The 115,343-nt window shown below is 36.2% G+C and carries 104 protein-coding genes and 1 pseudogene (2 of these 105 running past the window's edge); 26 read left to right on the top strand and 79 right to left on the bottom strand.

From position 1 onward, the window contains the following. The 4 genes from KIK00_RS04940 to KIK00_RS04925 all read left to right on the top strand — a co-directional run. A protein-coding gene (locus KIK00_RS04940) for a TonB-dependent siderophore receptor (RefSeq protein WP_255815464.1) crosses the window boundary here: on the top strand, positions 1-1,795 show its 3' portion. Its footprint begins 443 nt before the window's first position; only the last 1,795 of its 2,238 coding nucleotides appear in the window; its start codon lies beyond the left edge, outside the window; the stop codon is at positions 1,793-1,795. 180 nt (positions 1,796-1,975) lie between these two features. Beyond that, positions 1,976-2,356, top strand: a complete 381-nt coding sequence (locus KIK00_RS04935; protein WP_255815463.1) for a hypothetical protein — start codon at positions 1,976-1,978, stop codon at positions 2,354-2,356. A gap of 120 nt (positions 2,357-2,476) precedes the next feature. Beyond that, on the top strand, positions 2,477-2,950 hold the full coding sequence (locus KIK00_RS04930; RefSeq protein ID WP_255815462.1) for a DUF3347 domain-containing protein: 474 nt from the start codon (positions 2,477-2,479) through the stop codon (positions 2,948-2,950). An 89-nt stretch (positions 2,951-3,039) separates the two neighbouring features. Continuing rightward, positions 3,040-5,841, top strand: coding sequence for a multicopper oxidase domain-containing protein (locus KIK00_RS04925; RefSeq protein WP_255815461.1), 2,802 nt, complete (start codon positions 3,040-3,042; stop codon positions 5,839-5,841). A gap of 170 nt (positions 5,842-6,011) precedes the next feature. Here KIK00_RS04925 and KIK00_RS04920 read toward each other — a convergent pair whose 3' ends face one another. The 7 genes from KIK00_RS04920 to KIK00_RS04890 all read right to left on the bottom strand — a co-directional run bounded on the left by KIK00_RS04920 (position 6,012) and on the right by KIK00_RS04890 (position 13,342). Further along, positions 6,012-8,045: a S9 family peptidase gene (locus KIK00_RS04920; protein WP_255815459.1), complete on the bottom strand. Its 2,034-nt coding sequence runs from the start codon at positions 8,043-8,045 to the stop codon at positions 6,012-6,014. 76 nt (positions 8,046-8,121) lie between these two features. Next, a complete protein-coding gene (locus KIK00_RS04915; RefSeq protein ID WP_255815458.1) occupies positions 8,122-9,240 on the bottom strand; it encodes an FAD-dependent monooxygenase in 1,119 nt (372 codons plus the stop codon). A 101-nt stretch (positions 9,241-9,341) separates the two neighbouring features. Beyond that, positions 9,342-9,842, bottom strand: coding sequence for a GNAT family N-acetyltransferase (locus KIK00_RS04910; protein WP_255815457.1), 501 nt, complete (start codon positions 9,840-9,842; stop codon positions 9,342-9,344). Between the two features lie 15 nt (positions 9,843-9,857). After that, positions 9,858-10,448: a hypothetical protein gene (locus KIK00_RS04905; protein ID WP_255815456.1), complete on the bottom strand. Its 591-nt coding sequence runs from the start codon at positions 10,446-10,448 to the stop codon at positions 9,858-9,860. A gap of 197 nt (positions 10,449-10,645) precedes the next feature. Next, a complete protein-coding gene (locus KIK00_RS04900) occupies positions 10,646-11,221 on the bottom strand; it encodes an Imm26 family immunity protein (protein WP_255815455.1) in 576 nt (191 codons plus the stop codon). A 94-nt stretch (positions 11,222-11,315) separates the two neighbouring features. After that, positions 11,316-12,182, bottom strand: a complete 867-nt coding sequence (locus tag KIK00_RS04895) for an RNA polymerase sigma factor RpoD/SigA (protein WP_002979276.1) — start codon at positions 12,180-12,182, stop codon at positions 11,316-11,318. Between the two features lie 368 nt (positions 12,183-12,550). Continuing rightward, positions 12,551-13,342 (bottom strand): S1/P1 nuclease, encoded by a 792-nt coding sequence (locus KIK00_RS04890; protein ID WP_255815451.1) that lies wholly within the window; start codon positions 13,340-13,342, stop codon positions 12,551-12,553. A 479-nt stretch (positions 13,343-13,821) separates the two neighbouring features. On the opposite strand from KIK00_RS04890, the gene KIK00_RS04885 reads away from it, so the two are divergent. The 3 genes from KIK00_RS04885 to KIK00_RS04875 are packed head-to-tail and all read left to right on the top strand — an operon-like array spanning position 13,822 to position 16,889. After that, positions 13,822-14,763 carry a type VI secretion system baseplate subunit TssG gene (locus KIK00_RS04885; RefSeq protein ID WP_255815450.1) on the top strand — a complete coding sequence of 314 codons (942 nt, stop codon included), beginning with the start codon at positions 13,822-13,824 and terminating at the stop codon, positions 14,761-14,763. Between the two features lie 54 nt (positions 14,764-14,817). Next, a complete protein-coding gene (locus KIK00_RS04880) occupies positions 14,818-15,720 on the top strand; it encodes a TssN family type VI secretion system protein (RefSeq protein WP_255815449.1) in 903 nt (300 codons plus the stop codon). Between the two features lie 26 nt (positions 15,721-15,746). Continuing rightward, positions 15,747-16,889 carry a hypothetical protein gene (locus tag KIK00_RS04875; protein WP_255815448.1) on the top strand — a complete coding sequence of 381 codons (1,143 nt, stop codon included), beginning with the start codon at positions 15,747-15,749 and terminating at the stop codon, positions 16,887-16,889. Between the two features lie 86 nt (positions 16,890-16,975). On the opposite strand, the gene blaIND is transcribed toward KIK00_RS04875, so the two are convergent. Together blaIND and KIK00_RS04865 are read right to left on the bottom strand one after the other, a co-directional pair. Continuing rightward, complete coding sequence (gene blaIND, locus KIK00_RS04870) at positions 16,976-17,716, bottom strand: IND family subclass B1 metallo-beta-lactamase (RefSeq protein ID WP_255815447.1); 741 nt, start codon at positions 17,714-17,716, stop codon at positions 16,976-16,978. 203 nt (positions 17,717-17,919) lie between these two features. Then, entirely contained in the window at positions 17,920-18,573 is a 654-nt protein-coding gene (locus KIK00_RS04865; RefSeq protein ID WP_255815446.1) for a metal-dependent transcriptional regulator, read from the bottom strand. Between the two features lie 85 nt (positions 18,574-18,658). Here KIK00_RS04865 and KIK00_RS04860 point away from each other — a divergent pair, with 85 nt between their 5' ends. Next, entirely contained in the window at positions 18,659-19,693 is a 1,035-nt protein-coding gene (locus KIK00_RS04860) for a low specificity L-threonine aldolase (RefSeq protein ID WP_255815445.1), read from the top strand. A 46-nt stretch (positions 19,694-19,739) separates the two neighbouring features. On the opposite strand, the gene KIK00_RS04855 is transcribed toward KIK00_RS04860, so the two are convergent. Next, the gene (locus tag KIK00_RS04855; protein ID WP_255815444.1) at positions 19,740-20,240 is read right to left on the bottom strand and encodes a hypothetical protein; all 501 of its coding nucleotides are present in this window, start codon (positions 20,238-20,240) and stop codon (positions 19,740-19,742) included. A 160-nt stretch (positions 20,241-20,400) separates the two neighbouring features. Then, positions 20,401-21,060 carry a hypothetical protein gene (locus tag KIK00_RS04850; protein ID WP_255815443.1) on the bottom strand — a complete coding sequence of 220 codons (660 nt, stop codon included), beginning with the start codon at positions 21,058-21,060 and terminating at the stop codon, positions 20,401-20,403. Between the two features lie 219 nt (positions 21,061-21,279). On the opposite strand from KIK00_RS04850, the gene KIK00_RS04845 reads away from it, so the two are divergent. Next, positions 21,280-22,239, top strand: coding sequence for a hypothetical protein (locus tag KIK00_RS04845; protein WP_255815442.1), 960 nt, complete (start codon positions 21,280-21,282; stop codon positions 22,237-22,239). 36 nt (positions 22,240-22,275) lie between these two features. Here KIK00_RS04845 and KIK00_RS04840 read toward each other — a convergent pair whose 3' ends face one another. The 6 genes from KIK00_RS04840 to KIK00_RS04815 form a co-directional block, all read right to left on the bottom strand. Next, positions 22,276-22,830: a DUF4256 domain-containing protein gene (locus tag KIK00_RS04840; RefSeq protein ID WP_255815441.1), complete on the bottom strand. Its 555-nt coding sequence runs from the start codon at positions 22,828-22,830 to the stop codon at positions 22,276-22,278. 136 nt (positions 22,831-22,966) lie between these two features. After that, positions 22,967-23,365: a DoxX family protein gene (locus KIK00_RS04835; protein WP_255815440.1), complete on the bottom strand. Its 399-nt coding sequence runs from the start codon at positions 23,363-23,365 to the stop codon at positions 22,967-22,969. An 11-nt stretch (positions 23,366-23,376) separates the two neighbouring features. Next, positions 23,377-23,961 (bottom strand): YdeI family protein, encoded by a 585-nt coding sequence (locus KIK00_RS04830; protein WP_255815439.1) that lies wholly within the window; start codon positions 23,959-23,961, stop codon positions 23,377-23,379. A gap of 144 nt (positions 23,962-24,105) precedes the next feature. Beyond that, positions 24,106-24,570, bottom strand: coding sequence for an SRPBCC domain-containing protein (locus KIK00_RS04825; RefSeq protein WP_255815438.1), 465 nt, complete (start codon positions 24,568-24,570; stop codon positions 24,106-24,108). Between the two features lie 49 nt (positions 24,571-24,619). After that, positions 24,620-24,961 (bottom strand): helix-turn-helix transcriptional regulator, encoded by a 342-nt coding sequence (locus tag KIK00_RS04820; RefSeq protein ID WP_255815437.1) that lies wholly within the window; start codon positions 24,959-24,961, stop codon positions 24,620-24,622. A 446-nt stretch (positions 24,962-25,407) separates the two neighbouring features. Beyond that, entirely contained in the window at positions 25,408-26,169 is a 762-nt protein-coding gene (locus tag KIK00_RS04815; protein WP_255815436.1) for an O-methyltransferase, read from the bottom strand. Positions 26,170-26,945: 776 nt separating this feature from the next. Between KIK00_RS04815 and KIK00_RS04810 the strand changes: the two genes are divergently transcribed. Continuing rightward, positions 26,946-27,728: a YdcF family protein gene (locus KIK00_RS04810; RefSeq protein ID WP_255815435.1), complete on the top strand. Its 783-nt coding sequence runs from the start codon at positions 26,946-26,948 to the stop codon at positions 27,726-27,728. A gap of 101 nt (positions 27,729-27,829) precedes the next feature. Here the strand turns inward: KIK00_RS04810 and KIK00_RS04805 are convergent, their stop codons facing one another. The 4 genes from KIK00_RS04805 to KIK00_RS04790 form a co-directional block, all read right to left on the bottom strand. Then, positions 27,830-28,702 carry a DMT family transporter gene (locus KIK00_RS04805; RefSeq protein WP_255815434.1) on the bottom strand — a complete coding sequence of 291 codons (873 nt, stop codon included), beginning with the start codon at positions 28,700-28,702 and terminating at the stop codon, positions 27,830-27,832. 196 nt (positions 28,703-28,898) lie between these two features. After that, a complete protein-coding gene (locus tag KIK00_RS04800) occupies positions 28,899-29,294 on the bottom strand; it encodes a VOC family protein (protein WP_255815433.1) in 396 nt (131 codons plus the stop codon). Positions 29,295-29,658: 364 nt separating this feature from the next. Continuing rightward, positions 29,659-30,366: a hypothetical protein gene (locus tag KIK00_RS04795; protein ID WP_255815431.1), complete on the bottom strand. Its 708-nt coding sequence runs from the start codon at positions 30,364-30,366 to the stop codon at positions 29,659-29,661. A gap of 264 nt (positions 30,367-30,630) precedes the next feature. Continuing rightward, a complete protein-coding gene (locus tag KIK00_RS04790) occupies positions 30,631-30,915 on the bottom strand; it encodes a hypothetical protein (RefSeq protein ID WP_047374658.1) in 285 nt (94 codons plus the stop codon). Positions 30,916-31,365: 450 nt separating this feature from the next. On the opposite strand from KIK00_RS04790, the gene KIK00_RS04785 reads away from it, so the two are divergent. After that, complete coding sequence (locus tag KIK00_RS04785; RefSeq protein ID WP_255815430.1) at positions 31,366-32,154, top strand: LexA family transcriptional regulator; 789 nt, start codon at positions 31,366-31,368, stop codon at positions 32,152-32,154. Positions 32,155-32,230: 76 nt separating this feature from the next. On the opposite strand, the gene xth is transcribed toward KIK00_RS04785, so the two are convergent. Continuing rightward, positions 32,231-33,010 carry an exodeoxyribonuclease III gene (xth, locus tag KIK00_RS04780; protein ID WP_255815429.1) on the bottom strand — a complete coding sequence of 260 codons (780 nt, stop codon included), beginning with the start codon at positions 33,008-33,010 and terminating at the stop codon, positions 32,231-32,233. A gap of 190 nt (positions 33,011-33,200) precedes the next feature. Here xth and KIK00_RS04775 point away from each other — a divergent pair, with 190 nt between their 5' ends. Then, a complete protein-coding gene (locus KIK00_RS04775; protein ID WP_255815428.1) occupies positions 33,201-33,650 on the top strand; it encodes a tetratricopeptide repeat protein in 450 nt (149 codons plus the stop codon). 215 nt (positions 33,651-33,865) lie between these two features. Here the strand turns inward: KIK00_RS04775 and KIK00_RS04770 are convergent, their stop codons facing one another. The 10 genes from KIK00_RS04770 to KIK00_RS04725 all read right to left on the bottom strand — a co-directional run bounded on the left by KIK00_RS04770 (position 33,866) and on the right by KIK00_RS04725 (position 41,360). Next, entirely contained in the window at positions 33,866-34,135 is a 270-nt protein-coding gene (locus KIK00_RS04770) for a hypothetical protein (RefSeq protein ID WP_255815427.1), read from the bottom strand. Between the two features lie 139 nt (positions 34,136-34,274). Then, the gene (locus KIK00_RS04765) at positions 34,275-35,072 is read right to left on the bottom strand and encodes a hypothetical protein (RefSeq protein ID WP_255815426.1); all 798 of its coding nucleotides are present in this window, start codon (positions 35,070-35,072) and stop codon (positions 34,275-34,277) included. Between the two features lie 355 nt (positions 35,073-35,427). Beyond that, positions 35,428-35,853, bottom strand: a complete 426-nt coding sequence (locus KIK00_RS04760) for a hypothetical protein (protein WP_255815425.1) — start codon at positions 35,851-35,853, stop codon at positions 35,428-35,430. A 4-nt stretch (positions 35,854-35,857) separates the two neighbouring features. Then, the gene (locus KIK00_RS04755) at positions 35,858-36,709 is read right to left on the bottom strand and encodes a DUF4329 domain-containing protein (RefSeq protein ID WP_255815424.1); all 852 of its coding nucleotides are present in this window, start codon (positions 36,707-36,709) and stop codon (positions 35,858-35,860) included. Positions 36,710-37,098: 389 nt separating this feature from the next. Then, a complete protein-coding gene (locus KIK00_RS04750) occupies positions 37,099-37,497 on the bottom strand; it encodes a hypothetical protein (protein WP_255815423.1) in 399 nt (132 codons plus the stop codon). A gap of 124 nt (positions 37,498-37,621) precedes the next feature. Then, the gene (locus tag KIK00_RS04745) at positions 37,622-38,041 is read right to left on the bottom strand and encodes a hypothetical protein (protein ID WP_255815422.1); all 420 of its coding nucleotides are present in this window, start codon (positions 38,039-38,041) and stop codon (positions 37,622-37,624) included. A 75-nt stretch (positions 38,042-38,116) separates the two neighbouring features. Further along, entirely contained in the window at positions 38,117-38,752 is a 636-nt protein-coding gene (locus KIK00_RS04740) for a hypothetical protein (RefSeq protein WP_255815421.1), read from the bottom strand. A gap of 105 nt (positions 38,753-38,857) precedes the next feature. Further along, entirely contained in the window at positions 38,858-39,241 is a 384-nt protein-coding gene (locus KIK00_RS04735; RefSeq protein ID WP_255815420.1) for a DUF2750 domain-containing protein, read from the bottom strand. Between the two features lie 10 nt (positions 39,242-39,251). Further along, positions 39,252-40,121: a polymorphic toxin type 8 domain-containing protein gene (locus KIK00_RS04730; RefSeq protein ID WP_255815419.1), complete on the bottom strand. Its 870-nt coding sequence runs from the start codon at positions 40,119-40,121 to the stop codon at positions 39,252-39,254. A 474-nt stretch (positions 40,122-40,595) separates the two neighbouring features. Continuing rightward, a complete protein-coding gene (locus KIK00_RS04725; RefSeq protein ID WP_255815418.1) occupies positions 40,596-41,360 on the bottom strand; it encodes a hypothetical protein in 765 nt (254 codons plus the stop codon). 406 nt (positions 41,361-41,766) lie between these two features. Here KIK00_RS04725 and KIK00_RS04720 point away from each other — a divergent pair. After that, positions 41,767-42,239 (top strand): annotated as a pseudogene (locus tag KIK00_RS04720) (hypothetical protein). Between the two features lie 402 nt (positions 42,240-42,641). Here the strand turns inward: KIK00_RS04720 and KIK00_RS04715 are convergent. Further along, positions 42,642-43,358, bottom strand: coding sequence for an aspartate/glutamate racemase family protein (locus KIK00_RS04715; protein ID WP_255815417.1), 717 nt, complete (start codon positions 43,356-43,358; stop codon positions 42,642-42,644). Between the two features lie 86 nt (positions 43,359-43,444). Here KIK00_RS04715 and KIK00_RS04710 point away from each other — a divergent pair, with 86 nt between their 5' ends. Beyond that, a complete protein-coding gene (locus KIK00_RS04710) occupies positions 43,445-44,866 on the top strand; it encodes a PLP-dependent aminotransferase family protein (protein WP_255815416.1) in 1,422 nt (473 codons plus the stop codon). A gap of 90 nt (positions 44,867-44,956) precedes the next feature. Here KIK00_RS04710 and KIK00_RS04705 read toward each other — a convergent pair whose 3' ends face one another. The 3 genes from KIK00_RS04705 to KIK00_RS04695 form a co-directional block, all read right to left on the bottom strand. Continuing rightward, positions 44,957-46,354 carry an alkaline phosphatase gene (locus tag KIK00_RS04705; protein WP_255815415.1) on the bottom strand — a complete coding sequence of 466 codons (1,398 nt, stop codon included), beginning with the start codon at positions 46,352-46,354 and terminating at the stop codon, positions 44,957-44,959. A gap of 77 nt (positions 46,355-46,431) precedes the next feature. Further along, complete coding sequence (locus KIK00_RS04700; RefSeq protein WP_255815414.1) at positions 46,432-47,634, bottom strand: GTP-binding protein; 1,203 nt, start codon at positions 47,632-47,634, stop codon at positions 46,432-46,434. Between the two features lie 4 nt (positions 47,635-47,638). After that, on the bottom strand, positions 47,639-47,977 hold the full coding sequence (locus KIK00_RS04695; RefSeq protein ID WP_255815413.1) for a MerC domain-containing protein: 339 nt from the start codon (positions 47,975-47,977) through the stop codon (positions 47,639-47,641). An 86-nt stretch (positions 47,978-48,063) separates the two neighbouring features. On the opposite strand from KIK00_RS04695, the gene KIK00_RS04690 reads away from it, so the two are divergent. Continuing rightward, positions 48,064-48,453, top strand: coding sequence for a Fur family transcriptional regulator (locus tag KIK00_RS04690; protein ID WP_255815412.1), 390 nt, complete (start codon positions 48,064-48,066; stop codon positions 48,451-48,453). A gap of 71 nt (positions 48,454-48,524) precedes the next feature. Here the strand turns inward: KIK00_RS04690 and KIK00_RS04685 are convergent, their stop codons facing one another. Together KIK00_RS04685 and KIK00_RS04680 are read right to left on the bottom strand one after the other, a co-directional pair. Beyond that, on the bottom strand, positions 48,525-49,010 hold the full coding sequence (locus tag KIK00_RS04685) for a hypothetical protein (protein ID WP_255815411.1): 486 nt from the start codon (positions 49,008-49,010) through the stop codon (positions 48,525-48,527). A gap of 119 nt (positions 49,011-49,129) precedes the next feature. After that, positions 49,130-50,344, bottom strand: coding sequence for a hypothetical protein (locus KIK00_RS04680; RefSeq protein ID WP_255815410.1), 1,215 nt, complete (start codon positions 50,342-50,344; stop codon positions 49,130-49,132). Positions 50,345-50,559: 215 nt separating this feature from the next. On the opposite strand from KIK00_RS04680, the gene KIK00_RS04675 reads away from it, so the two are divergent. Then, positions 50,560-51,051, top strand: coding sequence for a hypothetical protein (locus KIK00_RS04675; protein ID WP_255815409.1), 492 nt, complete (start codon positions 50,560-50,562; stop codon positions 51,049-51,051). Between the two features lie 307 nt (positions 51,052-51,358). Here the strand turns inward: KIK00_RS04675 and KIK00_RS04670 are convergent, their stop codons facing one another. Together KIK00_RS04670 and KIK00_RS04665 are read right to left on the bottom strand one after the other, a co-directional pair. Further along, complete coding sequence (locus KIK00_RS04670; protein WP_255815408.1) at positions 51,359-51,820, bottom strand: NUDIX domain-containing protein; 462 nt, start codon at positions 51,818-51,820, stop codon at positions 51,359-51,361. 51 nt (positions 51,821-51,871) lie between these two features. Beyond that, positions 51,872-52,726 (bottom strand): AraC family transcriptional regulator, encoded by an 855-nt coding sequence (locus KIK00_RS04665; protein ID WP_255815407.1) that lies wholly within the window; start codon positions 52,724-52,726, stop codon positions 51,872-51,874. Between the two features lie 91 nt (positions 52,727-52,817). On the opposite strand from KIK00_RS04665, the gene KIK00_RS04660 reads away from it, so the two are divergent. The 3 genes from KIK00_RS04660 to KIK00_RS04650 all read left to right on the top strand — a co-directional run bounded on the left by KIK00_RS04660 (position 52,818) and on the right by KIK00_RS04650 (position 55,467). After that, complete coding sequence (locus KIK00_RS04660) at positions 52,818-53,798, top strand: polysaccharide deacetylase family protein (RefSeq protein WP_255815406.1); 981 nt, start codon at positions 52,818-52,820, stop codon at positions 53,796-53,798. 107 nt (positions 53,799-53,905) lie between these two features. Next, positions 53,906-54,295: a DoxX family protein gene (locus KIK00_RS04655; RefSeq protein ID WP_255815405.1), complete on the top strand. Its 390-nt coding sequence runs from the start codon at positions 53,906-53,908 to the stop codon at positions 54,293-54,295. A gap of 236 nt (positions 54,296-54,531) precedes the next feature. Then, positions 54,532-55,467, top strand: coding sequence for an NAD-dependent epimerase/dehydratase family protein (locus tag KIK00_RS04650; protein ID WP_255815404.1), 936 nt, complete (start codon positions 54,532-54,534; stop codon positions 55,465-55,467). 450 nt (positions 55,468-55,917) lie between these two features. Here KIK00_RS04650 and KIK00_RS04645 read toward each other — a convergent pair whose 3' ends face one another. The 19 genes from KIK00_RS04645 to KIK00_RS04555 all read right to left on the bottom strand — a co-directional run bounded on the left by KIK00_RS04645 (position 55,918) and on the right by KIK00_RS04555 (position 78,947). Further along, positions 55,918-56,364 carry a sulfite exporter TauE/SafE family protein gene (locus tag KIK00_RS04645; RefSeq protein WP_255815403.1) on the bottom strand — a complete coding sequence of 149 codons (447 nt, stop codon included), beginning with the start codon at positions 56,362-56,364 and terminating at the stop codon, positions 55,918-55,920. Next, a complete protein-coding gene (locus tag KIK00_RS04640) occupies positions 56,306-57,436 on the bottom strand; it encodes a TSUP family transporter (protein WP_255815402.1) in 1,131 nt (376 codons plus the stop codon). The genes KIK00_RS04645 and KIK00_RS04640 overlap by 59 nt, the downstream gene beginning before the upstream one ends. A 5-nt stretch (positions 57,437-57,441) precedes the next feature. Then, positions 57,442-60,318, bottom strand: a complete 2,877-nt coding sequence (locus tag KIK00_RS04635; protein ID WP_255815401.1) for a TonB-dependent receptor domain-containing protein — start codon at positions 60,316-60,318, stop codon at positions 57,442-57,444. Between the two features lie 360 nt (positions 60,319-60,678). After that, positions 60,679-62,355, bottom strand: a complete 1,677-nt coding sequence (gene cysI / locus KIK00_RS04630; protein WP_255815400.1) for an assimilatory sulfite reductase (NADPH) hemoprotein subunit — start codon at positions 62,353-62,355, stop codon at positions 60,679-60,681. Between the two features lie 35 nt (positions 62,356-62,390). Beyond that, on the bottom strand, positions 62,391-64,103 hold the full coding sequence (locus KIK00_RS04625) for a sulfite reductase flavoprotein subunit alpha (protein WP_255815399.1): 1,713 nt from the start codon (positions 64,101-64,103) through the stop codon (positions 62,391-62,393). Further along, positions 64,093-64,938 carry a uroporphyrinogen-III C-methyltransferase gene (gene cobA / locus KIK00_RS04620; RefSeq protein ID WP_255815398.1) on the bottom strand — a complete coding sequence of 282 codons (846 nt, stop codon included), beginning with the start codon at positions 64,936-64,938 and terminating at the stop codon, positions 64,093-64,095. Before cobA ends, KIK00_RS04625 begins: the two co-directional genes overlap by 11 nt. Positions 64,939-64,961: 23 nt before the next feature. After that, complete coding sequence (gene cysK / locus KIK00_RS04615; RefSeq protein WP_255815397.1) at positions 64,962-65,873, bottom strand: cysteine synthase A; 912 nt, start codon at positions 65,871-65,873, stop codon at positions 64,962-64,964. A gap of 30 nt (positions 65,874-65,903) precedes the next feature. After that, on the bottom strand, positions 65,904-66,734 hold the full coding sequence (epsC, locus tag KIK00_RS04610) for a serine O-acetyltransferase EpsC (protein ID WP_255815396.1): 831 nt from the start codon (positions 66,732-66,734) through the stop codon (positions 65,904-65,906). A 4-nt stretch (positions 66,735-66,738) separates the two neighbouring features. Then, positions 66,739-67,977, bottom strand: a complete 1,239-nt coding sequence (locus tag KIK00_RS04605) for a sulfate adenylyltransferase subunit 1 (RefSeq protein ID WP_255815395.1) — start codon at positions 67,975-67,977, stop codon at positions 66,739-66,741. 105 nt (positions 67,978-68,082) lie between these two features. Then, positions 68,083-68,991 (bottom strand): sulfate adenylyltransferase subunit CysD, encoded by a 909-nt coding sequence (cysD, locus tag KIK00_RS04600; RefSeq protein ID WP_255815394.1) that lies wholly within the window; start codon positions 68,989-68,991, stop codon positions 68,083-68,085. 11 nt (positions 68,992-69,002) lie between these two features. Further along, positions 69,003-69,716: a phosphoadenylyl-sulfate reductase gene (locus tag KIK00_RS04595; RefSeq protein ID WP_255815393.1), complete on the bottom strand. Its 714-nt coding sequence runs from the start codon at positions 69,714-69,716 to the stop codon at positions 69,003-69,005. Between the two features lie 83 nt (positions 69,717-69,799). Beyond that, positions 69,800-70,216, bottom strand: a complete 417-nt coding sequence (locus KIK00_RS04590; protein ID WP_255815392.1) for an Rrf2 family transcriptional regulator — start codon at positions 70,214-70,216, stop codon at positions 69,800-69,802. Positions 70,217-70,382: 166 nt separating this feature from the next. Then, the gene (locus KIK00_RS04585) at positions 70,383-70,883 is read right to left on the bottom strand and encodes a GNAT family N-acetyltransferase (RefSeq protein WP_255815391.1); all 501 of its coding nucleotides are present in this window, start codon (positions 70,881-70,883) and stop codon (positions 70,383-70,385) included. A gap of 179 nt (positions 70,884-71,062) precedes the next feature. Then, positions 71,063-73,210 (bottom strand): M43 family zinc metalloprotease, encoded by a 2,148-nt coding sequence (locus KIK00_RS04580; RefSeq protein ID WP_255815390.1) that lies wholly within the window; start codon positions 73,208-73,210, stop codon positions 71,063-71,065. 82 nt (positions 73,211-73,292) lie between these two features. Then, positions 73,293-74,558 carry an FAD-binding oxidoreductase gene (locus tag KIK00_RS04575; RefSeq protein WP_255815389.1) on the bottom strand — a complete coding sequence of 422 codons (1,266 nt, stop codon included), beginning with the start codon at positions 74,556-74,558 and terminating at the stop codon, positions 73,293-73,295. A gap of 8 nt (positions 74,559-74,566) precedes the next feature. Beyond that, on the bottom strand, positions 74,567-75,565 hold the full coding sequence (locus KIK00_RS04570) for a 4-hydroxyproline epimerase (protein WP_255815388.1): 999 nt from the start codon (positions 75,563-75,565) through the stop codon (positions 74,567-74,569). Next, positions 75,562-77,052: an aldehyde dehydrogenase (NADP(+)) gene (locus KIK00_RS04565; RefSeq protein ID WP_255815387.1), complete on the bottom strand. Its 1,491-nt coding sequence runs from the start codon at positions 77,050-77,052 to the stop codon at positions 75,562-75,564. The genes KIK00_RS04570 and KIK00_RS04565 overlap by 4 nt, the downstream gene beginning before the upstream one ends. A 16-nt stretch (positions 77,053-77,068) precedes the next feature. After that, positions 77,069-77,974, bottom strand: coding sequence for a dihydrodipicolinate synthase family protein (locus KIK00_RS04560; protein WP_255815386.1), 906 nt, complete (start codon positions 77,972-77,974; stop codon positions 77,069-77,071). A gap of 91 nt (positions 77,975-78,065) precedes the next feature. Beyond that, positions 78,066-78,947: an AraC family transcriptional regulator gene (locus KIK00_RS04555; RefSeq protein ID WP_255815385.1), complete on the bottom strand. Its 882-nt coding sequence runs from the start codon at positions 78,945-78,947 to the stop codon at positions 78,066-78,068. A gap of 185 nt (positions 78,948-79,132) precedes the next feature. Here KIK00_RS04555 and KIK00_RS04550 point away from each other — a divergent pair, with 185 nt between their 5' ends. Together KIK00_RS04550 and KIK00_RS04545 are read left to right on the top strand one after the other, a co-directional pair. Beyond that, on the top strand, positions 79,133-80,521 hold the full coding sequence (locus tag KIK00_RS04550; RefSeq protein ID WP_255815384.1) for an aminopeptidase P family protein: 1,389 nt from the start codon (positions 79,133-79,135) through the stop codon (positions 80,519-80,521). Between the two features lie 13 nt (positions 80,522-80,534). Beyond that, positions 80,535-82,706, top strand: coding sequence for a DPP IV N-terminal domain-containing protein (locus KIK00_RS04545; protein WP_255815383.1), 2,172 nt, complete (start codon positions 80,535-80,537; stop codon positions 82,704-82,706). 48 nt (positions 82,707-82,754) lie between these two features. On the opposite strand, the gene KIK00_RS04540 is transcribed toward KIK00_RS04545, so the two are convergent. Beyond that, positions 82,755-83,183 carry a hypothetical protein gene (locus KIK00_RS04540; RefSeq protein ID WP_255815382.1) on the bottom strand — a complete coding sequence of 143 codons (429 nt, stop codon included), beginning with the start codon at positions 83,181-83,183 and terminating at the stop codon, positions 82,755-82,757. A gap of 124 nt (positions 83,184-83,307) precedes the next feature. Between KIK00_RS04540 and KIK00_RS04535 the strand changes: the two genes are divergently transcribed. Together KIK00_RS04535 and chrA are read left to right on the top strand one after the other, a co-directional pair. Beyond that, positions 83,308-83,913: a DNA-3-methyladenine glycosylase gene (locus tag KIK00_RS04535; RefSeq protein WP_255815381.1), complete on the top strand. Its 606-nt coding sequence runs from the start codon at positions 83,308-83,310 to the stop codon at positions 83,911-83,913. 50 nt (positions 83,914-83,963) lie between these two features. Then, positions 83,964-85,094: a chromate efflux transporter gene (gene chrA / locus KIK00_RS04530; RefSeq protein WP_255815380.1), complete on the top strand. Its 1,131-nt coding sequence runs from the start codon at positions 83,964-83,966 to the stop codon at positions 85,092-85,094. Between the two features lie 342 nt (positions 85,095-85,436). Here chrA and KIK00_RS04525 read toward each other — a convergent pair whose 3' ends face one another. From KIK00_RS04525 to KIK00_RS04485, 9 genes are all read right to left on the bottom strand, one after another. Next, complete coding sequence (locus KIK00_RS04525; protein WP_255815379.1) at positions 85,437-85,841, bottom strand: hypothetical protein; 405 nt, start codon at positions 85,839-85,841, stop codon at positions 85,437-85,439. Between the two features lie 299 nt (positions 85,842-86,140). Further along, on the bottom strand, positions 86,141-87,577 hold the full coding sequence (locus KIK00_RS04520) for a SusD/RagB family nutrient-binding outer membrane lipoprotein (protein ID WP_255815378.1): 1,437 nt from the start codon (positions 87,575-87,577) through the stop codon (positions 86,141-86,143). Between the two features lie 11 nt (positions 87,578-87,588). Then, entirely contained in the window at positions 87,589-90,612 is a 3,024-nt protein-coding gene (locus KIK00_RS04515; RefSeq protein ID WP_255815377.1) for a SusC/RagA family TonB-linked outer membrane protein, read from the bottom strand. Between the two features lie 314 nt (positions 90,613-90,926). Further along, positions 90,927-91,628 carry a LytTR family DNA-binding domain-containing protein gene (locus tag KIK00_RS04510; RefSeq protein WP_255815376.1) on the bottom strand — a complete coding sequence of 234 codons (702 nt, stop codon included), beginning with the start codon at positions 91,626-91,628 and terminating at the stop codon, positions 90,927-90,929. Beyond that, the gene (locus KIK00_RS04505) at positions 91,609-92,682 is read right to left on the bottom strand and encodes a sensor histidine kinase (protein WP_255815375.1); all 1,074 of its coding nucleotides are present in this window, start codon (positions 92,680-92,682) and stop codon (positions 91,609-91,611) included. Before KIK00_RS04505 ends, KIK00_RS04510 begins: the two co-directional genes overlap by 20 nt. A 178-nt stretch (positions 92,683-92,860) precedes the next feature. Further along, on the bottom strand, positions 92,861-93,247 hold the full coding sequence (locus KIK00_RS04500) for a DoxX family protein (protein WP_255815374.1): 387 nt from the start codon (positions 93,245-93,247) through the stop codon (positions 92,861-92,863). Positions 93,248-93,706: 459 nt separating this feature from the next. After that, on the bottom strand, positions 93,707-94,210 hold the full coding sequence (locus KIK00_RS04495; RefSeq protein ID WP_255815373.1) for a TlpA disulfide reductase family protein: 504 nt from the start codon (positions 94,208-94,210) through the stop codon (positions 93,707-93,709). 1 nt (position 94,211) lies between these two features. Beyond that, the gene (locus tag KIK00_RS04490) at positions 94,212-94,640 is read right to left on the bottom strand and encodes a rhodanese-like domain-containing protein (protein WP_255815372.1); all 429 of its coding nucleotides are present in this window, start codon (positions 94,638-94,640) and stop codon (positions 94,212-94,214) included. An 80-nt stretch (positions 94,641-94,720) separates the two neighbouring features. Continuing rightward, a complete protein-coding gene (locus KIK00_RS04485) occupies positions 94,721-94,987 on the bottom strand; it encodes a hypothetical protein (protein ID WP_255815371.1) in 267 nt (88 codons plus the stop codon). A 104-nt stretch (positions 94,988-95,091) separates the two neighbouring features. Between KIK00_RS04485 and KIK00_RS04480 the strand changes: the two genes are divergently transcribed. Further along, the gene (locus tag KIK00_RS04480) at positions 95,092-96,756 is read left to right on the top strand and encodes an FAD-binding dehydrogenase (protein ID WP_255815370.1); all 1,665 of its coding nucleotides are present in this window, start codon (positions 95,092-95,094) and stop codon (positions 96,754-96,756) included. Here KIK00_RS04480 and KIK00_RS22890 read toward each other — a convergent pair. The 6 genes from KIK00_RS22890 to KIK00_RS04450 form a co-directional block, all read right to left on the bottom strand. After that, the gene (locus tag KIK00_RS22890) at positions 96,746-96,913 is read right to left on the bottom strand and encodes a hypothetical protein (protein WP_370647735.1); all 168 of its coding nucleotides are present in this window, start codon (positions 96,911-96,913) and stop codon (positions 96,746-96,748) included. The two genes, KIK00_RS04480 and KIK00_RS22890, sit on opposite strands and share 11 nt — an antisense overlap. A gap of 115 nt (positions 96,914-97,028) precedes the next feature. Continuing rightward, on the bottom strand, positions 97,029-97,838 hold the full coding sequence (locus tag KIK00_RS04470; protein ID WP_255815369.1) for a phosphatase PAP2 family protein: 810 nt from the start codon (positions 97,836-97,838) through the stop codon (positions 97,029-97,031). 33 nt (positions 97,839-97,871) lie between these two features. Continuing rightward, on the bottom strand, positions 97,872-100,292 hold the full coding sequence (locus KIK00_RS04465) for a TonB-dependent receptor (RefSeq protein WP_255815368.1): 2,421 nt from the start codon (positions 100,290-100,292) through the stop codon (positions 97,872-97,874). A 50-nt stretch (positions 100,293-100,342) separates the two neighbouring features. Next, positions 100,343-101,098, bottom strand: coding sequence for a hypothetical protein (locus KIK00_RS04460; protein WP_255815367.1), 756 nt, complete (start codon positions 101,096-101,098; stop codon positions 100,343-100,345). Positions 101,099-101,278: 180 nt separating this feature from the next. Further along, a complete protein-coding gene (locus tag KIK00_RS04455) occupies positions 101,279-102,565 on the bottom strand; it encodes a HAMP domain-containing sensor histidine kinase (RefSeq protein ID WP_255815366.1) in 1,287 nt (428 codons plus the stop codon). A gap of 278 nt (positions 102,566-102,843) precedes the next feature. Next, a complete protein-coding gene (locus tag KIK00_RS04450; RefSeq protein WP_255815365.1) occupies positions 102,844-103,518 on the bottom strand; it encodes a response regulator transcription factor in 675 nt (224 codons plus the stop codon). A gap of 368 nt (positions 103,519-103,886) precedes the next feature. On the opposite strand from KIK00_RS04450, the gene KIK00_RS04445 reads away from it, so the two are divergent. Together KIK00_RS04445 and KIK00_RS04440 are read left to right on the top strand one after the other, a co-directional pair. Beyond that, on the top strand, positions 103,887-105,140 hold the full coding sequence (locus KIK00_RS04445) for an NAD(P)/FAD-dependent oxidoreductase (RefSeq protein ID WP_255815364.1): 1,254 nt from the start codon (positions 103,887-103,889) through the stop codon (positions 105,138-105,140). A gap of 166 nt (positions 105,141-105,306) precedes the next feature. Continuing rightward, entirely contained in the window at positions 105,307-107,154 is a 1,848-nt protein-coding gene (locus tag KIK00_RS04440; RefSeq protein WP_255815363.1) for a chloride channel protein, read from the top strand. 159 nt (positions 107,155-107,313) lie between these two features. Here KIK00_RS04440 and KIK00_RS04435 read toward each other — a convergent pair whose 3' ends face one another. The 4 genes from KIK00_RS04435 to KIK00_RS04420 form a co-directional block, all read right to left on the bottom strand. Next, positions 107,314-108,258 (bottom strand): aldo/keto reductase, encoded by a 945-nt coding sequence (locus tag KIK00_RS04435; RefSeq protein ID WP_255815362.1) that lies wholly within the window; start codon positions 108,256-108,258, stop codon positions 107,314-107,316. 265 nt (positions 108,259-108,523) lie between these two features. Next, positions 108,524-110,332, bottom strand: coding sequence for a hypothetical protein (locus KIK00_RS04430; RefSeq protein WP_255815360.1), 1,809 nt, complete (start codon positions 110,330-110,332; stop codon positions 108,524-108,526). Positions 110,333-110,626: 294 nt separating this feature from the next. Further along, complete coding sequence (locus KIK00_RS04425; RefSeq protein WP_255815359.1) at positions 110,627-111,778, bottom strand: efflux RND transporter periplasmic adaptor subunit; 1,152 nt, start codon at positions 111,776-111,778, stop codon at positions 110,627-110,629. Positions 111,779-111,785: 7 nt separating this feature from the next. After that, on the bottom strand, positions 111,786-115,343 hold the 3' portion of the coding sequence (locus KIK00_RS04420; RefSeq protein WP_255815358.1) for a CusA/CzcA family heavy metal efflux RND transporter. It continues 780 nt past the right edge of the window; the window shows 3,558 of its 4,338 coding nt (coding positions 781-4,338); its start codon lies beyond the right edge, outside the window; its stop codon occupies positions 111,786-111,788.

The raw sequence follows: 115,343 nt of genomic DNA, 5'->3' as shown, positions 1-115,343 counted from the left end.
GTCTTCTGCTTTAAATATCTATTACCGTGAACCTGAAAAATTTGAAGTTTCAGGAGAAGCCAGTTTAATTGGAGGAAGACTAACTACAGGTCTGGCTTCAAAAAATAAGAAGTTTACAGCCTTATTTTCCGGTAGATACAGAAATACCAATCTTGTTCTTAATACATTAAAGGAAGATACAGACTTTAATCCAACCTATTGGGATTTCCAGTCTTATCTGAATTATCATGTCAGTGATAAATTCTCCATGTCATTCATCGGATATTATTCCAAGAATGATTATGAGATGATCCCTAAGGCGAAAAGTGTAACATTCGGAAGTCTTCAGCAGCCTATTACAGTGAATATAGGATATGCAGGTAAAGAAAATGACCAGTATAAGAATATGATGGGTACATTTTCCATGAACTATAAGCCGAATGACCAATGGAAGCTTACCTTGGATGCTTTTGCCTATCAGAACAGAGAAAGAGAATATTATACAATACAGTCAGCATACGAGCTTCAGACATTTGATCCGGTGACACAGCAGCCTGTGACGTCTTTCGATGTTGGTGGACAGATAGAACATGCAAGAAACGACTTATTTGTAAGAACATATGGAACTCAGTTCAGAGCCAAATTTTCTCCTAATGTGAACACTGACTTTGAAGTTGGATTTAAATATGAGAAAGAAAACCTTAAAGATCTTACCAATGAATGGAAATTGGTAGATTCCGCAGGATACAGTCTTCCAAGACCGGAAGTTATCGATCCGAGAACAGGAACTACAGGTGATCTTAAATTGGCTTATTATATTGCAGGACAAAATAATATTGAACCTACAAGACTTTCTGCATATGCGCAGTATTCACAGAAGTTCTACTGGGGAGCCAGTAAAGTATTTGTGAATGCCGGAGTACGTGTTGCCAACTGGAGTTTCAATAAAGAAACGATTTTCTCTCCCAGAGCACAGTTTGCTATAAAGCCTGATTGGGAAAGTGACATGTTGTTTAAAATTTCAGGGGGTATTTATTATCAGTCTCCTTTCTATAAAGAGATCAAAGATTTAGACGGTAATTTTAATTCTAATATAAAGTCACAGCGTTCTATCCAGGTAATTCTTGCCAATGATTATGAGTTCCAGATGTATGACAGACCATTTAAACTGACTACGGAACTTTACTATAAGAAAATGGATAACCTTATCCCGTATTATATGGATAATGTAAGAATCCGTTATTCAGGGCAGAATAATTCCAAAGGATATGCGTACGGTATTGATACAAGATTATTTGGAGAATTTGTTCCGGGTGTAGATTCGTGGTTGTCTGCGAGTTATGCAAGAGTATATGAGAATATTGATGGAAGAGGAGATATTCCGAGACCTACAGATCAGAGGTTGAGGTTTGCTATGTTCTATCAGGATTATATGCCAAGCTTCCCGTCTATGCGTGTAAATCTTACTTTGGTATATGCTATGGGATTACCTACAGGAGCTCCGGTAATGTTCAACAGTAACGGACAGCCTGATTTTGGCTCAGCTTATAATTATCAGCAGACTCTTCCTGCCTATAAAAGAGTAGACTTAGGATTGACAAAAGTATTTATCGATCCGAAAGAAAAGAATAAGAGATCCGGCTTTTGGGGTAATTTTGAAGAGCTGACATTAGGTGTTCAGGTTTTCAATGCCTTTAACATCAACAATACGGTAGCCAACCAATGGATCACAGATTATAACAGCAATTATATGTATCCGGTTCCGGTGCGTCTTACAGGACGTTTCTTCAATGTAAAACTGGAATTCAAACTATAAATTAAAATGTAAGCAAAGGCCTTCATGAAAATCTGCCTAATTTGCTTAATACGCGAGATAAAATAATACAATAAAAAGCTTCTGAATTTTCGGAAGCTTTTTTATTTTCCTGAATTTTATAACAACATTACCAAATTCTATAACAAAGGTTTCAGAGATATTTTTACCTTTGTCCTACCAATGAAAAAGATTCTTGCCATATTGTTTTCTATTTTCTACTTCGGGTTTTCTTCCGGAGCGGCTTTTAGCATTCATTATTGCATGAAAGAATTTGTTTCTGTAAGCCAGAAAGTAGATGATATCTGTGGAAAATGCGGTGTTAAAGACAAAAAGGGATGCTGCAAAACAGAGATCAAAATAGTAAAAGTAGACGATTCTCAGAAATCTGATTATCTTACTGTTGATTTTTTAAGTACTGTTTCAGAGATTCCGGTAAAACATCAGTTTGCTGTTATTGACAAGTCTTTTTCTGCAACCAAATTTACTCAAATTCAGATCAATGCACCGCCAGAATATCGGCCGGTACCCATTTACATTAATCATTGTAATTTTAGAATTTAGAATCTGTCAGTCGTTTCCGGTATAATTAATTGTATACCGTTATAGACGACATGTTCTGACGCATTTACTGATGCGTTACCAATATTCCTTATTAAAAAATTAATTCTAAAATTTAAAACAATGAAAAAATATATCATCACAGCAGCCTTATCTTTATTTTCAATCGTTTCATTATCAGCACAATCTAAAAAGGACGCTCAGGTTTCTAAGCTGTATCAGAACTATATTTCCATTAAAACAGCTTTAGCTTCAGATGATGCTGATAAAACTTCAAAAGCAGCAACAGAATTCATTAAAACAGCTTCAGCTATTGACTATAAAGTTGTTTCTGAAGGAAATCTTAATGTTCTCAGAAAAGATGCTTCCGTCATCTCTGAAGCGAGAACCGTTGCAGCACAAAGAGAAACTTTTTTCAATCTTTCGGACAATATGATTGCTTTGACCAAGCAGTTCAAACTTTCTGAAAAACCAGTTTATGTACAATATTGCCCAATGGCAGATGGAAGCTGGTTGAGCGATGAAAAACAGATCGCCAACCCATACTATGGGAAATCTATGCTTTCTTGTGGAAGTGTAAAGTCAGAAATTAAATAATTATTGTATTATTCTTAAAAATAATTAGTTGTATAGCTTGAGTTATAATTAACTTTAAGTTATACAACTTCTAAAAAGTTCGAAATATTATGAAAAAACTGATAATGTTTCTGATGCTTTTGTTCTCTGTTTTTACTTTCGCACAAACTACAAAAACGTATTATACCTGCCCGATGCATCCAGAAGTGGTGTCATCAAAACCTGGGGACTGCCCAAAATGCGGAATGACCCTCGTGAAAAAAACAGTGGTTATAAAACCCAAAGTAGTAACAAAACCAGAAGTAAAGCCTATCTCTAAAACAGAGACTAAAACAAAATCTGCAGAAACAAAAATAAATAAGATTAAAGCTGAGAAAAAAACAGAAGTTAAAAAGGTTAATAATGTAAAGAAAGCTGATAAGGTCAAGCTGATAAAGCCTTATGCCAAACCGGAGATGAAGACCGTATCACCAGCTAAAGCCCAGGTTTTAAATCAATCACAGGTTCATACTACTTATACCTGTCCGATGCATCCTGAGATAGTTTCAGATAAACCGGGAAAATGTCCTAAATGTGGGATGGAACTGGTTGAAAAAGAACATTCTCATGCAGAAGCTGAGCATCCAAAAGAGGAAGGTTCTGCTTTAAAAAGGAACTCTGAAAACGGGAGAATTACTTTTGGAGGAAAAACAGTTCGTTATGATCTCTATGTAAAAGATACCATTGTTAATTTTACAGGTAAAAACAGAAGAGCGATTGCAATTAACGGGAAACTTCAGGCTCCGACTTTATATTTTACAGAAGGAGATACAGCCGAGATTTACCTGCACAATATGCTTAAAGAAAATACAGGACTTCACTGGCATGGTGTGATTCTTCCCAATGAACATGACGGAGTTCCATATCTTACCACAAAACCAGTAACACCAGGAGAAACGCATTTATACAAATTCAGAGTTTCCCAAAACGGAACGTATTGGTATCATTCTCACGAAGCGCTTCAGGAACAGATTGGAATGAATGGTATCTTGGTTTTTAAAAAAAGAGAAGGTGAACCGAAAACAGAGTACAATGCGGAAATTCCTGTATTACTAGGAGATTGGAGTGATGATGATCCCATGCAGATTGCAAGAAGGCTTCATATGGCCAATACAGATTGGTATGCTGTAAAGAAAAATGCAGTACAGAGTTACTGGGAAGCAATCAAATCCGGAAATTTTGGGACAAAAGCTTTGAATGAATGGAAAAGAATGGAAGCAATGGATGTAAGTGATGTATACTATGACAAATTTTTGATCAACGGTACTCCCAGCTCTGATTATTCCAATTTAAAAGCTGGTGATAAAGTAAGATTGAGAGTTGCCAATGGAGGCTCATCTACCTATTTCTGGCTCAATTATGGCGGTGGAAAGATAAAAGTAGTTGGAAACGATGGTAATGATGTTGTCCCCGTAGAAGTTGACCGTCTGATTGTCGGAGTTTCTGAAACGTATGATATTGAAGTTACCATTCCTGAGAATAAAAGCTTTGAATTCAGAGCAACTTCTGAAGATAGAATAGGACATGCTTCCCTTTGGCTGGGCACGGGTGAAAAAATAGAAGCTCCCAATCTTCCAAGACTGATGCTTTTTGAAGGAATGAAAATGATGAACGGAATGATGGAAATGAGCGGAAATATGAAACCAATGAATATGACGATGGGAAATCAGATGATGGATATGAATGAAGTTATGTACCCGGAATTATCTGAAAATCAAAGAAAAACTACAGCAAAGCATATCAATGAGATGATGGGAATAAAAACCAAAGAAGATAAGAAACAGGATCATTCTCAACATTCAGGAATGGATATGAAGGAAGAAAAAACAATCAAGAGACTCTCTTATAATATTCTAAAATCACCTGAGAAAACCATCCTTCCTACGGACAGTATTCGTGAAATGAAATTTACGCTGGAAGGGAATATGAACCATTATCTGTGGACGCTGGATAATAAAACGGTGACAGAAACAGATAAAATTCTGATCAAAAAAGGAGAGGTCCTTAGAATTAAAATGTATAATAATTCTATGATGCGCCACCCAATGCACCTTCATGGTCATGATTTCAGGTTAATTAATTCAAAAGGAGAGTATTCTCCGTTGAAAAATGTAGTGGATATCATGCCGATGGAAACCGTAACAATAGAATTTGCAGCGAATCAGGATGGTGACTGGTTTTTCCACTGTCACATTTTATATCATATGATGGCAGGAATGGGAAGAATCTTCAGTTACGAAAACTCAAAACCGAATCCACAGCTTCCGAACAGAAAACTAGCCTGGAAGAACTTTATACAGGATAATAAAATGACCAGTTCTATGGCGATGCTGGATGTAGCAAGCAATAAGATCCATGCAGAAACGATGACGATGTTCGGACCGAGATGGGCTAACCTGAATGAGTTTCATTCCAACTGGAATTTTGATCATTTTGAAGGGAGCGCAAAAGTAGGACGGTTTTTAGGAAAATTCCAGTGGGCACTTCCCTATACAGGAGTAAGAGTTCAAAAAAATCATGAGATCATGGAAAGACAGATGGCAGAAGATATGGGTATGGATTTTCATGGGAAAAAGACCTGGTTCGGACAGCAGAAAGCTTCAAAAAACAGATTTGCATTTATAGTAGGGATGCAGTATGTATTGCCAATGCTGATCACTGCTGACGCAAGTGTTGACCAAAACGGAAAAGTACTATTAGAGCTTAGCCGTGAGGATATTCCGCTTTCCAGAAGGCTGAGAGGAAATTTCAGTGTCAATTCTGACGGTGAGTTCTCAACAGGAATGAGGTATATTCTTCAAAAATGGTTATCCGTTTCCGGAAACTATGATAATGAAATGGGCTGGGGTGCAGGTGTTACTTTAACTTACTAATTCAAAATTTTAAAATAAATAAAGACTGCTTCATTGAGGCGGTCTTTTTGTTATTATCAGTTGCTTTCTATTTTGCATAATCAACTGCGCCAATCTGTGAAATCAGTGATTAAAAAATAAAAAGCCACCTCATTTTCATGAGATGGCTTTATTAATTTATACAAATACTTTTATTTAGAAGCTCCTGCGGTTTTTTCAGTTTTCGCTGGTGTATAAGTTACTTTTGAAATATCCACCGTCATTTCCTTCAGACGTTTTGCCACATTATCAGGCATTTCTTTCTGATATCTTCCTCCAATTACTTCAGCAAGGAATTTCTCAGTTTCAGCATACATCGCCATACTGTTTACAGGTTTACGGAATCCGTGACCTTCATCATCAGCCAGAATATAATTAACCTTTTTACCTTTATCACGAAGAGCAATGACAATCTGATCTGCCTCAGCCTGTTTTACTCTTGGGTCATTGGCTCCCTGAACAATCAGTAACGGCTTGTTGATTTTATCTACACTGAATAACGGGCTTGCATCATGCATACGTTTTTTACCTTCCTCAGTTTTGGGATCACCTACCATACCATAAAGGAAAGCACGTGCAGCCTCCCAGTAAGCGGGTACAGAATCCAATAAAGTAAAGAGGTTGCTTGGTCCTACAATATCTACTCCGGCAGCATATACATCAGGAGTGAAGGCTAAACCTGCGAGTGTTGCATATCCACCGTAGCTTCCTCCCATAATTACTACTTTATTTTTGTCTGCAATTCCCTGATCGATCAGGTATTTTACGCCCCAGGTGATATCATCCTGCATTAATTTTCCCCACTGAAGATCCCCGCCGTTCTGGAATTTTTTACCATAGCCACCACTTGCTCTGAAGTTTGGCTGTAGTACTGCATATCCTCTGTTAGCTAAAAACTGTACTGTGGAATTGTATCCCCAATAATCTCTTGGCCCCTTTGGACCTCCATGAACCAAAACAACAACAGGAACATTTTTGCCGGATGAGCCTGCAGGTAAAGTCAGATAAGCAGGAATTTCAAGGCCATCACTGCTTTTATAGCTGATCGGAGTCATAGCTGCCAGATACTTTTCAACTTTTTTCAATTCTGTTCTTGGAGTATACTGAAATATCAGCTGTTTTGTCTTTGCATCAAAGAAGTAAGCTTCTGAAGCATATTTATCACCTCCCACAGCAACTAAAAATTTAGAATAGTCATTGGTAGAACTTGAAAAATTAACTTCTCTTCCGGGGAATTTACTTTGCAGAAATTTGTAGTTAGCTTCCCAGGTTTTGTCTTTCCAGTAATATTCTGTTTTATCTCCGGTGTAAGAGGTATAAATCATCTTTCTGGTATTTCTGTCAAGGAACAGTCCTCCGAAATCCACTTTATCTTTAGGATCACTTTCTATTTTTGTAATCTGTTTGGTTTTCGGATCCATAAGGAATAAGGTAGATTTGTCAAGATTTCCTTTGTTGGTTACCAGATAGAATTTAGAATTATCTTCGTTCCAGTTTGAGATATAAGCGCTTTCCGTTACCAAAGTCTCATAAATAGGAGTCAGTTTATCTCCTTCTTTATAAAAAAACTGGGTTGTTCCTTTATCATCTGTTTTGGAAAGAACTCTCAATTTTTCATCCCAGTCAAATTCATAGCTTGTGATACGGTCTGTGTTCTCATAAATCTTTTTCAGCTCGCCTGTAGAAATTTTCAATGAGTATAAATCATGCCATGCCTTATCACGATTATTCAGTCCAACCATCAATAGATCAGGATCTTTTCTGCTTACCATGTAGATTTGGGCAGTTACATCTTTAAGGGGCGTTATATTCCTTGATTCCGGAACTCCTGTGGTTACTTTTGCCATAGGATCTACGGCAAAAATATTCATGTTTTCATCACCATTACCATCTTTTACATAAAGAATATACTTTCCGTCTTCTGACCAGAAATATCCGTTCATTGGGCGCTTGCTGTCTGTTAGTGGGCGTGCTTTTTCAAAAGGTTCATCAATTTTTTTTACCCAAATATTCATGATGCCTCCATATTCTTTCATAAAGGAAATCCATTTCCCATCCGGACTCAATTGTCCTCCGGAAATTTCAGGGTTACCAAAGAATAAACCTCTGTCCAGTACCGGGACCTCCTGTGCTCGTGCTGTATGAACTCCTATGAGTAGGAGCAATACATAAAAGATTTTTTTCATGTTTTTAATTTTTAGTTGTTATTAATAAATTGAATATAGGTTTTAAAATTTTATCTTTTTCTTTCGGTTGCAATCTCTACATTTCCAGTTCTATAATCCTTTTAGCCATTTTCTGATTGATGCTTTCCGGAATCAGTCCCATTAGAAAATTACGGAGGGAGTTTCCCTTTTCCCATTGAGAAACCTTTCCGATATTGCGGCTTGTATTGACGATATAATCAACTTTTTTTCTTCTGATCCGCTGAAACTCTTCAAAAACTGTATTGAAATCCTTATTTTTCTCCAGCAATTTTCCAATGATATAAGCATCTTCAATCGCCTGACAGGCACCTTGTCCCATATTAGGAGTTGTAGCGTGGGCAGCATCGCCGATCAGGCATAAATTTTCCGTATACCATCTGGGAATAGGAGCGAGGTCAGAAATGATATTACAAATAATATTCTCGTGTGCTGTAGCTTCAATAAGTTGTAGAACTAATGGAGCAAAATCCTTAAAGATCTCCGCAATTTCCAAATGCCTTCCAAAGCTTTTCTCATTGATGCAGGCATACCAATAGACCTTTTTCTCAGAAATTTTTACAAATCCGAAACGTTTTCCTTTTCCCCACATTTCAAAAGCTTCCTGATGATGTTTTTCCGGCAGATCAAAATCTACCAGACCACGCCAGCATTTCTGCCCGGAGTTCCTTATGGTTCCGGTTTTCATGATTTGATTTCGGACAGGAGATTTTATGCCATCTGCCCCAAAAACAATTTTACTTTCAATTTGGTTTCCATTTTCAAAATCCAAAATATAGTTTTCCTCTTTTTTTATTTTTTGTAATGAATGGTTCAGTTGTATTGAGTCCGGGTTTAAATTTTCCGTTAAAATTTTCTGAAGTTCAGCCCGGTGAATAGCAACATTGCAGGAATTGTAACGAGTTTCCAGTTCCAGGATTTCTGTTTTTGAAATAGGCTGTAAGGATTCATTAGAGATAACAATTCTGTGAATTTTATTGCCTGCATTTTCAATCTTTTCTTTTAAACCCAAACGGTCAAAAACCTGCATTGCATTTACTGCCATCATAATTCCGGCTCCTACAGGTTTTATTTCAGGAGCAGATTCGTAGATCGAAAAATCATACTGATGCTGTTTCAGCACATTTCCAAGGGTCAGTCCCCCGATTCCGGCTCCGATGATTGAAATGGTGTTCATAAGCTTTAGGTTCTTGATAATGCAAAGGTGAAAAAGATTTCTATTGTTTTAAGTGCAGTCTCAAAAGTGTCTTTTGAGATATTCTCTTTGCATCATTTAATTTATAATGTCAAAATATAGCTTTCCGATACCTTTTTAAAACCATACTTACTAAAAAAGTTGTGAGCGCCATGGTTGTTGACTCCGCTTTCCAGCAGAATAAAACTGATATTCCAGCTTTTAGATTCATGAATGGCCTTTTCCAGAAGGGTACTTCCAAGGGACTGACCTCTCACAGACTGATCCAGAAGCATATCTTCTAAAATCGCATACTTTTTAAAAGGGCTGTTGATCACATTGAAAACCATCATTCCGACGATTTCTCCATTTTCGTTTTCTGCAATCAGAATATTCAGCTTAGAATTACCGTTAGAATTAAAATCTGTAATTAGTTGTTCCGTCAGAATCACTTCAAGATCCGGATTCCAGTGATGCGAATCTATAGCTCTTCCGGACATCATCTCGCCATGAGAAATATAAGAGTCTGTTTTATGGGTAATAAAAAAGTCTACAAGTTCTTTGATGCGGCTTTTATCGGTAAGCCATTTTGTGCTATATTTCATGAGGTGTGGTGGTGTTTATTTTAATTTTTTCAATTCTTCTAACAGTTGGTTTTGCTTATTGATGAATTGATTGAGACTGTCTGTTTTCAGAGGATGTGCATTCTGATACTTTTCAATTTCAGGAAGTGTCTTTCTGATCTTGAAGGCAGTGTATAAGCTATAAATACTTTGCTTGTTACGATTAATTTTATGCTTAAGTTCTTTTATTTTTTGAACCTTTAGATCATATTTATTTGAACTTTCTTCGATGAGTTTAATCATTTCTTTCCTTAAAACCGAATCATTAATAGATTTTGCCTCATTTTTTGCAATCAAATAATAATCTTCTGAATTAGAAATGATGCTGCTATATATACCTTGCATTTTATGAGCATCTTCCTGCATTAAAGATATTTTTTCATCTACTTTCTTAATTTCATCATCATTTTTGATTTTTTCATAATAAATACCGTTAAATATATCCTGAGTTTTACTTAACCTCTTTATTGGCATACTGGATTCCGTGTTCTCAGCGGCTTTTGCTACAATATCATTGTCTTGCGATTTATTTTCTCTGCAGGAAAGGACGGATAACGTAAAGATAGAAGCGAAAAGTATTTTTTTCATAGTATGTTTTATTGGGGTTTATAATATATATCATATCCCGGCAACTAAAGATAATCATTTAGAATTCGTCATCAATAATGACTGGATATGATTTTAATTAGTTGAACAAACGTTGAAAATTGTTACAATAGCTTATAAGATTGAAAGTAAATCAATCTTTTTTATTTAAAATCTGTAAAATTATAATTATATAGGCTTTATTTCCAGGATTGAAACTTTTCATGCATTATTTCTGCAATCTCGTTTACTCTTTTCTGGGCAATTTCATTATCTTCTCTATATTCCATAGGTATCTTGTCATAGTCCATAACTTCATCGTTAGACAGAAATCCTTTTAAATGGTTTAATACTCTAAAGATTATATGATTCATACGCCAGCAAATAGAAGGCTCAATGTTTTGCATTTCATCAGTTTCTTCTCCTTTCGTTTCACCGCCAACCCAGAGACTTCTATCAAATACGAAAGTAATGTCCTTATAATTAGACTCAGATTTATCATATTCAGGATTACTGAATAGTATTTTCCATCTTGGGGTACCTGCCGCAAAGCGCATACTGCAAAATATGGGCTGGAATAATCTCTTGCTTGTATCTACATCAGAAATGTTTTTTGGAGGCTCGGTGTAAAAATGGTCAAAAATTTCAATAAGATGACCTAAATTGGGTTTAATAAATTCAATATAACGGGCAATAACAAATCCATTTTCATTCGATTGGCTGATGGAAGGAATATAAAACAGATCACCTGGTTTTGGCTTCATTAATGACTTCATTATACAATATTTTAATAGTATTATCTTATCTGGATGTTTATAAAAAAACGGAGCCTGAAAACAGACTCCGCCTATAAAATTTTTTACGCTAAAATTATTTACCCAGGTAAGATTTAAGGATCTTGCTTCTGGTATTGTGTTTTAGTCTCTTAATTGCTTTTTCTTTGATCTGACGGACTCTCTCTCTTGTAAGATCGAAAGTCTCACCAATTTCCTCTAAAGTCATTGGGTGTTTTCCGTTCAGTCCGAAGTATAATCTTACCAAATCAGCCTCTCTTGGCGTCAAGGTATTCAATGCTCTTTCAATCTCAATTTGTAGAGATTCAAGCATCAGATCCTTATCAGGACTTGGAGATTCTCCTGAACGCAATACATCATAAAGATTAGAATCTTCACCTTCTACTAAAGGTGCATCCATAGACAGGTGTCTTCCGGAGTTTTTCATTGATTCTTTAATATCTTCCTCGCTCATGTCAAGAACTTCAGCCAATTCTTCCGGAGAAGGTGGTCTTTCATTTTCCTGCTCAAGGTGAGCGTATGCTTTATTAATTTTGTTGATAGAACCAATCTTGTTCAATGGTAATCTTACAATTCTTGACTGCTCAGCCAATGCCTGTAAAATTGATTGACGGATCCACCATACTGCATAAGAGATAAATTTGAAACCTCTAGTTTCATCGTACCTTTTTGCCGCTTTCATTAATCCTAAGTTACCTTCATTGATCAAATCGGGTAAAGAAAGACCTTGATTTTGGTATTGCTTAGATACAGAAACTACGAAACGAAGGTTGGCTTTGATTAATTTCTCCAGTGCGGCTCTGTCGCCAGCACGTATTCTTTGTGCCAATTCTACTTCTTCGTCCGCAGTGATCAGTTCCACTTTACCAATTTCCTGCAAATACTTGTCTAATGAAGCAGTTTCCCTGTTGGTAACCTGCTTAGTGATTTTTAATTGTCTCATTTATTTTATCCTCAAAAAAGAGTTACTATAATATATACGTATGAAAAGGTAGAAAGGTTACACTAGGTACAGTATTTTTTTGTACAATGTATAATGTACAATGTATGAATGTATTTATTTTGTGTTTTAATGTGTTGGAATATAGTGTTTTGTGTTCTTTTTTGATTAAAGAAAATATTAATTATAAAATAATAAATATTACAGATAATATATTGGTAAAAGACATAAAATTTTGATTACGGCCAAATCTTAAACCTTAAATCTTGAACCTTTGAGCAAAAAAAACGAGACCGAAGTCCCGTTTTATATCTATGAATACTATTTTAAGTTGCCTTTGGTTAATTTAATCCGCAACCTGCAACTCGTATTTAGAAAAGCTCATTTAATACTTTCGCCAGTCTCAATCCTCCGTATAGAAGTTGTCTTTCCATCGTTTCATTGAACTTATACTGATAGTCGTAAGATAATTTAGAATCGTTAGGAGTCTGTGCATAGATCTTGTTGGCAATTTTATGAGAATCGTACAACCAGTCTTCCAGTGTTCCGGATTGTATCTGTGCTACTTCTTCTTTAGATTTAATATCTAAAAGCTTAGAATATTCTGTGTAACTGTATTTTTGAGAATCTACCAATTTTCCGTCCCAAACAGAGTGTAAATTAGTTTTTTCCCCGAAATAGGTAACATTGATTTTGTTTCCACCTAAATCTTCCGCTCTTCCTACGTGAAGAGGCTGTGCAAGATCTCCCATAATATGGATAAGAAAGATTAAAGCAATTTTTCTGTCTTTTTCAGAAGTGTTTTTGTCTTTGATCTGACTAGACAGGGTGTTTACCTGAGTGTAAAGACTTGGTCCTGCCTGTGCTTTTAAGTTTTGTTCAAAAGCTTTAAAATCAGTCATTGGATCAATGTTTACATAATGCCACGATGAGGCCTGCTTCCATGCGCCTGTGGTATCAGATTTGATGAAATCCGGCCAGTTGGCCCAGTAAGCCAGGCGTTCTTTTCCCATCATCTTTTTAATTTCTCTTCTTGCTTTTCGGGAAAGATGGTTTTCTGCAATGTCTGCAATAACCCTGTGTCCCGTTAATCCCCATGCATAAGAATAAAGTGAAGAGGCCATGAATGCTAAAATCAGGATTTTAGAATAAATACTTTTCATTTTAAATAACAATTTTCAGTCTGCAAAGATACGGCCCACTTTCGGAATAGCATGCATTATCCTGAATTTATTCCATAAGATGATATTAATAAAATTTAATCTAAATAAAAGACCTTTTTATATTACGTTTGGAAACTTATATTTTTCAGAAGAAGAAGGCAAATAAATGATGAGAAGTAGGAGAGTCTAAAAAGGAGAATAGCAGGACATAAAGTTCTTTATATATAAGGAAGACCTAAAAAACTTAATCCCAACCTTGAACCCTGAATTTTTAACCTTTAATCATCTGATTCTGAACAGTTAATTTAAAATTTTAAAAAACAAATAAACCTTCTATTTACCGTATTTTTACGGAATTTGCTTGAAATTATTCCTTTTAATGTCAATAAATTATTATTTTTAGGATAAAATTATTAGAAAATATTTTTTCAAACTTATGAGATATATTATCTTTACAAGTCATAATCAGAGGAAACACTATGTATGAGACTAATATTGTAGATATGCATTACAATAAGCTGCAGACAGACTTTAAGGCTGAAGCTGTGGCTGTTAATCTATTGAAATACCACCGTGCGGTAAGCAATATATTCATTGAGCGTGTTGGCGTGAACGACCGTGCTTATTTGAAGGATATTAAGAGCATTTCAAGCAGTTATTTAGGATTTGATGAGGAAGTATTTACCATAGAGAGTTACAGGGAGGGTATTTATGACTATCTTCCGGAGGGATTATTTCATCCGCCATCTCTTGGAGCTTCCAGAAAGAATGTAGATACTGTGGTAAGAGAAATCCGCAAACAGAAAAGGGTAGAAGATGATGCCCGTAAGTTTTTCCGTCCTTTTGAACTGGAGATATTTTTTACGGAAATCAGTGCTTTACTTAAGGAGTCTGAATTTGATATTACAAGCAATACGGATTCTTTACTGGAAACGGTAACTGAGCTGTGGCCTCTGATAAAGATGCTGGATAAGCAGAGTGCTTATATTTTCATGCATATTCTGCCATTTTTTCACCAGATCCGGGGAGACAAAAAATGGTTTGAGAGATGTATGACTGCTTTTCTGCAGGTGCCGGTAAACGTAACTTTTTCACCCAACATCATTGATGAGATAGAGAAAAATGATAATTCCATGTTATTGGGAAATTCAAGATTAGGAGTAACCTATATTCCAAGTGGACCTCATATGGACGGGCAGAGAAACTGGGTGGTAAATATTGGCCCTATTCCTTATGGGGATATGAAGAAATATATTCCGGGAAGTCCTTTCAGAAATGTGCTTCAGTCACTGTATGATTATTTTCTTCCGGTAACTGTTGACGTGGAAGAGAATTTTATTACAGAAAAAGAGGAATATTCATTCAGTCTTGAAGATGATGGAAGAAATGCCAGCCGCCTTGGATACTCTACATTTCTCTAAATTATTTTATTATATTTACAACTACCAACAAAGTATAAATTCGAAAAGAAACAAATGGAAATTTCTTCAGTAAAAGGTATTTTTTTAAGGTATATCTTAATGCCTTTAATCGCAATTATTATGATGGTTATACTGGGTATAATCCGGAGAAATAAACCTGCGATAAAAATTAAAGTAATTATTATATACGTGCTTCTGTGCAGTTTATGCCTGGCTATTCCGGGATTTTTTGGATTTGCCGGAAATCTCTTTAATCCGTACTGGTATCTCATTGCACAGGTTATTTACCTTATTTTTGGGATTATTCATGTGAATTTATTGCATAAATATTTCAAAAAACACATAGAATCTCTGGCAATGAGTATTCTGTTTGAATCTATACTTTCATTGACGTGTATCGCTCTGGGAGGCTATCTTTTTACCCTGATCTTTAACTGGATGAGTAAAGGAACAGGATATGCTGTAATGGCGGCAACAAGTATGCTGATCTTTGTAGTTCCTATGGTCTTTTATTACTGTTATATCCAGTTTATTACAATTCCTTTTGATATTTATAAAACATGGAGATATTCACCGGAGCAGAAACTGCCTGATTTCGAGGGTGCAGATTTTGACAGATTAATGGTATTGAATGTTGAATTGAGCAAAAAATTAGAAGATACCAACCGTTTCAGAATCAAAGCGAAAACACTTCCAACAGGAGTTACTTTCGGAGATTGGTTTTACAGGGTAGTGGATGATTACAATCATAAGAATCCGGGATCTATCATTCATCTTTCAGACGAAGGAAATGAGCCTTACTACTGGATCTTTTACACTAAAAAATCTTTTTTCAGCTTTAGAAAATATATAGATTTCGACCACGACATTACAACAAACAGTATTTCTGAAAATGAAGTAGTGATTTGCAAGAGAGTTATTCAGCATGAAGAGGAGGGAGTCGCAAAAAAATCATAATCACAAAAAATTAAAACGTATTAAACATGATACAGCCTATTAAACATTTTGCAATCAATTGGGTGGATGGGATGAAGGTTTCCCAAAGACACCTGAATGATCAGGATAATTTCTTAATTGATACCATCAGAGATTCTAATTCCCTGGGAATTACTACATATAACTATGGGCTTTTGCCTATTTCCAATGAATTTACGGACCGTACCATTTTCGATGTTCACAATACAGCAACCAATGATGTACAGTTGGTAATCAAGCGTTGCAGTGCCGTTACAATGGCAGGATACCGCATTGAGCTGACAGACAGAAGAATCAGCGTGAAGTCATTGGCAAAATCTATGAACGAAGAGCAGGCAGATGGGGAATATTATATCTTAATTTCTGTAAATCCTTTTGATAAAGTCCCGTTTGGAGATATTGACCCTGAGGAAATTCCGCCGCGTCACCCAAGTGCACAGCCGAATCACCATATTGAATTGCTTCCTGTAACGTCTTTAAACAGTAGCTACTCGGGAGGTAATTACCTTATCATTGGGAAAGTAGATTTAAAAGGGAATATTGCGCAGGTAGATTCCAACTTTATTCCGCCTTGTACTTCTGTACAGAGTCATCCGGCTTTGGTGGAGTATTACAGCAGTTATGCAAAGTCTATCGGGAATCTTCAGCAGTATGCTTTTAAAATTATTCAGAAGACATCACATAAAAATCAAAATACAGCTTTGGCACAAAACGTTAAGTTTCTGTGCAGTACAATGGTGAACACATTTGGAGATATGTATTTCCAGTTCAGAAATATTACCCCTTGGCAGCCACCTGTATTTCTGATTGAGTCTTTTGCAAGATTAGCCCTTCATTTATATAATTCTACCCAGCTTCTTGTTCCTGCTGAACTGGAAGAAATGCTGAACTATAGCTTAGAGTGGAGTGAGATTGCCCCTCATACTTTATTGAACCAGCTTTCTATTGTAGCAGAGACCAATTATGATCATCATAACTGTGGTGAACCATTGCTTTATATTCAGCAGATGCTGAGAAGCCTTGAAACAATTTTCTCTAAACTGAGCGAACTTGATTACATCGGTCAGAGAAAAGAAAATATCATCGTTAATGAGCAGGAAGTTTCTACCAATACAAACCCTAAGAGAGGTTGGAGTGTACGAGTGTACTAGATTAATTTAATCAACGATAAAATAAAAAATCCCGAATGAAAATTCGGGATTTTTTTTATGTAAGTACAGTTGTTAAATAAATTTTATTACTCTGACTTTTTATTTTTGTTCAGAAGATCAAGAGTATGTTCAACATGTCCGCCTCCTTTCCATTCATCGTGACCTGGGATAATCAGGGTTGCCTGTGAATATTTGTTTTTCAATTTCATCATGGTTTGTGGCCATTGTGCAACGTTGGCTTCTCCGGTGTAGCCAAGGTCAACCGCTGATTTACTTTTTACAAGACATCCTCCGTCCAGTATTTTATATTTGGGGAACCAGACTACTACGTTATCGGCAGTATGTCCTTCACCCAGAAAGTCCACTACAAATTCTTCTCCACCAATACGGTAAGGTTTTCCTGTTTTTATAAGTTCAGTAGAGGTAGCTTTTCCATCTTTCTTTAAGAGTTCATTGGTTTTCGCGGTAGCGTAGGTTTTAATTCCTTTGTTGTTATAAAAGCTTAAATCTCCAGCTCTGTCTTCGTGTGAATGGGTAGCAAATACAGCAATAACAGGAAGGTTATGTCGTTTCTGAATAGTGTCCAACAGACTTTGATATTGTGTTTTCTGCCATGGAACATCAAACAAAACAACTCCTTTTTTGGTAACCAGATAAACCGCATTGGTAGAATATTCTTTACCTCCGAATACTCCGAAAGTTTTATAAATATAGAAATTAGGTTTAATCTGTGGTTCAATTACAAAATCTCTTACCTGAGTGTCCTGAGCATTTGCCAATGGGCTTAATAGCATCGAAATAATAAAAAACGGTATGCTTTTTTTCATAATTTTTTTAAGTAATAATTAAAGGTTAGTGTTTGTCGGAAAGACAAAGCCTGCAGAAGGTTTTGCAAACGTAGTTAAAAATAAATTTTCAGGTATTTCAAAAAAGAGAGTTTAACCGTTTTTTAACAGTGTAAGTAATAGATACTATTCTTTAATAGCTTAAAAAAATTAAAAATGAAACTGTTTAATTTCTTATGTTAAGATTATTTCTTAACCAATATTTTTTCAGTTGCTTTTTTACTTAAAATTTCTGTTTTACCATCGATTTCTATCGTCATTGATTTATCAAAGCTCTCAATTTTAACGACTTTTACTTTGGTATTGAGGAGAAGATTCCGATCGTTAAGATAATTTAAAAATGCGCCATCAGAAAGGGTGACTGAAGCGAAAGTTACATTTTCACCAGGCTCACAGTTGCTTAGTTTTTGCAAATCCTGGGCAATAATATTTCCGTCTTTATCCGGAATAGGTTCTCCATGAGGATCAAATTTAGGATAATCAAGAATTTCGTCCATTTTCTCGAAAAAGATTTGAGAGTGCACGTGCTCTAGCTGTTCTGCAATTTCGTGAACATTTTCCCAGCCAAAATTCATTTTTTTAACCAGAAACATTTCGGTAAGTCTGTGTTTACGAACTACCAGGGCTGCTTCCCGCCTTCCGCTTTCTGTAACAATTAATGGTTTGTAGGTTTCATAAATAACCCACTTTTTCTCTGCAAACTTTTTCATCATATTATTGACACTTGGCATTTTTACATTCAAAAATTTGCTGAGCTCATTAATCGTAACCTTTCCTTCATTGTCAACTAAATGAAACAAAGCTTTCAGGTAATTCTCTTCTGTTAGGGTTGTTTTCAAAATGTTAGATGATTTTCAATACAAATCTAACAAAATAAAATGAAAAGTTTACTCTTGTTATTTTAACTTTTTTTACTTTTACTCTATGAAATTTTCATTCAAAAACGACTATTCTGAAGGGTGCCACCCAAATATCTTACAGGCCCTTTTACAGTATAATCTTGATCAGCAGGCCGGATATGGAGAAGATGAGTATTCATTAAAAGCAAAAACATTAATTAAAGAAAAAATTAACAATCAAAATTCTGAAGTTTTTTTGGTTTCAGGAGGAACGCAGGCTAACTTAATTGTTATTTCAGCAATCTTAAAGCCTTATCAATGTGCAATTTCTGCCGCTCCCGGCCATATTCTGAATAATGAAACAGGAGCTATTGAAGCCACAGGTCATAAAGTATTGAGTATTGAAACTGCAGATGGAAAATTAAGACCCTCGGATATTATCCCGGTTTTAGAAGGACATAGCAATGCACCACATCAGGTGATGCCTAAGCTGGTGTATATATCCAATTCTACAGAGCTGGGAACTATTTATCAGGCAAAAGAACTGGAAGAGCTTTCAGCATTTTGTAAGCAAAATAAATTATACCTGTTCATGGATGGAGCAAGGTTGGGACATGGTCTGACATCAGAAACCAGCGATCTTACCCTGGAAAAAGTAGCCCTTCTGACGGATGTTTTTTATCTTGGTGGAACAAAAAACGGAGCGTTGATAGGAGAGGCTATTGTTATTAATAATCCCGTTCTTCAGGAGGATTTTGCATTTAATATCAAACAGAAAGGTGCATTATTAGCTAAAGGAAGGCTGTTAGGAATACAGTTTATGGAACTCATGAAAGATAATCTGTATTTTGATCTGGCGAAGCATGCCAATCAACAGGCTATGAAAATTAAGAATGCATTGCAGAAAAAAGGAGCGGCATTTCTTTCAGATACCTATACTAACCAGATTTTTCCTATTCTGAGTAATGATCTTATTGAAGTTTTGTCTGAAAATTTTGAGTTCTATGTCTGGAAAAAAATAGATGAAAATTTTTCAGCGATTCGTCTTATTACTTCATGGAGTACAGGAGATGAAGATGTGAACCGCTTTATTGAAATTATAGAAACAGAATTATCATAAAAAAAACAGCCTTGAAATAAGGCTGTTTTTTGTTTATATATGAATATTATTTTAAAGCTTTGTTCACTACTTTACAGTCTGCAGTGTTTAGCTTCTGTCCATCTTTATAGCTGATTTTTTTCTCATCTGCATATTTAGACTGTCCGTCTTCCTCTTTATGATCTCCAATTCCTTCAGTCAAAGCATTGTCTTTCTGGATGAAGTAGATATCTCTTTTGCTTTTTTTACCTTCTGAAGCAAATTCGTAAGTAAGTTTCAGGGTGTCTCCGGATTTGAAACCGGTTACATCTCCTGTTGAACTGTCTTTCTCACTGTTTTTATAAGATAACTTTCCGGTGATGGTTCCTAAATTGTCATCAATGGAAGCAAAAACACTGTCTTTTCCTGTTACCCCGATATAGCAGAAAGATTTTGGTCCAAGAGTATCTATTACGGGTTCTTCAACAGCAATGGTATCTGCAGCTGCTTTGGGAGCCGGAGCTTCAGTTTTCTTATTACAATTGATTAAAAAAGCTGATACAGCGCCCAATAAGATTAATTTTTTCATATCCTTAATTGTTAAATCAAATTTCTATTCTGCTAAAATAATAATAGTATTTGTATATTAAAAATAGGATATGAAGAGATAATGATTTTATGATGAAAATTAATATTTAAGAAAATAAATTTTAAGGAAAAATATTAATTAAAAATATTGTTTGGTATGTTTAATTAATTTTTATTTTTCTATCACAGTATTGTGTTCCTGTAATGTTATTTTCCTGATCTCTGTTTATAAATTTTTGTATTAGATTCATTATTATAGAATAACGGTCAGTATTTTTTAATTGTGTGAGTTTAAGATCTTTGATATCAAAATCCCCACTTAAGTGATAGGTTAATTCACTATAGTTATCTAAATTTAGGATATTTAATTCAAAAGCATAATCATCGTTATTATAAGAATAAATGATTTTTTTATCTTGCGAAATTATAGGCTTACTTCCAAAAAAATAGAATAAACGATCCTTTGCATTATACATTAGGTAACCACTGATTTCAAATCCAGAATACTTAAAAAAATAAAAGTTGTCTATTATTGAAACAAGTTTAAATTTTCCTAAAGTGCTATGACGATCTTTGGAAATCTGGTCTCTTTGATCTTTGTCGCAGAAAAAAAAATCTGTTGATTCTCCTTTTATATTTATTTTTAAACATTTGCCATCATATATGTCTGGGAATTTATTTTGAAATAACTTAAGATTATCCTGACTATTTTCTTCTATATTGATTACTTCGGGAATTGTTTCAGAGAAATTATCAAAGAGTTTTTCTGTAAAAGATATATTAAAATGACCATTAGAATTTATACTTTGCTGTATGTCCATGCATTTTTGTGTGTAGAATACTGTAGATAGGAGTACAGTTATAAAAATAAATATTTTTTTCATACCCAAAATTGATATAATTAAATTTTGAATTCCAAAAATAACAATACTACTTGTATTTTAATAATATTGATCATGATAAAATACTTTTTTAATGCTCTTAAAAATGTCTGATGTTTTTAGGCACGGAAAATGATTGACTATGCAAAATTGATTTTAATGAAAAAGATTACCAAAGCGCTGGGATTGGGATTGCTTATGCTTGGTCTGCATTTTATGTCAGGGCAGACGCCTCAGAATTATATTTATACTTCTTCCGGAGACCTTAAGAAAATAGAAAAAATGATCACCAGACAGGATATCGGAGGAGTGCAGATTGTCTATAACTGGAGAGCTTTGGAAACGTCGAAAGATGTTTATGATTTTTCTGTGATTGAAAAAGACCTGGAATATTTAACTTCCATCAATAGAAAATTATTTATTCAGCTTCAGGATAGGTTTTTTGAACCAGAAGCCAGATATATTCCTGATTATGTATTGAATGATAAAGAATATACGGGAGGATTGGTTCCTCAATATGATAATCCGGGGGAAAATAAACCTGTTGGAAGCGGATGGGTTACCCAGCAATGGAATCCTGCTGTCCGGGAGAGATTCCAGAAGCTTATAGGAGCGCTGGCACAGAAGTTTGATGGCAAAATTCAAGGGATTAATCTTCCCGAAACATCAATAGATATAGAAATGAAGGCAGATAAAACAGGTTTTAGCTGTGATCGTTATTTTCAGGCAGAATTAGAAAACCTGAAGTTTGCGAGAGATGCTTTCCATCAATCCAATGTATTGCAGTATGTCAATTTTTTTCCATGTGAGTGGGACAATGATCATCAATACATGTCCAGACTGTTTGATTTTGCCTATAAAAATAATATAGGGCTGGGAGGACCTGATATTGTTCCGAATAAAAAAGGCCAGATGAAAAACTCTTACCCTTTCTTTAATCAATACAAAGGAAAGCTGCCTTTAGTTGCCATGGCAGTTCAAGAGCCGACTCTGACTTATAAAAATCCGAAAACTAAAAAACCTTTTACCAAAGAAGAATTTGTAGAATATGCTGAAAACTATCTTGGAGTAAAAATTATCTTCTGGAGTGTGGAATCTCCCTGGTTGAGAGATTCCTGATGTATTCCGATAAAAGATCTCAGTCAATCCTCCTTTCTATACCTTTAGTATTCCTCTGAATCCTCTTGCTGCATAATAAGAATCTGCACCATTGTGATAGGTGAATACAGTGTTGTATCGTCTGTCACAGAAAAGCGCGCCTCCAAGCTCTCTTACCTGTGATGGCGTTTTTATCCAGCTTGATGTCTTTTGATCGAACTTTCCAAGTTCCTGAAGACTACGGTATTGTTCTTCTGTTAAAAGTTCAATGCCCATTTCTTTAGCTTTGTCGATGATATTGCTTTCTGGTTTGTTGGCTTTTCGGGCATCCCAAGCCTGGTAATCATAGCAAAGGCTTCTGCGTTTCGGGCTTTCCGGGGAACAGTCTATGAAAGAATATTCATCTGTTTTTTTATTGTATTCTACAACGTCGGGTTCACCTTCTGTGGTTTCCATTTCATATAAAGACCATACTTTTTCAGGATTAGCTTCCAGTTTTTGTTGGATTTTTTCCCATTTTAGGTCCTTATGGCGGTTCATGTTTTTTTCAAAACGGACTTTTAGTGTTTTTAAAAGTTCGTTGATTTGTTCTTGGGTCAATTTCTTTTTCATGTCAAATTTTGTTTTAAGCTTTATAATTTATTGAGTTGGAAGTCGCAAAGACGCAAAAACTTTAATAGTGCGAATTCTCCTAAGGTGCAAGGATTTTATCTGCGGTAAAATTTCTGACTTTTTATCTTTACAATTATTAGTCAATGATAGTAATTTTTCTGTCTTCAGATCTGAAATACCAGGAAATAAAAACCAGTACCAGTAATAATACAGCCGGAAAAGTTCTTCCAGCCGTATCGCCCACAATCAGATGGGAAATTACAGCTCCTGACATAACAAAGAAAAATCCTGCATAGGCCCATTCCTTTAAAAGAAGACGTTTGGGAATCAGGATGGCAATAACGCCCAGGATTTTCCATATTCCGATAATAGTCATCAGGTAATAAGGATAGCCCAGATTGGTGAAATTGAGCAGTTCATCTTTACTTTTCATCAGCTGGACAATTGCGGTGGAAACCATTCCCAGGGCCATCCAAAGTGTGAATACCCAATAGATGATCTTTGTTCTTTTTTGTGATTGTTGTGGTGTGTTCATGATTTATTATTTTATAGTGAATCGTTTAATCCTATTCCGTCCATTATTTGTGGAATACATTTTTCAATGCGGGCTTCCCGTGTTTTGGACTGTTTTGCAGAAGAAAAATGGAGCAGATAAGCTCTTTGTCTTCCGGGAGTTAGTGCTTTAAAAGCTTCTTGCAATGCCGGATCCTGATCAAGTTTGTTCTGAAACTCTTCAGCCATTTCAAACTCTTTTGTTTTCTTCATTTCAACCTTAACACCTGATTCTTCTATTTCAACGGCTTCAAACATATAGCTGCGAAGAATATCTTCCAAATCATTGATTTGATCTACATCTGTAAAACGAACCTGTCTTGCAGCCTGTACATTTTTAGACTGCTGAATCAAGATTTGGTCCGGGTCTTTCATCAAAGCACCTTTAAAGAAGAGGAGCGCACAATATTCTTTAAAACCATGGATTAAAAAAATATTTTTACCTTCATAGGTATAACACGGGCATCCCCATTTTAAATCTTCTACAAGTTCAGTGCTTAGGGCAATTGTTCTTAATTTTTCAAATTCCTTGTGCCACTGCTGACTTTTATCAAAGAAAAAATTAACTTTTGGATTCATGTGTTTTATGTTTGAGGGTTTGAGAGTATTAGAGTGGGAGAGTTATGGTTCGGGGTGCGAGATGCGGGTTTTTGGTATTTAGGGTGGGATATAAACCTTGAAACTCGGAACTGACATCCATCATATTCTGCTTAAAATTATCTGCTACCTATAACCTAATATCTCCTGTAAACGGTTATGTGCCATGTTAATTCCCTGAGCGAATGGCATTTTCAGATGTTGGTCTCTGAAATCTACAGATTTATAAATAGTTTGGATGGTAATTTTACTGGTGGTATCTGTCAATTTTTCAAATTCTAAAAACTCAATCTGAACCGGAAAAGGAGTGTTTTCCATCTGAAAAGTTCTTATAATTTTCTCATTCTGAACAATGTCATGGATAGTTCCATTGGCGCTGAAAACCACGTCACCTTGTGGATTGGATGTTTCAAACCGGTAACTTCCGTGTTGTTTATTTTCAAATTTTGTCACTTTGGTTCCCATCCATTGTTCAAAAAGTTCAGCTTCTGTGTACGCTTTGAAAAGCAGTTCTACAGGAAGATCAAATTCTCTTATGATGAAGATTTCCTGTTTTCCATCTTCTGCGTGGATTTTTGTTTTAAGTTCCATATTTTGAGTTTTGTTTATTAGAGTTTGAGTGTTTTAGAGTATAGAATAATTACTCATTGCTATTCTTATTATTCATGTTTTGGAAGGCTTTCATTACGCTTTCCAGCTTGTTGAACTTTTCGTCCCACATTTTGCGGAAAGGCTCTATAAAATCTGCTATTTCTTTCATTTTATTGGGATTTAGGTGATAGATTACTTCTCTGCCGTTTTGTTCAGATCTCAGCAGTTCACATTCTGTAAGGATCTGGAGATGCTTTGAAACGGTAGGTCTTGCCGTATCAAAATTGGAGGCTATAGCCCCTGCTGTCATCGACTGTGCCGCCACCAACATCAATATAGATCGTCTTGTAGGATCTGCTATCGCCTGAAATACATCTCTTCTTAAATTCATTGTGTAGTTATTTGACTACAAATATATGTGTAGTTATTTAACTACGCAAATATTTTTTGAGAAATTTTGATATTAATAAAAATAGGATGTTTTCCTGAAATAGAAATTACAGGAAAATGGTAAAGCAATATGGTTTTCAGACAGAAGGCAGAATATTGATTACAGTAAACAGAAACCAGATTATTTTGGAAAAGGAAGTAAATTATGAAAGATAAATATGGTTTTTTGCAGATTACGCGGATTTTTTTTGAGCGTGATAATCTGCAATATCTGTTTGTTCAGTGAGAGATTATTTTTGAATTAAACGCAAAGTTTTTTATCTGATGAGGCGCTTATTGTAGGTAGCAAAAGGTGGGCAAGTAAACTTGTCTGATGAAGGAGAATGATAGTTTCTCGTAGATTTTTTTGTAAGATATGCGTGGTCAGCTTGATTGGCGGGAGATTATTTATTTTATAAAAACTCCAATATATTTTCCGCTGTATTCTACAACAGAAGTCCTAATATTTTTTTTATTACAAAAATCCTGATAAGCAGAATTATCACCAATGTCATCACTAATGAAGACTGCACCGGGTTTCAATCTTTTATAAATTTGATGATACGCCCACATTCTTCCATGGTAACTTTTGTCAGAATCATAGTGGAAAACATCAAAAAAGGAGACTTTTTTAAAAATTTTAGGCAATGATTCTCTATCTGCAAAACGGAATAATTTCCAATATTTTTTAAGGTTTTCAGGAACAATATACCCTACATACGGATCACCGTCCTGAGCAAGGTAAGGCATATCTGAGCTATAGAGTGTTCCGTTTCTTTTTTGAAGTGAAAGCAATATTGCTAAAGAAGACCATCCATAAGCCACTCCTGTTTCAAGAACGTTTTGTGCTTTGGTAAATTCACAGGCATAATAAATGAGCTCCAGTGCACCGGGACCACCCATTGTAATAGGACATTCTTTTTCTTTTAAGTTTGCTTTTTCAAGAATATCAGCATATTTAGATCTGAAGTTATCAGTATCTATAGAGAAAAGTCTGGAGATCGCTTCTTTTTGGGAAACTGCTATGGATGCGGCCCAGGAATTTGTTTTTGCTTTTCCTTTGAATGGACTTCTTCTGCTTAATGTATTTTTAATGATTTTTCTGCCCAGTTCAGGATAAAGAGCAGGTCTTTTAAGATAAGCTACAAATGTTTTGAGAACTGTTGACATTTCATTGATTGTATTAAAGTTACAAGACAAATATATTTTATTAAAAACCATATTGTATTGAGACAATATTAATTTTAAGATTAATCTGTTTATAATTCTTTAATAATATATTGGGTAATTAATCAATAATAAATATTATCTTTTAATTAAATGCAAATCTTCAAAGGTATGATTGTTTTTTCTAGAGAACTGAAGATGGACACGTGACCTTGCCTGATGAATCGGAGGATTTTCTCTCGCAGATTTTGGGGATTACGCCATTTTTTTATACAATATCTGCGAAAGATGGTATTCGTATATTTTTATAACGCAAAGTTTTAAAGTGTGAATGGCTTTGTTTTAGGGTGCTAAGAATGGGCAATTGATCTTGCCTGGATTTTTTTATAGAATACTGAACAGATTCAATGTAAATTTGATTCTTAGTCTTAAAGGTATTTTTTTTGTCTAAAGTTAAGATCGTCTCTTTATGTGTAAGGAGGAGTTTTTGTTTTTTTCTTTACAAAAATGTCTGTCCAAAAATATATGGAGTACAGTCATTAAAACGGTGATACTTTTCTGCTTTTTCACTAGGGTAGGTATTTGTCTTTTCATTAACACACTTTTTAGTGTGTTGTTTGATGATTGCAAATGTATAAAATAATTGTATAAACAGAAAGATAAATCAGACGAAATTATTCTGACAGTCTTTAATGATCTGTTGCTGTCGAAAGCTATCCAGGAAATTGCCTTATCTTTGAGGATCTGATGTTTCCAAAGAATAATCAATATTATCATAGATGAAATTTTTACTTGACCTTTTATTTCGGGTTTTACAGCTTTTTACAGAACCTTATTTCTTATTATTTCTTGCGGTAGTTATCATTGCTATGCTGAAAAGAAAAGGTAAACGCAAAAATCTGAGAAAAGGAATTGGTACAGCAGTCGTTTTAATCATCATTTTTATAGGAAATGGTTTTCTGGGGAAATTAATCTCAGGATACCTGCAGAAAAGCTACATCAATACTTCTGAGTTGAAGAGTTCAGCTTCTCAGAATCCCGTTATTGTTGTACTGGGTGGTGGAATTGTAGATATTAACAATACAGAAAAGCTGCATACGATGTCTTATTCCAGAATTGTCACAACCTATCAATTGTATTATGAATTCAAGAAAAATAATACACCCTGCAAAATAGTAATTTCCGGAAAGGGAAGAGGACATACAAGTGAAGCAGAATTATTCAGTGAAAATTTAAAAAAAATGGGGGTATCAGATTCTGATATCATCAAGGAAGATAAAAGCATGAATACGTATGAAAATGCAAAGTATTCCAGTAAAATAATAAAAAATCTTGCTCCTTCCAGCATATATTTGGTTACTTCTGGGTTTCATATGAAAAGATCTGTTGCTCTGTTTCATACATTTGGATTAAATCCTGTTCCACAAGCCTCAGATTTTATAGATACTGAAATAACAATATTTCCCAACAGCTATAATGCTGCATTTACTTTTGTGATGCTTAAAGAGGTTCTGGGAATATGGCAGGTGCAGCTGTATAACAGTTTGGGATTGAATAAATAATATTCTACAGCTTATTTAAAGCTTATTATAATAAAACCGGGCACTTAAGTTAATTTAAGTGTCCGGTTTTGGTTTAAATAAAATTGCTTAAACTGCTTTATTTAATATTTTACCTTTTTTAGTGAAATTAATGTCTGTATAACCACAGAAGCAATAATAAACACCAATCCTATATAAAACGAAAGATTTACTTCTTTGCTTTCTCCGAAAAATAAAAAGGCCATAATGATTGCATATACGGGTTCCAGATTATAGGTTAAATTGACCGTAAATGCCGGAATTTTCTTCAAAACCTCTGCAAACATTACATATAAACCAACAGTACAAAAAAGTGATAAAACACCCAAATAAGCCGTGTTTTTCAAGCCAGGAACTATGCTATCTGACTGAAAAAAGAGGAGATACACGGGCAAAAACGCTCCCCAGCATAAAGTACCAGCAATCATCTGATAATAGTTGATCACTTTAGTATCAAAATGACTCACCGGACGTGTGTTATAAATGGTATACAGAGCACCGAATGCAGATGAAAAAACTCCTAAAATAATCCCAAACTGATAGGAAGTATCAAAATGAAATATTAAACTAATTCCTACAATCGTCAGCATACTGAGAAGTAATTCTGAAAGCTTGAATTTCTCTTTATCAATAACAGGCTTGAACACTGCAGTGAAAAAGCTTGTGAGACAATAGCATACCACACCAATAGAGATATTGGCATATTTTATACTGGCATAAAAAAGAAGCCAGTGTAACGTAAGCAGCAAGCCGGCTTTTGAAATCTGAATTTTCCCCCGAAAAGAAATATCAGTTGGAATTCTCAAGAGCTTTAAGATAAAGAATAATATAATGGAGGAGAAGAGGAGTCTGTACCAGACCAGCAAACCTTCGTTAAGAGTGATTAATTTCCCGAATACACCTGTAAACCCGGCCAGTATTACGGCCAGATGCAATAATAAATATGATTTTTTCATTGGGTAATGAACTGTAAAGTTTGAATTAATATTTTATTAGAATGAGAAGCATAACATACCATGTCATTAATAAGTTAACGACATGAGTACACTTCAAATTAAATTGAAAATATTAAGGTGCCGGAGGAGGCAGACAGTTCGAGCGGTTCATATTTATCTGTTGAATGTCAAATATAGGGAAAAATATTTTGTAAGCCTACATGAAAAATACATTAAACTTGTGTCCATCAGGATCTGCAAACACAAAACCGTAGTAATTTTCTCCAAAGCTCTCAGGCTCTGAAACAATGGTTCCTCCAGCATTTTTTACTTCTTCAGCCCATTCATCTACTTGGTTTTTACTTTCAGCAGAAAGGGTGAATATAATTTCGTTAGAATTTTGAGGATCTCCAAATTTCATGCTTTTCAGGTTGTTTTCTATAACATTTTTTAAGAAAAAATGCATAATTAATTCATTTCCAGCCATAAAGAAACTAACCAATTCATTAGAACTATGTGGGTTATTAGACTTAAATCCCAGCTCAGTATAGAATTTCTGTGTGCGTTCAAGGTCGGTTACGGCCAGATTGGCCCAGATCATTTTAGGTTTCATATTATTTTATTTTTTTTGGTTAGGATAAAGGTATTTTGTTTTAGCATTGTAAAAACTGTCATGTGGCAAGTTTTTATGTTTTTAGGGACGTTCCTCGATTATTTCTTTTTGTTTACTGAATGTCTGCCTGGCAATCCAATATATTAAAGTAGTTTACATAAAATAATTATAAAGGTATTTTTTTTATCCTATAATTTATATTATGTTAAATGGAATATGTGTTTAATTTTAAATTAGCTTATCCTGATAACAGAAAATCAATTATTTATGATATTCTGTTATCAGTTACAGGTTCTAACCACACTGTTGAATTTGGATGAGTTTTGGTTCTGTAGTAATCTGTATTAATTTTCTGGATTTATTCTTAGTTATTATTGTTAATAATCGGAGCAAGTTCTTTTTTTAATTCTTCAAACTTTTCTTTGCTCATCATATCAATTTCTACTAGTTCTTTTGCCTCTTTTAATTTTGCAATCGCTTCATCTCTAGTTATTTTTCTGTTTTTTAAAAGAATTTCACCAGACTCAATTCCTAACTCTGTGTCCATAACACTTAAATATTTATTAATTCCAAAAGCTCTATCATTTATTTCTCCCAAAACCATCACTACATACAAAGGTTTATTTTTACTGCCTCTATGATATGTTTTTATCTCTCTGACAATAACTTTGGTATTTTTTAAACTGTTATCTGCCATATTCTGTGCGTCACCACCCATAGCAGACATAATACTTCCGAATCCAGCTGGCCTCCCCATTTGTATAAATTCATAAGTTTTTTTTGAAGTACTTCTTGATTGTGCAATACCTCCTCTTGCTCTATTCCCATAACTTCCTGAATAAGTTCTTGTATTAAGTTCTTCAGAAGTAGGAGATCCTAATATTAAAGTATCACCTACCTTCACACTATTTTTACTCGTTGTTATATATTCCTTAACCTGAGCGCCATTTTTAATAGTGTTAAAAAAACTAATATCCTGAGTCTTTTCGTATGTCAATAAGTCAATATCTTCTTGAGCTTGAATATAAACTACTGATAAAAGAATAGTAAAAAAAGTAATTGTTTTTTTCATAATTGTTATTTAATATATTGGATTTCAATTCTTAGTTTACACAAATATAATACACTTATTGATATATAAAATGTGGAAAACCATAAAGCTCCGAAATACAAAGACTTTGGGGCTTAATTGATAATGTTGCTTTATTTGATTTTCATCAAAAAGACCACGGAATAAAGATAAGTACTTGATTGAGGATGTTATAAATTATCTGCATGGATATAAAAAATCCGCTCTTTTCAGAGCGGAATGATTTTTAATGTCTATTCTTACTGATTAGCAAGTAGAACCACACTCAAGTAATTTGATGTGAATTACACCATTTACAACACATTGTGTTTGGCATAAAGCGTTAGTTACAACAGTGCTTACACCGCCAACTACACCACCTACTGTAGATCCTACGCCAGTAACTACACCACCAACGATAGTACCTACTCCGCCTACTACTCCACCAACTACACCTCCTAATCCACCTAGTAAAGTACCGATTGGATCTAGTAATCCGTTACCTGAAATAGCTTTTAATTCGTTTCTGTCTAATTTTTTTAAGTTTTTCATAACTATAATTTTATATGATTATTACATCACGAATATATGAATAATAATATTACAATTGCAAATTATTTTCAATAAATTAATCATATGTTTTTATTATTTAATATTTCATTAATATATGTGTATTTTAGTAAAAATATGGTTTTCACTTATATGTGATTGATTTACTAAATGTTAAAAATAATAATTCAATTTGTGAAATTTAGAGTTATTATTTCTGTACTAAATTCTATTTATTAATGATTATTATTTAAACTATGCAAAGCCTTCTATATTTGTTCAGAAATCAACTTTCAGCGTGTTAAAATTGACTGTTCGGGTATGAAAATTTGTTCGTTTTTAGTAAAAAATGGAAAGAGGATCAGACAAATTTTCTTATATCTTATAGTAAAACCTGCTCCGGTGGTTGGTAACGCATTCAAATTTTGTATTTTTGCTTACATACTTTTATCAATGTCAATTTTTTCAAATAATATACGCTTCTTAAGGGCCAAGAGAAAGCTCTCACAACAAAATGTGGCCGATGAACTGATGATTTCCAGAGTCCGGTATTCAAAATATGAGAACGGAATATCTGAACCTCCTATCGAACTTCTTATAAAAATCTCTAAATATTTTCATGTAAGCATTGATCTTATGCTGTCCGTAGATATCCAGAAGTACCCTATGGATGATATGCTGAAACTGCCGGACAACAGAATTGTTCTTCCCGTGGCGGTAGATACCCATGGAAATGATACAATAGAAATTATCCCTCAAAAAGCTTCTATGGGATATCTGGAAGGTTATAGTGATGTAGATTATATTGAGAGTCTTCAACGTATTGCTCTTCCTTTTCTTACTAACGGAAAATACAGAGCATTCCCTGCAGATGGAGATTCTATGCCTCCATTCAGAAACGGATCCTATATTGTAGGAAAATATGTGGAAGGAATCAATGATTTGAAACAGGGAAAAACCTATGTTTTTGTAACGTTGAATGACGGGATTACTTATAAACGTTTTAAGGAAAGAAGAGAAAATGCAATCTGTGTAAGCGCTGACAATTCTTTTTATGAACCTTATGAGATTCCGTTTGAAGAAGTTGTAGAAATCTGGCAGTATGCTTCAGGAATTTTTCCGGAGGATTTTGAGCCTGGTGACTATGAAAGCTATAACTTTAAAGAAATGTTCCGTGAGCTGAGACAGGATATCAGGGACCTTGATAAAAAGGTTTCTGGCCGCCGCAGAAAACAGTCTTAATTATTTACAATACTTATTATATAATATATGCTCCTGATTTTTACATCGGGAGTATATTATTTATGAATTTCTGTAATTACAGTTCATCCGAAAGTTCAATCCACACGGGAGCGTGATCGCTGCTTTTTTCCCAGCCGCGTACATAGCTGTCTACTCCACCAGATGCTAATCGTGAGTGAAGATAAGGACTTAGTAAAATATGATCAAGCCTCATTCCAGCATTTCGATCGTAAGCTTTATATAAGTAATCCCAAAAGGTATAGACTTTTTCATCCGGATAAAGACTTCGTATAGCATCAAGCCAGCCTTTTTTCTGAAGATCCTTATACGCTTTTCTTACTTCTGTTCTGTACAGGGCGTCATTTTCCCAACGCTCAGGCTTATATACATCAATAGGTTCTGGAATAATATTGAAATCACCAATAAGGATGGCAGGAAGTTCCAGCTTGATCAGCTGGTTGGTTCGCCTTTTAAAACGTTTGAGCCAGGATAATTTATAATCGAATTTAGATCCGGGATAAGGATTGCCATTCGGGAGATAAAGACAGCAGATAACCATTTTATTAATGATTGCTTCAATATAACGGCTTTGAACGTCTTCCGTATCACCCGGTAAAGATCTTTGCACCTCTGTAATCTCTCTGTTTTTTGCCAGTATAGCGACTCCATTCCAACTTTTTTGCCCATTCCAGATAGCCTCATAGCCTGCTTTGTTAATTTCCTGTAAGGGAAAACGTTCCTGAGGTGCTTTCAATTCCTGAAGACAGACAATATCGGGTGCTGCTTCTTTCAGCCATTTCAATAAAACAGGCAGCCGGCCGTTGATTCCGTTGACATTATAGGTTGCTATTTTCATGATGAAGGTTTTGAGAAAATCAATTATTTTAAATTACGACAATAATTATTCCATCATAAATATCTATTAGGTGATGTTTTATAGAATAATAATCTTAAAAATATAAGTTTTGATGAATAATCTCTGGGCTGTGAGGTAAAAGTTCAATATATTTGTGATACAAGATGTAGCTTATTAATAATAACCCTCGATGAAAAGATATCCGACCTTTTTATTAGCATTACTTTTTCCAATTACAATGTATGGCCAGCAGAATCTTACTGCTGATGAACTGTTTGTTAAAGCCCGCAATACTGCTTTTGAACAGAAAGACTATACTACATCTATAGCACTGGCCAAAGAGGCATTGGAAAAAGCTCCCAATTATACTGATATTTCCGTTTTTCTTGGAAGATTATATACCTGGAATAAAGATTTGGCTGCAGCAAGCCCCACACAGCTTTGGATAGTCTGGGTCTCACTTTCCATCATGGCAATAAGCGCTGCCGGACAGTCGGTTACCAGACATGCTGTTTCTGCAAAAATATCTAACTGGGGATCTTTTTCCAGATTTAAAAGGTCAAAAAACTCCAGTTTCCTCATTCGGCTTTCTTCATTTGCAGGAATTGGATACTTCTTCATATATTATTTCAAGGATTAGAGATTTTTCTTTTTTGATTATTAAAAAATGATAATCAGAGCCTTAAAGTTGATATTTTAAACATTTTTAAGTACTTTAAATTATTATTTTAATAGGTAAACCAAAATACGAAATAATTTTGTATTCCATTATAGTAAATTTGACAATAAAGGTATATATCTGATGATTTCAAATGAATTGAAGTGAATTCTGGATTTTAAAAGAAGTAATAGGTATTATGAAAATAAAAAAGTACCACATCTTATGATATGGTAACTCCAGCCTGTTTCTGTCTGTTTTTCCTGTCCTTGTGTGGAATATCTATAATTTGGAGTGATTGAATTTGAAGTATTCAACTCCCCTCCAAACTCTAACCCGAAAGGATAAAAATGGGTGGTTCTATCTGTCTTCAGATTTCCGGAAGCATCCTTGTAATACGCCAGTCTGATGTTTCCTACCTGATCGGTAGCATAAATATTAGCTTTCTTTAAAAAGTAAACAGGCAACCATTTATATTGCCTGTTTTTAAGATTAGTTATTTAACGTAGTTGGTAACAGTTTTTGTTTGACAAGAAATGAAGAAAAAAGATAATAAGGTTAGAAAGGAGCTAGTTCGAGTTATTATTGTTTGCATTATTATTTGTTTTACCATTTTAAATTATCAAGCAATTTGTCTTCATTTAAATTTAAGATAGCTATATTATTATTTTCTTTTCCTATAATATTGAATAAAACGAAATTATTAAATTCCTTTATCGGTAGATTTTCAGATAATTTATTCTCTCCATTAAAAGATATTAACTTCAAATCTCCATTAAGATTTTGATAGTAAAATTGGTGATTATTAATAAAGATTATAGGTCTCGAATATGCGATTGTACAAAATAAATAAATCGAATTACTACTAAGTAAATTTTCGTTAGTTTTAATATTGTAAATGTTAAATTTATTGTTTTGATATCGATAAGAAAAGTCACTATTATTACTTAATTCTTTCACTATGTTAGGACGTTCAACAGGCAACATTAAAACTTGACTAATTTGCTTCGAATTTGCTCCCCTTAAAATTTCATTATAGTTCACATCAGTAGGAATTTTTCCTTTTTTCAGTATAGCAAATTCTATTATTTTTAGATTATCCAACAAATCAAAATTGTATGCATTAACATGTAAAAAAATATTTTTTTTATTTCTGAAAAAATATTTTGGATGTTGATCTGGAATCATTTCTAAAAAAATTTCAATAGAATCATCATAATTATATTTTTTAGATAATTCTTGAACATATTCACCAATTATGATCCCTTTGTTAATTTCCTCTCTGTAAGAAAAACAGGATATATGTACTGTAACATTTCCACTAGTATGGTGCAGTGTAACGTTTTTTGCGTCGATATTTACACAAAAAACACATATTAAAAATATTATTAGTTGCTTTATCATTTCTTTTGAATATATTTATCTTCTTTCTCTCCAGTTGGGAGTTTTTCAGGTGTTATTTTTTCAGTATTTTTATTCGTTGGATTTTTTTTCAATTTTGGATCTTTTGGCATACTGGTAGAATCAGGTTTCATTTTCTCCCGATCTGTACCATTTTTAGTTCCAGGACCATAAATGAATGCATAACCTCCAGGAGTTATTACACATCACCTTCAGAGTTTATTTACATCTAAATCTCTTTTATGAATATTTATTAGATCAATAAAAACCCTTTTTATATAATACAAAATTTCAACCATAACATTCACAAAAAAACAAAACCACCGCTTTTAGCAGTGGTTTATATTATAGAATTAGATTACAGATCAGTACTGTCAAATTCATAGATCTGTTGAACATTTTCAACATTATTCAAAACCCCACCATATTTACTATAAGCTTTCTTAAAAACTTCAATTTTTGGGATATAATATTCTCCAAGGATTACCACATACTTACCGTCAAGTTTTTTTTTATAAAGATCATCAATCATATCATATGAAAGTAATAAAAAAATTGAATTTTTTGTATTTCTATAGGTTAGATCATCCTTTGTTAAATATATTCCATTGTTCTCTTTTTCCAAAGCTAAAAAACCTTTAATAATTACTTTTTTATTTTCAAACTTCTCAGGTGTGACTATTAAATTAACTATAGATGTTTGAACAGGTTTCTCTTTAATAATATCTTGTGAAAAAACAGGATTAAAGAATAAAGCAAATATAAATAAGCAGATTAGTTTCATTATTTTAATTGATTTTATTATTATTTTTCTCTTTTGCAGGCTCTTGTACTTTTGGCACAACTACCTGACCATTACTATCAATAATCAAAGGATCATATGTTGGACAAATTGTGGGATCTTGCTTATTCTTTCTTGTTGGACTTAAAGGGTCACTAGGTATAGGAGTCGATGTTTTCACAGTGCGATTTTTCCTACTTCCTGGTGCGTCCGGATTTGGATCATAAATAATTAATTGACCATTTGGAGTTACCACGTACTGAATAGATCTTTTTGACCAATCTCCACTTCCTCTTGCAGAATATATATCCTGACTACTCATCTTATTATCATCTTCAACATAATTCTTTTTTCGTCCAGCCATATCAGCAGCATGGCTATGTCCATCACCAGCCTTAGTTGTTTCCTCCGGAATTTCCAAATCAACTAATGCACTCGTACCAGGAATCTTTATTCCATTTATATCATAATTAATTTGACCCTGTGGCTGTACATAGGAGTAATACGTTTTCCCGTCCTTTGTTGTTCCAGCATAAAAAGTTGTTCCTAATTCCACATTTAAAACTATAGAAGTACTGTTATACTGAACAGCAAAGTTTTCTGCCGCATCATCTAAAGTATTATAATGTACATATGGCTCTAATCCCTCAAGTTCCCTTGCATCAATAACTCTGTTTCCACTAAAAGCATACGTGGACCAAGTATTGTACTTTTCACTTAACGGATCAACATTAAAGAACCTTCCCATTGCAGCATCATAGTTCCTCCACTTATAAGAACTCCAGCCTGTTTCTGTCTGTTTTTCCTGTCCTTGTGTGGAATATCTATAATTTGGAGTGATTGAATTTGAAGTATTCAACTCCCCTCCAAACTCTAACCCGAAAGGATAAAAATGGGTGGTTCTATCTGTCTTCAGATTTCCGGAAGTATTCTTATAATAGCTTCATAAAATAAATATAACCAACATATTATAAATATTGTTTGATTATTTATTATAAATTACTATATCAAAATATAGCCCGTAAGAATATATTAAAAAAAATAGTATGTTAATTGTTAAAAATAACCATTTAAATTTGTTTTTGAGTTTTATTGAAACAATACTTCCATATAAACTATATAAACAACCGATCAAAGAAAGGATAATCATAACATTTTGTGCCGTTAAAAATGCATAATCACTTTTAGAAAAAGTTACTATTAGTAGGAAATACACAATGTTAATCAGTAAAATTATAATATTTTTTTTCATGATTTCTTTTTTTCTTTTGTATTTAATTCTCTTACTATAGCATTGTACGCATTATAGCGGTATTTATTATCAATTTCAGTATGTGCGGCATTTACAGGAACATTTATTCCTTTTGTTTTTGAAGGATCATTAATTTCAATATCTTCTCCACCTATCCCGGAATGCATGAATCCATCATTTTTATTATAATAATTAACAGCAGTTTTAACATTAGATGGTATGTTATCATCATCAATGCCTGCTCTTGGATCATCAGCTATATCTAACGTAAATAATAAGTCAAACCAATACTGGATATTATTAAAATCAGCTTCAGAAATATTTAACTCTTTGGCTAATACTTTTGATTTCGCAAGTTCACTGTTTTTAAAAATCCAATATGGATTATCTGTCATAATTTCCTTTTAATTTAATACTCCGATCTAATGTTTCCTAGCTAATTTGCAAAGTGTCTTTATTAAAATTTAGGGTGTTAAAAAATAATACCCTAAATAAGCAACAAGTTTTTAAATTTATATTCTATTGGGTTTTGCAAATTTCAGAAGCGAAGACATCTCCTTCAAATTGAGTCTCAATAATAGCACATTTACCCTCTATCTTTTTGATTGTACAAAGATAACCACCATGAGAGTTAATATATTTGTCAGTTTCGTCATGCTGGCTTTTGGTAAGATCTAATAGTAATATATATTGGCAGTTACTCTTCCATAGTATCTTATAGTATCTATCCTTCGATATCTTTTTATTTGTAGAAAGATCAAAAGTTTCTTCTACTTGAAAATCATTAGATCTTTGTATAAGGTATCTCTTATTTGTTTTTTTATTCAATAATTCAAACTTCCCAGATTTAAAGTCTGAACAAGTAGAATGCTCCATATCAATTATTTTTGCATTATCATTAACAAAAAAACAAGCAAAAACTATAAATATTAATTTCACGTTAATCCTTTTATTATTATGAAGATTAGCATATCATTTTGATACGCTAATCTTGAGTTATTTTTAGATTGAGAGTTATTCCTCTTCATCCTGACGTATTTCAATATTTCCATCTTTCATAAGGAATCTGTATCCGAAAGGTATTGCTAAGTACTTTAAAATATCAGGCCGAGCAAATGCAACATGATAAAAATGCACCATTTTCAATGATTTAATATCGTCATTATAGTCGTCTGTAATAAGATACCAACCACTTTCGTCCTGAGGTGAATCATATCTAATTCCTTCAATATCCTTTCCTTCGTAAACACCATCTGAAATAACAACTGATTGATTGAAGTTTGGAAAGAGAGGAATAAGATTCTGCTGCCAACATGTTTCGCTTTGCTGTCTAACAACCGAAATTGCCGTGTCACAACCTTTATTAAAGTTGCTACCGTCTACATTTGCCTCATATAGATCATAGCAGTTCTCTTGATCCAGTCTAAATTGCAAAAGCCATGAATAATAGCTAATATTTTGGTTTTCAGAAATGATCGGTTTACTATCTACAATATAATCTATAATGTACTTAATAACATCTACATAGCTTTCGGGTTGATGATTACCAATGGCAACTCTAATTTCTTTAGAGATATAAGAACCTAATCCTTCTGTATCCACATAAAGATTAGCCACTATATTTATTTTAATTCCTCTGAATATTATCATGAATGTTATTAAATTTTAAAAACGAAATATATTAACAAACCCTTGCATTTCTGCAAGGGCTGTTATTATACTATTGCAGAGACGAGCGAAACGCTCGCAAAAAGTTTATTCTATCTTATCCAGCTCATCTTGTAAATCTCGATCAAATTCTTCTAGGCTTACTACAAATCCTGATTTTCCATTTACAGGAAACACATTTATTAAATAATTTTCAGTGTTAATGATCTCGAACACGTCTTCTTTTAAATCATCTAAAGTTAATTTTATGGGTTTGTAATCTTCCCAGCCTTCTTCCAGATATAACGTAACAAACTCTTCAGCAGGCCAAAATGAGATAAGGCTAAATTCATCAATTTCTGAAATAACATAATTCCCATCCTGATCAATAATTGTCCAAAGTTGTTCGAAGTCTGCAGCCTTCTTAATAAAGTATTCATATCTTTTAAAAGGCTCTAATTTTAAAATGTTTTCGATTTCTTTGCTATGCATAATATTAATTTTATTTTTCACCTTCTACAGGTCTTTCTTTATTCTTTCTTCCTCCATTATCATATTTGTGCTGTTTCCTATGCAAACTCCTATCTTGTAAATGAGAATATTTATAAGAATAGCCTTTCTCTGCCTCTCGTCCTCTTTCATGGGCCAAATCCTTTCCGGGAGGGTTTCTGATTGTAGTTCTCTTTCCCTGTGCAACTTTATTTATATCAGACTTTAACCAACCTTTATCAGCTTTTCCTAGCTTAGGCTCTTCTGCCAGCTCTCTTAGTCTTGCCTGTTTACCGTTTCTTCCTGCTTTTTGTAAATTTTTAACTTCTTCAACAGCTTTTATGGCTGGAGCCTTTCCTCCCTGCATTGTAAGCACACCTTCAGGCCCACCAAGAGCTGCCATTCCTATTGTAGCCAGATCAAAAGAACCGTTTACAACTTTTTCTTTGAAAGATTCTTTTGGAACTCCTGTTAACAAAGTTAAGCCGCCGTCACCTTCAACTACATACTTATTACTTACAGCATTATTGGTAAGTACGTTAACCGTTCTTGCCAATGAGTTAGCCACAGCAGCTCTTACACTATTAATTCCTCCACCAATAAATTCGGCAAACTCTACTGGGTCATCTGGTAAATCCTGCTCTCTTTTTGTGCTTTGCCACTCTAAGCCCTCTAATTCTCTTCCATCAACAACTCTATTTTCAGAAAAATTATAATGCGATTGATAAGCATATTTTTCACTTAAAGGGTCGATATTAAAGAACCTTGCCATCCCAGCATCATAGTTTCTCCATCGGTAAGAACTCCATTTGGTATCAATCTGGTTTTCCTGTCCCTGAGAAGAGTATCTATAGCTCGGAGTTAGTGTACCATTAATACTCAAATCTCCGCCAAATTCAAGCCCGAAAGGATAGTAATGGTTGGTTCTGTCAATTTTGAGATTTCCGGAAGCATCCTTGTAATACGCCAGTCTGATATTTCCTACCTAATCAATATACTTGTAAATATTGATTTTCTTCAAAGAAATAACAGGTAGCCTAATGGCTATCTGTTTTATGCATATTTAATAATAGAAACCATTTTTTTGAATTTCCCTACTATCTTACATCTAATTGTATAAACACTAACGATAAATAAACGATTAGAATAAGTAAAATAATATTAATCAAAATACAAATTATATCTTTCAAAGATATTTTTACTTTTGTGTATACTAAGTTAATTCCTAATAATAATCCAATTGATATACCTGAGTAAAGAAGTAAATTTTTATTATCTCCTACATTTATATGTATATAACATATAAATGTACTATAAATCCAAATTAGTAAATTGGATATAAATATTATATAATTTTTCATTGCTTTTTATCTTCTTTTTTGTTTAATTCTCTTATTACAGCATTATATGCATTATATTGATACTTATTATCTATTTCAAAATATATTCCGAGTAGCGCCCCACCATCACGGGTTGGAATCATCTTTTCCATCTCGCCTAAGCCCTTTCCACCTAAAACAAGCTGGGATAATTCTTTGCCGTCTTTGTCTAATCTGGTAATTAAAACATCTTTAGAACCGTAACCTTTTGAAGAGTTTTGTACATTTCCGGCAACAAAGAATCCCAAATCTGTAGTCTGAATCACAGCTCTGGCTTCTTCGTCTGAAGAACCCCCTAAAGTTTTCTGCCACAATTCATCTCCGAATTCGTTGATTCTGATCAGCCAGATATCTGATCCACCTTTAGAATCTTCTTTTTTATCTAATCCTTTTCCAGAATAAGAGGTTCCGGCTAAAAGAAATCCACCATCCTGCGTGGTAACTGTTGCTGATAAATAATCATGGTTTTGTCCTGAAAAATATTTTTCCCAGACTTCATTTCCTTGTTGATTTAGTTTTACAAGATGAAAATCGTAACCATTATTTTGCTTACTGCCTGAAACTTGCTGCTTATCGCTTTGGATAGAACTTCCCGTGATAAGATATTGCTGATCAATTGTTGTGGTGACTTGACTCAAAAAATCCTGAGTAGAGGATTGGATGTCTTTCTGCCATACCACTTCCTGGGCAGAGATACCCAAGACCGTGCATAAAGAGAATGCACCGATATAGAATTTTTTCATTCTCGTGTTGTTTTCTAAGTTATTAATTAGTTTGTTAAAACGCTGCGAATTTAATATTTTTTAAGATGTAAAAATCACTTTAATGCGGTATTGTGTAAATTATACTATTTATTATTTAGTTCTCTTTATTTATATTGAAATTCATTTTATTCTGATGTAAAATTATCTCCTGACAACGACAGAACATGTCATATTAAAAAATAATCGGAGCATTCAATCCAATTATGAGATTATATCATATATAAAAACAGCTTTCCTGTAATTTTTAAAGAATAAAATACAATTTCTATATTATCTTTAATGATTTCATGATCAGCTATTGTAATGCTTTGTTTTTATCAATAGGTTTACTGCAAAGTTCATAGAGAGCTTTCTCAAAAAGTAAAACCAATAAAAAATACAAATAATGGCACTCACAAACCTAAACAACACCCATCTTACAGCGGCTCAAACAGCACTTACCTCTCTGGAAACAGCTTTGGCTGTCATCACAGTAAATCTTTCATCAGAAACCGTCAGAAATATGGCAGTATCAACGAACAGAATAAACTTTTGGTTAACAAAGTAGCAGATTATAATAACAACCAGCCTACCTTAAGTGCCTCCGAAATTGATTGGGAAGAATTCAACAGGGATTTTACTTCCAGACAAAACTACGAGGCCTTTATTGCCAGACTGGAGAGTCTTATTACAAGGCTGAAAAGTGCTAAGATCTTACATGATTATGACAATTACCAGGCAGCACTTACAGACTATGCTTATACAGCATATAAAGCAGGAACAGCATCTCCGGGATTTGAAGTAAAACAGAATGAACTGAAACAATTTTTCGGAAAAAGTACCAAAACGGATGAGACGCTTCCCAAAGAGAACAAATAAAATCATGAAAAGATCCAGAACATAGTTTTGGATCTTTTTATTTCTATCGTAGGATAAAATAATCTATCTTTCGCCGTCTTGGAATACTCCGTTTGGGTTCTGAACCACTCAGTACATGGCTTTGATTTGTTTTTTGGGGTTATATAACGGGAAATTTGGTATAAGAGACCTGAACGGAAGGTAAAAAGACCGCAAAAGATTATTTTACAACCAAAAAATTGAGGTATCATATCCCCTCTTGTTATATCCGGAGACCAAAAAAAGTAGCAATGAGTATTATGAAAATAAAAAGTACCATATCAAATAATATGGTACTTATGTTTGAAACCATTAATAAATTGAACTCATTGATTATTATTGGTTTCTTTTGAATTGAACTGTATTTAATTGTATTTTAGTGTTTTATGAAATAGCTGTTATGTTGTGCTTTGAAACGGCAAATGCTACAGCAGCATCTACATGAATTTGAATGGTATCAAATACCGGAACAGAGACATCCTCCTGTTTGATCAGAAGTGGAATTTCTGTGCAGCCTAAAATAATTCCCTCTGCTCCACGGTCTGTAAGCTCCTGAATAATCTTCAGATAATTTTTTTTGGTTTCAGGATTAATAATTCCTCTGCTTAATTCGTTTCTTAAAATATCCTCTATATAATCTCTGTCTTCAGTTTTCTCGGGAATAAGAGGCTCCAGACCGCCTTCTATCAGTTTATCCTTATAAAAATCCAGCTCCATCGTATAGCTTGTTCCTAATAAACCGATTTTTTTTAATCCTTTTTGTTTAACGGCATTGGCGGTAGCAGTTGTAATATGAATGAGTGGTAATCCTATTTTCTCTTCAATCCTGTCGGCAACAATATGGGCTGTGTTGGCACAAAGTACAATAGCTTCCGCTCCGGACTTTTTTAAATTTTCGGCAGCATTGTACAGAAGTTCAAAGGTAGCATCCCAGTCGTAATCTGCATTAAATTGCTGAAAATGGTTAAAGTTGACAGAATAAATAATACATTCCGCAAAATTCAATCCACCTAATTGCTGATTAATTCCTTCATTTAAAAGACGGTAGTAGTCTAAAGTAGAAGCCCAGCTGATGCCCCCTACCAATCCTAATTTTTTCATATTCTTCTTATTTTTTTTGTTCAGTAAAAGTAGATATCTTTGCCGTATTGTAACAGATACAAAAAATGAATATATTAGTATAACAGATGAAAGATTTTCAATACATAGCACTTGCAGATAAGTTTGAGCTGTCCATTAATAACGGAATGTATCCCGTTGGGGCCAAACTTCCATCATTACGCAGTATCCAGCAACAGTTGAAAATAAGTGTTGGGACTATTCTGAAAGCTTTCACTCTATTGGAAGATAAGGGTTTGGTGGCAGGAAAAGAAAGGTCAGGATTTGTTGTACTCCGCACTTCAGTTTCTTCTGTAAGTCTGCCAAAGCAGGTAGAAAATAACACTCTTGCTCAAAAAATAGCTATTGGAAAAGTTTTGCAGGAAGTATCATTTCCTGATTCGGAAAACAAAACTTATATTTCATTTTTTAATGCTGTTTTGCATCCGGATCTTCTGCCTTTTAATGCTTTGCGGAGAAGTTTACAGCTGGCTTCCAGGGATTTAACAGGGCAGCATTTACAGTATGAGCCTGCTGCAGGAAATAGTAAGTTGAGAACTGAAATTGCCCGGAGGTCTTTCCTTTGGCAGGGTAATCTGGCGGCTGACGATGTGGTTATTACCAACGGTGCTTTGGAAGCAGTCAGTTTATGTCTGCGTGCTGTAGCAAAAACGGGTGATACTGTACTTGTGCAGTCTCCCATTTACCATGGTATTTTGCAGGCAATAGAAAGCCTTGATCTAAAAGTAATTGAATTTTCCGGCTGTCCTTTGACCGGAACCAATATTCAGGAATTGGAAGAAATCTGCAGCAGACAAAGAATTTCTGCATATATTTTAATTTCAAATTTTAATAATCCCAATGGGCTTACTTTAAATGATGAAAAGAAATCAGCAATTGCCGATTTTGCTGAAAAAATGAAAGTTCCGGTCATAGAAGATGATATTTATGGAGATTTACATTTCCAGACACAGCGTCCAACCACTATAAAAAGCTATGACAATCATGGCTGGGTTATGCTTTGCTCCTCTTTTTCTAAATCTGCTGCACCTGGTTACAGAATTGGCTGGTGTGCTGCAGGAAGGTTTACGGAACAGGTGATCAAATTGAAAGCTGTTACTAATGTTGCTACGGCAAGCATCGTACAGTCTTCTTTGTTACAGTTGCTGAAAACAGGAGCCTATGACCGTCATCTGCGTAAGCTTCGGCCTGAACTGCACAGACTGATGCTATTGACTATTCAGGCAATAGAAAAATATTTTCCACCCGATATCCGGATGAGCCGGCCCGAAGGAGGTTTGGTAGTATGGATAGAGCTGCCCGCCCACATTGATGCATTTGAACTTCAGAAAAAAGCCATTGATCAATTTGTAAATTTTGCTCCGGGACCACTTTTTTCAAATAATGGGGATTATAGAAACTATATCCGGATCAGCTGCAATAATGTTTGGAATGATAAAGTAGAAAATGCCCTGAAAAGATTAGGAGGTATCATAAAGCGTATGAAATGAATGATGGCGGATAAATATAAAAACAAGGCGGACACAATCAATCCGCCTTGCAATCTCCCAAATGATTAAATATGAAAAAAATATGAATGTCTATATTAAACAGGCTTTCAGCATAAGATCATGCAGGTCTGTATTTTTAATAAAAGGCTGTAAAAGTTCATTTCCAGGCCCATAGGCTGCTACTTCCACATAATCTCCCGAATGATCCATACTGATCCACCCTACTGAATTTCTGCTTTTCTGAATTTCTGAATAGAGCTTGAAAGGCAGTTTTTTATAATTATAAAGTCCTTCTTCTTCTTTTTCAAGCCCGCTGTAAAAACTCAGAAGATGTTTGGCTTCATCATCGTTTAAAACGATTTTGTTGCCTTCATAGATCCAGTCTTTAATATCTTTTATCGAATAATCTTTCTGAATTTTGTTCAGAATATATTCGTTGGTATATTGATACTCTGAAATACTGTTAAAGTTTTTGGTAGCATTGGTTCCGTAAATCGTTCCGGGATTGGCATTTCCATGATCTGTAGTGATAATGACTAATGTATTTCCGTCTTTTTCGGCAAAATCCATTACTGTTTTTACAGCCTCATCAAATGCCAGCTGATCGTGAATAAGTGCTGCTACATCATTGGCATGGGCTGACCAGTCTACTTTTCCGGCTTCTATCTGAAGAACAAAACCGCTGGGATGATCTTTCAACTGATTAATGGCGGTCTTTGCCATTTCAGCAAGAGTCGGTGTATTTTTGAATTCCGGAAGATGTGTTCTGTCAATGCTGTAAGGCAGTGCTCCTGTACTGAATATTCCTAATAACTTCTCTCCTTTTTTGATTTCTTTCAGGTCGTTTTGTGTTTTTAGAATCCTGTATCCTTTTTTGCTGTACACGGAATAGAGATCTTTCCTGTCTTCTCTTTTGGCAGGATTAAAAAATTCGTCTCCGCCTCCTAACAGTACATCCAGTTCCAGCTCGGCATACATTTCAGCTATTTGGGGTTCTGCATTTCTTTTTGAAGAATTTACGCAGAATCCTGCAGGAGTGGCATGCGTAATGGTAACGGTTGTCACACAGCCTGCTTTCTTTCCCGCTTTTTTATATTGCTGCCATATGGGAAGATGTTTTTCACCGTTAGTGCCTACATTCAGAGCTCCGTTATTAACTCTTATTCCTCCTCCGAAAGCGGAACTTGCTGCAGCGGAATCTGTTACAATAGAACTTGCAGAGGCAGTGTCCATCAAAGCTCGTGTCACTTTTTTCTCATGATACAGATTGAGCCAGTTACTCCCTTTTCCCAAAATATTCCGGGAATACAGATCAGCCATTGAAAGTGTTCCAAGACTCATTCCGTCACTTACCATAAAGATGATGTTCTTTGCTTTTCCTGCCCGGGGATTTTCTACAGTTTTCCCGAAGCTCCAGAGATCAGACGGTGATAAGGTCAATAATCCTGAAAGTAATGCTGAACCTTTTAGAAATTTTCTTCTGTCCATAATGTTTTGAAATAAGATGGGAAGTTATTGTATTTAGTCTTTTATCGAAATCAAGTTGCATTAATTAAAGGTTAATTTTAAATATTCTTTGGAAAAGGATCTTCAAAAGGTTGTTTTTGATCAAAAAGTTCTTTTTCCTGCTCATTAATAAGGCAATGCTGAAGGTCTGTTAACATTTGATCTTTATTCAGGTTCTGCCCGATAAATACAAGCTCATTGATTCTGTCGCCCCAGTTTATATCCCATCTGTTTTCTATAAATTCCTGATTTTCTGCAAATGAAGAATACTGTACCCGCTGGTTCATAGGCATGCTGCCCCACCATACCCCAGCCTTTTCCAGACGGAAAGAACCTCCGGCCTGGGAAAAATTCAAAGCATCGTCTGGTCTTGAGACCAGCCAGAACAATCCTTTTGCCCTTATTGTTCCTTCAGGATAATGATGATTCAAATATTTCCAGAGTCTTACAGGATGAAATGGTTTTCTATCTCTGAAAACCAGTGAGCTGATTCCATATTCCTCAGTTTCCGGGGTATGGTGCTCAGATTGTAATTCTTTTTGCCAGCCAGCTGAAGATTGTGCTTTATCAAAGTCAAAAAGCTGGGTATTTAAAATCTGCTGAGGTTCAACTTTACCAAATTCGGAATGCAGAATGACCGCATCAGGGTTTAATTTTTTAATGGCAGCTTTTAAAAATCCAAGTGTTTCGACGTTGATAAGATCTGTTTTGTTTAAAATAATCACATTGGCAAACTCAATCTGGTCTGTAAGAAGATTGACAATTGTTCTGTAATCTCCCTCCATATTGGTAAGGTCGCGATCCATCAACAGTTCATTGGAACCGAAATCTTTCATAAAATTGAAACAATCCACTACAGTTACCATCGTATCTACATAGCTGAAACGGGAAAGGTCTATTCCACTCTCATCATCAATATAGGTAAAGGTTTGGGCAACCGGAATGGGTTCACTGATTCCTGTACTTTCTATCAATAGGTAATCGAAACGATTTTCCTGAGCAAGACGTTCAACTTCTACCATCAGATCTTCGCGGAGTGTACAGCAGATACATCCGTTGCTCATTTCTACCAACTTTTCTTCCGTTCTTGAAAGGGTATTTTGATTTTCAACAAGACGGGCATCAATATTAACTTCGCTCATATCATTCACAATGACAGCTACTTTTAAGCCTTGTTTATTATGCAGAATATGATTGAGCAATGTGGTTTTCCCAGCTCCCAAAAAGCCACTGAGTACCGTTACAGGAAGTTTCTTCGTCATGTATTTAATGTTTATGATTTTTAAAATTGATGATATGGCCAGTAATTAAGCCTGCAGCTCCTACATAGATCAAAGGAATATGAACTTCAAATATCAGATCTGTGAGTACAGAAATAAAGATGAGAGAAACAGATATCCAGAATAGAAACTTCAGCCAGCGGTTGGTTATTTTTTTGGTTACTCTGAACACGACAATGGTACCAATACAAAGGAAAGCCAAATCAATATAAGGATTATGCGATATTCCCAAAGGAACAATCAGTAATAATGGGAAGACAATACAATGAATCAGGCATAAAACAGCAGCGGAGATTCCTACAGCATCAAGAATTTTTGACTTCATAATAGTATGGATTAATTTTCTTATCGTAACTTTGTTGCAAAAGTATAAATAAAAATTCAAATAACGCAACTTTGTTGCATTAAAACATGAAACAAGTTAGAAATACGCATGCTAAAACTGAAATTTTAAGTCTTATTAATGATTCAGATATAGCCCTTACTCACTCAGATATTCAGAAAAAACTGGGTGATCTATGCAATAGAGTAACGATTTACAGAGTATTGGAAAGGCTTGAAAATGAAGGTGCTATTCACAAAATCGTTAATATTGACGGGGTGGTGAATTTTGCGAAGTGCAGCGGGAAATGTACTCATGAACAGCATTTTCATAATCATGTTCATTTCAACTGCAAAGAATGTCATTCTGTAACATGTATTGAAAACGCGATTCCGGAAATCAGTTTACCGGAACATTTTATTGCACAGGAGTACAATTTTATCATCAGCGGGATCTGTCCGAAATGTGCTGATGCTTAGAACGATATATAATTAACAGGCAGATTCGCTAATTTGCAAATCTGTCTGGTTTTATCACAATGAAATTTCGATTATAAAGAAGAGATATAGACTTCTATTTTGGTGCCATCATAATTGAACGTTCCGTCAGAATTTCTTTTGCCTAATACCCATTTCATATCTACAGGTACAGACCATGCAGATCCTAATGAAAATCCGTTAACAGATCTTATTTCATTTCCTTTTCCTGTTGTAACTGCTGAATGAAACCAGCTTTTATCAATAAGCCTGTAGAAGCCAATAGCTTTTCCAGCGGGAATAGGTGAATATCCGTCCCACTTTTCTCCTAAAGGATAGTTAAATACAGTTAACCATTTTTGTCCGGCTGATTCTGCCAGCTGAGCAGGACTTATGGATGCGCCACGCATATACAAAGTATAGGCTACCACATCATGACATACTCCACTGTTGTATTTCGAAATATTCTCTGCTCCTGAGAGAATAGCATGAGCAACGGGTGCTCTTTCTGATAGGGATAGCTGAGCCTTCCTGGCTCCTTCCGGTGTAATAAATGACATATAATATTTTGTTTGGTAGCGTAAAGATACAGCTTTAAATTTAATCACTCATGTTGGAAAATATATGTGGAGTTTTTTAGAAGATCAGTCTTCTTTTTCGGTGTAAGATTAAAATTTTTTTAACAATAAAACATACATTCATAACTGAAAAGCTTTCCATCTTTGAAAGTAAAAATAAAGAGTCCTGCATCACCATTCTGAATATGATATTCGTGTGGGGAAGAAATCCAGCGTGCAGACAGCATATCACCAAAACGGGTTACAAAATTTCTTTCATCATAATTGGAATCCATACGTTCATTTCCTAAAACTAAAGTTTCACCATTACTGAAGGACATTTTGTAGATACTTCCGGAAACTTTTCCTTTATACTCTTCAAAAGCAATAATGATATTGGGCGTTTTATAAAAATATTGAGGTTCCCAGCCACATTCCGGCATATTGGGAATATCTTTAATCTTCTGCATCTCCAGCTGCTTCATTTGTGCATCTGTGATTTTTCCGTCAAAAAGAGAGGTTTCCTTCCATATAAAATGCAGGTTCAAAGCTTTAAGTTTTTTTTCATAGGCTTTTGTTTCTGGTTTTTTTTCAAATTGATCAGCAAGAAGAAGCTCAAAGTCGATATCTATTTTTGAGTTTTCTACACCGGTCTTGGCATATGATTCTTTCCAATACTTCAAGGCCTGTTTAAGATTTTTATCTTCCACCCATGCCATTTCACGTAATCTTCCAACCTGAACCAGTTCTTTTTCCTTGTCTCTGTCTTTCACAGCCAGATAATCTTTCAGAACTTTTTCGTAGGTAAGTTCAGTACCCAGATATTTCATTTGGATATATTCGGGATTTTCGTGGAAATGGTCACCAATATAGATCCAGCCATCCTGATATAAAGGCACATGATCAATACAGACCATTTCATTTAAAGCTGCTTTTCTTACCGGTATGCTTTCTGTTGTAGGTGCTTTCCGCACGCGCAGTTCCGATACCTGTACATAGAAATGCGGACATTGGAATCCTTGTGATCCTCTATTGAAATATTGGGCCGGTTCTCCGGAAGACTTTTTGCCACGCATCGTTTTTTGTAAGGACTGCCGGTCTATAAAACCAATATCACCGTTGCTTACCTGTACTTTGTATTGTGTTTGGGTGGAATCGAGAAGGTAAACAGGTGCCTCGGTAGAAAATATTCCCAACAGATCCTTATTATTTCCCTGATCACGGTAGAGATGCCCCCATTCGGATGTATAAACCGGCTGTTGCCCGGGGCTCTGAGCCATAGTATTGTAAAAGCAACAGTGAATGATGCTGGCTCCTAATAGTATCTTTTTCAACATATAATAATTTGTAAAAGGCAAAAATCACCAGTTTTTACAGGTAGATTCGTTATTGTTATAGAGTTATTCCCATCAAAAATACTGAAAAATGAAGGGTTGTCCTATACTTATTGTTATTCAGAATGGGTATAAATTCCATCCTATTCACTTACTTCCATTGGGTAAAGTAAATAAAAATACTATTTTTATCGGCCAAAAAAAAGTAAAGACTAATTATGCCGACTGATGCTTCTCATAAGCTGATTCCGATGACAACTTTCGTGCTGGAATATTATTCGCACGAAGGATATGCTGATCTTCAGATTTTGAATCTGATGAATAATTATGCCAATTTTTTAAAAAAGCGCCTTACTCTTGGAATGTTTGTTCCCGTAGACCGTAAAGGAAATATTCTGAAAGAACCCAAAAATTATACGGAATGGAAATCTCTCGATCATAATGACGGGAAAAGAACAGATATTGCAGGATTTGAAGAATATGCCGAATATCAGAAGGCAGAACAGAACTGTATGTTTGAAGGTTTTAAAGTGGACTATAACGGATATTCAAAAGTGAGAATCATCGCTTCATATGATGCTTCTATTGAATTATCTTTTAATAAAAATGATCTGATCCCTTCAGGATATGATGATGTAGAATCACTTACCGTTTTTGATGACATCTTTCTAACATCCAGTGCATTAAAAGCGATCGGAATAAAGAGGTAAAACTTTAATATATAATGAAAAACGTTTATCAGACCGATAAACGTTTTTTTGTTTTGATATTTTATCTTACACATTCTCCCGAATGGCAGTGATAGCCTGAAGGACACAGCCCGTTGATACAGGGACCCGCAGCATCAGGATAGCACCTTTCATCTGCGCGGCAATGAGAATGAGGAGGACATAGGGAAAGCAGATTGCCAAGGCAAACGCCCACTGGGAGAGGAAGATTCAGTTCTATGCCAATTTTTCCAATAATGTTTTTCAATGTTTTTCTGTTTAATTTTTTCATGGTTTTTGTTTTAAGGTGTTATTGATTTTTTACTATGTTTTCAAGCTCTGTTATGAAATCTTTCTGTGCTGTATTGATCCGTTGCTGTGCTTCTTCTGAAGCAAACCATTCCCATTGATCTACTTCGGGAATTTCTATTATTTTGCCGGATTTGGGTGGCCATTCCATAGAGAAGGTATTGCTGTAAAGTTCTGAAGTAACAATATGTCCCTCCAATGCCCAGGCATAAACTATTTTTCCTCCTTTTTGCTTAATGGGAGACAATTCGATGAACTTTCCTTCTATTGTTTTACCGGTTTCTTCTTTAAATTCTGTCAATGCACGCTCCAATAGATCTTCATCAGGAAGAATCTCTCCTTTAGGAATAGACCATGCCCCGAGGTCTTTATTTCTCCAGAATGGACCGCCGGGATGAACCAAAAAATAATACAGACTGCCTTTTTCTTTTTTAAAAAGCAAAATACCTGCACTCGTTTTCATGGGTTTAAAGATTTGATTATTAAAGATATGAAAAATATATAACCCGGACGATCAGTAAGATAAACCATTCTTTTTAAATTCAGAAGGAGACATTTCTTTATATGTTTTGAATATTTTATTGAAATGGCTGGCATCATTGAAACCCAGCTTGTCGGCAATCTCACTAATATTATAATGGCTCTGGAGTAAAAGTTTTTCTGCAGTTTTTATTTTATGCTGTATAATATGCTGCTGAATGGAGAACCCCGTCTGTTTTTTGATATAAATGCTGATATAATTAGGAGACAACATAAATTCTTTAGCCAGGTTTTCAATTTTCATTTTATCTGCATCCAAAGCATTGACATTGATATAATAGAGTATCCTTTCAATTCTGCTCAGATTTTTGGTGATCCATTTTTTGGTAGTACTATTATGCATCGTATTTCGGATCAGAATGGTGATAATACTGGAAAAAAGATCGGTTGTAACCTCTTTGTTGTACGTATTTTTATGGCTAAACTCATAGAGAAGGATACGTGCAAGTTGCAGCAGATGTTCCCTATCTGTTTTACTTTTAATCACCGATTCGTACACAAAAGAATGGTCTTCCATCAGGAGCTGTACCACTTTTTTAAGTTCATTCTTTTTATTGGACAGCAGATTTTCCCAGATATACTGTTCAGTAAACTTTATATAAATGAATCTTGTTTTACCTGTAATGGAAAACTCATGGCCGTCACTTGGTCTCAGAAGGAAAACATCTCCTTTTTTGTATGGGAAAGTAATATTGTTGAGATGATGAAATCCTTTTCCATTCTCTATGATAATCAGCTCATAAAAGTTATGATTGTGATACTCGACGTCCCAGGTTTCTTTTTCGATGCTGAAAACATTAAAAGAATTGAAGTTAACGATTCGTTTCATGAAAAGATGGATTTTTACAAATTTACCATTAATTTTTACAATATATCATAATTCATTATTGATCAATTTTGTCTTATTAAATACATTCAAAATGAAATATATAAAACAATCAATACTGTTGGTTGCTTCAACAATTGTTCTGATGTCTTTTTCTGATCATGATAAGGATAAAAGAACAAAGAAAGATCAATCAGAAACAAAGATTCTAACAAAAAAACACTGGCCTAATGGGGCTCAACTGGTGATTTCCGTTTCTATGCAGTTTGAAACGGGCGGACAGCCTGAAGGCGCTGAAAGTCCTTTCAGCAGTACTCCACTTCCTAAAGGACAGCCAGATCTTCCGGCAGAAAGCTGGTATCATTACGGAGGAAATGAAGGAATTTACAGAATGCTGGATCTATGGAAAAAATATGACATTAAAGTAACTTCCCATGTAGTGGGAACAGCAGCGGAAAAGTATCCTGAAGTGGCAAAAGCTATTGCAAACGGGGGACATGAAATTGCAGCTCATGGTTTTACCTGGGATAATCAATGGAATAAGAATTATGATGACGAACTGAATTTTGTAAAGGAAGGTGTAGATATTGTTGAAAAAATTACAGGCCAGAAAGCTGTTGGCTACAATTGTAACTGGTTGAGAAGAAGCCCAAATACACTAAAAGTATTACAGGATCTTGGTTTTCTGTATCATATTGATGATTTAAGCCATGATGAACCTTTCATTACCAAAGTAAAAGGGAAAAACTTTGTTGTCATTCCTTATACCCTTCGTAACAATGATATCGTCAATATTGAAGGAAAACACTGGAGCCCTGATCAGTTTTTGAACCAATTGAAATTTGAATTCGACCGTCTTTATGAAGAAGGAGCTTCCAAAAGAAGAATGATGAGCATCAGCTTTCATGACAGAATAGGTGGAACTCCTGCAATGATGCATGCTATGGAAGAATTTATTAAATATACAAAAGAAAAACAAGGGGTAGTCTTTATGAGAAAAGATGATATTGCCAAAATGGTTATGAATGATCCCGACACTCCTGTTGATAATAGTGAAGAAAAGTTTAACAAGTAAGGAAGCAGGAAGCTGAAAGAAGGAAATTATTGAAGTCTGCAAAGTACTTTTATGACTTGTATAAACTTCCATCTTCAGGCTTCGATCTTCTATCCAAAAATACCTTTATGAATAATACAAAAACAGCCTATTTTTTTCTTCGTGTATCTATGGGAATCAATCTTTTAGGACACGGATTGGTTCGTCTGGTAAAACTACAGGACTTTGCATCAGGAATGATGAAAGGTTTTGAAACAAGCTGGCTTCCACAGCCATTGGTACATCTGTTCGGAGTTACACTTCCCTTTTTAGAATTGATGATCGGATTACTGCTGATGATTGGTTTCAAAACACGTATTGCTGCCATAGCCGGAGCTTCTCTGATTATCCTGCTGCTTTTTGGATGCAGTACGGTTGAAAACTGGGAAGCCATGGGAATTCAGATGATTTACGCAGGTCTGTTCTACATTCTGATCAGCAGAATAGATGACAATTATCTGGCTTTAGATAGGAAATGATAAAAGCAAAGAAAGTGATTAAGGCTGGGAAAGAAAGAGGACGCAAGCAGAATAAAAAATATATTATTCAAACATTGTTACCTTTACTTTCTTAGCTTTTTTACGTCTTCAGAGATTATGCTACAATTTCCATAGATTCAGCTATAGTTATGCCCGAATTTTGCATCATAAATAACAGCAACTGAAAGTATTTTATTTATTTTCAATGCAATATATAACCCTCAAAATTAGAAATGATGCAAACCATATTAGGAGCCAATGGACAGATTGGTGAAGAACTGGCAAGAGAACTGAAAAGAAACTATACATCAGACATTCGTATTGTCAGCAGAAATGCTAAAAAAGTAAATGATACTGATACTGTTTTCTCTGCAGATTTGTCAGACAGGGAAAAAGCAATAGAAGCCGTGAAAGGAAGCGATATTGCTTATTTCACACTTGGCCTTCCTATGGATACAGACTTGTGGGAAAAACAATTTTTTACAATATTGAAAAATACAATTGAAGCCTGTAAAATCAACGGAACGAAGTTTGTGTTTTTTGATAATACCTATATGTATCCTCAAAATAATGAGGTCTTAACGGAACAAACCTCATTCTCTCCTGTGGGAAGAAAAGGAATGGTAAGAAAACGGATGACAGAAATGCTTTTAAAAGAAATGGAAGCCGGAACAATAGAGGCTGTCATCTGCAGGGCCCCTGAATTTTATGGACCGGGAAAAACCCAAAGTATTACCAATAGTCTTATTTTCAGTGCAATTAAAGAAGATAAGAAACTAAAAATTCCTTTGAGAGATGATAAATTGCGAAGCCTGATCTGGACTCCTGATGCAAGCCATGCAACAGCTTTAATAGGAAATACTCCAGATGCTTATGGACAGACATGGCATTTACCGGTAGATGATCATAAGCTGAATTATGAAGAGTTCATTGCTTTGTCTTCTCAGATCTATGGAAAAGAATTTAAGTATTCTGTAATTCCGAAACTGGCTTTTAAAATAGGATCTTTATTCAACAAAAATGCAAAAGAGTTACTGGAACTGCTTCCAAGATATGAGTATGATAACCTTTTTGATGATTCAAAATTCAGAAAAAGATTCCCTGAATTTCAGGTAACCACTTACAGACAGGGAATTGAGCAGATAAAAAAAGAACAGCAAACGGCAAAATAATCTTGTTAAAACAAGTAACTTAGAAAAACGGATAATATCCGAATGGCAAAACACTGAGGCTGTTTCAAAAGTCAAATAATGTGGCTTTTGTCATTGACAACGTTGAATCTTCAATTTCTGACGAAGGAAGAATCTCATACCTCATAGTAAGAAAAGATAAAAATGAAAGCTCCTGAAAAAGTAACCTCCATCACAGCATTACACAGGTATCTGAGGTTGAAAAGACCATCCAATCCAAAAACGCTCTCATTGTAAAATAAGTAAAAAAACGCAAAGTTTTAATGATTTCAGATTTTTATTAAAAATGAGTAATGATAATGTGAATAGACCACATCATTTATTTTCCCCTTTGATTCCTCAAATTAAAGTAAAACATTAAAATCTTTGCGTTTAAAAGAATATACTTTTTCTCTCAATTGTATGTCCTTATTCTTTTTATAATCGGGTTTATTATGATAGAATTGATTTTGTAATCGTAATAAGACTCATGAGAATTACTACGATTCCCACCACAACAAACATTTTCTTCGTTGGAAGTTTTGAGGTCAGCATTGCTGAAAAAGGTGCAGTAAAAACACCACCCAGCAATAGACCTAATACAATATTCCAGTGATGAATACCGATGGTAAAGATGAAGGTAACAGCACTTGTTATTGTTAATAAAAACTTAGCAACGGTCGAACTACCTACTACATAACGCGGAATTCGTCCCTCTTTGATCAAGGTTCCGGTAACCAATGGCCCCCATCCGCCTCCTGCAAAGGAATCTATAAAGCCTCCTGCCAATCCTAATATTCTGAGATTGGTTCTTCGTTTGGTTTTGCCTTGTCCTGCTTTTTTATCTTTGAAAGCATTTTTTAAAATGTTGATCCCAAGATAAAGGGGTGTAGCAGGCAATAATGGGTTTTACAATATGAGCGTAATGCTCTCCGTAATGAGACAGGGTTAATGCCCCAATAACCGAACCTACGATAGCCAGCGGGAACAATACCCACACCATTTTTTTATTGACATTTCCCAGTTTATAATGACTGAAACTTCCGGCTGCAGTAGTAAAGGACTCCGCAGAATGAATACTTGCACTCACAACAGGTGGTGGAACATTTAGGAGTAAAAGGATTGTGGTACATATCACGCCATACCCCATTCCCATAGATCCGGCAACAATTTCTGCCATAAAACCGGCAAACAGCATCCAATAAAAAATATGGCCATCTTTATTCAGAAAATACTGAATATCTTCTGAAAGATTAAACTGATACACTACAAGTCCAAATAATCCGAAAAGAAGTAAAACACCAATGATAGCAAGATAAATATTAGCTTTTCTCTGAGCTGTTTTGGTAATATTGATCAGCTTTTCAATTTCCAGATGGGGCTTTGAAGAAACTTTTCCGTCAGACAGATATTCTGTAGTGATCTTATTGAGTTCTTTAACTTTATAATTGAAATCTCCCATCAGCTTATTACGGATGTCCTGCATATTGTCCAGTACATGATCCATTTCATCAGGGATGGCTTCAGTAAAGGTTTCTCTTAATCTTTTAGCAATGGTCGGAGATTTTCCATTGGTTGAGATAGCAATTTTAAGACTTCCTTTTTTGACAATTGAGCCTAAATAAAAATCACACAGGTCGGGTTTATCCGCAATATTTACCAATACATTTTTTTGTTGCGCTTTTTCTCTGATTTCCCCTGCTAATTCAATATTATTTACCGCAATGATGGCAAGATCGGTATCATTAAAATCAAGATCATCATAGGCTCTCTCATGCAGTGTTATATTGGAAAACTGATTTTCTAGGGTCCTGACCTCAGGAATAATTTCTTTGGCTACCAGCTTAATGGAAGTTTCCGGAGAATTGCCCAGTACAGATTCCAGTTTTTCGAGGGCAACGTTACCACCGCCAATAATCAGCAGTGACAGGTTTTCAAGTTTTAAAAATATGGGATATAGTGAATTGCTCATTCTGATTACAATTTTAAATCATAAGTAAAAGCGATATAATACAGTCCTCCGATTTCAGGGCCTGCTGCATACTGGAAATAACGGCGGTTCAATAAATTGGTTGCCCCAATTTTAATATTCGTACGAATTTCAGGAAGCTTCCATGTAGCCTGAGCATCAATCGTGTAATAAGCCGGAATTGCTCCTGACGCTAAAGGACTTTCCCACATAAAGCTACTCTGCCATCTTGCCACAAGGGTAAACCCTATATTTTTAACAATTTCTCTGTTTCCTACACTTACATTCACCATCCATTTCGGAGTGTTGAAAGCGGTAATAAACAGGTCCGAGGAATTGTTGGAAGCAAGATCATTATAAGAAACATTGGTATTGACATTATAATTTCCTGTAATATTATAACGAATCCCTAAAGACGTTCCATAGCTTTTGTAGGTACTGTTGCTGTTCGTATACACCCTGTATCGGTCCTGTTTGCTCCTATCGAGCATTGCAAGAACAGCGGTATTGCTTCCTACCTGACTGTTTTTTGGAACTGCCACTTCTACCTGCCCAAGAAATCCTTCATAGATATTGTAATAGAAATCCCAGTCCAGCACCAGTTTATTATTGAAAAAAGTAGACTTATACCCTACTTCAAATGAATTAATCTTTTCCGGTTGTAACTTCTGCAGATTGGCTACGGTTAAAAGCTGTTTATTATCCTGAGCTGCCTGAGCCTGAGTTTTTCCTGCATCTACATCTGCATTTACTGCTGAGGTGAATTTATCGATAGAAGCCAGTGTATAGGAATTTTCCAGATAGCCTAATCCGTCATTTACTTTTGAAAGGCCTCCCACTCTTCTTACATTTCCGTTGTTGACAAAAGAAAGTGCTTCAAACAACGATGGAAAACGATATCCGTTCTGGAACGAAGCTCTGAAATTATGCTCTTTCACCGGAGAATAGACAACACTGATTCTCGGATTTAATTTGGCTTCAAATTCTGGGTTTCTGTCGATCCGTAAGGCAGCGTTAATTTTTAATTTATCATTAAAGAAAAGCTTCGTAATTTGAGCAAAAGCCCCATATTTCTGATAAATAACATCTTTCCCGAAGGTACCGTTGGCTAAAGGAATATTTCTTTCATTCACCGAACGGTTAAAATCAACAAAATTGTTTCCATCCGGAGTAATGCTGTACAAACGGTAATCTACACCAGCAAGAAGGTTGAATATCTTCACAAACCTGCTAAAGTCATAGGTAAGTTCACCCTGGTAAAAACGGGATTTCTGTTCAAGTTTAGCTCCTCCTGTTGCCGGAGCTCCGGCTACTCCTCCATTGGCCGAATCCCAGTTGTTGATTCCGATAATGGTGTTTTTCAACTGCTCGAAGGCTGCTGTTCCAGGTACAGCTCTGTTTTTGTCAGCTTCCTGACGGGCTAGAATAAATGCATCGTTAAGATTGGTACCTGCATTAAGGCTATTCTGCAGAGCCGTTTGGAATACATTTCTCCAGTTGGTATTGGAAAGATTGGTGAGATCAAGATTATCTGCCAAAGGTTTCAGATTATAAGAATCTCCTGTATTTTCTATGGATAGATAAGCCCTGAAAGTCAGTTCTTTTCCTGTAAGTTCTATTTTATGGTTCTGAACAGTAGCGTTCTGCAAACGGATTTTATTTCCCCTCTGGAAAGTTCCGTCCAGCAAGCCATAACGGTATACGTAAGAAGTTCTCCACTGATCCCCGAAGCGATAGTATAATCCTGCATCAAACTTGATATTTTTTACGTCAGGACTCACAAGATCTTTCTCCAGATATCCTGTCCTCGAAACATTAAATGTAGTAGGTTTCCCATTGTAATCCACTTTTACGGCGACACGGTTGTTTCTTTCGTCACCGTACTTATTCCAAAGGTCTTCAGCCGGATTGTTCGCCAGAGCAAAATTAGGGTTGGCTGTGACCAAAGATCCTGGATTCTGATCTGTCAGATTGTTTGAAACCCAGTCTGTCCCGCTGAAATAGGATGCATTAACTTTTACCGCAAAGTTTTTATTGATCACTTTTGCAAAGCGGATAGCACTTTCTCCCAGTGAACTTATTTTATGATTGACATTGTCTACATGATTTACCCGGCCCCGGAAATAAAGGCTTATTCCTTCAGACGTAAACGGATCTTTGGTTTGTAAACTTGCCAGGCCGTTGATAGCATTCATTCCGTACAACGCTGAAGCCGCTCCCGGAGTGACTTCCATAGACTGGATATCCAGTTCTGTAGGGCCAATGGCATTTCCCAAAGGTACACCCAATGTTGCCGACTGTACATCTACCCCGTCTACCAATTGCATGAATCGGAAATTATTAGGCGAATTGAAACCTCTTGAATTAGGAATTTTTAAAGTAAGACTGGATGTTAGGAGCTGTAACCCTTTTACATTTTCCAATGTTTCATAGAATGAGGCTGCAGGGCTTTCTCTGATGGTTTTAATATCAATTTTTTCGATGGCTATAGGTGATCTTAATATCTTTTCCGGAACTCTGGATGCGGAAATCACTACATCATCAATAATCGTATTCTGAGGGTTCAGACCTACTGTTATTTTATTGGAAGGAGAAAGTATTTCAACAGTTTGACCTGTGAAACCATCTTTCTGAATGACCACCCGGAATGGAATGGTAACTCTTGTTCTGATTTTAAAGTTACCCAAGTGATCCGTTAATGCCGTATCCTGTGTATTTTCGATCTGTACTTTTACAGAGTCAAGACCTTTGCGTGTACCTGTATTTTTGATGCTTCCGCTAAGCTCTATAAGCTGCTGCTGTGCTTCTGCCAGGTTAAAAAATAGAAATGTGAATGCGATAATACCTGCTTTTGGCAGAAAGTTTCCCTGCTTTTTGTTTTTCATTTTTGCTTCATTTTTTAGGTTGAGAATGAAGCTGCCTGAATTTTTTACTTCTATGATGAAAGTCTTCTATATTGGTTAATATTACAATTGAAGGGCTTAGAGTTCCCCTCTTTTGGAGGGGTGGCAAAAATTCAAAGAATTTTTGACGGGGTGGTTTAAGCCATTAATATTATTGCTAAGATTGCTTCACCTTCGGTTCGCAATGACAATCTGTTAGACTTCCATGATTCAAAAACTTCAAACAGCTTTTTGATTGTATTGTCATTTAAAAATCAACAACACATACACATTCGTCTGCCTAAAAGAAGAGGTTGAGTTTTTTTGTTTTTTTTCAGATCATAATGAAAATTAGCCATATAATTAATTTAAGGTGTGTAAGTAACGGTATGAAAAATCGCCAAATGTTTCTTCTGCAAGTCTTTTCTGTACATAAATCCCGAAAAGTTCATCCAGAGTGGTAAGTATTTCTTCCTCACCAATATTTTCTTTAAATTTTGTATTCAGTCGCATTCCTAAACGGTCTCCTCCAATGTGGAGGTTATATTTTCCATAAGCTGTCCCTACAAATCCGATTTCAGCATTAGGAGATCTTCCGCAGCCATTAGGGCAGCCGGTCATACGGATAGTGATATCTTCTTCCAAAAGACCATATTTTTCAAGGATAGGTTCTATTTTGGTGACTAAGGATGGCAGATAACGCTGAGCTTCCGCTAAAGCCAGTGAACAAGTGTTCAGGGCCACGCAGGCAACAGAGTTTTTGCGCAGAGCACTTGCTCCATTCGTAGAATCTGAAATTCCGTGTTCTTTTAAAATATGTTCAATTTCAGGTTTATCTTTTTCATCAATATCAGCCAGAATAAGGTTCTGGTTACAGGTAAAACGGAAATTGGCTTTACCAGTTTGTGCGATTTTTAATAATCCTGATTTTAAAGGATATTCTGCCGTATTAAGGATTCTTCCATGCTCCACAAATACGGTATAAAACCATTTCCCTTCATGATTCTGAATCCAGCCGTAGCGGTCTTTTCTCTGTTCAAACTTAAATTCTCTGGCAGGTTCAAAGCTGAACCCTGTTCTTTTTTCTACTTCAGCTCTGTACTGGTCAATACCAAGTTTATCAATCGTATATTTTAATCTTGATAATTTCCGGTCGCTTCTGTTTCCGAAGTCTCTTTGTACAGTGATGATCTCGTAGACAGCTTTTAATACTTTTTCTTCCGTATCCACAAATCCAAGTACAGAGGCTAAACGGGCATAAGTAGCTTCATTCCCGTGGGTTGCTCCCAGTCCTCCTCCGGCAGCAATATTATAGCCAACAATTTTATCATTTTCGATAATAGCAATTAGGGCAATATCATTGATGAATACATCCACATCGTTATTGGGTGGAACGGCAATTCCTATTTTCAGCTTTCTGGGAAGATATCTGTCCTGATACAAAGGGTCTTCTTCTGCTTTACGATCAACCAGAAGTTCATCATCAATCCAGATATCATAGTAAGATTTGGTTTTAGGAAGACACATCTCACTGATTTTCCCAGCGAGTTCGTAAGCTTCCTTGTGCAAAGGTGATTCCGAAGGATTCGCTGTACAGGTTACATTTCTGTTGACATCTCCACAAGCCGCAATAGAGTCCAGATGCTGCAGATTGAAGCTCTGAATGGTAGGTCTTAAATGAGATTTTAAAATGCCATGCAGCTGAATGGTTTGTCTTGTTGTTACTTTAATGGTTCCTGTGGAATGATCTTCAGCCGTTTCATTCAATCCTACCCATTGTTCAGGGGTTAAAAAGCCACCAGGAAGTCTTAATCTGATCATATAGGAATACAGCCATTCCAGTTTTTTAGAGACACGCTCTTCCCTTCGGTCTCTGTCGTCCTGCTGGTACATACCATGAAATTTGATCAGAGTCTGGTCATCTTCCCTGATGGCTCCGGTAAAATTATCAGCAAGGCTTTCTTTTAAAGATCCTCTGAGACCATTGCTGCTGGTTTTAATCCTTTCTACCGGTGAAAGGTTTTCTTTATCATTGTTCATAACTGTTTCCTTTAATTTTTACGAGTACTTCTTTTTTAATACACATCTTTAGCATATCTGCCGCTCAGTTCCATTTCTTCCAGATAAAGTACAGCGTCTTCTTTGCTGCGCTTTCCTTCATTCTGGATAATTGTGAGAAGTGTTTGTTCTACATCATAAGCCATTGGTTCTTTGGCTCCGCATACATACACAGAGGCTCCACCTTCCAGCCAGTAAAATACTTCCTGAGCTTTTTGTTCCAGTCTGTGCTGAACATATACTTTTTCGGCTGTATCTCTTGAAAATGCGAGGTCTAAATGCGTTAAGCTGCCTGTTTTAAGAAAATCCTGAAGTTCTGCCTGATAAAGAAAATCTGATACAAAGTTTCTGTCTCCGAAAAACAGCCAGTTTCTTCCTTCCGCTCCTGTGGCATCACGTTCCCAAAGGAATGATCTGAATGGCGCGATCCCTGTTCCCGGACCGATCATGATGATGTCTTTATGAGCTTCCGGCAGTTTGAAGTGTCCTGCCTCCTGAATATAAAATTCTACCTCTTCTCCTTCTTTAAATTCACTCAGAAAACCACTGCATAATCCGTTGTGTTTCTGATGGTCAATAAAGAATTCTGATCTGGCAACGGTAATGTGAATTTCCGTATCACCATGCGCTTCCACAGAGGAAGAAATAGAATACAGACGGGGTGCCTGGGCAGTTAATATCTGAATGATTTCTTCAAATTCATCCGCATTTTTAACAGGATAAATTCTAAGGAGATCAAGAAGGCTTAATCTGACTTCCGGAATGGAATGTCCCGTTATTTTTGCATATTGTGCAACTACAGATTTAAGCAGATAGCTGATGTTGAGGTGTTTATGTAGGAGCTCTTCAACACTATCTTTAACTTTCGATGTTTCTACCTGTTTCTGAGGGTCAATTCCTGTCAGAGTAATAATTTCATCCACTACAGATTTTGAACTGAAAGGAATGATGCCAAGCGCTGCACCAGGTTGATATGCAAGGGCTTCTTCGGTTTCAATTTCGATATGATAGGTTTCTTTTTCAGAAGTAATATCGTTCAGATTGATGATGGTGGAAACTTTTCCCAGGTATTTCTTTCTTCCCGCAGAAACTTTTGGAGCTGAAACATTTTTTGTACTCTGATCAGTATTTTTATTGACTGTTTCAAATACATGTTCTATCCAATGAGAAGCTTCCTGCTCATAATCAATATCACATTTCTTTAATGGAATAATACGCTGTGCTCCCAATATTTCAAAACGGGAATCTACATCTTCTCCGGTTTGGCAGAACAGAGGATAACTGCTGTCTCCCAAAGCCAGTACTCCGAATTTAAGTCCGCTGAGATTAATTTCATTTTCATGAATATAATCGTAGAATTTTTTGGCAAGAGCTGGTGGCTCGCCTTCTCCCTGAGTGCTGATGATTACGAAAAAGAACTCTTCTTTAACCAAATCCTTTGGTTTATATTGGGAAAGATCAGCCAGTTTTACCTGAAGTCCTTTTTTCTTCACTATACCTGCCAGCGTGGTAGCGAGCTTTTTACTGTTTCCGGTCTCCGTTCCATAAGCCAGCGTTATTTTCTTTATGACATTCTGGACAATAGTATTCGTTTCCTGTGGTGGCAGAATGGCTGTAAGTGAAGATCCTCCGGCAATACCGGCAAGATACCCGCTAGCCCAGATGGCTTCGTCTCTGGAGAGGTTTCCGGATATTTGTTTTAATACATTTAATTTAGTTTCAGACAGCATATTCAAAGAAATTTTGAGTTGTTGGGATTAGACTTCCGTTTTCTACTGATTTGAAATAAAGACCTTCCTGCTCGGCATTTTCAAGCCATGAAAACTCTTCATGGAGATTGACAATTTTACCCACAACCACCAAAGAAGGGGAAGCAAAGTTCTTATCTCCGAATTTTTCATTAAAATCATCAAATGATGATGTATACACCTTTTGAAAAGGCGTTGTTGCCTGTTCAATGACAGCAATTTTCTTATCACCTGAAATCTGAAGTGCTTTCAGTTTTTCTACCAGAGGGGTAAGATTTCCTTTAGACATATAGAAAACAAGGGTATCATTGGTTAAAGCAAGCTCTTTCCAGTATTCTTCACTTACAATCTCTGATTTATAATACGTAAGAAAACGAACGGATGTGGAATATCCTCTTGCGGTTAAAGGCATCCCTGCAAATGCTGCTGCTCCTAAAGCTGCTGTAATTCCCGGAATAATTTCGTAGGGAATATGATTCTGTTTTAAAGCCTGTAACTCGTCCAGAATATTGGAGAATATGGAAACATCTCCTCCTTTCAGTCTTACAATGGTTTTGTTCTGAAGGGCATATTCTACCATCAAAGTATTGATATGAGACTGAGGGGTGGACGCATTTTTGCTGCATTCTTTTCCTACATAGATGATTTCTGTATTTTCATTAACGTAGGTTTCCAGAATTTCCGGGCTTACAAGGCGGTCACATAAGATGACGTCTGCTTTTGCGATAGCTTTTACTGCTTTTACAGTGATCAGTTCAGGGTTACCAGGCCCTGCACCGATAAGGAAGACCTTTGGTGATTTTATATTTGTTTTCATTGAAGTAGGTGTTAATTAAGGATTTAGAAGAGTCCCTCTACAGATAGATATCTTTCTCCGGTATCGTAATTGATGGTAAGGATTTTAGCGTTTGGCTGTACTTCCGGTAAATGTTTTGCAATGGCTGCTAAAGCGGCTCCAGTGGAAACTCCAACAAAAAGACCTTCTTTTTTAGCGGCATTAAGGGCATATTCATAAGCTTCTTCCTTTCCTACTGTGATCACTCCGTCCAAAAGGGTAATATCCAGAATGGAAGGAACAAATCCTGCTCCTAATCCCTGTAATGGATGCGGTGCTGGGCTTCCTCCGCTTAATACAGGAGATAATTCCGGTTCTACAGCAATTACTTTTACGTTAGGATATTTTTCTTTTACTGTTTTTGCGATTCCGGTGATGTGTCCTCCGGTTCCTACTCCTGTAATGATATAATCCAGCCCGTCCGGAAAATCTTTTAAAATTTCCTGAGCGGTGGTTTCTACATGTACTTTTACATTGGCAGGGTTGTCAAACTGTCTTGGAATCCATGAATTGGGTGTCTCTTCAGCCAATTCACTGGCTTTTTCGATAGCGCCTTTCATTCCTTTTTCTCTTGGAGTAAGTACAAATTCTGCTCCGTAAGCTTCCATAATTTTGCGGCGTTCTATACTCATGCTTTCCGGCATGACAAGAATGAGTTTGTATCCTTTTACCGCAGCTACCAAAGCAAGTCCTATTCCCGTATTTCCGCTGGTAGGTTCTATAATAATGCTGTCTTTATTTAATAATCCTTTTGCTTCTGCATCTTCAATCATGGCCAGGCCAATTCTGTCTTTAATGCTTCCGCCGGGATTGCTTTTTTCAAGTTTGATCCAGATTTCATGATCTGAATTGAAGAGCTTATTAATTTTCACGACGGGTGTATTTCCAATCGTTTCTAATGCATTCTGAAATTTCATATCAATGTACTTTTTATTTTTGTTTTTTTCTTAAATCACAAAGGTTAATGATTCCGGTAATGAGCTATTATCCTTTATTTTTATTTCACTTTTATGGTAAACCAGAGAATTGGCGGGGACATCCTGTGTAACCCAGACATTTCCTCCTATGATGCTTTCTCTGCCTATGGTGGTTTCACCTCCCAGAATAGTGGCTCCTGAATAGATAATCACATCATCTTCAATACTGGGATGTCTTTTCTGATGGGCTTTTTCTTTGGAAACATTCAAAGCTCCGAGGGTTACTCCCTGATAGATTTTGACATTGTTCCCGATAATGGTAGTTTCTCCAATCACGATTCCTGTTCCGTGGTCAATGAAAAAAGACTTTCCGATGGTGGCTCCCGGATGAATATCAATTCCGGTTTTACTGTGGGCATATTCAGAAATGACACGGGGTAAAATTTTTACTTCCTGAGTCCAAAGCTGGTGCGAAATACGGTAGACATACGTGGCAAAAAAGCCGGGATATGCCAGGTATACTTCTTCCAGAGAATCGGCAGCAGGATCAAATTCCAAAATGGATTTTGCATCCAGAACCAGCTGATTATATAACTCAGGTAAAGTCTCAAAAAACTGTCTGACCTGTTTTTCAGTAAGATTTTTATCTCCTGTTACCGTATTGATCTGATCAGAAAGTGTTTCCTGGAGTGCTTCAAAATTTATTTTCAGCTGATCTTCAGTATTATCATCCTGAGGTAGGAAGAGTGTTTCATACAAATCCTTCACCCATTTTTTTGTCTTTATTTTATCAAAGAATCCATGAATATTATTTTGTTTGGTCTGATGAATTCTTTGTATTAATTGATCGGAAATTGCCATTTTTCTATTGGATTATACAGGCTGCTACTGTTGAATTGGACGTTTCATCCACCAAAATGGCAGAGCCCGTTGTTTTATTATTGGTAAAGCTATCATACACCAATGGCTGTGCTGTACGGAGTGTAACTTTTACAATTTCGTTCAGCTTAATTTCTCCATCGGCCTGTTCCCGGATCAGGGTGTTGACATTGATCTTGTAATCTACCTCTTTTACAACTGCTTTTACAAGTCTGCTGTTTTGCTGCAGAAGGTATTTATTTCCTGGCTGCAACGGTTTCTGATCTAGCCAGCATAAGAGAATTTCAAGGTCTTTTTCAACTGTGGGAACATGCTCTTCCGTGGCAAAAATATCTCCCCGGCTGATATCTACATCATGAGCAAGGTGAATCACAGCTGGCTGGCCTTCAAAGGCTTCTTCTTTTTCAATGCCATTGATCTCAATTTTGGTGATTTCAGTGGTCAGATCTGCCGGAAGAATATGAATTTTGTCTCCTTTAGTGAATTTTCCGCTTAATATTTGTCCGGCATATCCTCTGTAATCGTGCAGTTCCTCAGTTTGAGGGCGGATTACATACTGAACCTGAAAACGGCTTCCGTTATTTGTTTCTTCATTTAAAGTTACTTCTTCAAGATATTCCAGAAGTGAATTTCCTTCGTACCATTCTGTTCTGGACGATTTTGAAACAATATTATCTCCTTTCAATGCCGAGATCGGGAAATAACTGACATCGTTTAATCCCAGATTTTCTGCAATTTTTGCATATTCTGATTTTATATTTTCAAAAACTTCTTCGGAATAATCTACCATATCCATTTTGTTGATGGCTACAGCTACTTTCTTTAACTGTAATAAAGAGGCGATGATGGAATGTCTTCTGGTCTGTTCAATCACGCCTTTCCGTGCATCGATCAGAATAACCATCAGATCAGAGTTGGACGCTCCCGTGATCATATTACGGGTATACTGCACATGCCCTGGAGCATCAGCAATGATAAATTTTCTTTTTGCGGTTGAAAAATAGCGGTAGGCAACATCAATGGTGATTCCCTGTTCTCTTTCTGCACGTAAACCATCCGTTAAAAGGGCTAGGTCTACTCCATCTTCATTTTTGTTTTTAGAATGTTTTTCAAGGACTTCCAACTGATCCTGTAAAATACTTTTGCTATCGTAAAGCAGTCTGCCGATAAGGGTACTTTTACCGTCATCTACGCTTCCTGCCGTTATAAATCTTAATATATCCATCCGATTTTAATTATAAATAATGAGTAATGGGCAATGAGTAATTGTATTGTTAAATAAGTAAAAGTTGTCTGTCCTATTACTTATGACTCATCGCTGATTGCTTATCTAGAAGTAGCCTCCTTTTTTTCGATCTTCCATTGCTGCCTCTGTTACCCTGTCGTCAATTCTTGTTTCGCCACGTTCTGAAATTCTGGTTGCTACAATTTCTTCGATTACAGCATCTATTGTAATGGCATTAGATTCTACAGCTGCAGTGCATGTCATGTCTCCTACGGTGCGGTAACGGATTTTTCTAGTGGTGATAATATCTTCCGGCTCTAGCACAACATGTGAAGAATTGGCAAGCCACTGCCCGTTAAAATCGATCACTTCTCTTTCATGCGAAAAATAGATGGAAGGGAGTGCAATTTTTTCTCTGCGGATATAGTTCCAGATGTCAAGCTCTGTCCAGTTGCTTATGGGGAAAACCCTTACATTTTCTCCTTTATGGATTTTTCCGTTGAAAATATTCCAAAGCTCCGGACGCTGAAGTTTAGGATCCCACTGCCCGAATTCATCACGAACTGAGAATATTCTTTCTTTGGCACGTGCTTTTTCTTCATCTCTTCTGGCTCCTCCAATACAGGCATCAAATTCAAATTCTTCAATAGTATCAAGAAGTGTATAGGTTTGAAGCCAGTTTCTGCTTGGAAATTTACCTTTAGCCTCAGTTAGTTTTTTACTTTTAATAGTGTCTTCCACTTTTCTGACTGCCAGATTGACATCCAATTGTTTTACTAGCTGATCACGAAAATCCAACACTTCCGGAAAATTGTGTCCGGTATCTACATGAACAAATGTAAACGGAATTTTCCCATGGAAGAATGCTTTTCTTGCCAGATGAGCCAGTACAATACTGTCTTTTCCTCCGCTGAATAATAAGGCCGGACGTTCAAACTGACCTGCTACTTCTCTTAATATGTAAATAGATTCGGCTTCTAACTGATCTAAATAGTTTAACTGATGTATTGACATTTTTTCTTTTTTTATTGATGAATATGCAGACCGCACTCTTTTTTATTGGCATCTTCCCACCACCATCGGCCCGCTCTGAAATCTTCTCCTTCTTTGATTGCTCTGGTACAGGGTTCGCATCCTATGCTTACAAATCCTTTTTTGTGAAGATGATTGTATGGTAAATGATGATCTTTTACATAGTCTGTCACTTGTTCTGAAGTCCAGTGAAGGATGGGATGGAATTTTATGATCTTATTATCCGGATCCCACTCCAGCTGTGGCATATTCTGTCTGTTGGCAGAATGTTCAGATCTAAGTCCTGTAATCCAGACTTTATAGCCTTCCAGTGCTTTTTTTAAAGGATGAACCTTTCGGATGGTACAGCATGCTTTCCTTTTTTCTACAGATTGATAAAAAGAATCTGGTCCATTTTCTGTAACAAATTCTCTGAGTTCTTCCGTATCCGGATAGTATGCTTTGATGTTCTTTTTAAAGAAAGCTTTTGTAGAAGTCCAGGTTTCATAAGTCTGTTCAAAAAGTCTTCCCGTATCCAGGGTGAATATTTCAATATTTAAATCTTTTATCAGATGAGTGATGACCTGATCTTCATAGCTGAAACTGGTTGAAAAGATTACTTTATCTGGGAATCTTTCAGTCAGTAATTGCAGCCCATTAGTTTGAAAAGAAGCTTCAGAAGCCTCTTTTATAATATTTTCGAATTCATTTTTCAGACTGTATTCCATTTTGAATTGAGATTTAAGTCTTGCAAATATATATAAAATTCTATAACTCCTATCAAAATAGTAGAATTTAAATGAAAAAAATTTTAATCCTTATTGATAAACTTAGTTAGAGTGGCTTCCATCATACTTTTTCTGGTCTTTTCACGAACGATCATGAGTTCTTTTCTCAGATAGCAGACTGCTTCATCTACACAATCGTCACATGCTTCATAAAAGTTTAAAGAAACACACGGCGTAAGAGCAATAGGACCGTCAAAAATTCGGTAAATGTCAGCTAATGAAACTTCATCAGGAGATTTTAATAAATAGTACCCTCCTACTTTACCTTGCTTACTGTTGACAAGTTTAGCTCTTTTAAGTTCGAGGAGAATTTGTTCCAGAAATTTTTTTGGGATGTTCTCATCTTGTGCAATAATGGAGGTTGACAGAAAGCCCTGGTTATAATTCCTTGCTAATCTGACCATTGCTTTCAGCGCATATTTGCAACGTTTTGACATCATAATTTCTGCAAGTTATGATAAATTATTGTATAAACGAAATGTTTTGCGGTGAAGCAGTTTGAAGTAGATGTGTGTGAACCGCCCCGTCAAAAATTCTTTGAATTTTCGCCACCCCTCCAAAGGAAGGGTAATTCTGAGTCTTCCTTTTGTAATCTGAGATACAAGTTTACTTCTTCTGTAAAATAAAATAAGCCAGTTCCCTATTCTCATCCTTCCGTATCAAATTTTCAATTCTCTTAAAGTTGCTTTTCAGAAGGACTTTCTGTGATCCAATATTATCAAGATCGGTTACAGCGACGATATCTTTCTTAAGTTGTAATGAAGAACAATAATCGACAAGGGCTTTACAAACTTCAGTTCCGAGTCCTTTGCCCCAGTAATTTTCTCCTAAGGTATATCCTATTTCTAGCTGATCAGGATTATCAAGGAAGATTCTGGCCAGACACATTCCCACAAAATCGTTATTCTGGGTGTTGAATATTCCCCATCTGCTGAATGGTCCTGCTTCATAATCAGACAATGCTTTATCGAACATTTCCTTATATTCTTCAGGAGTCTTGTAAGGAAGATATCGGGTAACGTTTTCATTTTGAAAAAGAGTGGAGAATAAAGAAAATTCTTCAGGAGTAAATTCGCGGATGATGATGGTGTCGTTTTTGTAATACATTTGATATTGTTATCAAAGAATAAAAGTACATAAATAAAATAAAAAATTGGGCTTAATTTTTAAGCCCAATCAACTGCATATGAATACTAAACTATTTATCCATATTTCTGAGAAAAGTGTTTTGTTATTTAAAAAGTTTATATCAAGAATACAGCTTGTTCGTTTCTTAGCGTTTGATCCTATTTTTTAATGAATTTTTGGGAAGATTTCCCTAAAGAAGTTTCAATATCAATTAAATAAGTTCCGCTTAGGAAGTGTTTAACATCAACCTTATCGCCAATAACTTTAGCATTCATTTTTCTTCCAAACATATCATAAACAGAAATTGACTTGATTTCCCCTTTTGTTTTAATATTTAATACATCAGAAACCGGATTTGGATAAATGGATGTTTCTGAGTTTGTTGTATCAGCGTCTGCAGAGGATAATGATAATGCACAAGGAGTTGTAATGCTGCCATTTGGTTGTGTATTGTATCCAAACGCAGTTACAGAATAACCTGAACCATTGGCCCCAACAGTCAGTTTGAAATAGCCGTTAATATTGTAACCCTCAAATTGGTTTCTAAAACCAACATAAGCGGTTTGGCCAGACCAGTTAGTGTATGTAGGAGTGTATACGTCAAGTTGTCCGGGAGTACCAATTGGGTAACCTATATTATTTGCATTAGTTATAGTGGTGCAAGCCGGAATTAAACTGATATTTCGTGTTCCTGCCTGGCAAACTAATCCTTTCCAATAGGTTTCCAATTTTAATTGATTGGCTCCATAGTACCAGGCACCATACCCTGCATCATCACTAAGCTCCGGGTTAATGATAAAATATTTCCAAGTTGCCCCGGAGTTGGTTGTTACTGTTGTTGGTGTTGGGTTGGCATAACTTTCCAGAGGAGTTCCTGTAACTATTTTATAAGGATCTTTGTAAGAAAAAGTTAATGCCAAAGCTGTAGTTGATCCTAGTGAAGTTACGCCTCCTGTTATAGCCGGATTTAGGAACGTAATTGATGAATTCAGGACCTGACTTTTAGGATGACTGGTTGCCGCACCATTTATGGTAAGTGTAGCCGTAGTAGGGCTTGTAACTGCTATAGCTGCTGTTAGTCCTGCTGGTAATGAAGAAGTGAAATGTGTTCCTGCAGTAAGAGTTGTTCCATTTGGAACGGCAAATGTAGCTCCTTTTAGCGTAATCGTTGATGTAGGGGCAGATGCTACTGTTCCATCTAATGACACGGCTCCATTATTGTTTAAGTTCTCTGTAAATGTACTGTTGCTAAGGGTTAATCTAGGTGGAGTATTGGCAACTCCGGTTGCAGCTAAGTTGGCAGGCTGCCATAAATTTATTCGCGAAGGATGGTTTAATGCTGCCAGCATTCTGTTAACCTGTCCGTTGGTAAACATTTTATAACAACCTGAAGAACCATTGTATCCCATATAGTTTTCAACGTTTACTTTTTGTCCAAGGCAATTGTTTCCAGCTGTACATCCTAATCCGGAAGACATATTTTCTACAGGTGTGTCAGCAACTCCGTCACCATCATTACTAGGATTTGCAGTTGAACAAAGAACATTGAACGTGTGTTGAAGATTTAACCAATGCCCAAATTCGTGAGTGAATGTATCAGAAAACTCATTTGAAGCCACTGTTCCTGCAGCATTAAATATATAACGTCCGTTATAAACAACTCTGGCTGTATTTACTGAAGTCATGTATGAATCAGGATACCAGGCAACTCCTGATTGATATAAATCTTTATTAGCATATAGGTCATTTTGGATATATACATTCATATACTTTGTATTATCCCAGGCATCTGTGCCAATTTGTGCATCATATCCACCTCCGTTGCCATATCCACCTTTGAAAGGGTGAAATACCACTCCGCTTGTTGCTTTTCCGGTTGGATCAATTTTAGCTAATCGGAATTCAATACTTAATGCTGCTCTGATAGATTGGAAATCAGGATCCACAGTATTTGAATCCGTGTTGATTCCATTGAAATTTAAGTTGATTTGTTCCAGTAAGTCAACTACTTTTTGGTAATTTACTTTTACATTACTCTGAGATTCTCCATACACATGAAAAACCACAGGGATGATGTAGGTTGGATTGTTGATCCTATTATTCAATGAATTTTTGTCTGATCCCATTTTTTTTACGAAATCTTGGGTGTATTTCTCAAAATTTTCATATTCAGCCTTAGATTTAGGGTGCAGTTCAAAATGTTTTTTCATCATTTCATCTGCTTTACACTCCCGAGGTCTGTTTTCTTGCGCAAAACCTATTATTGGAAATAGGGAAACAAGTACTAGTAATTTAATTTTTTTCATAAATTTTGGATTTGGTTGTTAATAAATTATTTGAATAATCAAATTGTTTTTGGCTTGATTTGTGTATGTTATGTGGTGTTTTTTAACTAAATCTTTCTGGGTTGAATATCTTTATCTCAACCGTTGGCTTTTGGTCATTGGCAAGTTCTGAAACTGTTTTTCCAAAAATGGGTCCTAAACTTAAACCCATCATTCCACCGCCGCCTGCAATGATCAGATTCTTCAATTGGGAAGATTGCCCTAAATACGGAAGCCCATCCGGAGCACAAGGTCTGTATCCAAACCAGATTTTGGATTCTTTGGGCATTTCAACCTGGAAATCTGGTAAATAGTTGGGAATGGACCTGATAATCCCTTCTACTCTTTTCATGTTAATTTTGTTCTGATGGGAAGCCAGCTCCATAGTTCCACCGAAGCGGATCTGCCCATTCATAGGAGTAACAGCCACTCTTGCTTCCAGTAATAAAGCCGCATGATTCAGGATATTGACCGGATTATCAGGGGTATGCATGAATGAATATCCTTTCCCGGGCATTAACTGAATTTTAATTCCTGCTTTTTTAGCCAGTTCAGGAAGAAATGAACCTCCAGTCATAACGAAACGGTCTGCTGTAAATTTTATATCATTGGCAATTACTGCTTTAATCCTATTTTCGGATGTTTCAAACCCGGTTACTTTGTGATGGGTATGAAAAACGACACCATTATTTTTAAGATAAGAGATCATTTGCTTCATCAGTTTCATGGGGTTCATATGGCCGTCACATTTATAATTGACACCGCCAATAACATCCATCTGTATATTGGGTTCGAGTTTCTGAATTTCTTTTTTATCCAGAATATCAACCGATAATCCCATATTGATTGCTTTGTGGGCAAGTTCTGCTTCTTCTTCCCTTACTTTTTCAGTTTTGTAAAGCATCAGAATACCATTTTGAGTAAGTTCGAAATCAAATTCATCTTTTGCTGCAATCTCATTATAGAGGATACTGCTCGCCAGATTAAGATCTCTGATAGCCGATGCTGAACGGTCCACATGCTTCTGATTGGAGTGTTTCAAAAACTTTACTCCCCAGGAGAACAAATCTGCACTCAATGACGGTTTTACGTAAAATGGACTTTTGCTGTCAAACATCCAACGGATTCCTTGTGCAACAACACCCGGCGCCGCTAACGGAGTAAAGTGACTGGGGACTATCATTCCTGCATTGCCATAAGAACAATTGTTGGAAAGATCATTCTGTTCCAGAATTTCTACACTCCAGCCTTTCTGTAAAAGATAATAAGCGGAGCTTAAACCTGCTATTCCTGCACCAATAATGAGTGCTTTTCCTTTATTTTGTGTCATATGTTTGTTTACATAACCTGAAATCCCTGCCAGTAAGGATCTTCATCATCAATAATAATATGATTATAGCCTGTAATTCTTGCCCAGCCTTCTACTGAGGGGATAATTGCTGATTTCCCGCCAACAGTATCCGTTCCTTCAATTCTCCCTATGAACTGTGACCCGATATAGCTTTCATGGATAAATTCTTCCCCTTCTTTTAATTTTCCTTTAGCATACCATTGAGCCATTCTTGCAGAAGTACCTGTTCCGCATGGTGAACGGTCCAGGGCATTCTCTCCCACTAAAACAGCATTCCGTCCACTTGCTTTGGGGTCTGTGGGGTTACCTGTCCATTGAATATGGCTTAATCCGGTAATATGTTCATTTTCAGGATGAATAAACTGGTATTTTTCATTGAGTAATTTTCTGATGATTTTTCCATAATGGATAAGCTGGCTGGCTGTAAAATCAGAAATATCTCTGAAATTTTCCTGTGGGTCTATAATAGCGTAGAAGTTGCCGCCATAAGCTACATCAGCTTTTATTAATCCAAGATCCGGACATTCAATTTCCAGATTTTCAGCATACAGAAATGATTTTACGTTGGTTAGTTTTACAGATGTTACTTTTTTGCCTTCCTGTACATAATCGATGAGAATAAGTCCAGCAGGTGTTTCAAGGCGCAGCTTTCCGGGAACTTTAGGGAAAACCAGACCTTCTTCTATGGCAATCGTTACTGTCCCGATTGTTCCGTGCCCGCACATAGGAAGACATCCACTGGTTTCAATATACAATACTCCGATATCATTTTCTTCGTCAATAGGCGGATACAAAATACTTCCACTCATCATATCGTGACCACGGGGTTCAAACATGAGCCCTTTCCGGATCCAGTCGTACTCTTTCATGAAATGAAGCCTGCGCTCCATCATGGACTTTCCTTTTAGAATGGGACCGCCGCCTGCAACAAGACGTACAGGGCAGCCACAGGTGTGCGAATCTATACAAAAAAATGTTCTGTTCATGTTGTCTGTAATTTTAATGATCCCGAATTGACTTTTCCATCTACTATTCTGCTGATCTGTAGAGGGTTTTCATTCTTCAGCTCTTCCGGCAAAAATTCATCCGGCCAGTTTTGGAAAGAAATAGGACGGATAAACCTCTTGACAGCATCCGGGCCTACGGAGGTAAAACGGGAATCAGTAGTGGAAGGAAAAGGGCCTCCATGCTGCATGGCATAAACAACTTCTACTCCTGTAGGCATTCCGTTGAACAGTAATCTTCCACATTTGTCCTTCAGAAAGTTGATCAGCATAAAATGTTTCCGGATGTCTTCATCGGTAGCCGCTACGGTAATGGTTAACTGGCCTTTCAGTTGTTGAGCAATTTCTACCATCTCATCCCGGGTTTCACAAATTACAATGATACCAAAGGGTCCGAATACTTCTTCATTCAGCACAGGATTTTTTATGAAGTTTCTGGCGCTGGTTTTTATCACCATAGTACGTGCCTGCCACTCATTAATTTCTGTATCTGCAGCTGCAATAATATGTACTTCCGGCTGCTCTGCTGCTCTGGTTTTATGCTTTTCAAAATTTTCATAGATCCCCTTGTGAAGCATCTTTGCGGGGACAACTTCCTGAATTTCCTTTTTCAGGGTAATGATAAAACGGTCCAGAGATTCTCCTTTAAGAGCAATACATACTCCTGGATTAGTACAGAATTGCCCTACTCCTAATGTCAAGGATGAAAGATATTCTTTAGCGAATGCTTCTGCTTTGTTTTCAAGTAAATCTGGCAGGGCAAATACAGGATTGATGCTCCCCATTTCTGCAAATACGGGAATAGGATTCTCACGGCGGTTTGCAATATCAAACAAAGCTTTTCCACCATTGAAAGAGCCGGTAAATGCAACAGCCCGGATATCAGGATGCTGAGTCAAATAAGTTCCAATCTCATAGGAAGTTCCGGTAATATGACTAAAGATCCCTTCAGGCCACCCGAATGCTGTAACAGCATCTGTGATAGCATCAGCCATCATTTGTGAAGTCTCAGAATGTGCAGGATGAGCCTTTACAATGACAGGGCAGCCTGCTCCAATGGCACTTGCAGTATCACCGCCTGCCGTAGAAAAAGCAAACGGAAAATTACTGGCCCCGAAAACAACCACAGGTCCTATGCCAACATTATATTTTCTGATATCTCCTTTTTGCTTGTCAGGCTGTGCAAGATCAATCCGTGGCTCTGTATATGTTCCTGTGGCTATAGCTTTTGCGTAGCTTCTCCATTGTCCTGTTGTTCTTGTCTTTTCACCGGTAAGTCTTGCCAAAGGCAGTGAGGTTTCAGCGTTGGCCGTCGTCAAAAGTTTTTCTCCCAGTGCTTCAATCTTATCGGCAACTGCGTTCATGAAGGCTGCCCGTTCTTTTACAGTGGTATTCTTCAGGAACTGATAGGCTTCGGCAGCCATCTGAATTCTCCTGTCAATATTTTCTTTTGATGTTTCTTCAATCATAGCTTTATTTCTGGTGTTAATCTAATGCCGGGCGGTTAGCTATACCTTCTTCAATAATCTTTTTGACTTTTTCAGCTTCTTCGCCATGTAGCTCCAGGCGTGGTGCTCTTACATATGGACTGCTTATTCCTTCAGCTGCAGCAGCCAGTTTGATGTACTGAATAAGTTTAGGGTGAATATCCAGTTCCAGCAATGGCATAAACCATCTGTAGATTGCTACGGCTTTGTCATATTTACCTGCTTTAACGTAGTTGTACATTGCCATTGTTTCATTGGGAAAAGCATCTACAAGACCGGCTACAAGGCCATCTGCTCCAAGCATAAGAGTTTCCAGGCAAATGGTATCTACTCCGCCAAGAATTTTGATTCTTTTTCCAAAACGGTTAATCATTCTGGTTACATTCGCAAGATCTCTTGTAGATTCTTTAACAGCCTGAATAGTTGGGTATTCAATAAGCTCCTCAAACATTTCAAGGGAAACATATATTCCATAATCTACAGGATTATTATAAATAAGGATAGGAAGATCTGTAGCAGAAGCGACGGCTTTGAAATACTCAACAACTTCATGGTTGTCAGCTTTGTAACGCATTGGAGGAAGAAGCATCAGACCGTCTGCTCCAAATTCTTTTGCTTTCTGGGCAAAGTTTACGGCATTTTTGGTAGTATTTTCAGAAAGGTTAAGAATAACTGGAATTCTTCCCTGTGTTATTTTTTTTGCGTACTTCAGCAGTTTAAATTTTTCTTCAGTTTCCAAAGCACTGGCTTCACCTAATGTTCCTGCAAGGATAATTCCGTGAACTCCTGCTTTGATCTGGGCTTCTGTATTGAGAGCAAACATTTCAAAGTCTATCTCACCTTCTTTGGTAAAAGGAGTTAATACAGCAGGATAAATACCTTCCCAGTTTAGTTTTGTACTCATATCAAATAATATTTATTCAAAACTAGCAGAATTTCAAAACGGTAAATGTTAATATTTTAATAGATACTAACCATATTTTAACAGGTTGTTTTTATTGCTCTATGGTAGCCTCTTTATAGTGTTTGAGGTATTCTTTAGGTGAATATTTCATAATGGACTTGAAAACCCGGTTAAAATTGGTAAGGCTGTTGAAACCACTATTAAAAGCAACAGAAGAAATACTGTACATACTGCTGGATGTCAATAGCCTGCAAGCTCTTTGTACACGGAGCTCATTAAGATATTCAATATAAGTAATGCGGGTACGTTTTTTAAAAGAGCGGCAAAAAGCTTGAGGAGTCATACAGGCTTCTCTGGCAATAAGGTCAAGGGTAAGTTTATTTTGGGCAAAATTCTTCTTAATAAAGGTTTGAGCATCTATAATTCTTTGATCATAGTCTGAAATATGATTAGGCAGATTTTTTTCTGAAGATAAAGGGATATGCAGATGCCTGTTTTGCATAAGATGGTTCAGAATCCTGATAAAATCTATGATCTGATCTACCCCTTCTGTTTTTTGTAATGCTGCAATGTTTTCCCCGATACTTATTTTTAATTTAGGAGCTATCTGGAAACCTACTTCTGAATGAGCAATAAAATTTTTAAGCTCTCCAAACTCCGGTAAGTCGAAAAATGCTGCAATTTTTTTATAAGGATCAAAAAAAATAGAGATGGAATGAACCTTTTGTTTTTCATTTTTATCAAAATTACCCCTGAAAACATGCGACTGATTGGCACCCAGATAGAAAATGTCACCGGCCTCAAAATTAAAGAGATTTTGTTCTATGGCCAGTGTCCCATGTCCTTTAAGAATCCACATGATCTGGGTTTCCGTATGGCGGTGGAAATAAGGATAGAAATTGGGCATTATATCTTCCTGGATGCGGATACTTTTATTGGTGTCGGCAGGGACTGAAAACTGGAGACTCTTCATAGAATCAATATTTTATGAGCTAATGTAGTTAAAAGGTTAAAATATGACCGAATTTAAGCAAAATATGAACACTGGATATCATATTAAAATCCAAACTTTACATTATTCTTTATTTTAATGAATAAAGAGCGGTCAATAGTACAAAATCGTAACTTTAAAGCTTTAAATTAAAAAGTATTCATAATATGTTTTCAACACAAACCTATCAGGATAGAAGAACAGTATTACAAAGTAATGTAGCCAACGGAATTTTATTGTTTTTGGGAAATATAGAGAACCCTGTGAATTTTGAACACAATCCTTATTATTTCCGTCAGGACAGTACCTATTTATATTATTTCGGAATCCAGGAACCCCGTATTGCGGCCATTATTGATATTGATGAGAATAAGACCATTATTTTCGGAGATGAATTAAGTATAGATGACATCGTATGGATGGGCAGGCAGGAAACACTGAAAGAGAAAAGTCTGAAATCCGGAGTACAGGAAACGCTGCCATATACAGAACTTGCTCAATATATTGCAAAGGCACAGTCTTCCGGCAGAAAGGTACATTATCTTCCTCCATATCAGTCTTCCAATAAAATTTTGCTTGCCGATCTTCTTGGGATTAAAATAGCAGCATTACAGCCTTCTGTAGAGATGATTAAAGCCATTGTGAAGCAGCGCTCTATAAAAGAATCTCAGGAAATAGTACAGATAGAACAGGCGGTGAATGTATCCAATGAAATGCATTTGCTGGCAATGCGGATTGCCAAACCGGACGTTAAAGAATATGAAATTGCGAATGCTATCCAATATCTGGCTGCCAATAAAGAATGTCAGATGTCATACCCTCCGATTGTAACCATAAATGGGGGAATTCTGCACAATCACTACCGCCTCAATACCTTGAAAGAGGGAGATATTTTCCTTAATGATTCCGGAGCTGAAACTGCGATGGGATATGCGGGAGACCTTACCAGAACGTTTCCTGTGAGCAAGACTTTCAATACAAAACAAAAAGAAATGTATGAAGTTGTGCTGAATGCTTTCAACAATGCCCAGCAGCTTCTGAAACCTGGAGTTAAGTTCAAGGATATTCATCTGAAAGCCTCGCAGCATCTGGTAGAAGGCCTTATAGATCTTGGGCTGATGAAGGGAAATCCGGCAGAAGCAGTACATAATCATGCTCATACTCTATTTTTCCAATGCGGATTGGGACACATGATGGGGCTTGATGTCCATGATATGGAAGATCTTGGAGAACAGTATATTGGCTATACCGAAGAAGAACCAAAGGATACCAAAACATTTGGATTGAAATCTTTACGTTTAGGAAAATCTTTGGAATCCGGGTTTGTAGTAACAGTTGAACCCGGCATTTATATGATTCCGGAACTGATTGATATCTGGCAGGCCGAAAATAAAAATGCAGATTTTATTAATTATGATAAAGTTAATGAATACCGAAACTTCGGAGGAATCCGTGTAGAAGATGATTTCCTGATTACAGATAACGGGTACAGACTTCTGGGGAACGGACTCATCAAAACGGTTGAAGAAATTGAAAATTACAGAGCTGAAAATTAATTAAATATTATCTATGAAGAACATAAAAAAACTAACGGTTATTGCATTGTACTTCCTGTGTCTGTCGCCACTGGCTGCGCAGAAGACACAGTGGACTCCGGACGGTAATGCCTATTATTCGTTTACTAAAAAAGGAGTTGAAATTGTTGATGTACTGCATCCCGGAAAAGACCAGACCCTTTTAAACAGCAATGAACTGGTTCCTGCAGGAAGTTCGGAAGCACTGCAGGTACAAAGCTTTCAGGTATCCCCAGACGACAAAAGTTTATTACTCTTTGCCAATACCAAGAAAGTATGGAGAGACAATACCCGCGGAGATTACTGGATTTTCGATAAAAACACTAAAAAGCTCACCCAGCTTGGAAAAGGTTTGCCATCTTCATCACTAATGTTTGCAAAATATTCACCCGATGGCAAAAAAATAGCCTATGTGTCTAAACACAATATTTATGTTGAAGATCTTTCAAATAACCAGCTTACCAAGATCACTACCGATGGTACAGACGGAATGATCAATGGTACTTTCGACTGGGTATATGAAGAGGAATTTGGAACTCAGGATGGTTTCCGATGGTCACCCGATGGAAACAAAATTGCTTACTGGAAGCTGGATGCGCGAGGTACAAAAAACTTTCTGATGATCAATAATACAGACAGCCTGTATTCATTTACGGTTCCTGTAGAGTATCCCAAAGTAGGCGAAAACCCTTCAGGATGCAGTATCTGGTTCTACGACCTTACTTCTAAATCTTCAAAGAAAGCTGATATTGCAGGAGACGAAATACAAAACTATATTCCGAGAATGGAATGGGTACTGGATTCTAAATCTATTATTCTGCAGCAATTGAACAGAAAACAGAATCAAAGTAAAATTATCGTTGCAGATGCCAATTCCGGAAGCAGTAAAACCATTCACACGGAAACAGATGCTGCGTGGATTGATATCAAATCCCGTTGGAATGATAATGATCCAAGTGGCTGGGACTGGATAGAAAATGGGAAAGAATTCCTTTGGCTTTCTGAAAAAGACGGATGGAGACATATTTATAAAATAGATATGAACGGTAAGGAAACATTGATTACAAAAGATGCTTTCGATGTGATAAAACCGGAATTCTTTGATATTCAGAACAAACAAATCTATTTTTCGGCTTCACCCAATAATGCGACTCAGAAATACCTGTATAAAGTAAATATGAAAGGAGGAAAAGCACAAAAAGTAACTCCTGAAGCTTATACAGGTTCTAATAAATATACAATATCACCCAATGGGAAAATTGCTATGTTTACCAATAACAGTATCAATGCATTTTCCGCAGATGCAGTAATATCACTTCCGGAGCATAAAGAGCTTGTAGCTGCCAAAAGATCTGCAAAGGCTGATCCAGCTAAGTCTAAAGCAGAATTTTTTCAGATTGCAACACAGGATGGCGTTACATTGGACGGATGGGTAGTAAAACCTAAAAATTTTGATCCAAATAAAAAATATCCGATTGTTTTTATGGTTTATGGAGAACCGGCAACACAGACGGTAACAGACAGCTTCTATACGGGATGGAATGATTTATATGTTGGAGATATGGCTGAAGACGGCTATCTGTATGTTTCTTTGGAAAACCGTGGAACACCTGCTCCAAGAGGTCGTGAATGGAGAAAATCGATATACCGTAAAATAGGACAGCTTAATATCCGTGATCAGGCAATGGGAGCCAAAGCGTTATTTGCAAAATGGCCTTATGCAGATACTTCAAGGGTTGCTGTATGGGGCTGGAGCGGCGGAGGTTCTTCTACTTTGAATCTTTTAGGACAATATCCTGATATTTACCAGACGGGGATTGCTATTGCTCCGGTTGCCAATCAGTTATTTTATGACAATATCTACCAGGAAAGATATATGGGACTTCCACAGGAGAACAGAGAAGATTTTGTTAATGGATCTCCACTTGCTTATGCTAAAAACCTGAAAGGTAACCTTTTACTGGTCCACGGAACAGGAGATGACAACGTACATTATCAAAATACAGAGGTATATATCAATGAATTGGTAAAATACAATAAACAGTTCCAGCTGATGTCTTACCCTAACCGTACTCACTCTATCAGTGAAGGGGAAGGAACATCACTGCATCTGGCTACCATGTTTACAAAATATCTGAAAGAACACTGTCCTCCGGGAGGAAGATAAGACATTAAAAATCCCACGCTATTGTGGGATTTTTTTATTTAAATCTGTTTATTTTCTTTTAAATACAATCGTCCAGGTTATCTGAAAGGGTTCTCCTTTATACTTGTCAGTTTCTTTCATGACAATTTTCATGGTTGTCTTGTCTAGTTGAGCGATTTCAAACTTTCTTTCATAATTACCTCCTTCGAATAAAGATAAGATTTTATCATCATTAGGATCCAATGAATAAGAGAAATAAAGCTGTGCACTATCGGTAATAGAACCGTCTGCATTAAACTGCATGAGGTCACTGCGGCTTAATTGATAATTTTTTACTGTCCGCTTTCCGTTTGCTTCAATTCCTTCTGCTTTTGAAAGCACTGGCTGCCATTTTCCGACAATCATTTTTTGATAAGATTGCTGATAAGGAATATTAAATGACAATGCTGTCAGGCAAAAAGTAAGTATAAACAGTGTCAGATTAAAAGATTTCATCATAATTTTGCTTTTGGGTTGGTGAATATCATCACTCATTTCAAATGTAGTGACAATCTGTTTAACTTTATGAAAATTGTTTTTATATCCTTATTTTTAACCTGTTAAATTCATAAAACCCATTCATTTGAAACTACCACTCTCCTATTATTCCAACCAAGACGTTCTTTTTCTGGCTCAGGACCTTTTGGGAAAGGTTCTTTTTACAGAAATTGATAGAGAAATTACAGCCGGAATTATTGTAGAAACAGAAGCTTACTTTGGTGTGAAAGACAAAGCTTCTCATGCTTATGGCGGCAGACGTACAGACAGAACTGAAACGTTGTACAACCAAGGTGGAGTTTCCTATGTGTATTTATGTTATGGAATCCATCACCTTTTCAATGTAGTGACTTCTGTGGAGGATGATCCTCATGCCGTTCTGATAAGGGCTGTTGAGCCATTGATAGGGACTGAGATTATGGAACTCCGAAGAAATATGCCGGCTTCCAAAGCCGCGATTTCCTCCGGCCCCGGATCTGCTGCCAAAGCATTGGGAATTGACCGTTCCTTTAACAAAAAAGACCTGAATGGAAATGAAATCTGGATTGAAGATCATGGGATTCAGTATCCTTCTGATGGCATTGTTACAGGGCCTCGTATAGGAGTTGCTTATGCCCAGGAAGATGCTCTATTGCCATGGCGTTTTTTTGTAAAGGGTAACAAATATGTAAGTAAGCCCAACAAAATATAAATTAAGGAGCTAATTCATGTTTTATATTAGGATGATAAATATAACAAACAGTGGAGAACAATTGTAGTCTGAAAGAACTGGCCCAACTTTTCCTGAAATTGGGAATCACAGCATTTGGTGGGCCTGCTGCTCATATTGCTATGATGCAGCAAGAAGTTGTTGTGAAAAAAAAATGGATCAGTGAACAACATTTTCTGGATTTAATTGGAGCTACTAATCTTATTCCTGGTCCTAACAGTACAGAAATGGCCATTCACATCGGCTACGATAAGGGAGGATGGAAAGGCTTAATAATAGCAGGTTTATGTTTTATTCTCCCCGCAGTTTTTATTACTGGAATGTTGGCGTTTTTATATCGTGATTATGGGCAAATTCCTGAAATATATCCTTTTATTTATGGCATAAAACCAGCTATTATAGCAGTTGTTATTGGTGCGGTTTATCCATTGGCAAAAAAATCGGTAAAATCAATATTTTTATTTATAATAGGGATTGTGGTATTGTTCGCTTCTTTATTAGGCATTAGCGAAATATATTTAATGTTTGGAGCAGGCTTTTTAGCTTATGTTTTATATTTTTTTAAAAACAGCCGTGCTAATACTTTGCAAAGTTTTATACCTTTTACTTATATTAAAATTTCACAGGTATCTTTCCGGCATACTATAGATGTTGAATTATTTCTGACTTTTTTAAAAATTGGTGCAATACTTTATGGTAGCGGGTACGTACTTTTTGCATTTTTAGATACTGAATTAGTACAAACGGGCTTGCTTTCAAGAACGAAGCTTATAGATGCAATTGCAATTGGGCAATTCACCCCCGGACCTGTTTTTTCATCGGTTACTTTTATAGGATATCAGATTAACGGGCTTTCGGGTGCAATTGTTTCAACAATAGCAATATTTCTTCCTTCATTTATATTTGTAGCACTTTTAAATCCGTTAGTTAAAAAAATGCGCAATTCAAAAGCATTAGCGGTATTTCTAGATGCTGTAAATGTAGCTTCCGTAGCAATTATAGTATCTGTTTGTTTTGTAATGGGTAAAGAAGCTATTACTGATTGGCGAGCCGTTGTAATAGCAATCCTAAGTGGTGTTTTTGTTTTTAAATTTAAGAAAATTAATAGTGCAATTATTGTTGCAGGAGGTGCATTATTGGGTTTTATCCTATTTCAAATTTAAAGGTTTCTAGTCATACGATCTATCTCAGCTACTGTTATGGGAGTTATTGGACTTAAACTTTTTTAAATAAAAAATGGCTTAAGATTAGCGATAATCTTATGCCAAACCATTATTCAACATGAGAATAATAAACCAACTAAATTATATTTATTTAACAACCTTAATTTGAGATAAGAATTTCTGATTTAGATTGATTTGAAGCAGTAAGTTATGAAGGTCATAAACAATACCTGTTTTCTACTTTTAAGCTAATTTAATTGTATACAGACGGTAGTAGTCTTTAATAACTAAAAGTAATTTCCCGTCTTCAATCTTAGTTCCTCTAACTCAAACTCAGATTTATTATTGTTTAGTGCCTTCATAATAAAACTCTACATCCGTAGTAGCTGTTTTTTTCGTACTGATCTGTAAAGCTTTTGTTGAGATAAGATAATTTATACTTCCTTCAGGATCATTGCCTACCACTCCTACCCCTACAGGGTTTACAGCACTTAAGACTTTAGGTGTTGCTACAGAATACACTTCGCCGGATTTGGGCTGAACCTTAACATGAGAGGCATCTACTTTTGAAACGATAACAATAGCATCATAATAATCTTGAGTAGCAATTCTTATCGTTCCTTTAAATGTTCCCAGTACGGGATCTATACTCTGATCTGATGTTGGTGTAGGCTCATCATTATCATCACTGCTTTTACAGCTTAAAAATAGGCTTCCCACCAATACCATTACTATAAAACTGCTCATAAGTCTTTGGATTCTTTTTACGTTCATAATTTTAATCATTTATTATTTACACTTCAAAGATGAATAAATGAGTAGTAAACCGGGAAAAAACATCTATAAAAGGAGAATTATTGTCTATGAATGGTTTTAAACACCTAAGAAAAAGCCTGCATTGTAGAAATACAGGCTTAACTTACAAAATAATAGATATAAAAAAAATAGAAAAACTTATTATTTAATGGGTATTATTCTTTGTTATGTAATCATTAATTAATATGTTCAACATCGACTTCCAGCCTCCCTTTTCCCTCTTCCAACTTTTACTGAATATCCCAAAAAACCTTGGTAGTGAGCTTATCTCCACCTATGGCAGCAGCTGCCTTAGCGTAATTAGTACCATTGGTAGTAGCTTCTAACGTTGGATATTGAAGTCTTACAGGAACTTTTCCACCTGCATTGGCAATAGCAGTTGGTGGAGCCTGTAAAACCGGATAATCTAATCTGCGGTAAAAGTTCCAGGATACTACAGGATGATTGTACATGGCAACCCACGCCTGCTCTCCAATAGATTTTTTCCAGTTGGCAGCATCATAAGGAGTGTTTGAAAGATAAGTCTGTGCATCCTGAGCAGATAAGCCCCATTCCCGAAAAGATGCCTGTACGGCATTCTGATAAAGAGCATCAGGACTTCCGCCAATTCCGAATCTGGCTGCGGCTTCTGCCATATAAAACGCCACTTCCGTATGAGTCATTATTTTTCCGGGAGTAACAGGAATGTATGCAAAGAGTCCAGGCGCAGAAAAATCTGTAAAAACACCTGATAAACCGATTACCTGACCGATATATTGACCATGTACATCATGAAAGTATTGAGCTCTTCTGGGATCGGAAGTAGTATTCAGAAAATCTATAAAAGGTTTTCCTCCAAAAAAATCATTTCGTCCACTATTGGCAAGGTTTTCAAACAATGGATTAAAGTTAGGGGTTTCTGCCTGGTATCTGAAATTAGCATTATCTGTTTCATTGATAATGACTCCTCCGGTAATGGCTGTATTAATAGTAGATTGAGCCACTGAAGGATTAACGTCTGAAAGAGCAATTCCTAATTTTAGAAGCAGAGAATTTCCAAACTTTTTCCATTTTCCTATATCACCTTGATAAAAGATATCTCCTGAGCCGAAACTTCCTTCTCCTTCCTCCAGATTATTGATATCTGCTTTTAGGCGGATAATTAATTTTTCATAAATCTGTGTATCATCGTCGTAGATGGGAAGAGGAAACTTCTCATAATTAAGAGCCTGGCTGTAAGGAACGTCACCGAAAGTATCAACCATGGTTTGAAATGTATATACTGAGAGCATATCAATAATAGCCAATTGATTCTGTTTTTTTGCAGGCCAGGCATTTACTTCTGAGGCTGTCGGCTGAAATTGTTCTATAAGTTCTTTAGCCTTATTCAGATTGTTAAGGACATTCACATAATTATCTGTCCATACATTATTGGAGACATTTCTTGCCGTAAAATTATAATTACTCTCACTTACGTAAGTTACTTCCTGCCAGTATTGCATGGTAAGACGGAAATTGTTCTCGTTGACACTCGGAGTGGTCATATAGTCGCTCAGTTCTTTTTCTGCATAGGTAAGAAGAGGCTCAGGAACCATACTGTAGGCTACATGGGGATCATCATTCACATGATCTGAGGTACAGTTCGTTAGGACCAGTGCTAAAACAGAGCTTATGATAATAGTTTTCATTGTAATAGTTTTTAAAAGTTAACTTTCAGATTGAAGGCGAAGTTTCTTGTAGCAGGCATTACTCCGGATTGATATCCCTGGATACTTCCGGATGAAAGCCCTGATTCCGGATCTGCATACGGAAGGTTTTTGTGAATAATCCATAGGTTACTTCCTATCATGCCAAGAGTGAGGTTCTGAATCCCTGCTTTTTTTAAGAATTGATTGTTGAAGGTATAAGAAACAGATACCTGACGAAGTTTTATAAAACTTGCATCATAAACAAATGCAGCTGCAGGAGGATCAGTTTCCAGAGTCTGGCTAGACATTGAACGGTCTAGACGAATCGTATTCGGAATATAATGTCCCGGATTATTAGGATCCTGCATTACACCTGGCAAAATAACACCACCTCCGTTTTCCAGTGTATTTCTGATAGGGTTTCCAAGGTCATTAAAGCCTACAGAATCCGGATAAAGCCCTGTCCCATACCCATAATACTGATCCAGAGAAAATATTTTACCTCCTTTTTTCCAATCGATCTGAAAGCTTAGATTAAAATTTTTAAAGGTAAAAGAATTATTTAGCCCTGCAACAAAATCAGACTGAAAGCTTCCCAGATTATGATTGCTGTCATCCGTATGCAGATAAGCCCCATTAGTCCCTATAATTTTATTTCCATTGGGATCGTATACAAAATCTGATCCCCAGATGCTTCCATATTCTTCGTTGAGTGGAGCATTAATGGTGATTCCACCCTGTAAGGTACCCAAGGTAATATTTTCTATGCCCTCCCGTAGTGCAGTGATTTTGGTTTTGGGATTAGACCAGTTGATAGCCATGTCCCAGCTAAAATGTTCAGATTTCAATGGCGTTATATTTAAAGTAAGTTCAACCCCTTTTGTGGTAAGTTCACCTGTATTCTGAATTTTAGACAGAGAGCCTGTTGCCAGAGAAATGGGAAGAGGCAATATCTGATTAAACGCAACATTCCGGAACCATGAGAGATCTAAGCCTACCCTGTTTTTAAAAAACTGCATATTGGTTCCTATTTCAAAATTTTTCAGTTTCTGTGGAAGCAGGTCGGCATTCCTTAAAGATGTATTGTAAGAGTATACAGGATTATTTTCTAAAGAGGCCTGAGGAATATATCTGTTTCTTAATTGATCAGCATTGGTATCCGAACCTACTTCTGCATAAGCTGCTCTTATCTTTCCGAAGCTTAACCATTCTTGTTTCAATAGGTTGGAAAATACAACACTTGCAGAAACCGAAGGATAATAATATACCTGCTTTTCTTTAGGTAATGAGGTAGACTGATCTCTTCTGAAAGTTCCTTCCAGGTAATACGTATTTTTATATCCTAAAGAAGCCTGCACAAAGGCTCCGTAAATGTATTTTGTATTATCTATTGTAATAGGCTTGGCAGGAGTAGCAACCGAATTGGAGATCGTATAAAGATCCGGAATATATAAGCCACCTGTTGTTGTCTGTGCATTGGAATAATTGGACTGGACATTGACATTTCCGCCCAATAAGGCCTGCAGATTTAAATCCTCCGTAATATTTTTTTTATAAGTAGCAATAAGATCATAATTGGTTTCTGTAAAACGAAGGTTGGTCACTGCATACCCCGATGGCTGTTCTATCAGATTAAAACTGAAAAAGGCTGGCATAGAACCCACAGCTTTTCTTTCTTCAGTAATCATTGTATATCCATCAATACCTACCCTTCCAAGAATGTTGATATTTTTTGAAAGATCATAGCTCAGGCTGAAATTTCCGGCAAAACGATCTCTTTTGTCATTTTGGTAATTCTGATACCGGGAGAAATAAGGATTATCCCAATAGGAAGGAGAAAGATTATCAGGTCCTTTTATATTCCATGTATAGTTTTTATTGTAAGTGTCATAAAGATATTTCTGATACTGAAGATCTATATTGGTTGCCCACCACTGGCGGAATCCGCTCATAATATTATCGGTATATCCTGTAGAATTTCGTCCTTTGGTTCTTTGTGTAATATAATTGGCAAAAATGGTAGCTGTAAGCTTATCCGTAATCTTATAAGATGCATTTCCTCCAAAATTGTTTTTCATTAAAGAAGAATTAGGCATAATGTCCGTAGCATTGGTATTAGAATAGCTCAGTCTGAAGGTTGCTTTGTCATTTCCGCCACTTAAAGCGATATTATTGGTTTGGTTAATAGCCTTTTCAAAGAAGGTAATCGGTCCGTTTTTAGCCGCTACCCATGGTGTTTTTTTTCCAAAATTTCGGGAACCAGGGATGAATGCATCGTATTGCCATACCATAAGATTGGGATCATAGGGAGCTCCATAAGAAGCATCATGCCAAAAAATAGCCATGGGTGAATTCTGATACAACGGAAATACATTTCCCCAATATCCCTGTCCGTACTGAGTCTGGTATTCAGGGAAGGTAGATTTATCAACCGTAGAAACAGAAATACTCCCACTGTATTCCAGGCCGATACCCTGTGCATTTTTGTTACCTTTTTTTGTGGTGATGATAATGGCGCCATTTTGAGCTCTGGAACCATATAAAGCTGTCGCAGCAGCCCCTTTTAATACATTCACGGTTTCAATATCATTAGGATTGATATCCGAAACAGGACTTCCGTAATCATAACCACCAAATCCGTTTTGCTGAACTGTGGAATTGATATTCCTGTTGATAATAGGAACACCGTCCACTACAAAAAGAGCTTGATTATCTCCCAAAATAGATTTATATCCCCTTGAAACAGCATCTATGGAACCACCAAAGTTGGTTGACTGTCTGATTTCAAGCCCTGCCACTTTTCCGGACAAATTATTCAAAAAATTGGTAGTGGGATTTTTGTTGATATCTTCACCTTTTACTTCCTGTGTAGAATACCCCAGAGATTTCTTTTCTCTTTTGATGCCTAGTGCAGTAACAACAATCCCCTCAATATTCTGGGTCGTAAGGGTGTCTTGCTTGCCTTGGCTGAAATAGGTTTCGCTTCCGATAAAAAAAGCGACGCCTGCACTTAAAAGCTTCAACTTGTATTTCATAATTATTGATTTTGTTTATTGTTTAACCAAAATTCAATAATTGGTGAAGAATATTATGAAATCTATATATCAATAGCAGAATCCGGTCTACTAAAATATGAGTAATGAGTAATGAGTTTAGGAAATTATTTTGCTTATAGCCTAAATAGAAAGACAGGAAGATTTTAAAACCTTCATATTTTTTAGAAAATTTACAATCTACCCAGACATTACTATTGAAGGACTGGACATTCCCCTCTTCTGGAGAGGTGGCAAAAATTCGTTGAATTTTTGCAGGGGGTGGTTTTAAAAATCATAATACTTCATCGCGCGCACTACAAATCAATAAAAGGTTTATAAGTTCTCCCAATAGGCAGCTTTTTCCCTTTTACCTGTACAACAGCTGCAGATTTAATCTCTATTTTAGGTTTAGAAATAATATAAGATTTATGAATACGTGTAAATATGTTTGGATTCAGGCTTTCCTCTATTTTACTAATAGGCATTTTAAAAGTGAATGTTTCCGTTTTGGTGTGAATATGTATGTATTCCCTTAAACTTTCGATATAAAAAATATCCTGAAGAATAATTTTAACCTGTTTTTTTCCACTGTTAATAAAGATATAATCGCGCTCAGCTATTTCTAATAAGGCGTCTTCAGCTTCCATTAAATATTTAAACTTCCCAACGGCTGTTACAAAACGTTCATAAGGAATAGGTTTCAGCAAATAATCTGCGATATCCAGTTCATACCCTTCTATGGCATATTGATGATAAGCTGTTGTAACAATCACAAAAGGGGGATTCTTTAGTTTTTTCAAAAAATCAAAACCTTTTACCACAGGAAGATGAAGGTCTAAAAACATTAGATCTACCTCATGAATACTCAAAAGATTGCTTGCGTACACAGCATCAGAACATTTACCTATAAGATTCAGTTCCGAATCCCGGGAAATAAATGTTTCCAGAATTTCTGCAGCAATCGGTTCGTCTTCTACAATAATGCAATTGTATTTTTTAGAGGCTGGATGGATCATTGAAATCAATTTTGAGGTGTACAATATATCGGTCAGTTTTATCCTCAACACTCAGTTTATGTTTAGGATAAAGAAGTTCAAGCTGGCGGCGAATGTTTTTCAGTCCTATTTTGGTAGAATGCTGATGAGGTTTTTCTTCTTTGGAATTCTCAATACAATAGCTAAGAATTCCGTCTTTCAGTTCAATATCAATGGAGATAAAAGCTTCTCCAAAACTTTCGGAAACACCATGTTTAAAAGCATTTTCAATAAACTGAATCAGAATAAGGGGGGAGATTTCCTGAGAAGGATTATCAATGTTTTCCTGAAAATGGACACTAAGATGGTGATGTCTTATTTTCTGGATCTGTATAAAATCCTTAATATTTTCAATATCTTTTTCTATAGAAATATTTTTTTCGGCGGCTTCATAGATATTGTAACGCATGATTTTGGACAGCTGCAGAATCACATCAGGCGTTTCATCTGCCTTTTTAAGAGCCATTCCGTAGATATTATTCAATGTATTGAAAAGAAAATGAGGATTGATCTGGGCTTTTAACATGGTAAGTTCCTGATCCAGTTTTTCCGATTTCAATTGAGAAATTTGGTCTTTTAGCAGGTTTTTCTGTCTTGTAATTTCTATCCCGAAAACCAATCCTACCATAAAAATAAGATCCATAAAGGAATTAAATACTACCAATCCATTGATAAGTCCAGAAGGCTGCTTTCCATCCAAAGTCTCTGTAACTCCATAGATGTATGGATAAATAATGTAATGGGTGAATAACCGATGTCCTAAAACTGCCAGTATAACAATAAGAATGCAGAGAATATATTTAAGAATCTTGTTAATATGAACCTTTTCATATACATACAACAAAGAATAAGCAAGAGGAATTTTAACCAGAAAATAACCTAGCTCCAGAAGAAGTGTGTTCTGAAGCCGTAACTGCCATTTGAAACTTGGAAACTGATATCTTGACCAGTAAAAGTCAAGATAAGCCTCCAGAATATAGTACAATACCCAAAAAAGCAGATGAATGTATAGCTTAGATTTATGATCTGATTTCAAATTTGCTGTCATTTAAAAATATAAAATAATAAGATTCAGTCAAATATAGAAATATAAAGTCTACCAATTTCTGCCATTAATCTACAAACAGCTTCTCACTATTTTATTCAACCATTAAGAAAGCTTCTTGAATCTTGATGGTTCAAAATAAATACTCAATTGCAATATTCCTGAAATGTTATTGATTGATCTTTTTTAAACGAACTTCAGGAAGCATGAGATTGATAAAACTGAATATCAACAAGACATTAAACTCGATCCCATTGGTTCCACCTCCTACCACAAACCAACCATTTTCCCAATGGATATAATAGATTCCCAATGCAAAAATTATAATGTTACAGAGAGCAACAGGCTTTATAAACCGGTCTTTCCAGATAAGAAAAACAGAAACAAGGTGTGTAAGCTTTATTAACCAGGCAAGATACAGTCCTATTGGAGAAAATCCTATGGTGTCCAGATAGTGAATGCCAAAATTGTTGACATCTCCACTAAAAATAGAGATTGCGCTATGCATAAGCAAGATGACTGATAATGCACATCTGAGGAAGTAGTTCTTTTTCATGAAACGAATATAGATATCATGGAGAAGTAATAGGTTGTATCATATATCAATTGCTTTTAACAGTATATGAAATTCTTTATATTTTTTAGTATAAGCTTCATAATCAAGCTTAATGTGATCCATTTTTTTCTTAGAATAATAAATATGCTATCAAATTATTCTACACCTATTCTTTTAACCCATTTTTTTATTAACTAATTGTTACTTAATTCAAAGCAAAATTTAACATTTAAATTATTCCCTTTATTGTGATTTTTATAAAATTAGTTCTTATTTTTACAGCATTAATGAAAGAAAATAATAAAAACGGACTTAAAAAACCTTATATCTTAATTAGTAGTAACATGGTTCCCTCCAATGTTCTTCTGATTAATCATGAAAAATTATTCGGCTCCGATTCTAATATACAAATAGCAATCAAATGCAAAAAGAGTGGCCATCCTGACCACTCTTTTGAGATTAATTGTTGTTTAGATTCTTCTTTAAAAACTCTTCCAGTTCCTTTTCGTGAAGATTTTTAGCAATGATGGTTCCTTCGCCGTCTATGATTACATTAAAAGGAAGCTCATCTATTTCATAGGCTTTAGCAACAGGACTTTTCCAGAATTTTAAATCACTGATCTGTATCCAGTTGATATTGAATCGTTCAATTGCTTTCTGCCAGTTCTCTTTATTTTTATCTAAAGAAACCCCCAGAATTTCAAACGTATTGGCTTTAACCTGATCCGAATAGGTATCATACAATTTTTTCAGCTCAGGCTGCTCTCCTACACACGGGGCACACCACGTGGCCCAGAAATCAACAAGAACCAGTTTCCCTTTTAAACTTGAAAGTGAAAATGAAGAGCCATCCGGTTTAGTCAAGGTTATTTCAGGAGCCTTCTTTCCTACTTCAATTTTGTTTTGAGCGAATACAAATCTCGAAAACAGGATTAAAAACACTATGGTAAAACTCGTTTTCATATTAATCATTTGTTGGATAATCCTTATCCAGCCAATCGGTTTTTATATTTTTAGGAAGATTTAAAAGCTTCGCATTTTTAAAGCCCATTTCCATCAGTAATGCAAAAGCAGGACGTATATTAGGACATTTTACAAAAGGACAGCATCCGCAGTAGATTACAATTTCTCTGTTCTTTGGAATATCTTTAAGATAAGTTCTCAGTTTTTCCAGGTTTTCTGGTTCATGTGTTGGCCCGATGTCTACAGAACCTTTGATGATGGCTTCCGGGCCTACTGAAATAATCATCAGGTCTTTTGTTGAATGCTTTACAATTCTGGAAGCCAGTAACGCCGGATCCATCAGCTGGCTGTCTTTCCATGGATCCTGTTTTTGCTGTGCCTGACTGAAAATGGAGCAGACAAAGCAGGCAATGATAAACAAATATTTCATACTTCTTTTTTCACAAAGATAAAAATGTTTTAGTGAGGGATCTGTTTTAAATACAGGAAAATTAGCATCCATGGGATATATCAGACTTTTTTTGGAGTTACATGAATCACATTAGAAGCTCCCGGCTCTATGATAAGTCGGGTAGCTCTTTCCCTGTCATTTCCCCTGCCCTGAATGGCTGATCCAGTAGCGAGGGTTAATTTTCCCTGAAAAACAGGATGTAATGATACCAGTGGAATTTCAATTTCCTCCTCCTCCAGCTGGATAATAATTGATTCTGCCTCAATAGGCTGACGTGTTCCGTCTTTTAATATTGCAAATGCTTGGTATTTATAGTTTTCTTCCATTTTTATTCTATGTAAACAATAAAAGTATTAAGATTTTTTTAATTGTTTCATTTAAATAATTAATACATTTATGGGAAGTATCATTCAATAAAAACACCTGGAAAATGGAAGAAAGATTTCTGCCTGATGTCATCATCATAGGAAGCGGACTGGCGGGGCTTACTGCTGCAATGGAAATTACTAATGCCGGGAAAAAAGTACTGCTTTTGGATCAGGAAACCGAGCAAAATATAGGAGGCCAGGCATTCTGGTCATTTGGTGGTTTGTTTCTGATCAATTCACCCCTGCAAAGAAGAATGGGAATCAAAGACTCTTATGAACTGGCTTTGCAGGACTGGAAAGGAACCGCCGGTTTTGACCGTCCGGAAGACTACTGGCCCCGTCAATGGGCAGAAGCTTACCTGAAATTTGCTGCCGGTGAAAAATATGAATACATTTCCAAACTAGGTATCAAGCTGATGTTTATGGTTGGTTGGGCAGAACGCGGTGACGGTTCAGCAACAGGACACGGGAATTCGGTGCCTCGTTTTCATGTAAGTTGGGGAACTGGTACAGGCGTAGTAAAACCTTTCGTAGAAAAAGCGTACAAAGCTCAGGAAAAAGGATTGCTTCAGATGAAGTTCAGACACAGAGTGACAGAATTGCTGTTGGAAAATGGAAAAATAAAAGGCCTCAAAGGAGATATTCTTGAAAATGATACTCAGGAAAGAGGGGCAGAGACTAGCAGAAATGTGATCTCAACATTTGAATATACTGCCTCAAATATCATCATAGCTTCTGGTGGAATTGGTGCCAATCATGAACTGGTAAGGAAAAACTGGCCCGAAAGACTCGGAAAAGCACCGGAAAATATGGTCTGCGGTGTTCCAGCCTATGTAGATGGCAAAATGATTGGTATTGCAGAAAATACAGGAGCTCATATTATCAACCGTGACAGAATGTGGCACTACACAGAAGGTTTGCAAAACTGGAATCCCATCTGGCCCAACCACGGAATCAGGATATTACCAGGACCTTCTTCTTTATGGTTTGATGCTAAAGGGAAACGGCTCCCTGCTCCCTTTCTTCCCGGATTTGATACGTTGGGAACCTTACAATATATACAGGAAACCGGGTTTTCTTACTCGTGGTTTATCCTCACTCAGAAAATTATTAAAAAAGAATTTGCTCTTTCGGGTTCAGAACAGAATCCGGATATTACCAATAAGGACTACTCTCTTTTTCTGAAAAGGATTTTCGGTAAAAAGGCTCCAGGGCCGGTAGAAGCTTTTAAAGAGCATGGAAAAGACTTTATTGTATCAGATAATCTGGAAGATCTGGTTAACAGGATGAATGAACTGGCCGGAAATAAGCTTTTGAATTATGAAAAAATAAAATCTCAAATTGAAGCCCGGGACAGAGAATTAGACAATAAATTTTCAAAAGATACCCAGGTTAATTATATCCGGAATACCCGGAATTATTTAGGAGATAAACTTGGACGTGTAGCGGCTCCCCATAAGATTTTAGCCCCAGAAAACGGTCCTTTGATTGCTGTACGGCTCAATATTTTGACCCGTAAAACTTTAGGCGGTATAAAAACCAATCTGAATGGTCAGGTATTAAAAGACGACGACAGTATTATTGAAGGATTGTATGCTGCAGGAGAAGTGGCAGGTTTTGGCGGTGGCGGAATGCATGGTTACAGAGCGCTGGAAGGAACATTTTTGGGAGGCTGTATTTTTTCAGGAATGAAAGCCGGGAAATATATTGCGGGGCTTAAAAACTAAATAATAGTATATCCTTTAGACCTGAAAAATTATAAAGATATGCCTGCCATTGCAGCGACAGTTGTTTAGCAAAGGCCACCTTTCCGATATAATCAACATCTATCAGCTGTTTATCTACTTCAATATCCGTTTCCATTGCTAAAGCACGTTGTGACAATCCGGCATTGTTAATCAGAATATCAATTTTTTCAAACTGTTCTGATGCTGTACCTTATATGATCAGAAAATGGTATAATGAAAAGCATGATTCAATGCTGAATTGTGCTTTTATGTTAGAAGGTTTTTACCAACCCTATTCCTACAATTTTATTCTGATAAAATGGCATTACCATCGTAGATGATAAGGTATTTTTACTCTTATTTTTTCCCCGTAATAAATTGTCAATTTTTGGAAACAGCCAATATGCAAGTTCGGTAGAAAGAATTCCAAATCCGGCTCCTGCCACAACGTCCCCCAGCCAGTGCTTATCATTCAGCATTCTGTATACCCCTGTGAAAATAGCAAATGGATATCCTGAAATGCTCAGCCAGAAATTACTGTCTTTATATTCCCTGAACATAAACTGTGCTGAAGAAAATGCTGTTGCCGCGTGTCCTGACGGAAAAGACAATGTATTTGATCTGTCCGGTCTTTCCTCTTTTACAAGATACTTTAAAGGCATTATAAAGGCTGCCGCAATCAGCTGTGAAGAAGCATAGATGATAGTACGGTCTCTCAGGTTATGTTTCCCTTTTATTCCAGCTGCGTTCAGTCCATATACTATGACTGCAGGGGCATATTGGGTATAATTATCCAGTTTTATTTGTGTGGGCCGGTGTTCGTTAATCTCAACTTTTGTAGAGATATTAAGCTGCTTCAGATTATTCATTGTCAAACCTGCTACTCCATAGGCAATGAATGCTGTGGGAATGATCAGGCTTTTATAATTCAGCTTGCTTTTTTGAATCTCTGTAGTGATAATGCTGTCTTGCACAGGCTTCTGAACTTCAATCGTGTCATTTGTATTCTGAGCATTGATTCTGCTTAAAGCTGAACTTAAAACCAAGATATACATCATCGTTGTTTGGAAGTGTTTTTTCATTCTAAATCACATTTGTAATTATTCAATTCTGTATTAAAATTTATAGCTGTACCCCAGCCGGATCACCTGTGTTTCATAATAATCATTGCTGGTATAAGCGAATCCGCTGCCTTGAACAGACTTTCTGATTACCATTGTATTGAGTAAATCTGAGGCATTTAAAAACAGTTCACCTTTCCCTTTCTGAATGGCTTTTTTCAATCCTGCATCCATTGAAAACCTGGATTTTATTCTTCCCTGTGGAATAATATCCGGTGCCAGATACACCAGTGTAAACTGCATATCCAATCCCTTTGAAAAATGAAAAACGTTATTCATCTTGATATTTCCTGAAATGGCTGTCTGCTGGTCTGCCGAGAAAGTATTAGGTGCTGGATACAGGTTTTCTACAGTAAATGCATTGATCTGGTTACGGTATAGATTTCCATTGATATTAAAGGAATATACATCAGATATCTTTTGATTCCATATCGTTTCCAGCCCTGTATTATAGCTTTTTCCGGCATTCTGGAATATGGCATAAATAAGAGTACTGTTCGGAATAATGCTTGAAATTCTTGTGATGGTTCCGTTGGCAAAACGGTAGTATAATGCAGAATACAGATATCCGTTGTTCCAATTGTGTTTATATCCAAGTTCAATAGAGTTCGTAAACTGAGGGCGCAGTGCCGGATTTCCTACCTTAATGATTTCTGCATCATCATACTTTGGAAAAATACGGATATCAACTTCATTAGGACGGTCTACCCTTCTATTGTAAAATACTGAGAACTTATTGCGGTTATCAAGTTTATAAGCAAGTCTGAAATTAGGGAATGGTTGCGTATAATTGTATCCGTCACTTTTATATGTTGGATGATTAGGATTTACGTCATATTGAATTTTTACATATTCCAGCCTCAACCCCAGCTCTGCTTCCCATTTTTCATTTTCAAAAACATAATTTCCGTACACTGCAGGAATAAATTCTTTATAATCGGCTTTTCCTCCCGCAGAAACATCCAGAACAGAGTTGGCTCCAGGAATAAAGTTCATATTGGTAGGTATGCTTCTGTTTCGCAGTTTAATTCCGGTTTCTATCCGGCCGTACTTTAAAGGTTTTACATAATCTACGTTGAAATCGTAGACCTGTTCATCAGATAATAATTTGAAGGCATCAGTTCCTGCGGAAGAAAGAAGATAATTATCATAGAAATACTTTTCATCCTCTCTGTGGAAAGTATAATTGAATCCTACATTCAAAACATGTCCGGCATCTTTGAATTTATGCTGATAAGAAGCGGTTCCCATAACGGTTGTTTTCAGTTCATCTTCCAAAAACTGCCACAGGCGGAGACGTTGGGACATATCTCCATTGAAAAACGGCTGATCTCCCCTGTCGATGATCTTTTCGCTTCCATACATTCCTGAAATGGTTAATGTATTTTGTGGATCAATAGTCCAGTCTATTCCTGCTTTAGTAGTGAAGAAATTTGTATTTCTGTTTCTTTTCAGCTGAGAATTAATAACGGTTCCATTATCATAAGTACGGGTTACAAATTCATTCTTATTAAGCGTTTCAGTATATAAATTATCAGCCTGTAAAAATATATTCACCTTATTTTTTCTGTAATTAACAGACAGTGATGGATTTATTTTAGGTGTTAGCGTATATTGCGGTCTTATTGTGGGAAGGTTTTCTTTTCTTACCCAAAGTGAACCTAAACCTGTTGTAAATCCTACTTTTCCGTTCCACCCGTTCTGTTTATTCTTTTTCATAATAATATTGATAATCCCTGCATTTCCGTTCGCATCATATTTCGAGGAAGGATTGTTGATGATTTCAATTTTATCAATGGCAGAAGCCGGAATATTATCCAGTCCTGTCTGACTTCCAAATCCGGTGAGTGCAGTCTGTTTACCGTCAATAAGTACTGTTACTTTATCATTCCCTCTTAATTGTACTTTACCATCCTGTACGGTAATTCCGGGAAGATTCTGCATGCTTTGTAATACCGAGCCGCCACTTTGGCTGATATTGTCTGCTACGGAATAAGTTTTTTTATCAAGGCGGCTGTCTATTTCATTCTTTTTGGAAGCGGTAATAGTGATGGCTTCTATTTTAGTTTCATTTTCCTGTTTCTGAGCCAGTTCAATAGTGGGAATTTCCAGAAACTCTGAAAGACTTCCTATGAAAACAGGCTGTGTGTATGTATTATATCCAGTGATGGAGGTTTCCAGAAGATAATGGTCCGGTTTTATGCCTGTAATGGAAAATCGTCCTTCCTCATTGGTAATGGTTCCGGCTGTAAAAGTGCTGTCTTTTTCTTTTCTTAAAATAATATGGGCGTAAGGTATTGCTGCTTTATCTTTATTGATGATTCTTCCGGATGCCGTTACAGAAGCTGTCTGAGCTGAAACAAGGGAAGAAATTGCCATACAGGTTGGAAAAAATAACAAGGCTGTTTTATTCATTCTGCTAGTCTTTATTTGCTTTAAAAAGTTCGTTATAAGGGAAATATTAATTATTCGTTTTGCAAGGGTAATTCCCGGCTGTGTTTTCTTTGTGAAATGATAATCATTAAAACCATGAGAGTAAGAGATATCAGGGAAGCATTGAGTGTTCCAAGGTCCAAACCTCCTTTAGCTAAAGGTTTTGTCAAAAGATCTCCGAATGTAGCACCAAATGGTCTGGTAAAAACAAAGGCAATCCAGAACAGGACAACATGATTGATTTTCGTGAAATAATGAAGTGCTACTACCACCAATATGATCAGCCCTGTAATCAAAGCTCCCGTCATATAGCCAAGTCCTAAATTATCACTCAGAAAATCCCCAAAAGCTGTTCCCAGACTATTAGAAAATAAGATAGCCGTCCAGTAATAAAATTCTTTGTTTCTTTCAGAAATCGGATAGACCTCGAGGTTTTCATATTTTCTATACCATAGGAATAAGGAAATTAATAGACCTAAAAGCAAAATCAGACTCCCTGCCAAATATCCTGTTTTTAAAGTACGGTCGATAAAATCGGAGATTTCTGTTCCCAAAGTTGTTGATCCAATAATCACGATCCAGTATACTGCCGGAATATATTTTTTTACACGGAGCTGTACTGATAGGATAAGGATAAAAAATGCGAGTGTAACTAAAATACCTATAACATATCCAAGATTAAGGGTCATAGAAATAAAATCTCCCAAGGTCTCCCCTAATGTAGTTGCTACAACTTTCATAAGCCAGAAAAGAAGGGTTACGGCTGCGACTTTGTTTGCTGTTCTCATTTTGTTTTATTTTTGGATACCACAAATAGCACTGATCCAGAAAATCAGAATAGTTCCTGTGATAAAAAGACAATTTTTACAATCATTTCTAAATAAAATATCTACCTCAGTATTTTCTATACAAAGGTGCAATGTGATTTAGAAGAAATTTTGAATTGCCGGAGCTGTGAATTTTTTTAACTATAATTTAACAGTGAAGATATGATGACTATTTTCAAACCTGTAGCTGATGGTCCAATGATGAAATCTGCAGATTTCATGGATGATAGCGAGCCCCAGCCCGCTTCCGCTGTTATCTGTTGAAAGTTTTGAAAATCTTTTGAAAAGCAAATCCGTATTCAGCCTTTCAGCACCCGAATTGGAAACCTCAAAAGAAGAATCTGCCAGTTGTATAGAGATAGAACCTCCTGGAGAAGTATGACGGATTGCATTGATGATGAGATTATTGATCAGTATTTCTGTCAGAATACTGTTTCCTCTCACCTTTACACCACTTGAGACATCTTCATGAATGGAAATATTTTTTTGTTCAATATGTTCCCCGAGAGTATCAATACTTTGTTGAAGCAGACGATCAAAGAAAATAATCTCCGAACTGTCAAATTGGTTATTATCAATTTTAGCAAGCAGCAAAAGGTTTTTATTGATGCGCGAGCTTCTTGTAAGTGCTTTGTTCATATCTTCAGCAATTCTGTACTGCTTTTCAGTAAGATTCTGATCCTGAAGTAAAAGATCCAGCTTATTTTTAATAATAGCGAGCGGAGTCTGTAATTCGTGAGAAGCATTTTCAGTAAACTCTTTCTGAGTTTTATAGGTAGAAATATTACGTTCCATCAGCTTATAAAGAGACTGATTAAGTTCTTCAAATTCAGCAGTATCAGAAACCGGAAATTTTATTGTATTCTGACTGTTAAGATTGAAAGTTTTCAGTTGATCCAATGTACTCCTGAACGGTTTCCAGATAGATGAAGAAAGCCTTCTGTTAAGATACAAAAGCCCGAGAACAATCACCACAAAGAAGAATATGGTGATCATCGCAATTACTGCTATTGTTTCGTGAGATTCCTCAATATTTGTCTGTATGGTGAACAGATAAGGCTTGTTGTGAATATAAATTACTTTTTCAAGACATCTGTAACGTTCCTTTTTTTGTTCCGAAATAAAAGGAAGGTGTTTTTCATAAGTGTAAACACTGTCCCTCTTTACCTGATTGGGAGAAATTCGTTCAATATTGGTTTCAGGCTGAATGTGATTCCATAATTCAAGACTTTTGTCTAGTGCTTCTTCTGACAGTTGTAATTGGTTAAATTCATAAGCTGTTTTCTCTACAATAATCTGATTGTGCTCATCCAGTTCGCTTTTCCAGATCGTATCTACCACAAAATAATACACAGGAATACTTATCATCAGCACAATAAGTACGTAGATAAGAAAGGGTTTCGTGGTTTTGGTAAGTAGAGGCTTCACAATATTGATGAATTATAAATTATGAGTTATGAATTCTTGTTTTTCTTCGAAGAATAGCAAAGTTTTAACTTTTGTTTTATTTTTTGATGTAATGATAATGCTTCGGATTATTTTTTAATATTTCAGTGGCTTCATTACTTATGCTTTCATATTCCGTGGATGATAAATAATCGGTATGAAATGAAAGATATTTATAAAATTAATAATCCTAATTGTAAAACTAAAACTTTTATCTTTCAGTACATTTTTATTTTCACTCATAACAATTCATAATTATTCTAGCTTTCCCACTTATATCCCGTTCCGTACACTGTTTTCAGATAATGTCCGCATCCGGCGTCATACAGTTTTTTCTTAAGGTTTTTCACATGAGCGTATACAAAATCATGATTGTCAAGCATATCTGCAAGGTCTCCGGAAAGGTGTTCTGCCAGTGTACTTTTGGAGATGACCTTATTTCTATTCCCGATAAAATAAATTAAGAGATCAAATTCCTTTTTAGTTAATGAAATGACTTCATCGTTTACAGCAACTGTTTTAGCCAGCAGATCAATCTGAAGTTCATTCTGTTTTACTACATTGGAACTGCTGAACTGTTTCCGCCGGATGATAGAATATACCCTTGCCATCAGTTCAGAAAGGTGAAAAGGCTTAGTGAGATAATCATCAGCACCCAGCTTCAAACCTTCAATTTTATCGTCCAGGGCATTCTTGGCAGAAATAATGATAACACCGTCCTGTTTCTGCTGTTTTTTTAATGCTTCTAAAATTTTAAGACCATTGCCGTCTGGAAGCATAATGTCAAGTAAAATGCAGTCATAGTCAAATGTCTCTATTTTGTCCATTGCTTCACTGAATGTACTGGCCGTTTCACAGAGATAGTTTTCTCCGGACAGATATTCGGAAATACTTTGGGTAAGCGCTGCTTCGTCTTCAACGATTAGGATTTTCATGCTATAAAACTATCATTAAATTTTGAAGAAATTTTGAATTTAAATAAATAAACATACAAGAGCCACTGCAACTATTTATTTTCCTCGGAACCTGTGCTTTCTCATAGATCAGTTGTTATTTTTCTGTTAAAATAGTCGTTTTCATATTAATATACTTAGAATGTTGGATTCTTAAACAGGCTGCAAACATCGTGTTGCATCATCGGAAACGTTAAAAAGAAAAATAGAGAGCAAACCCTGAAACTCTTGCTTCTCATAAAATTAAGTACGTCTTGTTGTTTTAAACATTATGTTAAATATTTCTATTGACACTCCTTTGGTCCTGTTATTGAATCAGTTTCAGTATACTATTTCAATAATAACTTACAATGAAAAAGCATATTCTAATCGTAGGAGGAGGATTTGCGGGCATCAATCTTATCAAATCTCTCAAAAATGATAAAAGGTTCAGAATAACTCTGGTTGATAAAAACAATTATCATTTTTTCCCGCCACTCATCTATCAGGTTGCTACTTCCTTTATAGAAGCTTCCAATATCAGCTATCCTTTCAGAAAACTGTTCTCAAACGATAAACATGTGAAATTTCATATGGGGAGCCTGCTGAAAGTAAATCCTGAAAATAAAACAATAGAAACTGATACAGGAAACCTGAACTATGATTATCTGGTACTGGCTTTAGGAACAGAGTCTAATTTCTTTGGAATGGAGAATGTAAAGAAATGTGCTCTGCCCATGAAAAATATAGAAGAGGCTCTTTATCTGAGAAATCATATTCTGCTGACCCTGGAAAAAGCTGCCCGGAATAAAGACATTAAAGAAGCCGAAAAACTTCAGAATATTGTTATTGCCGGAGGTGGTCCTACAGGAGTTGAACTGGCAGGGATGCTGGCCGAAATGGGACACTACATTGCACAGAAAGAATATCCTGAAATAAAAATGGGGCTATCTAACCTTTATCTAATTGATGCCCTGCCTACTTTACTTTCACCGATGAGCCGACTGGCTCAGGAAACGGCCTATGAAAAACTGAAAGAATTAGGCGTTAAAATTCTGCTGAACATTTCTGTAAAAGATTATACAGACAATAAAGTCATACTAAGTGACGGAAACTCTATTGAGACAGAAACCCTGATCTGGACTTCCGGGGTGATAGGAAAAGAAATCCCGGGATTGCCGGAAGAAAGTGTTGGAAAAGGAAGACGGGTTTTAGTGGATGCCTATAATAAAGTAGAAGGTACTACCAATATCTATGCACTGGGAGACCTTTCTTTAATGCTGGCTGAAGAAAAATACCCGAATGGTCATCCTCAGCTCGCCCAGGTTGCCATCCAGCAGGGTAAAAATCTTGCTGCCAATTTTAAACGGATTGAAGACGGAAAAGTTCTGGAACAATTCCGGTACAATGATAAAGGCAGTATGGCTATTATTTCAAAATACAATGCTGTGGTAGATCTTCCAAAGCATTCATTTCAAGGATTTACAGCATGGCTCACCTGGCTTTTCATTCACATTATTCCTCTGGTAAGTTTCAAAAATAAAATTCAGCTGGCAGTAGATTGGTTCCGCCTGTTTATTACCAATAATCCATCCATCAGGCTTATTCTCTTTCCGAAAAAATAGCTGCGGGATTATTATTGCCGGCTAACTCTAAGAAAACAGGATAAATATTATCAGAAATAAAGTTCATGAACAGAATTTGAGAAAAGTCTTTTTAGGTGTTTTTGTAAGATATTTCATAAATTTACGGAGCTGTATCTATTCATAACAGCATAAAAATGTTTCTAAGGTGAAAATTCACAACAAAAAAAAGTACCTGAGCTTCCTTAAATTTAAAAGAGATTTCCAGAAATACGGATTGGAAAAAGCACGCAGCTATGAGCTTATTCTGCACTGGCTGAACAACAGGCTGAGCAGAAATCAGTTTCTTGTTCTTTCCGGAATTCTGGTAGGCTGTACGGCGGGTCTAGCTGGGGTTATTCTGAAAACACTGGTACATAATATTCACAATTTTATTACCAACAAAGTTCACTTTGAATATCAGATACTATTCTATATTGTTTTTCCTTTTTTAGGAATTGTTCTTACCACAATGATCGTTCTGACGTTGTTCAAAGGACAGGACCGTAAAGGTATCGGGGCTATTCTGTATGAAATTGCACAGAATTCAAGTATTGTAGCTTCTGTTAAAATGTATTCCCAGGTGATACAGAGTGCGGTTACTGTAGGTTTGGGAGGTTCTGCAGGATTGGAGAGCCCTATTGCCGTTACCGGAGCTGCCATTGGTTCAAACTATGCGCAGACCTATAGATTAAGTTACAAAGAACGAACTTTATTGCTGGCTGCCGGTGCTACAGCGGGAATTGCTTCTGCATTCAATGCTCCTATTGCAGGGATTATGTTTGCGTTTGAAATTCTGTTGACCGGAGTCGTTTTTACAGATTTTATTCCTTTGGTTGTGGCAGCAGTCTGCGGAAGTCTTTTGTCGAGGATTTTACTTCAGGAAGATATTCTTTTCAGGTTTTATACAAGAGAGCCGTTCAATTATAAAAATGTTCCTTATTATCTTATTTTAGGACTTGTAACGGGTTTGTATGCCCGTTATTTTGTGGTTGTTTCCCAAAAAGTAGAGCATTTTATAAAAGGGCTTCAGCTTTCCAGAATGCGTAAGGCAATGTTTGGAGGAGCTATACTCTCATTATTATGTGTTCTTTTTCCTCCCTTATTCGGAGAAGGATATGAGACCGTGAAAGCATTTACCAACGGGAATACCCATTCTATTATTGAAAACAGTTTTTTCAGGTATTTTGAGATCGGAGACTGGACAATTATTGTATTTCTAATTCTGGTATTGCTTTTAAAAGCATTTGCCACTTCTTTTACCATATTCAGTGGTGGTAACGGAGGTAATTTTGCTCCGTCCCTTTTTGCAGGTGGAACTCTAGGATACTTATTTGCCTTGGTTTGCCAGCACATAGGTTTTACAGATGTTCCTGTAACAAATCTTGTATTGGTAGGAATGGCCGGAGCGATGAGCGGTGTATTGTATGCCCCTCTTACTGCAATATTTCTGATTGCAGAATCCAGTTTCGGATATGACCTGTTTATCCCTCTGATGATTGTTTCTGTAATGTCTTACCTTATTGCTAAATGGTTCTCCCCTATTTCCCCCGAACTGAAATCTCTGGCAGATGAAGGAAAGATATTGACCAATAAACATGATAAAAACCTTCTTTTTGCTTTAAGAACGGAAGATTTTATTGATCAGTATTCTCAGACCATTAATCTAAATGCTGCTGTTACTGAACTATTTGAAATGGTAAAGAATGGTGATAAAAATATTTTTGCCGTTGTAGATGATCAGAGAAAGCTGAAGGGAATTCTTACACTGGATGATATAAGGCCTTATCTTTTTAACAAAGAAATGGATGCTTCCCAGCTCGTTGCCCAGATTATGAAAACTCCCACGGCTATACTTCACCGTGAAAATAAGCCTCTGGATATTCTTCAGACCTTTGATGATACAGGCGTATGGAATCTTCCGGTAGTGAGTGAGAATAATGATTTTGTAGGCTTTATTTCAAAATCTTCAATATTGATGAGCTACAGACAGCTGTTGAAAGAATATTCTGATTAATATTTATAACAGAATATAACAACCGAAAACCTGAATTCCCCTCCTTTGGAGGGGTGCCAAATCAACAGATTTGACGGGGTGGTTAGCGTCGTCAAATAATAAAAAATCCGTTCAGCAATGAACGGATTTAATTTTAGTCTATAATGAAAGTTGAAAAAATTAGTTGCTTGCTTTATTCAGCAGATCAATATCTTCCTGATCCAAAATAAGTTTTGGTGCATTGAATACCGTTTCAAGCTGTGATGCACTCGTGGCACTTACAATAGGTGCTGTAATCAGAGGATTAGATAACAGCCAAGCAAGAGAAACCGTTCCCTGGGTGGTATTATGCTTTGCACTTACCTGATCCAGTGCTTTTAAAACTTCAAGCCCTTTAGGGTTTAAATACTTTCTTACTCCCTCACCTCTCGCACTTTTTGCAAGATCTGCTTCATCACGATATTTACCTGTTAGAAAACCTGCTGCAAGAGACCAATACGGGAATACACTTAAATCAAACTGCTCTGCCAGAGGTACATAATTTCCTTCAAAGCCCTCCCTTTCCATCAGGTTATAATGAGGCTGTAATGCAACATATTTAGGAAGATTATTCTTTTCTGCAGCTTCAAATGATGCTTTCAAACGTTTTGGTGATAAATTGGAAGCCGCAATATAGCGTACTTTTCCAGCCTTAATGATCTCATCATAAGCAGAAAGGGTTTCTTCTACCGGAGTAATATTATCATCAAAATGAGTATAATAAAGATCAATATGATCTGTCTGAAGCCTTTGCAGAGATTCATCTACAGATTTTAAAATATGCTTTCTGCTGATGTCATAGCCATGCTCTTTCGTTTCAGAACCTACTTTTGTTGCCAAAACGATATCATTACGGTTGGAACGGCTTTTCATCCACTTTCCGATGATCTCTTCAGATTGTCCTCCTTTTCCGTTTACCCACCATGAATATGTATCTGCAGTGTCTACAAAATTGAATCCTGCTTCTGCAAAGCGGTCCAGTATATCAAAAGACTGTTTTTCATCCAGCGTCCATCCAAAAACATTTCCTCCGAAATTGATTGGCGCAATCGTTAAATCGGTGTTTTTGATTTTTCTTTTTTCCATAAAAATAATTTTACTAAGTGAGCTCTAAGGTAAGGAATATTAAGCCTTGAGAATATTCAAAATAGCCATTCCCGCTATAGTTATTATAAATGGAAATACTGATGTTTCCTAAGTTTTTTTGACTATCATCTATGTCGGAAGACGTAAAGGCGCAAAGAAATCTTACCAGCATTGTGTTATATGGTTTTTCCAACAAAACAGCTCAAAAAAATAAAAACAGCCCCATTTAAAAGCTGTTTTTATTATCTATCAATTAAAAATACGGTTATTTTTCAATCTGCGGAATCTCAATAGCGGTAAGCTGGAGTTTATATTCCTGTAATTGCAGGTTGATGGTTGATAAACCGTTGCTGAAGAATGATGATCCTTTAAAAAGATCATGATAATATTCTATTCCTTCAAGTACATTCTTTTTGAAAGCATTCCATTTTTTTGTCTGGGAATGGGTAATCTGTACTGATGATTCTGTAATTTCCTTCCTCAGATAGTCAACATACATTTTCAGTTCGTTGATGAACATATTCGGACGTTGAGTATTGGAAAGAATGTTGGTGTTTCCATAAATATGTTTTACCATTTCCGAAAGTGAAACTTCTTTATCAAAAAAGGCAATATTGGGTCCGGGACATATTACAACGCCCTGTTTTTCACCTTTTATTTCAAGATTCTGTTCCATATATGCTGCATTCACAAGTCCTACACACAGGCAGGCTTTATCAGTAATTTGAGACTTTCTTTTATCGAACTCCTTTTCTGTTAATATTTCCTGATCAGCATACAATTCTTTCAGTTTTATATCCTGATATTTTTTGGAAGCGGTACAGATTCCTTCCGGTGAGAATTCTTTGCTTAATGCCAGAAGTTTTTTGGGACAGGAACTGCCGTATTTTCCTCTGGCTTCTTTTTCATACTTCAATGTTTCGTTGGAAGTTCCTTTTACCGTGTTGAAAGGGACTCCCAAGGGAGAAATATTACTCAGGTACAAATCCTGCTCTTTTGATTTCACAAGCAGATTCCTGGTTTCAGTATCTACCGAAGTAGCTTCAGGTACCAGTAAAAACGGTGAGCCCCATCCTACACTGTCTACATTATAATTAGCCAATAAAAACTCATGTTCTTCGGAAGTTCCTACTCCACCCTGAACGGTAATTTTCATTTCCAGAGGCTCGGAAACAATAGGCTTCCCTTTTTGTTCCAAAGCGGCTGTCATTAAGGTATGCGCTGACTGTACCAGATCATTTTTTTTCTGTTTAAACTCTTCCATGATCGGCCCAAGAAGCATTCCTTCAGTTGCAAAGGCATGTCCTCCACAGTTCAATCCGGATTCTATTCTATATTCTGAAACCCACAATCCTTTTTTAGCCAGAAAATTTCCCTGGATCATTGCAGAACGGAAGTCACTTACTTTAAGAATGATTTTCTTTTTAATCTTTCCGTTTTCATCCGGGAAAAAGTCTTCAAATTCTTCCATATAGCTGTACAGACGAGGATTCATTCCTGCAGAAAGAACCATTGATGATGATAGTTTGCTTTTGGCAAATCCCCGTAGTGAAGCGTGGGCATCGTTATACATAACAGGAAGCTGTTCATTGTTCTTATAATTCTCTTTATCTACTTTCGTCATGATATTGACGTCAATACTTCCAGGTCTCAGGTTGGATTCTATGAAGTTTTTAATATTGGAGCTCCAATTATCTTTTTGATTAATAAGATTCTGAAGACTTGTTTTAAGATCCGAAGTATTCGGAAGTATGGCTATGAAGTCTTTTAAAGCCTCTTTGTTTTTGCTGATTTCCTGTTTGAAAGATTCAAATTTTTCATTCACGATATCATCCACCATATCCAGATAGGCAGTAACTCTTCTTGCCCTGTAGTCATCTGTCTTTGTTGAGATTCCAAAATAGTCGAGATTAAACTTTTTATTATAAAAGTTTTTCATCTTTTCCAGGATTTCATCATCAATGATGGAGATCACAGAAGAAATTCCATATTGTGCAACACGGATTGGGCTGTCTATTGTGTAAGCCAGTCCCATTACCGGAATATGGAAGTTGTGCAAAGATTTTTTTGTCATAAAGTTTTGATAAAAGTTCTTTTTATAATTCATCTAAAAATCCTTTACAACTATTCACTCCTTAAAAATATTATTTTAAAATGAATTATGCATCAAATAGTATTTCTCAATATGTAAAACATGTCAAATGTCATGTTTTATATTTTTAACGCAGAGTAATAGTGATTCTAATGTTCATTTTGAGAGAGTAAAAAATGCGACTTTGTCTCTGAAGAAGCTTTATGATGAAGCACTTTACAAAGCAAAAAGATCAATCTTTCGACTGATCTTTTGATTCTATGATATGTATTTAAGCTATTCCGCTTTGTTTTTGAGCATCATCAGAAGGCTGTAAGCTCCTTTTTGTACTATCTTCTTGTCCTTTAAAAAATCTGCTTTTAATACCTCTGTAAACTGATCATCTGAAATTCCGGTCACTACGGGAATCATTTTGTAGTTGAATTTTCCAAGATCTTCAAAAATATAATTTTTATTTTCAAAAGATACTATGGTTTCGTTGGGAAGTCCTTGTGTGTAATGGCTGCTGATATTCACTTCGGCATTCACGTACATTCCTTTTACAAATTCAGAATTTACAGAAGATAATTTGGCAACAGCATTTGCAGAGCCTCCGTTTTCAATGTTTGGAACCACGCTGACAATTCTGGCATTGGATTTTATATCAGGATTCTGATTGTTGTAGACCAAAATTTCCTGCCCTACTTTTACATCATTCACATCGTTTTCAAAAATCTTTAGTTCTAAAAGTAATCCAGCTGGATTAATGAGTTCAAATAAAGTATCAGCCGGATTGATGTATTGTCCGTTGTTCACAAGAATTTTGCTTACAAAACCGGTAAACGGAGCATAAATATTGATCTTACTTCTGATATTTCCGGTATGCAAACCTTTGGTATTGATTCCAATGATTCTCAGCTTTTCTTCGAGCCCTTTTAAAGTAGCAGTCAGGGTAGAATAATCTGCCTGAGCAGTCTGCATGGTCTTATCACTGCTGGCTTTGCTTGTATTAAGGTCTTTCTGACGGTTAAAGTTCAGTCTTGCGGCTTCAAGCTGTGCTTTTGTCACCAGATAATCCTGCTGAAGCTGTATGAACTGCGGATCTTCAACAACTGCCAAAACCTGTCCTTTATTGAAATGACTTCCATTAATTACGTTAATAGATTTAATGTGCCCGCCCATAATACTTGAAACCGAACTGATGTGGGAAGGTGCAATGTCTGCTTTTCCGTTCAGCCGTATCAGTTTTTCCATATTTCTGTTCTGAATAGTGGTTGTTGTCAATCCTACAGATTGAAACTGTTTTTCCGTAAGATGAACCGAGTTTTTATTGTTTTTTGTAAATTTTGTGTTTTCGTAAACCGTTTTTTCTTCCTCTTTTTTTCCTGAACATGAAGATAAAGTAAGAATTAAAACAAGGCTGTATATTGATATATTCTTGAAATGCATGACGTTGTTATTTTGAAATTAAGAAATTAAGTTCTGCACTGATCTGATTCAGTCTTTCCAGCTGATCAATATAGTCTGCTTTGGTTTTTACGGCCTGGTTCACCAATATCACCCAATCCAGATAATCAATCTCTCCTGTTTCCATTTGTCTTTGCGCAGTTTTTAAAATAGTTTCGGATCTTGGAAGTTGTTTTTGTTCATAATTTTCAATGATTTTCTGTTGGTTCATATAATTATTCAGCTGTTGTCTCAATCTGTTTTTAAGTTCAATTTCTTTTCGCTGATATTGATTTTCGGAGATTGCAATTTTTGCCTGTGCAGCCTTTGCCATAGCCCTTTGTCCTTTTGTAAACAATGGAATTCCCACACCCACCTGAACTGAATTGAAACGGTTATTGTTGATGTTTTTCATGCTCTGATTGGTATACCCAACAAGAAGGTCCGGGAGAAGTCTGCTCTTCTCCAGCTGTACTTCCGCCTCTACTACTTTGATCTGTTGCTGTAGATACTGAAGTTCAGGATGTTGTTTTACCATCTCCTCGGAAATCTGAAGGCCGATATTCATCATTGGTTTATCCGCAACAGGTTGGTAAGAAGTTTCGGACTGAAGTAAAACCTGAAGCTGGAGTTTTGCCACATTCAGATCATTTTCAAGAGTGTTCAGCTGTACTTTCACCTGTTCTTTCTGGATTTCAGCGGTTGATTCCTCCAGAATGTTGGCTTCTCCTTTTTTTAATCTTAGTCCGGCCTTGTCAGCAAAATTATTGTACATCTGGCCGATGTATTCCAATACTTTTTTCTTTTCCTGAAGCACCAATATCCTGTAGAAAACGTCTGTAACCTCTTTGGACAACTGTGCTTTGGTCAAATTTTGATTGATGATACTGGCAGACCATTCTGCATCCAGCATCTGTTTTCTCTTTGAATATACTGTAGGAAAGCTGAATCTTTGAGAGATTCCGAATGAATTGTCGGTTTCCTCTCCCTGAATCTGCCCAAACCCTCCTGTAACTTCCAGCTGCGGAATATCCAGATAGCTGGCTTTGAGTTTTTCCTGATAATCTGATATTAATTTTGAGTTTTTAAGGGTGCCATTCTGATGATAGGCCATTTCCAAAGCTTGGTCATAAGTAATGTTTTCCTGAGCCTGAAAACTTCCGAAAGAGATCAGCAATATGAAGACTGACAGTTTTTTATAATTGGTTTTTTTAGAGAATTTCATTTTATCTTTATTTATATTTTCAAACAAAACGTATAAAATAGGAAGCACAAAAAGGGTTAAAAGTGTGGCGAGCATCAAACCGCCAATAACAACGGTGGCCAAAGGTCTCTGTACTTCTGCTCCGGCACCGTTGCTGATTGCCATAGGAAGAAATCCTAAAGAAGCCACAAAAGCAGTCATTAAAACCGGACGAAGCCTGATTTTTGTCCCTATCAGTACAATCCTGCTGGTGTTGGTTATTCCATTCTTTTTCAATCGGTTAAATTCTGATATCAAAACAATTCCATTAAGTACTGCAACTCCAAATAATGCGATAAATCCTACTCCTGCACTGATGCTGAATGGCATTCCTCTCAATGCCAGAAAATAAACACCTCCTATTGCTGATAGTGGTATGGCAGTATAAATCAGCAAGCTGTGTTTTACAGAACCGAAAGCAAAGAACAGCAACAGGAAGATCATCACTAATGAAATAGGAACTGCTATTCCCAGTCTGGTTTTAGCTTCATTTAAATTTTCAAAAGCTCCTCCATAAGAAACAGTATATCCAGGTGACAGTTTCAGGTTTTTACCTGCCTTTTGCTGAAGTTCTTCCACAATACTTTGAACATCCCTTCCTCTTACGTTAAAGCCTACGATAATTCTTCTTTTGGTATCTTCTCTCTGAATCTGGTTCGGACTGTTTTTAAGCTCTACTTTAGCTAGCTGTGATAAAGGAACCTGTTCTCCTGAAGCGGTAGGCACCAAAAGATTCCGGATGCTTGTGATGTCTTTTTTATGCTCATTATCCATTCGGACAACGATATCAAACTTCTTCTCACCTTCATATAAAGCACCTGCTGTCTGGCCGGCAAAAGCCATATTGATCACTCTGTTGATATCTGCTACCGAAATATTATATCGGGACAGTTCAGAACGGTTATAATCAATCACAACTTGCGGAGCGCCTACCACAGGTTCAATATAAAGATCCTGAGCTCCTTTTACTGAATTGATGATGCTTCCCATCTTCTTTGCATAGGCAGCAAGACTGTCCAGATCTTCACCATAGATTTTGCATACCACATCCTGCCTGGCACCAGTCATCAGTTCATTGAAACGCATTTGTACAGGGAATTGGAAACTGGTTGTCAATCCCGGAATAACACTTAATGCCTTACTCATTTTATCAGAAAGTTCAGGAAATGTTTTTGCAGAAGACCATTCCTTTTTAGGTTTTAAAACAATAATCATATCTCCGGAATCCATTGGCATAGGTTCTGTAGGAATTTCTGCACTGCCAATTTTCATTACCACCTTTTCTACTTCAGGAAACTGTGTTAAAAGGATATGTCCGGCCTGTGTGGTGGCTTTCTTTGTTTCATTAATATTGCTTCCCTGAAGGATTCTCATTTCAACTGCAAAATCACCTTCTTCCAAAGACGGAATGAATTCTCCACCCATCCTGGAAAGGGTAACAACAGCACCAACAAACAGAGCCAATACTCCCAGGATAATGGTTTTTCTATATTTAAGGGCCTTTATCAGGAATTTCCGGTGGCCTGTTTCCACTTTGCCCATTACTTGGTCTGAAATATTTTCTTTTTCTTTTTTCTTTCTGCTCAGTACCAGAGAGCTCATCATAGGAATATAAGTAAGGGAAAGAATAAATGCACCAATCAGTGCAAAAGCAACAGTCTGAGCCATTGGCTTAAACATTTTTCCTTCAATCCCCTGAAGTGTAAAAATAGGAAGATATACAATCAAGATAATGATCTGGCCGAAAACCGCACTGTTAACCATTTTGGTAGCAGAACCGGAAACCTGGTCATCCATTTCTTTTTTGCTGAGCATATTATCTTTTCCAAAATGCTTTTTGTGAGCCAGCTGGTGCAGTACCGCTTCTACAATGATAACAGCTCCGTCTACGATAAGTCCGAAATCAAGCGCTCCAAGGCTCATCAGATTCCCTCCTACACCGAAAATATTCATCATAATAATCGCGAAAAGCATCGCTAAAGGAATTACAGATGCCACCAGTAATCCTGCTCTAAAATTTCCTAAGAACAAAACCAGAATGAAAACAACAATCAAAGCTCCTTCCATTAGGTTTGTTTTTACTGTACTGATGGTGTTGTTTACCATTTTAGCACGGTCAAGGAAAGGTTCAATCACCACTCCTTCAGGTAATGATTCCTGAATTTTTTCCAGTCTTTGTTTGATATTTCCAATCACTACATTGGCATTCTCCCCTTTCAGCATCAGAACAATAGCTCCGGATACTTCTCCCGTATCATTATACGTCATGGCGCCATACCTTGTTGCATAACCTATCTTCACGGAAGCAACGTCTTTAATATGTAC

Origin of the sequence: Chryseobacterium sp. MA9 (assembly GCF_024399315.1) — a bacterium.
In the GTDB taxonomy this organism is placed as follows: Bacteria; Bacteroidota; Bacteroidia; order Flavobacteriales; family Weeksellaceae; genus Chryseobacterium.
The sequence above is the reverse complement of the archived record's forward strand: the minus strand, read 5'-3'. Positions and strand labels throughout refer to the sequence as shown.

What these genes read in the sequence shown, in the direction of transcription:
- KIK00_RS04520 (WP_255815378.1), bottom strand. Translation starts at nt 87,577, where the DNA reads ATGAAAACTATTATCATAAGCTCTGTTTTAGCACTGGTCCTAACGAAC.
- KIK00_RS04625 (WP_255815399.1), bottom strand. Translation starts at nt 64,103, where the DNA reads ATGCTGTCTGAAACTAAATTAAATGTATTAAAACAAATATCCGGAAAC.
- KIK00_RS04855 (WP_255815444.1), bottom strand. Translation starts at nt 20,240, where the DNA reads ATGAAAAAATTAATCTTATTGGGCGCTGTATCAGCTTTTTTAATCAAT.
- KIK00_RS04470 (WP_255815369.1), bottom strand. Translation starts at nt 97,838, where the DNA reads ATGAAAAAACACTTCCAAACAACGATGATGTATATCTTGGTTTTAAGT.
- KIK00_RS04775 (WP_255815428.1), top strand. Translation starts at nt 33,201, where the DNA reads ATGAAAAGATATCCGACCTTTTTATTAGCATTACTTTTTCCAATTACA.
- KIK00_RS04670 (WP_255815408.1), bottom strand. Translation starts at nt 51,820, where the DNA reads ATGAAAACGAGTGCAGGTATTTTGCTTTTTAAAAAAGAAAAAGGCAGT.
- KIK00_RS04695 (WP_255815413.1), bottom strand. Translation starts at nt 47,977, where the DNA reads ATGAAGTCAAAAATTCTTGATGCTGTAGGAATCTCCGCTGCTGTTTTA.
- KIK00_RS04860 (WP_255815445.1), top strand. Translation starts at nt 18,659, where the DNA reads ATGAAATTTTCATTCAAAAACGACTATTCTGAAGGGTGCCACCCAAAT.
- KIK00_RS04570 (WP_255815388.1), bottom strand. Translation starts at nt 75,565, where the DNA reads ATGAACAGAACATTTTTTTGTATAGATTCGCACACCTGTGGCTGCCCT.
- KIK00_RS04725 (WP_255815418.1), bottom strand. Translation starts at nt 41,360, where the DNA reads ATGAAAAAATTCTATATCGGTGCATTCTCTTTATGCACGGTCTTGGGT.
- KIK00_RS04480 (WP_255815370.1), top strand. Translation starts at nt 95,092, where the DNA reads ATGGAAGAAAGATTTCTGCCTGATGTCATCATCATAGGAAGCGGACTG.
- KIK00_RS04680 (WP_255815410.1), bottom strand. Translation starts at nt 50,344, where the DNA reads ATGTTGAAAAAGATACTATTAGGAGCCAGCATCATTCACTGTTGCTTT.
- KIK00_RS04635 (WP_255815401.1), bottom strand. Translation starts at nt 60,318, where the DNA reads ATGAAAAACAAAAAGCAGGGAAACTTTCTGCCAAAAGCAGGTATTATC.
- KIK00_RS04605 (WP_255815395.1), bottom strand. Translation starts at nt 67,977, where the DNA reads ATGGATATATTAAGATTTATAACGGCAGGAAGCGTAGATGACGGTAAA.
- KIK00_RS04500 (WP_255815374.1), bottom strand. Translation starts at nt 93,247, where the DNA reads ATGAAAAAGAACTACTTCCTCAGATGTGCATTATCAGTCATCTTGCTT.
- cysD (WP_255815394.1), bottom strand. Translation starts at nt 68,991, where the DNA reads ATGTCAATACATCAGTTAAACTATTTAGATCAGTTAGAAGCCGAATCT.
- KIK00_RS04655 (WP_255815405.1), top strand. Translation starts at nt 53,906, where the DNA reads ATGAATAATACAAAAACAGCCTATTTTTTTCTTCGTGTATCTATGGGA.
- KIK00_RS04425 (WP_255815359.1), bottom strand. Translation starts at nt 111,778, where the DNA reads ATGCATTTCAAGAATATATCAATATACAGCCTTGTTTTAATTCTTACT.
- KIK00_RS04850 (WP_255815443.1), bottom strand. Translation starts at nt 21,060, where the DNA reads ATGGACATACAGCAAAGTATAAATTCTAATGGTCATTTTAATATATCT.
- KIK00_RS04575 (WP_255815389.1), bottom strand. Translation starts at nt 74,558, where the DNA reads ATGACACAAAATAAAGGAAAAGCACTCATTATTGGTGCAGGAATAGCA.
- KIK00_RS04710 (WP_255815416.1), top strand. Translation starts at nt 43,445, where the DNA reads ATGAAAGATTTTCAATACATAGCACTTGCAGATAAGTTTGAGCTGTCC.
- KIK00_RS04555 (WP_255815385.1), bottom strand. Translation starts at nt 78,947, where the DNA reads ATGAAGAGTCTCCAGTTTTCAGTCCCTGCCGACACCAATAAAAGTATC.
- KIK00_RS04910 (WP_255815457.1), bottom strand. Translation starts at nt 9,842, where the DNA reads ATGAAATATAGCACAAAATGGCTTACCGATAAAAGCCGCATCAAAGAA.
- KIK00_RS04895 (WP_002979276.1), bottom strand. Translation starts at nt 12,182, where the DNA reads ATGAGACAATTAAAAATCACTAAGCAGGTTACCAACAGGGAAACTGCT.
- KIK00_RS04595 (WP_255815393.1), bottom strand. Translation starts at nt 69,716, where the DNA reads ATGGAATACAGTCTGAAAAATGAATTCGAAAATATTATAAAAGAGGCT.
- KIK00_RS04650 (WP_255815404.1), top strand. Translation starts at nt 54,532, where the DNA reads ATGCAAACCATATTAGGAGCCAATGGACAGATTGGTGAAGAACTGGCA.
- KIK00_RS04460 (WP_255815367.1), bottom strand. Translation starts at nt 101,098, where the DNA reads ATGAGAACAGCAAACAAAGTCGCAGCCGTAACCCTTCTTTTCTGGCTT.
- KIK00_RS04660 (WP_255815406.1), top strand. Translation starts at nt 52,818, where the DNA reads ATGAAATATATAAAACAATCAATACTGTTGGTTGCTTCAACAATTGTT.
- KIK00_RS04795 (WP_255815431.1), bottom strand. Translation starts at nt 30,366, where the DNA reads ATGAAAAAAACAATTACTTTTTTTACTATTCTTTTATCAGTAGTTTAT.
- KIK00_RS04640 (WP_255815402.1), bottom strand. Translation starts at nt 57,436, where the DNA reads ATGAGCAATTCACTATATCCCATATTTTTAAAACTTGAAAACCTGTCA.
- KIK00_RS04810 (WP_255815435.1), top strand. Translation starts at nt 26,946, where the DNA reads ATGAAATTTTTACTTGACCTTTTATTTCGGGTTTTACAGCTTTTTACA.
- KIK00_RS04685 (WP_255815411.1), bottom strand. Translation starts at nt 49,010, where the DNA reads ATGTCATTTATTACACCGGAAGGAGCCAGGAAGGCTCAGCTATCCCTA.
- cobA (WP_255815398.1), bottom strand. Translation starts at nt 64,938, where the DNA reads ATGAAAACAAATATAAAATCACCAAAGGTCTTCCTTATCGGTGCAGGG.
- KIK00_RS04875 (WP_255815448.1), top strand. Translation starts at nt 15,747, where the DNA reads ATGATACAGCCTATTAAACATTTTGCAATCAATTGGGTGGATGGGATG.
- KIK00_RS04845 (WP_255815442.1), top strand. Translation starts at nt 21,280, where the DNA reads ATGAAAAAGATTACCAAAGCGCTGGGATTGGGATTGCTTATGCTTGGT.
- KIK00_RS04430 (WP_255815360.1), bottom strand. Translation starts at nt 110,332, where the DNA reads ATGACAAAAAAATCTTTGCACAACTTCCATATTCCGGTAATGGGACTG.
- KIK00_RS04935 (WP_255815463.1), top strand. Translation starts at nt 1,976, where the DNA reads ATGAAAAAGATTCTTGCCATATTGTTTTCTATTTTCTACTTCGGGTTT.
- KIK00_RS04705 (WP_255815415.1), bottom strand. Translation starts at nt 46,354, where the DNA reads ATGGACAGAAGAAAATTTCTAAAAGGTTCAGCATTACTTTCAGGATTA.
- KIK00_RS04900 (WP_255815455.1), bottom strand. Translation starts at nt 11,221, where the DNA reads ATGAAGTCATTAATGAAGCCAAAACCAGGTGATCTGTTTTATATTCCT.
- KIK00_RS04580 (WP_255815390.1), bottom strand. Translation starts at nt 73,210, where the DNA reads ATGAAAAAAATTAAATTACTAGTACTTGTTTCCCTATTTCCAATAATA.
- KIK00_RS04785 (WP_255815430.1), top strand. Translation starts at nt 31,366, where the DNA reads ATGTCAATTTTTTCAAATAATATACGCTTCTTAAGGGCCAAGAGAAAG.
- KIK00_RS04590 (WP_255815392.1), bottom strand. Translation starts at nt 70,216, where the DNA reads ATGATGTCAAAACGTTGCAAATATGCGCTGAAAGCAATGGTCAGATTA.
- KIK00_RS04790 (WP_047374658.1), bottom strand. Translation starts at nt 30,915, where the DNA reads ATGAAAAACTTAAAAAAATTAGACAGAAACGAATTAAAAGCTATTTCA.
- KIK00_RS04435 (WP_255815362.1), bottom strand. Translation starts at nt 108,258, where the DNA reads ATGGAAAAAAGAAAAATCAAAAACACCGATTTAACGATTGCGCCAATC.
- KIK00_RS04450 (WP_255815365.1), bottom strand. Translation starts at nt 103,518, where the DNA reads ATGAAAATCCTAATCGTTGAAGACGAAGCAGCGCTTACCCAAAGTATT.
- KIK00_RS04760 (WP_255815425.1), bottom strand. Translation starts at nt 35,853, where the DNA reads ATGAAACTAATCTGCTTATTTATATTTGCTTTATTCTTTAATCCTGTT.
- KIK00_RS04805 (WP_255815434.1), bottom strand. Translation starts at nt 28,702, where the DNA reads ATGAAAAAATCATATTTATTATTGCATCTGGCCGTAATACTGGCCGGG.
- blaIND (WP_255815447.1), bottom strand. Translation starts at nt 17,716, where the DNA reads ATGAAAAAAAGCATACCGTTTTTTATTATTTCGATGCTATTAAGCCCA.
- KIK00_RS04740 (WP_255815421.1), bottom strand. Translation starts at nt 38,752, where the DNA reads ATGATAATATTCAGAGGAATTAAAATAAATATAGTGGCTAATCTTTAT.
- KIK00_RS04485 (WP_255815371.1), bottom strand. Translation starts at nt 94,987, where the DNA reads ATGGAAGAAAACTATAAATACCAAGCATTTGCAATATTAAAAGACGGA.
- KIK00_RS04915 (WP_255815458.1), bottom strand. Translation starts at nt 9,240, where the DNA reads ATGAACACCATTTCAATCATCGGAGCCGGAATCGGGGGACTGACCCTT.
- KIK00_RS04825 (WP_255815438.1), bottom strand. Translation starts at nt 24,570, where the DNA reads ATGGAACTTAAAACAAAAATCCACGCAGAAGATGGAAAACAGGAAATC.
- KIK00_RS04700 (WP_255815414.1), bottom strand. Translation starts at nt 47,634, where the DNA reads ATGACGAAGAAACTTCCTGTAACGGTACTCAGTGGCTTTTTGGGAGCT.
- KIK00_RS04445 (WP_255815364.1), top strand. Translation starts at nt 103,887, where the DNA reads ATGAAAAAGCATATTCTAATCGTAGGAGGAGGATTTGCGGGCATCAAT.
- KIK00_RS04585 (WP_255815391.1), bottom strand. Translation starts at nt 70,883, where the DNA reads ATGTATTACAAAAACGACACCATCATCATCCGCGAATTTACTCCTGAA.
- KIK00_RS04510 (WP_255815376.1), bottom strand. Translation starts at nt 91,628, where the DNA reads ATGATCCATCCAGCCTCTAAAAAATACAATTGCATTATTGTAGAAGAC.
- KIK00_RS04515 (WP_255815377.1), bottom strand. Translation starts at nt 90,612, where the DNA reads ATGAAATACAAGTTGAAGCTTTTAAGTGCAGGCGTCGCTTTTTTTATC.
- KIK00_RS04540 (WP_255815382.1), bottom strand. Translation starts at nt 83,183, where the DNA reads ATGATGAAATCTTTTAATCTGACACTGTTTATACTTACTTTTTGCCTG.
- KIK00_RS04550 (WP_255815384.1), top strand. Translation starts at nt 79,133, where the DNA reads ATGTTTTCAACACAAACCTATCAGGATAGAAGAACAGTATTACAAAGT.
- KIK00_RS04815 (WP_255815436.1), bottom strand. Translation starts at nt 26,169, where the DNA reads ATGTCAACAGTTCTCAAAACATTTGTAGCTTATCTTAAAAGACCTGCT.
- epsC (WP_255815396.1), bottom strand. Translation starts at nt 66,734, where the DNA reads ATGGCAATTTCCGATCAATTAATACAAAGAATTCATCAGACCAAACAA.
- KIK00_RS04560 (WP_255815386.1), bottom strand. Translation starts at nt 77,974, where the DNA reads ATGAGTACAAAACTAAACTGGGAAGGTATTTATCCTGCTGTATTAACT.
- KIK00_RS04490 (WP_255815372.1), bottom strand. Translation starts at nt 94,640, where the DNA reads ATGAAATATTTGTTTATCATTGCCTGCTTTGTCTGCTCCATTTTCAGT.
- KIK00_RS04565 (WP_255815387.1), bottom strand. Translation starts at nt 77,052, where the DNA reads ATGATTGAAGAAACATCAAAAGAAAATATTGACAGGAGAATTCAGATG.
- KIK00_RS04890 (WP_255815451.1), bottom strand. Translation starts at nt 13,342, where the DNA reads ATGAAAAGTATTTATTCTAAAATCCTGATTTTAGCATTCATGGCCTCT.
- KIK00_RS04835 (WP_255815440.1), bottom strand. Translation starts at nt 23,365, where the DNA reads ATGAACACACCACAACAATCACAAAAAAGAACAAAGATCATCTATTGG.
- cysK (WP_255815397.1), bottom strand. Translation starts at nt 65,873, where the DNA reads ATGAAATTTCAGAATGCATTAGAAACGATTGGAAATACACCCGTCGTG.
- KIK00_RS04840 (WP_255815441.1), bottom strand. Translation starts at nt 22,830, where the DNA reads ATGAAAAAGAAATTGACCCAAGAACAAATCAACGAACTTTTAAAAACA.
- KIK00_RS04930 (WP_255815462.1), top strand. Translation starts at nt 2,477, where the DNA reads ATGAAAAAATATATCATCACAGCAGCCTTATCTTTATTTTCAATCGTT.
- KIK00_RS04465 (WP_255815368.1), bottom strand. Translation starts at nt 100,292, where the DNA reads ATGAATAAAACAGCCTTGTTATTTTTTCCAACCTGTATGGCAATTTCT.
- KIK00_RS04690 (WP_255815412.1), top strand. Translation starts at nt 48,064, where the DNA reads ATGAAACAAGTTAGAAATACGCATGCTAAAACTGAAATTTTAAGTCTT.
- KIK00_RS04920 (WP_255815459.1), bottom strand. Translation starts at nt 8,045, where the DNA reads ATGAAAAAAATCTTTTATGTATTGCTCCTACTCATAGGAGTTCATACA.
- xth (WP_255815429.1), bottom strand. Translation starts at nt 33,010, where the DNA reads ATGAAAATAGCAACCTATAATGTCAACGGAATCAACGGCCGGCTGCCT.
- KIK00_RS04525 (WP_255815379.1), bottom strand. Translation starts at nt 85,841, where the DNA reads ATGAGCAGTTTTATAGTAATGGTATTGGTGGGAAGCCTATTTTTAAGC.
- KIK00_RS04545 (WP_255815383.1), top strand. Translation starts at nt 80,535, where the DNA reads ATGAAGAACATAAAAAAACTAACGGTTATTGCATTGTACTTCCTGTGT.
- KIK00_RS04885 (WP_255815450.1), top strand. Translation starts at nt 13,822, where the DNA reads ATGTATGAGACTAATATTGTAGATATGCATTACAATAAGCTGCAGACA.
- KIK00_RS04905 (WP_255815456.1), bottom strand. Translation starts at nt 10,448, where the DNA reads ATGAAAAAAATACTTTTCGCTTCTATCTTTACGTTATCCGTCCTTTCC.
- cysI (WP_255815400.1), bottom strand. Translation starts at nt 62,355, where the DNA reads ATGAACAATGATAAAGAAAACCTTTCACCGGTAGAAAGGATTAAAACC.
- KIK00_RS04715 (WP_255815417.1), bottom strand. Translation starts at nt 43,358, where the DNA reads ATGAAAAAATTAGGATTGGTAGGGGGCATCAGCTGGGCTTCTACTTTA.
- KIK00_RS04765 (WP_255815426.1), bottom strand. Translation starts at nt 35,072, where the DNA reads ATGATAAAGCAACTAATAATATTTTTAATATGTGTTTTTTGTGTAAAT.
- KIK00_RS04925 (WP_255815461.1), top strand. Translation starts at nt 3,040, where the DNA reads ATGAAAAAACTGATAATGTTTCTGATGCTTTTGTTCTCTGTTTTTACT.
- KIK00_RS04495 (WP_255815373.1), bottom strand. Translation starts at nt 94,210, where the DNA reads ATGAAAACGAGTTTTACCATAGTGTTTTTAATCCTGTTTTCGAGATTT.
- KIK00_RS04750 (WP_255815423.1), bottom strand. Translation starts at nt 37,497, where the DNA reads ATGACAGATAATCCATATTGGATTTTTAAAAACAGTGAACTTGCGAAA.
- KIK00_RS04800 (WP_255815433.1), bottom strand. Translation starts at nt 29,294, where the DNA reads ATGAAACCTAAAATGATCTGGGCCAATCTGGCCGTAACCGACCTTGAA.
- KIK00_RS04675 (WP_255815409.1), top strand. Translation starts at nt 50,560, where the DNA reads ATGCCGACTGATGCTTCTCATAAGCTGATTCCGATGACAACTTTCGTG.
- KIK00_RS04735 (WP_255815420.1), bottom strand. Translation starts at nt 39,241, where the DNA reads ATGCATAGCAAAGAAATCGAAAACATTTTAAAATTAGAGCCTTTTAAA.
- KIK00_RS04665 (WP_255815407.1), bottom strand. Translation starts at nt 52,726, where the DNA reads ATGAAACGAATCGTTAACTTCAATTCTTTTAATGTTTTCAGCATCGAA.
- KIK00_RS04830 (WP_255815439.1), bottom strand. Translation starts at nt 23,961, where the DNA reads ATGAATCCAAAAGTTAATTTTTTCTTTGATAAAAGTCAGCAGTGGCAC.
- KIK00_RS04820 (WP_255815437.1), bottom strand. Translation starts at nt 24,961, where the DNA reads ATGAATTTAAGAAGAGATGTATTTCAGGCGATAGCAGATCCTACAAGA.
- KIK00_RS04880 (WP_255815449.1), top strand. Translation starts at nt 14,818, where the DNA reads ATGGAAATTTCTTCAGTAAAAGGTATTTTTTTAAGGTATATCTTAATG.